The following is a 115,343-nucleotide window of genomic DNA, read 5'->3' as shown; positions in this document are numbered from 1 at the left end:
GCGTGCGGCAGTACTTCACCGCGGGTGAGAAGCGCAGCCGGATCAAGGAGATGGTCGGGCTCGCCGAGCGGATCGACCACGTCGTCTGCGCCCATCCCCTGGAGGCGGAGGTGCGCGAGCTGCGGCTGCTCGCCGCGCACCAGCCCCGCTACAACCGGCGGTCGAAGTTCCCGCAGCGGGCGTGGTGGGTCGTGCTCACCGACGAGCCGTTCCCCCGGCTCTCCGTCGTGCGCGCGCCTCGGCGGTCCGCACTGGGGCCGTTCGCCTCCCGGCGGGCCGCCGCCGACGCCGTGGACGCGCTCCAGGAGGCCACCAAGGTGCGGCGGTGCACCGAACGCATCCCCGCCAAGGACCCGCGCGGCCGTCCGTGCGCCCTGTACGAGCTCCAGCGCTGCGCCGCGCCCTGCGCCGGGTTGCAGAGCACCGAGGACTACGCGCCGGAGGTGATCGCCATCAGCGACGTCGTCGCGGGGCTCGGCACCGGCGTGCTGCACCGCCTGCGCACCGAGCTGGAGCGCCTGTCGCAGGCGCAGCGGTTCGAGGACGCCGCCGTGCACCGCGACCGGCTCGCCGCGCTGGTGCGGTCCCTGGACCGCGGACAGCGGCTGGCGGCGCTGGCCGCCGTCCCGGAGCTGGTCGCCGCCCGGTCCGACGGACGCGGCGGCTGGCACCTGGCCGTGGTCCGCCACGGCAGGCTGGCCGCCGCGGGCACCGCGCGCCGCGGCGTCCCGCCGATGCCGGTGGTCGACCTGCTCCAGGCGTCGGCGGAGACCGTCACCGCCGGGGCCGGGCCGCTGCGTGGCGCCTCGCCCGACGAGGTGCGGGTCGTCCACCGCTGGCTGACCACCGGAGGCACCAGGATGGTCCGCTGCTCCCAGCCGTGGGCGGAGCCCGCGCGGGGCGCGGGAGCGTGGCACACCTGGCTGGAACGCGCCGTCAGCGGCCGCACCCCCTACGCCGCCGTGGACTGAGCCGAGCCTGGGCCATCCCCTTGCCCGGACCGCCACCCGAGGTCTTCCATGGAGGTGTCTGGGGGTCGATCGGGGGACAGAACCATGACCACCATCGTCCGGGCCCACGACGTCGCGCGCACCGATCACGACCACGCCGCCGACCTCCTGCTACCCGAGGTCGACGCGATGCGCGACCTGCTCGGCGCGCTGACGCCCGAGGAGTGGCGGCGGCCGACCGAGTGCACCGGCTGGAACGTGCACGACGTCGTCGCCCACCTGGTCGGCAACGCCGAGAACGCGCTCGACACCGAGCTGCTCGCCCGGCGCGTCCGGGAGGGCGCCGCCAGGTACGCGGGGCGCCCCCGCCTGGACGCCATGAACGAGGTGGCCGTCGACGCCTGGCGGGACCGGCCCGACGACGAGCTCCTCGCCGAGTTCGACCGGCTGTGGCCGCAGGTGCTCCAGGCGCTGCCCGAGATGCCCGAGCAGGCGCGCGACCTCCGGTTCGACACCGGCTACCCAGACGTGCCACCGCTGTCGCTGGGCTACGTCGTCGACGTCATCCTCACCCGCGACATGTGGATGCACCGCGTCGACATCTGCCGGGCGACCGGGCGCACGTTCGCGATGCACCCCCACGACCTCGGGGTCGCCGAACAGGTGCTGCGCGACCTCGACGACGAATGGGCCGGACCGCCCTTCGTGCTGGAGCTCTCCGGCCTGGTCAACGGCGACTGGCGGATCGGCGACGACGCCCCCGAGGCCACCGTCGAGGGCGACGCCATGGACGTCCTGCGCGGCCTGTCCGGCCGCACCTCGCCCGACCTGACGGTGATGCGGGGCGACAGCGGCGTCGCGGACCCGATCAGGGCGGCGCGGGTGCTGTTCTGACGGCCGCACGGGACCCGGAACCGATCTCCGGCGGCCACCGCGGCGCCGCCCGACCCGCCGCAGCCGTCGCACGCGAAGAAGGCCCCGGCATCCGTGCCGGGGCCCTCTCGCTCGAACCAGGTCAGTCGACCTTGGGCTTGCCCGAGATCAGCTCGCGCTGCTCGCGCTCCTCGCGCTCGCGCTCGGCGTCCTCGTGCAGCGCACGCTCCAGCGCCTCGGTCTCCTCCTGCGGGTCCGGCTTGAGCAGGCTGCCCGGCACCGGGTGGCCCGCCGCGCCCAGCTTGTTCATCTTCTTCGGCACCGGAGCGCCCTGGTAGGGCAGCTCCTCCGGGTGGCCGTGCTCGTCCACCGGGCCGAGCGGCTGGTGGATTTCGATGAACTCACCGTGCGGCAGCCGCTTGATGATGCCGGTCTCCACGCCGTGCTCCAGCACCTCGCGGTCGGCCCGCTGCAGACCCAGGCAGATCCGGTAGGTGAGGTAGTAGGCGATCGGCGGCAGCAGCAGCAGGCCCAGCCGGCCGAACCACGTCATGGCGTTCAGCGAGATGTTGAACACGAACGCGATGACGTCGTTGTTGCCCGAGATCATCAGCACCATGAAGAACGTCAGCGCCATCATGCCGAGGCTGGTGCGCACCGGCACGTCGCGCGGACGCTGCAGCAGGTTGTGGTGCGCGTCGTCCTTGGTCAGCTTCCGCTCGATCGCCGGGTACGCGATCAGCAGGGTGAACAGGATGCCCATGCCGATGGCACCGGCGAAGAACACCGGCGGAACGGTGTAGGGCCCGAGGTAGAGCTCCCACGCCGGCCAGACGCGCAGGATGCCGTCGGCCCAGGCCAGGTACCAGTCGGGCTGCGAGGCGGCCGACACCTGCGAGGCGTTGTACGGGCCGAGGTTCCAGATCGGGTTGATCTGGAAGATCCCGGACATGATCGCCAGGACGCCGGTGACCACCGCGAACAGCGAACCGCCCTTGACCGCGAAGGTCGGCATGATCCGGATGCCGACGACGTTGGACTCCTTGCGCCGCACGCCCGGGAACTGGGTGTGCTTCTGGTACCAGACCAGCGCCAGGTGCGCCGCGATCAGGCCGAGCATGATGCCCGGGATGAGCAGCACGTGCAGCACGTACAGGCGCGGGATGATCTCCATGCCGGGGAACTCGCCGCCGAACAGCGCCCAGTGCAGCCAGGTGCCCAGCAGCGGGATCGAGAGCACGATGCCCGACAGGGTCGCGCGGATACCGGTGCCGGAGAGCAGGTCGTCCGGCAGCGAGTAGCCGAAGAAGCCCTCGAACATGCCCAGGATCAGCAGCAGCGCGCCGATGGTCCAGTTGCTCTCGCGCGGCTTGCGGAACGCACCCGTGAAGAAGATGCGCGCCATGTGCGCCATCATCGAGGCGACGAAGATCAGCGCGGCCCAGTGGTGCAGCTGCCGGATGAACAGACCGCCGCGGACCTCGAACGAGATGTCCAGGGTGCTCGCGAACGCCTTGGACATCTCGACGCCCTGCAGGTTCCGGTAGACGCCGTCGTAGACGACCTCCTCCATCGAGGGGTCGAAGAACAGCGTCAGGTAGACACCGGTCAGCAGCAGCAGGATGAAGGTGTAGAGGGCGATCTCACCGAGCAGGAACGACCAGTGCGTCGGGAAGACCTTGTTCAGCTGCCGCCGCATGCCCTTGGCGAACTGGAAGCGCTGGTCGAGTTCGTCCGCGGCCGTGGCCGCCTTCTTGTAGGCGGCGCTCTCTGATTTCGTGGGCGTGGTGATCGAACTCATGCCTTGCGCTCCCAGTAGGCCGGGCCGACCGGCTCGATGAAGTCGTGCTTCGCCACAAAATATCCCTCTTCGTCCACCGTGATCGGTAGCTGGGGCAGGGACCGGGTGGCGGGACCGAAGACCGGCTTGGCGTAGGTGTTGACCACGTCGAACTGCGACTGGTGGCAGGGGCAGAGCAACCGGCCGGTCTGCTGCTCGAACAGCGAGGTCGGGCAGCCGACGTGCGTGCAGATCTTCGAGTAGGCGTAGTAGTCGCCGTAGTTGAAGTCCTCCTGGCCCTTGCGCTTGACGGGCGCGCTGCCCGGGCGCAGGCGGATCAGCATGACCGGCGCGTCGCCCTTGCGCATGGCCGCGCTGAGCGCGTGCTCGTCGTGGCGCTCGGACTCGCGGAACGGGTAGACCGTCTCGAAGCCGCCCGCGTCGATGTCCTCCGGGCGCACCAGGGAGACGTCGTGCGAGTTGCCGGTGCTGCGGCGCAGGTAGACCTTCTCGCCGTTCTCCGACAGCCAGGGGGTGTGCTGGAGCGACTCCGGGCCCTCGTTGGCCCACGGGTTGCGGATGAACCCGCCGATGGCAACCACGCCGGCGCCCAGGCCCAGCGCGCCCACGCCGAACCCGGCGGTGCGCTTGATCATCGACCGGCGGGCGATGCCGCTGCGGTCGCCCGCGTCGGCCAGCAGGGCGGCCGCGGTCTGGCGGTCGACCTCCTCGGAGGCGTGGCCGTCGTGGCGCTGCTGCACCGCGACCTCGTGCGGGATGAACTTCTTGGCGTAGAGCACCGCGCCGAAGCCGACCGAGATCACCGACAGGCCGAGGAAGGTCCCGACCAGCGGGGTGTAGAGCGAGTAGATGAAGTACTCGCGCGGCTGGCTCAGCGGGTCGGCGTAGCCCCAGGGCCAGAAGATGAACGCGGCCAGGAATGCCAGCGCCGACAGGCCGGCGAGCATGAACCACGCGGCGACCGCGCGCTCGGCGCGGCGCTCGGCGCGGGTGTTCTTGACCGGCCAGCGGTCGCGGTACTCGACGAGCTCGACGTCGTCGAGCGCCACCCCGAGCCGGACCTTCTCGTCGCGGCTCATCTCGGCCAGCTCGGCCTCGGTGTATTCCCTCTGCTGCTGCTCACTCATGCCCTGGCTCCGATCCACAGGGTGATGCCGATCAGCGCGCCGATCCCGACCACCCAGGCGATCACCATCTCGGATGCCGGCCCGTAACCACCCAGGTCGTTGCCGCCCGGGTTGTTGTTGCCGTTGCTCACCGACTTGACGTAGGCGATGATGTCCTTCTTCTCCTCCGGGGTGAGCTGCCGGTCGGAGAACTTCGGCATGTTCTGGGGTCCGGTGAGCATCGCGTTGTAGATGTCCTGCTCGGTTGCCTCGTGCAGGTTCGGCGCGTACTTGCCGGACGACATCGCGATGCCGCGGCCCGTGAAGTTGTGGCACGAGGCACAGTTGAGCCGGAACAGCTCACCACCCCGAGCGGGGTTGGCGCCCCAGAGCTGCTCGCCGGTCTGCTTCGGCGACTCCGGTCCACCCCCGTACGTCTGAACATACGCCGCCAGGGCGTCGATCTCCTCCGGCGAGAACTTCGGGGGCTTGCGCATGGCCTGCGCCTCCTGGCGGACCATGGGCATCCGGCCGGTCGCGACCTGGAAGTGCACCGCCGCCTCGCCGACGCCCACCAGGCTCGGCCCGCGGTCCTGCACGCCCTGCAGGTTGGAGCCGTGGCAGCTGATGCAGGCGTTGCTGTAGAGCTGTTCGCCCTGCCTGACCAGGGCCGGGTCCGCCGCGGCGTGCGCGGTCTGGGGCTCGGGGGTCAGGACGGTGTAGAGCCCGCCGGCACTGATCAGGGCGATGCCCAGCGCCAGCGCACCGGAGATCCGCCGACGTAGCTTCGAGCCCGCGCGGTTCCGTTTCTTGATGGTGGTCATGAGTGCGGCAACCCTTGCTGTCAGGTTCGGGGTGTTTCGGAAACGACCTCGTCTGCGAAGACGGTCAGGGCACGAGGTAGATCACGGCGAACAGCCCGATCCACACGATGTCCACGAAGTGCCAGTAGTACGACACGACGATGGCCGCGATGGCCTGCGCCGGGGTGAACTTGCTGAGCCTCGTCCGGACGATCAGGAAGATGAACGCGATCAGCCCGCCGATGACGTGCAGGCCGTGGAAGCCGGTCGTCATGTAGAAGACCGTCCCGTAGGCCGACGACGCGATCGTGGTGCCGTGCTCGGCGACGAGCTGGTAGTACTCGCCCGCCTGCCCCAGCACGAAGACCGTTCCCATGATCAGCGTGATGACGTACCAGCGGCGGAGTCCGTAGACGTCTCCGCGCTCGGCCGCGAACACGCCCCACTGGCAGGTGAACGAGGACGCCACCAGGATGATCGTGAACGGGAGGGCGTACGGGAGGTTCAGGTGGGTGGGCGGTGGCGGCCACTCGCCCTCGTTCTGCGCCTTCACCGTGAAGAACATGGCGAAGAGCCCAGCGAAGAACATCAGCTCGCTGGCCAACCAAACGATGGTGCCCACGCTGACCATGTTCGGGCGGTTCAGCGAGTGCACGCGTTGACTGATTGAGGGCGCTGCCGTTGTCACGCGACGCATTATGTCTTGCACCTTTTCCGGTTGCCTCGTCGGGTCCGCGCGTGTGTCGACGGGTGATCGGATTGCGACCTGGGAGTAACACAACGTGAAGGCCATCCGCAAAGCCCTAGCCCGTGTGAGTGGTCGCTTCCGCGCCCGGAAGCAGCCCGTGATCAGCATCGACGACCCCGGGCTGCGGGTCGTGGTCAGCGCGTTCGACGAGGCGGAGGCGGCGTCCTCGGCGTTGGCCCGTTCGGCCCAGTGGCGTGCGGAGGAGCCCGCGGTCCTGCGCCATTACCTGGTGGTTCCCGGGCACGAGGTGGCCACCGCCCGGGAACTGCTCGCGCCCGACGGCTGGACGCTGCGGACCAGCGGCGAGGCCGCTGAGCAGGGCGAACACCCCGATACCGAGGAGCCGGGCACCGTGGTCGCGCTCCGTGTTCAGGTCCTCGACGCGTTGCATTGCTCACAGGAGAGCTCGCGGATGGCGGGCCTCGCGCAGCGGCTGGGCGGCCGGGCGCTCGGCTGGGACGCGCTGCAACCCGCCCCGCCCGAGGCGGGTTGATCGAATCCGCCCAGGTGACTACTCCCCGGGTCCGCGCAGCCGATAGCATCCGGGAACGATCCGCCCCGGCCGTCGCCGAGCCAGCGAGGGAGCACGTGATGAACGCACCGACCACGACCGTTCTGGTGTTCAGCCACAAGCCGGAGGTCCGGGAGGCGATCATCACCGCTATCGGGCGCAGGCCGGCTCCGGACCTGCCCCGCGTGCACTACATCGAGGCGGGCACCGTCGCCGACGTGCTCACCGAGGCCGACGCGGGCACCGCCGACCTGGTGATCCTCGACGGCGAGGCCCAGCCGACCGGGGGCATGGGCGTGTCCCGCCAGCTCAAGAACGAGATCGAGCCCTGCCCGCCGATCATCGTCGCGGTGCGCCGCAAGGACGACCGATGGCTCGCGACCTGGTCGCAGGCCGACGCCGTCATCGTGCACCCGCTCGACCCCATCTCCGCCGCGGAGACGGTCGCCGAGGTGCTGCGCACCCATGCCCGGCCGCCGGCCCGGGCGTAACCGGAACGGAACTGAGATCGTGGGAACCATGGCTGGAAGCTGGGCAGCACTGCTGGGGCATCTGGTGGCCGGGAACGACCTCTCGGCCGAGGACACCGCCTGGGCCATGGACCTGGTGATGACCGGAGAGGCCACGCCCGCGCGGGTGGCGGCTTTCGTGGTCGCGCTGCGCGCGAAGGGCGAGACCCCCGCGGAGGTGCGCGGCATGGCCGACGCCATGCTCTCCCACTCCCGCCCGCTTGAGGTCCGGCACCGGGCGGTGGACATCGTCGGCACCGGCGGCGACCGGTCCGGCAGCGTCAACATCTCGACGATGGCCTCGATCGTGCTGGCCTCGGCCGGGGTCCCGGTCGTCAAGCACGGCAACCGCGCGGCCTCGTCGAAGTGCGGCACGGCCGACGTCCTGGAGGCGCTGGGCGTGGCCATCGACCTGCCGCCCGACGGCGTGCGGCGCTGCGTGGAGGAGCTCGGCATCGGCTTCTGCTTCGCCCCGGTGTTCCACCCGGCGATGCGCCACGCCGCGGGCCCGCGCCGCGAGATCGGCATCCCCACCGCGTTCAACGTGCTCGGCCCGCTGACCAACCCGGCCCGCCCGTCGGCCGGTCTCATCGGCTGCGGCGACCTGCGGATGGCGCCGGTGATGGCCGAGGTCTTCGCCGGCCGGGGTGGGTCCGTCCTGCTGGTCCGCGGTGACGACGGCATGGACGAGATCACCACGACCACCACCACGACCGTATGGGTGGTCCAGGACGGCACCGTGACCGAGGAGAGCATCGACCCCGCCGAGTTCGGCATCCGCTACAGCACGCCCGCCGAGCTGCAGGGCGGCGACGCCGAGGTCAATGCCGACGTGGTGCGGCGGCTGGTGGCCGGTGAGGCCGGGCCGGTGCGCGACGCCGTGCTGCTCAACGCCGCGGGTGCGCTGGCGGCCTTCGAGGGTCCGGGCACCGAGCTGCGCGGCAGGCTCGGAGCGGACCTGGAGCGCGTCGCGGCCGCGATCGACTCCGGCGCGGCGGCCGACCTGCTCGACCGGTGGGCGAAGCACTCCACCGAGATCATGCGCGAGAGCGAGTGAACGTCCGGGCCGCGGCCCGGACTCGCAGTACGGCCCAGCGCTGCCGGTGAAGCTTCGGGACGCCCGCACGCCCGGGAAGGCCGCGCAAGCACGTGCCGGACGCTCAGCCGAGCTGTGAGGGCTCGCAACGGCCCTCACCTGCGGCCATCACCCGCGGTGCGCGCTCACTCGTCCTCCATGCCGAGCGAAAAGGCGGCCTCGGTGTCCTGGCGCGAGTACGAGCGGAACGCGATGTGGGTGTCGGTGTCGAGGACACCGGTGACCTTGTTGATCCGGCCGGGCACGATGTCGGCGATCTTCTCGTGGTCGCTGACCCGCAGGACCGCGATCAGGTCGACGTCGCCCGCGCAGGAGTACACCTCCGCCACGCCCTCCAGGTCGGCGATTTCCTGAGCGGCCTCGGTCAGGCGCTCGGCGGCGGTCTGGATCAGCACGATCGCGGTGATCACTGGGGAACCCTCCTGCTGCGGCACTGCGGTAGTCGTGATCCTAGAGCCTCCGGGTGCCGCGGGCCGGGGCGCGTGGGGCCGCCGCGACAGCGAAAGGCCCCGGACCGGTCGGTCCGGGGCCTCGCCCGTCTGCTCTTGGATCAGTCGTGGTTCGGTCCGGTGTGGTACTCGAACACCAGGCCCGCGACCATGATCAGGACCACCGCGACGGCGATCACGATCATCCACACGTGGAAGAACGCCAGCGCGACACCGGCGAACGCCGCGGCCGCGGCCAGGCCCACCGGCCAGTAGCTGCCCGGGCTGAAGAAGCCCAGCTCGCCGGCGCCGTCGCTGATCTCGGCCTCGTCGTTGTCCTCCGGACGCGGCTCGATGCGCCGGGCCACGAACTGGAAGTACGTGCCGATCAGCAGCGACAGCCCGCCGACCAGGATCAGCGCCACGGTGCCGACCGGCTCCTTCGCCCAGAACCCGTAGACGATCGCCGACAGGAAGAAGAAGAAGGTGATGTAGTTGAAGATCTTCGCTTCGACCTTCATGGAGTCCTCGCTCTCACGCCGTACGCCCTGCCGAGGGCACTCCTCAGTTGGCTGTCCCGATGCCCGAGGGCTTGCCGCCGGTGCGCTCGGTGTCGAACGGGACGCCGGTGACCGCCCGCGGGGCGCACAGCTCGCCGCACTTCATCTCCCCGAGCGCCTCGGAGGCGGTGTACGGGCTGCCGGTCTGCGGGTTGATGCGCGTCCGCAGCCCCATGTACTGGTCGAACTTGTCCTTCGAGAGCGCGCGGACCTCGAAGTTCATCATCGAGTGGTAGGTGCCGCACAGCTCGGCGCACCGCCCGACGAACGAGCCTTCGCGGTCGATCGTGTTCTGGAAGACGTTGTCCTGGTTGTTCTTGTCCGGGTGCGGGAAGGTGTCCCGCTTGAAGTGGAACTCCGGCACGAAGAACGAGTGGATGACGTCGGTCGACGACAGGTGGTACTCGACGCTGGAGTCGGTCGGCAGCACCAGCAGCGGGATCTCCTCGCTGCTGCCGACGGTCCGCACCGGCTGCCCGTCCGGCGTCCTGTAGCCGGGGTAGTTGAACTCCCAGTTCCACTGGAAGGACACCACGTTGACCTTGACGTCCGGGTTGGCCGGCTTGGCCAGCACGTAGTTCTGGGTGACCGCGGTGAAGTAGAACAGCACCACGACCATCACGAACGGGATCGCCGAGTAGATGATCTCCAGCGGCAGGTTGTACTGGAACTGCCTGGGCAGCTCCTCGCTCTTCTTGCGGTGGAAGGCGACCGACCAGAAGATCAGCCCCCACACGAGCACACCGACCGCGAGAGCCGCGATCACAGACCAGGTCCAGAGCTGGCGCATCGACTCGGCCTGCGGGGTGACACCCTGCGGCCAGCCGAACCGCAGGACCTCGTTGGTCGTGCAGCCCGTTGCCGCGACACCTACCAGGCCGATCAGCCCAGTGACCTTGACCAGCCGTGGCAATCGGGTCCCCTCCTTCAGGCCCACTGCGCGACGCCTCCTCGCTGCGAAACTCACCGATCCGGCATGCGCGCCCGCCCGTCCCCCGCAGGGGGAGCCGATCCACCGCCGGAATTCTGCGGCGAAGCCTAGCCCAGCAGTAGCCGCGATACTGCTCCGGGGTCGCCCCGCAGGGTCACCCGCGCGCGCCCGGGAGAGCGAGATCACCTGCGGCGAGTGCCGGGTGCGGTGCTCCCGGCGGAGTGTGGCCCCCGCGCGTGCGGGCGGCAACCGGCGCAACGGCATACTGGGCATCCCGATCCGGGGACTTCCCGACCTTCGGGGTTCCCCGCCGGGGAGCGAACCCACACCGCCGACACGAGAGGTGCCCGAGACACGTGTGCGGCCTGCTTGGACTGGTCTGTCCCACCGAAGAGAACGCCGGTCACGCCCGCGACGCCGTGGCCACCGCCCTGCGGTGCCAGCGGCACCGGGGTCCGGACGAGAGCGACACCTGGCATGGCGGTGAGCTGGTCTTCGGCTTCAACCGGCTGTCGATCATCGACCTCGAACACTCCCACCAGCCGCTGAGCTGGGGCCCGCCGGAGAACCCGGGCCGCTACACCGTGCTGTTCAACGGCGAGATCTACAACTACCTCGAACTGCGCGCGGAGCTGGTGGACCGCTTCGGCGCCCGGTTCAACACCGACGGCGACACCGAGGTCATCGTCGCGGCCTACCACTACCTGGGTACCTCCATGGTGGGGCGCCTGCGCGGCATGTTCGCCTTCCTGGTCTGGGACAACGAGCGCAAGGTCGTCTTCGGCGCCCGCGACCCCTTCGGCATCAAGCCGCTGTTCTACGCCCAGGGCCCCGGCGGCATCGCCTTCGCCAGCGAGAAGAAGAGCCTGCTCAGCCTGGCCAACACGCTTCGGATCACCGAGGACCTGGACCACCGGGCCATGCAGCACTACCTGGTGCTGCAGTACGTGCCGGAGCCCGAGACCCTGCACCGGCAGGTGCGCCGCATCGAGTCCGGCACCTCGTTCACCGTCGCGCCGGGTGGCCAGCTGGTCACCGAGCGCTACTTCCAGCCGAACTTCGGCTCGCGGACGCTGCACAGCGACTCCGACGCCAAGCGCATGCACGACGAGATCGTCGACGTGATGCGCGACTCGGTCGCCAAGCACATGCGCGCGGACGTGACGGTCGGCGCGTTCCTGTCCGGCGGCATCGACTCGACCGCGATCGCCGCGCTGGCCAAGGAGCACAACCCGAACCTGATCACCTTCACCACCGGGTTCGAGCGCCAGGGCTATTCCGAGGTCGACGTGGCCGCCGAGTCGGCGGCGGCGATCGGCGTCAAGCACGTGGTCCGCACCGTCTCCGCCGAGGAGATGATGGAGACGCTGCCGCTGATCGTCTGGTACCTGGACGACCCGGTGGCCGACCCGGCGCTGGTGCCGCTGTGGTTCATCGCGCGCGAGGCGCGCCAGCACGTCAAGGTGGTGCTCTCCGGCGAGGGCGCCGACGAGCTGTTCGGCGGTTACACGATCTACCGCGAGCCGCTGTCGCTGGCGCCGTTCGAGAAGGTGCCGGGTGCGCTGCGCAAGGCGATGGGCAGGGTGTCCACCGCCATCCCGGAGGGCGTGCGCGGCAAGGACCTGCTGCGCCGCGGTGCCCTGAGCCTGGAGGAGCGCTACTACGGCAACGCCCGGATCTTCCGGGACGACCAGCTCCGCAACGTGATGCGCGGCTTCGACCCGGGGGTCTCGCACAAGGACGTCACCGCCGCGGCCTACCGGACCTCCTCCGGCTGGGACCCGGTGACCCGGATGCAGCACGTGGACCTGTTCACCTGGCTGCGCGGCGACATCCTGGTCAAGGCCGACAAGATGACCATGGCCAACTCGCTGGAGCTGCGGGTGCCGTTCCTGGACCCGGAGGTCTTCCGGATCGCCAGCACGATCCCGCTCGAGCAGAAGATCACCAGGGAGACCACCAAGTACGCGCTGCGCCAGGCGATGTACCAGGTGGTGCCCGCGCACGTGCTCAACCGCCGCAAGCTGGGCTTCCCGGTGCCGATCAAGCACTGGCTGCGCGACGAGATGCACGACTGGGCGCGCAACATCATCCAGCAGTCCCAGACCGACCACCTGCTCAACCGCACCGCGGTGCTGCAGCTGCTGGAGGAGCACCGCTCCGGCGTGCTCGACCACAGCCGCCGCCTGTGGGCGCTGCTGGTGTTCATGCTCTGGCACGGCATCTTCATCGAGGGCCGGCTGTCGCCGGAGGTGCCCGAGCCGCACTACCCGGTCAAGCTCTGAGGGCCAGCCGGGGCTAGACGAGGAGGGGCGTTCCCGCTGGGAGCGCCCCTCCTGCGTTTCGCGCGGCGCCGACCACGGGCAACGACTGGATCGCCGGGCGGTTTCGACCGCCTCGTCACCGAGTACCGGGAGGAATGCCGCAGGGCCGGGAGCCCCGAGGGGACCGGTGCGGGCGAGCGGCCCCTGTCCCCGCCCGCACCGGTCGCACGGCCCCGAAAGCCGAAGATCACCGATGTGACAGCGCTCGCGTGCGCGAGGTTCCCGATGTCGCCCGATCGGCGTAGCGGAGTCGTCGCGGGCTACGAGGTGCTCGACGCCGCCTGGTCGGAGCGCCGGAACTCGGCGCGCCAGCGGACGACCGAGGGGTCGGATTCGGCGGGGATCGCCTCGATCCGTGCCACGTGGAGATCATCCCGGGCGAACGACTCGACCTCCGCGCGGGTGAGCGGCCACGGCGGCCCCTCGACCGGTCCTTCGCCCCGCGCCGATGCGATGACCAGCAGCGTGCCGCCCGGGGCGACGAACCGCCGGACCGCCGCGATCGCGCCGCCGCGCAGGGTGTCGGGCAGCGACTGGACGGTCAGGCTTTCCACGACCAGGTCGTACGCGCCCGCGCGTTCGCCCGGCGGTTCCAGCAGGTCGGCGACGGCGTAGCGGACCCGTGAGCCGGGGAACCGCAGCCTGGCGCCGTCGACGGCCGTGGCCGAGACGTCGAAGGCGTCGGTGCGGAAACCGAGGCTCGCCAGGAGTTCGGCGTCCGCGCCGTACCCGCAGCCGACGACGAGCGCGCGCCTGCCCTCGCCGCGCAGTCCGGCGGACCACTCGGCGAGCAGTTGGTGCGGAGCTCCGCGATCCCACGGCACGGCGGCCTCGCCGCGCTCCGCCTGCGCGTAGAGGCGCTCGAACCAGCCCGTCGGGTCGTCGGTGGAAAGCGACTCCGCCGCGAGCCTGCGCGCGTGCTCCTCGATGTCGGCCATGGGACCTCTCCTGTCGCGGCGCGGACCCCAGCGTTCTCGGAGGCGCCGATGCGGAAGCTACTGCTGAGGGTAGGGCGGCTGGGGAGCCCAGGTCTGGACCGGCTGCTGCTTCTTCAGCTTCGCCGCGGCCAGGAACCGCCCGGTGGCCGGCAGCAGCGCGAAAACCAGCGCGCCCACCAGAACCAGCGTCCTGATCGCGACGGGAACCAGATAGCTCGGGGACCCGAGCGGTTCGGTGCCGTACTCGACCAGCGTGCGGATCACGCCGTACGTCTGGTACAGCAGCAACAACGACCACGCGCCGACGAGCAGCCACCGTCCCACCGGCGTCTTGACCAGGCAGAGCAGCACGAAGCCTGCGAGCGCCACGACGAGCTCCACCAGGGGCAGCACGAGCACGAATCCCACGATGGACGCGTAGTCCGAGAAGCCGATGGTCACCATGCCGTACACCGTCGACCCCAGCGATACCAGCGCCACGAGGATTCCGAGGACGCCGGCGAGGTAGGCGGTCGCGCCGCCGGCAGGCCGCGCCGTCCCGGCCATGCCCGGGACTTGCGGCCCGGCCTGGAACTGCTGGCCGTACTGGCCCTGCTGGACGTATTGCCCTTGCTGGCCGTACTGGTCCTGCTGACCCTGCGGAGCGGCCGGGAACTGCTGGCCCGCCTGGAACTGCGGGGGGTACTGCCCCGGCGCGCCGTACTGGCCCTGCTGCTGCGGGTTCTGCCCGTGGGGCGGTTGCGGCTGCACGGACGAGGACATTACCCGCGCACATCCGCCGGAAGTGCCGCTTTGGCGCGACTTCGCCGCACGACGCGGGTCGGGGTTGCTCCACGTGCCGCACCGATCTCGTCGACGATCACCCGCTTGTTGTAGTAGGACTCTAGAGCTTAGGTCGCTACACTCGCCAACGTGCCAGCAAGGGAAGGCTCACCTAAACCACCGGATGCCGAAACCGGTCTGTCGCTGGAGCGGGTTTCGGTCGAGCGCGGCGGCCGGGCGGTGCTGAGCGAGGTCACCGCCGACGTCCGCGGGGGCGAGGTCCTCGCCGTCCTCGGTCCCTCCGGCGCGGGCAAGACCTCGTTGCTGCGGGTGGTGGCGGGCTTGCTCGCCCCGTCCGGCGGCTCGGTGCGGACCCCGCCCGGACGCCTCGGCTACGCCTTCGCCGAGCACCGGCTGCTGCCCTGGCGCACCGTTCTGCAGAACGTGCTGATCCCGCTGGGACGCCGCGAAGGCCGGACCGCGCGCGAACGCGCGCTGAGCCTGCTCGACGAGTTCGGCGTCGGCGGCACCGCCGACCGGCGCCCGGCCGAGCTCTCCGGAGGGATGCGCCAGCGGGTGGCGCTGGTGCGCGCGCTGGTGGTCCGCCCCGCGCTGCTGCTGGCCGACGAACCGCTGTCGGCGGTCGACCGGCAGGCACGCCGATCCGCCACCGCGGCGGCGTGCAGGCACCTCGGCGGCGCCGCCGCCCTGTGGGTCACCCACGACCCGGAAGAAGCCGCCGCCGTGGCCGAGCGCGCACTGCTCATCGGCACCGGCGGGCGGGCCCGACTCGTGCCGACCAGCCGCCTCGGCTCGGCCTGACCTTCGAAAGCAGAGGTATCGGTGAAACGTCGGACGTTCATGCGCATCGCGGCGCTGCCCCCGCTGCCCGCCGTGCTCGGCGCCTGCACGGGCGGCACGCGGCCGCAGGCGGACGCGCTGCGGGTCGTCAGCGTCGCCAACGTCGTCGCGGAGGCGGCGCTGACCGGCCTCCGGACGGGCGGCGCGGCGTTGCCCGGTGTCGGCGCGGTGCGGATCAGCCGGGCCAGGACGCCCGACGAGCTGCGGGCCGGTCTGGTCGGCGGCCAGGTCGACGTCGCGGTGCTGCCCTCGACGGCGGCGGCGAACCTGGCCGCCAAGGGCGTCGACGTGCGGGTGCTGGGAGTGCTGGACCAGGCGTTGCTGGCCGGGGTCGGCCGCGCCCGGGCGGGGATCGGGCCGTGGGAGGCGCTGCGCGGCGCGACCGTCGACGTCGCGTTCCGAGGTGACATCACCGACGTGCTGACGCGGCTGCTCGCCCGGGCGGGCGGTCTGCGCCCGGACGTGGACGTGCGGTTCCGCTACCACGCGCAGCTCCCGGAGGCGGTCGCCGAGTTCGCAGTGGGCAGGGCGGATTTCGCGGTGCTGCCCGAGCCGTCGGCCTCGCTGGCGCTGCTGCGTGCCGCAGAGGCCGGCAGACCGGGCACCAGGTTCCTCGACCCGGCGGCCGAGTGGCGCGCGACCACCGGGAGCACGTCACTGCCGCTGATGGCGGTCGCCGTTCGCGGCGAACTCGCGACGGGGCGCCCCGAGGTGGTCCGCGCGCTCCAGGACCACCTGCGCGCGGCGACCGCGAACGCCGCGGCCTCGGCCGGGGCGGTGGCCGCCGAACTCCAGCTGCCGCCCCAGGTGGTGTCCGAGCTCCTCGGCCGCGGCGGTACCGGTTTCCGCACGGGTGTGCAGGCACGGGCCGACCTCGACGTCCTCTACCGGCGGCTCCTGGAGCACGCCCCGGAGACGATCGGCGGCAGGGTGCCCGGGGACGGTTTCGGTGTCTGAGCGTCGCGGGCGCCGCCTGCGTCTCAGCGGCGCAGCCGTGGTGGGCGTGGCGGTGCTGGCCGGGTGCTGGCAGGCCGTCGCGTGGCAGCAGCCGGAGATCCTGGTGCCGTCCCCCGCCGAGACCGCCGCCGCCCTGCGCGACCTCGCGTGGAGCGGCGAGCTCGCGGCGCAGCTCCGGACCACGCTGAGCCGGGCCGCGGTGGGCGTGGCGATCGGCATCGCTGCGGGTGCGCTGTGGGGCCTGGCCAGCGCCTCCCGGCGCTGGATCGACGAGTCCGGGCGCCCGCTTCGCGGACTGCTGCTCGGCCTGCCGCCGGTGATCCCCGCCGTGCTGGGCACGGTGTGGCTCGGCGACGCGGGTGCGGTGGCCGTCCTCGTGGTGGTCGTCGTGACGGTGCCGACCGCGAAGGTGACCGTGGCCGAGGCGGCCCGCGCGATCGACGCCGACCTGCTGGAGATGGCCCGGGTCTACCGGCTGCCCCCGCTGGCGCGGCTGCGGCACCTGCAACTGCCCGCGCTGGTCCCCGCGCTGCGCTCGGCGGCGTCGCTGTGCGGTGCCGGCGGACTGCGCGTGGCGATCATGGCCGAGCTGCTGGTCGCACCGGACGGCGTGGGCGCGGCCGTCGCGCAGGCGCGCGGGAACCTGGCAACCGCCGAGGTCTTCGCGTGGGCGCTGGTCGCGGTCGCCGCCGCGCTGGTCACCGACTGGCTGGTCGCCCGTCCCGCTCACCGCGGCGCCGCCTCCCGCGCCGCAGAACCCGTTGGAGCCCGATGATGAACGACCAGGTCCTGATCGCGGGCGGCGGCCCCACCGGCCTCACGACCGCCCTGCTGCTCGCCCATTTCGGGGTGTCGTGCACCGTCGTCGAACGCCGGTCGGAGCCTTCGTCCACCCCGAAGGCGCGCGCGGTCACGCTGCGCTCGATGGAGATCTTCCGCGCGCTGGGCGTGGCCGACGAGATCAGCGCCGCGGCGCTGGCGTCGGAACGGATCCGGTTGCCCTTCACCTTCGCCGCCACCCTCGCCGACGCCCGCGCCGGGCACACCGACCAGACGGCGCGGCACGGTGCGCGGGCGGAGCTGAGCCCGTGCACCACGGTCGTGTGCCCGCAGGACGTCGTGGAAGGCGTCCTCCTGGCCAGGGTGCTGGCTGATGCCCGCATCCGGTTCCTGCCGGGCACCGAGGTGGCCGGCGCCCGCGGTGACGACGACGGCGTGGAGGTCCGCACGTCCGGTGGGCAGGTGCTGCGAGGCCGCTACCTCGTCGGCGCCGACGGCGCGCACAGCGCCGTCCGGGAGACGTTCGGCGGTCCGGCAGAGCTCGCCCCCGCCGATCCGCCGGTGGCCAACACCCTCGTGCTGTTCGAGGCCGACCTCGGCCCGCTGGTGGCCGGACTCGGCAGCACGATCTACTTCCTCGACCACGGCGGCGTCCGCGGCTTCCTCCAGCCCGCCGCGCAGCCGGACCGGTGGACGTTCAACCAGATCCACGACGGCGCCGACCCGCTGGCGCGCACGGACCCGGCGGGCGCCGTCCGGACCGCGGTCGGGGCCGATGTCGCGGTCGACGTCCTTGAGACCGCCGACTGGACGATGCGCAGCGCGGTGGCGCCGTGGTTCGGCAACGACCGGGTCTTCCTGGCCGGAGACGCCGCGCACCTGGTGTCGCCGTTCAGCGGTTCGGGGCTGAACCTGGGGGTGCAGGACGCGGACAACCTGGCGTGGAAGCTGGCCGCCGTGCTGCGCGGGCATGCCGGGTCCCGGCTGCTCGACACCTACGAGCAGGAGCGGCGGCCCAGCGCGGAGCGGCACGTGGAGCGCGACCGCGCGGCGGTGGCGACCGTCCGCGCCGACCCCGGCTGGCTTCGCTGGCGAACCGAGCTGCCGGCCCGGCGCAAGGACGACGCGGCGCTGCTCGGTGATCCCTATCGGTCCGACGCCGTGCTGCTCTGCGAGCGGTGGGACGCACCCGCTTCCCCCGGGCGGCGTGCCCCGCACTGCTGGCTCGACGACGGCCGCACGTCCACCCTCGACCTCGCCCGGAACGGGTTCGCGCTCGTCAGCCCCGACCCGGCGTGGTCGGCACCCGCGGTGGAGGCGGCCGCGCGCGCCGGTGTCGCGCTGGCGGTCGTGCCCGGCGGCGCCGACCGCGACCGCATCGCCGCCGCCTACGACCTGACCGACGGCGCCGCGCTGCTGCGACCGGACGCCACCGTCGCCTGGCGCTGCGAGCACTTCCCCGTCGATCCGCTGAGCGCGGTCGCCGACGCGCTCGGCTCGGTGCTCTCGGCCGACCGCTGAGCCGTCCGCCCGCGTGATCCGCCACCATGCTCTGGTGGAGATGTCACCGCTGCTCGAACGCATCACCGACGCGATCGCCCCGCTGCGCGGGAGCGGGGAGGTCGCCGACTACATCCCCGCGCTGGCCCGGGTGGCTCCGGACCGGTTCGGCATCGGGGTGGCCGAGGTGGACGGCGGCGTGCACGGCGCGGGCGACTGGGAGACGCCGTTCTCGATGCAGAGCATCTCCAAGGTCTTCACGCTCGCGATGGTGCTCGCCGAAGGCGACGACACACTGTGGCGCCGGGTGGGGCGGGAGCCGTCGGGCAACCCGTTCAACTCCCTGGTGCAGCTGGAACACGAGCGCGGCATCCCGCGGAACCCGTTCATCAACGCCGGTGCGCTGGCGGTCACCGACCAGCTCATCTCCCTCACCGGCGACGCGGTCGCCGCGCTGCTGGAGTTCCTGCGGACCGAGAGCGCGAACCCGGCGCTGCCGGTCGACGACGAGGTGGCGATCTCGGAGCGGGCCAACGCCGACCGCAACCTGGCGCTGGCGCACTTCATGGCGTCCTACGGCAACATGCGCAACCCGGTGGACGAGGTGATCGACCAGTACGTCCGGCAGTGCTCGATCGCGATGAGCTGCCGCGACCTGGCGCAGGCCGGGCTGTTCCTGGCCCGGCACGGGGTGCGCCGCGACGGCACCGGCCACCTCAGCCGCAGCCAGGCCAAGCGGATCAACGCGATCATGCTGACCTGCGGGACCTACGACGCCGCCGGGGAGTTCGCCTACCACGTCGGGATCCCGGGCAAGAGCGGCGTGGGCGGCGGCATCCTGGCGATCGTGCCGGGGCGCTGCGCTGTCGCGGTGTGGAGCCCCGGACTGGACCGGCGCGGCAACTCGGTGGCGGGCGTGGCCGCCCTCGACCACTTCACCACCCTGACCGGCTGGTCCGTCTTCTAGCGGGTCTTCGAAGCGGCGCAGCCGCTTGGCCCACCCCCGCAACCGGCACCGCCGCGGGTTCTCAGACGTCCTCTGGCGAGGACAGCTTTTTCGCAGCGTATGGGTGATACGTCAGAAAAAGATCCCGGAGCCAGAGGACGCCTGAGGTTCCGCCACCGGAACCGCCACGCAAGGCGAGTTCAAGGACAGGAACGAGGTTCTGCCTAGTCGCAGTGCTCGAACGGGCTGGTGTAGGACTCCGAGCCGACCGAGCCGCCCCACTTCACGCAGGTGGCCTTGGCGACCTTGCGCACCGGGCCGGCGTAGTAGGTGAAGTTGCCGCTGTCGGTGACCCGCGCGGTCCCCTTCACCTCCAGGAACGCCGAGGCCGCCGACGCCGTGCCCAGCGACCTGGACTTCAGCGTGACAACGCAGTTGTTGGAGTTGGACGCGTTGTAGAGCAGGTAGGTGGTGCCCGCCCCGCCCAGCGCCTGCTGGTCGATCACGCTGTAGCCGGCGCCGCACACCTCGGTGGGCGTGTAGGGGTTGCCGCTGCAGTTGTTCTTGCTGGTGAAGTCGGTGTGGCCGTAGTACGGGACCGCGACGCCGTCGAGCTTGGCCTTCTGGGCGGTGCCGTTGAGGCGCTGTTCGAAGTGCAGGTGGGGTCCGGTCACGCCACCGGTCGCACCGGCGGTGCCGATCTTGGCGCCGAGGGCGACCTGCTGGCCGACCGAGACCGTCTGGCTGTTCAGGTGCGCGTAGCGGGTGGTCCAGCCGGCACCGTGGTCGATCTCGACCCAGCGCCCGTAGCTGGTGTCGCCCTCGTTGGCCACCCTGGTGACCTTGCCCGCGGCTGAGGCGAGCACCGGCATGCCGGTGATGCCGCTCTTCTGGAAGTCGACCGAGTTCGGCGGGTTGTGGCCGCTGAACGTGGCCGCGGTGACGGTGACACCGCAGGCGAAGGGCACCTGGAAGTTGGGCGCGGCCGACGCGGGCGTCTGCCCGATGCCGACCACGCCCAGCCCCGCGAGCGCCAGTGCCGCGGCGCCGACGGCTAATCGCCGCAAGATGGTCATCGACTACCTCCTCGTGTGCAGGGGTATCGATGTGACCACGCGGCTCCGGCAAGAAATAGACCTATTGGGAGGATTTTCGGTGAATCATTCCCCACCGGACTCGCCGGTCAGCCCGCCAGCCAGACGGCGGTGTCGACGGGGAGCACACCGGACCAGTCGGTGCCCGCGTCGCTGCGGCACAGCAGCCGTCCCGGGAGGTTTAGCGACACCGGCTCGGAGCCGAGGTTCAGCGCGCACACGAATCCCGGGCCGCGCCGGAAGGCCAGGACGCCCGCGGGGGCGTCCATCCACTCCAGACCGTCCGGGCCGAGCTCGCGCCGCAGCGCGAGCGCCTCGCGGTAGGTCGACAGCACCGAGTCGCCGCGGTCGCGCTGCGCCTCGACCGAGAGCCGCGCCCAGCCGGGCGGGACGGGCAGCCAGCTCCCGGCCGGGCCGAACCCGAACGGCGCGTCGGCACCCTCCCACGGGATCGGGACGCGGCAGCCGTCGCGGCCCCGGTCGGTGCGCCCGGAGCGCTCCCACACCGGGTCCTGCAGCACCTCCTCCGGCAGGTCCAGCACCTCCGGAAGCCCCAGCTCCTCGCCCTGGTAGACGTAGACCGAGCCGGGCAGCGCGAAGCTGAGCAGCGCCGCCGCCCGCGCCCGGCGCAGGCCGGTCTCACCGTCGCCGTAGCGGGTCACCGGGCGCTTGACGTCGTGGTTGCCCAGCACCCAGGTCGTGGTGGCCCCGACGGCGTCGTTGGCCGCGAGCGAGTCGTCGATGACCGAGCGGAAGCCGTCGGCCGACCACGGCGACTCCAGCAGCGCCATGTTGAACGCCTGGTGCAGCTCGTCCGGGCGCACGTAGCGGGCCAGGCGGCTGCTGGTGGGGGCCCACGCCTCGGCCACCCCGATGCGGGCGCCCTCGTAGGAGTCCAGCAGCTCGCGCCACTCCCGGTAGATGCCGTGCACCTCGTCCTGGTCGAAGTAGGGCAGCTCGGCCCGGCCGAGCAGGGAGATCTGCTGGTGCAGCCCGGTGTCGGGCAGGTCGGGGTGCTTGATCATGCCGTGCGCGACGTCGATCCGGAAGCCGTCGACCCCGCGGTCCAGCCAGAACCCCAGCACCTTGCGGAACTCCGCGCGGATCTGCGGGTTGCGCCAGTTCAGGTCGGGCTGCTCGGGGGCGAACAGGTGCAGGTACCACTGGCCGTCGGCGACGCGGGTCCACGCCGGACCGCCGAAGATCGACTCCCAGTCGTTGGGCGGCAGCTCTCCCTTCTCACCCCGTCCGTCGCGGAACAGGTACCGCTCCCGCGCCGGGTCGCCCGGCCCGGCTTCCAGCGCCTCGGCGAACCACGGGTGCGCGTCGGAGGTGTGGTTGGGCACGACGTCGACGATCACCTTCAGGCCGAGCGAGTGCGCCCGCGCCAGCAGCTCGTCGAAGTCGGCGAGCGTGCCGAACATCGGGTCGACGTCGCAGTAGTCGGCGACGTCGTAGCCGCCGTCGGCCATCGGCGACGGGTAGAAAGGCGTGAGCCAGACCGCGTCCACGCCCAGCTCCACCAGGTACGGCAGCCTGGCGCGCACGCCCGCCAGATCGCCGATCCCATCGCCGTCGGCGTCGGCGAAGCTGCGGACGTAGACCTGGTACACCACCGCGTCGCGCCACCAGTCGGCGGCCGTTCCGCGCACTCCCGCACCCCTGAGCACCAGTACCCCTTCCCACGGTTCCCGCCGATGTGGCGGTCGGCTCCGGCCGCGCGCACGCGCGTGGAGGCCGGAACTCCGACTTCTCCTGCAAGCGATTCGCCCCGCGGCGGTCAGCGCGGCGCGGCGGTGGACTCCCGGACCACCAGGTTCGGGCGGAACATCCGGCTGAAGCTCGTCGTCGCGCGGCCGGGCTGGTCCGGGTCGAGGCGGCGGGAGAGCTCGTCCACCGCCGCGGCGGCCATCTCCTCGATCGGCTGCGCCAGCGTCGTCAGCGCGGGCTGGCAGTAGGAGGCCAGCGCGATGTCGTCGAAGCCGACCACCGAGAGGTCCTCCGGGGTGGCCAGTCCGCGGCGCTTGGCCTCGCGCATCGCGCCGAGCGCCATGACGTCCGACGAGCACATAACCGCGGTGGGGCCCGCGGTGTCGAGCAGTTCGGCCATGGCCTGCGCGCCGCCCTCCGCTCCGAACGGCGCGTGCGCGACCAGCCGCGGGTCCGCGGCGACGTCGGCCTCCTCCAGCGCCGCGGCCCATCCGGCGCGCTTGAGCCGCGAGGGCACCGCGCGGGCGGGGCCGCTGACGAAGCCGATCCGCCGGTGCCCGAGGTCGAGCAGGTGGCGGGTGGCGGCGTAGCCGGCCAGGTGCTCGTCGACGGCGACGTCGGGCACGTCCAGCGTCGGCGCACCGCCGTTGACGAAGACCATGCGCACGCCGTCGGCCAGCAGCTTCTCGTAATAGCTGCGGCTGATGCGCTGCTCGCCCTCGGTGTTGGCGATCTCCGGCGACACGAAGATCATGCCCTCCACCCCGCGGGCGATGAGCATCCGGACGTAGTCCTCCTCGCTCATCCCGACGCGGGTGTTGCACAGCAGCGAGGCGTAGCCCGCGCCGACCGCGCGCGCCTCCAGGGCCTCGGCGAAGGCCGGGAACACCGGGTTGGACAGCTCCGGCACCAGCAGGCCGATCACGCCGGTGCGGCGCAGCGCACCGATGCCGCGCGCGGTGTGCGGCATCTCGTTGAGCACGGCCAGCACTCGCTGGCGGGTGTCCTCCTTGATGCCCGCCCGGCGGTTGAGCACCCGGCTGACCGTCGACACGCTGACTCCGGCAGCCTTGGCGATATCCGACAGACCCGCCACTTCAGATCGTTCCTCCTCGCCGACGGCGGTGTTGCGCCCACAATCCTGCACGGTGGCGCAACCTTTTGCAAACGTTGACCTGACGCGACTCCGGATCTCGCTCGGTGAACATCCGAAAAACCTTGACTCCTCTCACATTTCGGGTATGCAATTTACGGCCAGGTACTCGCAAGTTTTTGCAAAGCTGGGAGGACACCGCCTCATGAGACCGAAGGCCACCGCCACCGTCGCCGCACTCGGCCTGGTCAGCGCGCTCGCACTCACCGCTTGCGGCTCGGGCGCGGGCAACGCCAACCGCGTCGTCTACTGGGACACCAGCAACCCGTCCGAGAGCTCGGTGTTCGCCGGGATCGCCCGCGAATGCGGCCGCACCGGCGGCTACGAGGTCGCCGTGGAGGCGGTGTCGTTCGACCAGGCCCTGAACAACTACAAGACCGCCGCCCAGGGCGGGCAGGGCCCGGACGTGCTGCGCGCCGACGTCGGCTGGGTCGCCCAGCTCGCGCGAGCGGGTCTGATCCAGGACCTCTCCGGCACCCCGCTGGGCACCGACACCGGCGACTTCCTCGCCGGTCCGCTGGAATCCACCAAGTACGAGGGGCGCGGCTACGGCGTCCCCCAGGTCACCGACACGCTCGCGCTGTTCTACAACAAGCGCAAGCTCGACGAGGCCGGTGTCGCACCGCCGAAGTCCTGGGAGGAGCTGCGCGACATCGCCCCGAAGCTCGGCGGCGACAAGGCGTTCTTCATCAACAACGACGAGTACTACGCGCTGCCGTTCCTCTACACCTACGGCGGCGACATGGTCGACACCCAGGCGCGGACCATCGAGGTCAACTCCCCGGAGAGCGTCCGCGGGCTGCAGATGGCCAAGGACCTGCTCGACGCCGGGGCCGCGCGCACCGCGCTGGACCAGCCGAACTCCTACGGCAACATGAAGGCGGCGTTCACCTCCGGCGAGGTCGCGATGGTGGTCGACGGCCCGTGGGCGGCCGCGGAGTACCTGGAGTCGCCGGAGTTCGCCGACCCGGCCAACCTCGGCATCGCCCAGGTCCCCGGCTCGGCCACGCCCTCCCCCGCAGGCGGACACGACTACGTCGTCCGGCAGGGCAGCGACGCGACCGAGGCCGCGACGAAGTTCGTCGAGTGCATGAGCAGCACGCCGAACCAGGTCGCCATCGCCGAGAAGCTCGGGCTGCTGCCGACGCGGCGCTCGGCCTACGACTCCCCCGCGGTGACCGGCAACCGGATGGTGGCCGCGTTCAAGCCGATGGTCGACAGCGCCCACTCCCGGGCGTGGATCCCGGAGGGCGCCGAGCTGCTCGACCCGCTGCAGACCGCCTTCGCCGACATCCTGGCCGGGCGCAAGGACACCAGGACCACGCTGGACGAGACGGCGAAGCTCTACAAGGACACCGTTGTCCCCGACTACGCCAAGCGCTGAGCGCCGACGGGAGGCAGCGATGACCCTCACCGCCGAGAAACCCGTTGCGCTCGCCGGGAGACCCGGGCGCGTGCGGACGTTCCTCGGGCGCTTCTGGTTCGTCTACGCGATGGTCCTGCCCGTCGTGGTCGTGCTCGGGGTGCTCGTGGTGTTCCCGCTGTTGCAGGGCCTGTACTTCAGCTTCACCGACATCAACGACAACAACATCGCCAACCCGGTGCTGGACCGGCCGGCCCGCTACGAGATCACCGGCCTGGAGAACTACTTCCACGTGCTCTCCGGCGACCCGTCCTACGGCGCGTTCTGGGCGACCCTGGCACGGACGCTGATCTGGACGTTCGCGTGCGTGTTCTTGCACTACACGATCGGGCTCGCGCTGGCGGTGCTGCTGAACCGGCCGATGCGCTTTCGCACCCTGTACCGGGTTCTGCTCATCCTGCCGTGGGCGGTGCCGGTGTTCATCAGCGCGTTCGCCTGGAAGTACCTGTTCAACTCCGAGTACGGGTTGGTCAACTGGGCTCTGGAGGCGGTCGGGCTGCCCGGCCAGGTGTGGCTGGGCCAGTCGGACCTGGCGCTGGTGTCGGTCGTCGTGGTCAACGTCTGGCTGGGCGTGCCGTTCATGATGGTGGCGCTGCTGGGCGGGCTCCAGGCCATCCCGGCCGACCTCTACGAGGCGGCCGAGATGGACGGCGCCACGCCGTGGCAGCGGTTCGTGCACGTGACGCTGCCGGGACTGCGCACGGTGTCGTCGAGCGTGGTGCTGCTCGGCGTGATCTGGACGTTCAACATGTTCCCGGTGATCTACCTGATGACCGGGAACAACCCGCACACCCGGATCCTGGTCACCTACGCCTTCGAGCGGTTCTTCTCGGGCGCGACCCGCGACTTCGCCATCGCCTCCACCTACGGCGTGCTGATCCTGTCCGTGCTGCTGGTGTTCGCCACCGTCTACCGCCGCGCGATGCGCGGCCAGGGGGAGGTGCTGTAGAGATGTCCATCGACGCGGCTTCGCTGCGAGCGGCGGCCCCGGTCGCCGACCGCCGTTCCCACCGCACCCGGCGGTCGGCGCTCTCCAGCGTGGCACTGCACTCGGCGCTGGTCTTCGCCTCGCTCGTGGCGGTGTTCCCGGTGTTCTGGGTGCTGGTGGTGTCGTTCAAGCCGAACGCCAAGGCGATCGAGTCGACTCCGACGCTGTTCAACGAGTCCAGCCTGGACAACTACGCCGACGTGCTGTCGGGTTCGAAGGGCGCATTCCTGAGCTGGTTCGGCAACTCCGTGCTGATCGCCGCGCTGACGACCGTGCTCGGCGTGCTCATGGCGGCCACCACCGCCTACGCGGCCAGCCGGTTCCGCTTCCCCGGCAGGCACTGGCTGCTGCTGTCCTTCCTGGTGGTGCAGATGTTCCCGTTCGCGGTGCTGATCGTGCCGCTGTACAACATCCTGCTCCACCTGGGACTCCAGGGCAGCGTGCTCGGGCTGGTGCTGGTCTACTGCAGCACCGCGATCCCGTTCGCCACGTTCATGCTCAAGGGCTACTTCGACTCCATCCCGACCGACATCGACGAGGCGGGCCGGGTCGACGGGCTCTCGCCGTTCGGGGTGTTCTGGCGGCTGGTGCTGCCGCTGGCCAGGCCCGGGCTCGCGGTGACCGCGTTCTACTCGTTCATCGTCGCGTGGGGCGAGGTCGCCTTCGCATCGGCGCTGCTGTCGGCCGACGACCGCTCCAAGACCCTCGCCGTGGGGTTGCAGGTCTTCGTGCAGCAGAACCGCACCGAGTGGGGCCACCTGGCCGCGGCGTCGGTGCTGGTGGCCGTGCCCGCGGTGCTGGTGTTCTACCTCGTGCAGCGCTTCCTGGTCAGCGGCCTGTCCGCGGGCAGTGTGAAGGGCTGAGGGTTTCCGGTGTCCCCGCCCGTCGGGGGCACCGGAGCACCCGCTCCCCCGGCCGTCCTGTTCGACCGGTCGCGCTGGGTTCGGCCACCCACGCGCCGCCTGATCGAGCCCGTTGGCCCGTCCGGCTCCATGCGTTGCTGCGAACATCGCCACTGTCCAAGATTTTCAGATCTGTTCATTCGGCGGTTCTTTTCCAACTCGCGTGGCAGGATGCTACTGATCTTGTCCATCCCCGCGAGCTGCCGGCGCACCCGAGCGCACGGCCGAGAGGACAGACATGGACTTGCGACACAGGTGGCGAGCAGGCGTGCGGACCGCGGCGGCGGTGCTGGCGGCGGCGGCCCTGGGTTCGGCGTGCGCCGGTGCACCCGCCGCGGCACCGGAGGAGCCGAAGGCCGCCGGGAACGCCGCTTCCCCCGTCTTCGCCAAGGCGGAAGGCGGCGGTGCCGCCATCGCGGGCACGACGATCTTCCGCAAGGGCGAGGGCGGCTACAACTGCTTCCGCATCCCCGCGATCGTGCGCACCCAGGACCGCGGCACGCTGCTGGCCTTCGCCGAGGGCCGCAACAACAACTGCGACGACACCGGTGACATCGACGTCGTGCTCAAGCGCTCCACCGACGACGGCCGCACCTGGGGCGGCCTGGAGCTGGTCAGCGACGGCGCGGGCGACACCCGCGGCAACCCGGTCCCGGTCGTCGACCGCGTCACCGGCCGCATCTCGCTGCTGACCACGCACAACCCCGGTCCGGAGTGCAACCCGGGCAGCAAGTGCACGCGCACCCCGTACCTGCAGCACAGCACCGATCCCAAGGGCACGAAGTGGACCGCGCCGAAGGCGCAGCCGCAGCTGACGAAGACCGAGTGGAGCACCTGGTACGCCACCGGCCCCGGGCACGGCCTCCAGCTCACCCGCCCCGGCGACCACCAGAACCGGATGCTGGCGGGCATCAACTTCGGCGGTGGCGGCGGCCTGAAGGGCGCGGGCCTGGTCTACAGCGACGACGGCGGCACCACCTGGCAGCTCGGCGCGCTCGACGACCGCACCGGCGAGAAGATCACCCCGCAGGAGCTGAGCCTGCTGGAGACCGTCGACGGCCACGTCTACACCGCCGCCCGCAACCAGGACAACAGCGGCACCGAGACGCCCACCGGCAACCGCGCGGACGCCGTCAGCACCGACGCCGGCGCGAGCTTCAGCCAGGACTTCGCCCTCGTGCCCGAGCTGAAGGGGCCCGTGGTGCAGGGCTCGGTCGTGCGGCTGCGCGCGAAGACCGCCGGTGACCCGAACAACCTCGTGCTGTTCTCCGGGCCGTACAACACCGACCCGGCCATGGACCACCGGCGGCACACGATGCGCATCCGGACCTCCTCCGACGAGGGCGCGACCTGGCAGGAGAGCGGCACCGTCATCGACGCGACGTGGGCGGCCTACTCCGACCTGGTCAACCTCGGCGGCGGCTGGGCAGGGCTGCTCTACGAGGCGGGCTCCCCCGCGTCCGAGGACGCGCACGAGACGATCCGGTACGCGCGGTTCAACGAGTCCGACCTCGCCCGCTGAGGCTCCGGCCCGCCGCACTCCGCGACGGCGGCCACGGTCCAGTAGACCGGCTCCGCAGCGCGTGCGGCGGGCAGCGAGTCCATCCACTCCAGCACCTCGCATGCCTGCCGGTGCGTGTCGAGCAGCCCGAACCGGTTCGGGCGGATTCCCAGCTCGCCGGCGACCTCGGCCTCGTAGCCGTGGCAAAGCCACGAGTGCAGGTGGCTGAGGTTCCACTCGACGCCGATCACCTCGAACCCGCGCAGCCGCGCGTCGGCGGGCATCCCGGCGCCGCGGACGAGCAGTTCCAGGCACTCCGGGGCCTGGTGGCCGTAGCGCCAGCCCCGCGTCTGGACGAAGTCCGCGGTGATCTCCTCGACGAGCCCGGCCGCGTGCTCGGCCTCGAACCCCAGCGCGAGCACGCCGGTGCCGCGCCGCTGAGCCGCGGACCGGTCGGTGTACCAGGCCGCCTCCGGCCCGGGCTCGGCGCGCGCGATGCACCCGCTCGCCGTGACCAGCCACCGCGGCAGCACCTCGGCGTTCTGCCACCGCATGCGCACCGCGCGCGCCGCCGCGACATAGCCGCCGAGCACGAGTCTCCCTTCGGTCATTCGGCGAAGTATCGGCAGTCGCGGCGGCGCTGACGAGCGAAATTCCAGGCCGGGGAAATCCGTTGGCACCGCCGCCTCCCGCGCGGGAAGATGCGTGCTCCGCCCGGAAACCCAGGAGGCGCGATGCCAACGCCGCCCTTCGACACCGAGGACCTGTTCGACGAGGACTACCTGCGCTTCGCCGAGCGGCCGCTGGAGGAGCGCAGCGACGCCGAGGCCGAGCTCGTGGAGCGGCTGCTGGAACCGCGGCCCGGAGCGCGGGTGCTGGACCTGGCCTGCGGGCACGGCCGGATCGCCAACCGGCTCGCCGCGCGGGGGTTCGCGGTGTCGGGGCTGGACATCACGCCGGTGTTCCTGGACCACGCCAGGCAGGACGCCCGCGAACGCGGCGTCGAGGTCGACTACGTCCAGGGCGACATGCGCGAACTGCCGTGGACCGGCCACTTCGACGCGATCGTCAACTGGTTCACCGCCTTCGGCTACTTCGACGACGCGGGCAACCGGCGGGTCCTCGACCAGGCATTCCAGGCCCTGCGACCGGGTGGCCGGCTGCTGCTGGAACTGAACAACCAGGCGTACGTCCTGCGCTCCTACCAGCATTCCATCGTGCAGGAGATCGACGGCGACCTGCTCGTCGACCGGCACCGGTTCGACCCGCTCACCAGCCGCAACATCGTCGAGCGGACCATCGTCCGGGATGGACGGGCGCGGCGTTTCCACTACTTCACCCGCATGTTCGGCTTCCCCGAGCTCCGCGACTGGCTGCTGGCCGCCGGCTTCGGCGAGGTCGAGGGGTTCGGCGAGGACGGCGAGCCGCTGACCGCCGAGTGCAGGCGGATGCTCGTGCTCGCCCGCCGCTGATCGGACCAGGACGACGGTCGTGGCTGTCGGCCCCGCAGCTCGTCGGCGGCGACCGGACCGTCCACTCTGGACGTTATGGACGAGCCGCGGGACCGACGCCGCCGACGACTTCGGCGTCGCCCTACGACGATCGCACGACCAGCGAAAACGAAAGTTCTGGTTCGAGTTCGCCTGGTAGCGCAAGTAGTGTGTCGGCGTGACGCGGATACTCCTGGCCGAGGACGAGCAGATCGTGCGCGCGGGGCTGCGCAAGATCCTGGAGAGCGCGGGCGACATCACCGTCATCGCCGAGGCAGGGGACGGCGCCGAGGCCGTGACCGGGGTCCGGCGGCACGCACCGGACGTCGTGGTCATGGACATCCAGATGCCCAGGCTCGACGGGCTGGCCGCGACCAGGCAGATCACCTCGCTGCCCGCGCCGCCGAAGATCCTGATCCTCACCATGTTCGACTTCGACGCCAACGTGTACTCGGCGATCGAGGCGGGCGCGTCGGGGTTCCTGCTCAAGGACGCCCGGCCCGAGGAGCTGATCAACGCGATCCGGGTGATCGCCGAGGGCGACGCGATGCTCTCGCCGTCGGTCACGCGGCGGCTGCTCTCGCACTTCGCCGACCGGAACTCCTCCCGCGGCACGACGGCCGTGCACGGGCTCGACGAGCTGACACCGCGCGAGCGCCAGATCCTCTCGCTGGTCGGCGGCGGGCTGTCCAACGCCTCGATCGCCAAGACGCTGGGCGCCACCGAGTCCACGGTGAAGGGCCACGTCAGCCGCCTGCTTATGAAGCTGGACTGCGAGAACCGCGTGCAGCTGGCGCTCATCGCGCACAACGCCGGCATCGCGAGCGAGCAGTGAGCCGGGCGCGCCCGTCGCGGCGGGTCCTGTGGTGGCCGAGGCGGCGCAGCGTCGTCTTCGACGTGCTGGTCGTGCTCGGCGTGACCGCGCTGGTGCTGTGGGTGGCCACCGACGTCATCGAGTACCGCAGCCCCGAGCTGCGGGCGTTCGCGCTGAGCACGGTGCCGGTGGCCACGCTGCCCCTGATCGTGCGCAGGCGCTGGCCGATCGTGCCGGTCGTCGCGGCGGTGGGCGTGATCCTGATCGGCTACGACATCTTCCTGATCACCGTCGCGCTGTACTCGCTGGCCCGCTACGGCAAGTCGGAGCGCAGGCTCATCGCGGTGTCGGTACTGGTCGCCGCGCTGATCGTGGTCAGCGACTATTACAACCCGATCGACATCACCCAGGTCTACGACGGCGACGAGGACTCGCCTGCCGTCCCGTGGGTCATCGTAGTGCCGTTCTCGCTGGTGGCGGTGCCGGTGCTGCTCGGCGTCTACCTCAAGGCCCGCAACCGGCTGCTGGAGGAGCTGCAGGAGCGGGCCGACCGGCTGGAGCGGGAGCAGCACCTGCTCGCCGCGCAGGCCCTGGCCGAGGAGCGCTCGCGGATCGCCAGGGAGATGCACGACGTGGTGGCGCACCAGGTCGGCCTGGCCGTGATCTACAGCGGAGCGCTGGAGGTCAGCACCGACACCGAGCCCGCGGAGACCGCGCGGCTGGCCAGGCAGGTCGGTGACGCCAACCGGCAGGCCCTGCGGGAGCTGCGCGAGGTGATCGGCGTGCTGCGGCTGGCGGGAGGCACCCCGGAGGACCCGCTGGCGCCGCAACCCACCCTCGGCGAACTACCCGAGCTGGTGTCGGAGTCCCTGGCGGCGGGGCTGCCGGTGCGGCTGCGCGTCGAGGGACCGGAGGTCCGGCTGCCGGGCAACGTGCAGCGCACGATCTACCGGATCGTCCAGGAGTCGCTGTCCAATGTGCACAAGCACGCCGGGATGGTCGAGACCGAGGTGCTGCTCCGCTACGAAGCGGAGTTCGTCACCGTGCGGGTCCACAACGCTCCCCCGGCGCGCCCCGTGGATGTCGAGGTACCCAGCGGTGGCCACGGCCTGATCGGCATGCGCGAGCGGATCTCGTTGGTGCAGGGCGTTTTCGAGGCCGGACGGCGGCCCGACGGCAGCTTCCACGTCCACGCCCGGATCCCGGTCACCTCCACCACGGCGACCGACGAAGCCGGCACCGAACGCGCGCCTGGCTGAGCACGCACCAGGCACGCGTTCGGCTTCAGCTCCCGGCATCGACCAGTCGGGATCACGCAACTCCCCGGACCGGGCGGCACATCGCGCCAGGTCAGCCGACTTTGGCGCCGGCGTGCAGGGCCAGGCCCGACCCGGCGGCGACGGTGGCTGAGAACTTCCCGTCCCCTCCGACCTCGACGGTCCCACCGGTGCACCGGCCGTCGGCGACCTCGCCGGTCATCACGTCGCAGTAGGTGCCCGCGGGAAGCGACGACTGGAAGGTCTGGGAGAACTCCCCGCCTTCGGCGTTGAACACCGCGAACCCGGCGTCGCCGCGTCCGAAAGCGATCCGGCCGCCGCCGTTGTCCCACCAGTTCGTCAGTCCGGTACCGGTGACGGCCTTGTGGAAACCGGCCATGCCGCTGATGACCGGCCGCCGGTGCTCGCAAACCCACCGCTGGTCCTCGCAGCTCGCCGGGCTGGTCACCCCGCCGTCCCCGGCGGGCGGGCCCTGGTCGGGGTTGTCGAAGGCGAAGCTCGAGATCAGCTGCGGGGTGCCGTAGGGGTGGGCCAGCTCGAACCCGACCGCCAGGTCGTAGCGCTGCCCGTCCTTGTAGGTCAGCGTCGGGGAGCTGCGCTGCGTGTCGTGGTTGTCGATGAACACCACGGCCTGATCGCTGGGCAGCGCCATCTGGTCGGGCAGGTTCGCCAGCTGCGCCAGCGATCCGTCCCGGAACGCGTTGCTGACCTTGCCGTGGTAGGCGAACTCGGTGACGTCGCCGTTGCCGACGTACTCCGACGCCGGGGTCGTCTGATCGGCGATCACCTCCTGGAACACGTACGGATCACCTTTGAGGGAGCCGAAGACGGCGGCGACGTCCTCCGGCGGCATGTGCTTGACGCCGTCGACGCGGAACCCGGACACGCCCATGTCGATCAGCCCGTTGAGGAAGCCGATCTGGGCGTTGCGGACCTTCTCGCTCTCGGTCTTGAGATCGGCCAGTCCCACGAGCTCGCAGTTGCGCACCTCCCACTTGTCGTCGTAGTTGGTGATGTCCCGCCGGCAGTCGTGGAAGTCCCCGTCCTCGAACAGACCGGGGTAGCGGTACTTCTCGTAGACGGTCCCGCCGCTGCCCGGACCGCTGCCCGCCGAGCCGCTGCCGCTCATGTGGTTGACGACCGCGTCGACGTAGACCTCGACACCGGACTCCTTGCAGGTGCGCACCATCGCGGCGAACTGCTCACCGCCGCCACGCCTGCTCTGCAGCCCGTAGCTCACCGGCTGGTAGTCCTGGTACCAGGGGTAGCCCTTGTCGGCGAGCTGCACGTGCTCCTGCGGCGGCGAAACCTGCACCGCGCCGAATCCCTTGGGCCCCAGGTGGTTCCTGCACTCCTGGGCGATCGAATCCCACGGCCACTGGAACATCTGGATGAGCGGCCCGGCCACCGGGGCGGTGGCCGGCGCCGCCCCGGGCGGTCCGGGAGCCGCATCCGCGGCCGGGCCGGAAACCGCGGCGGGCACCAGGGACGCACCGGCGAACGCCGTCGCCAGCACGAGTACCGGCAATCGCATGACAACCTCCTCCGTCGGGGTTGTCATGCATCACATTTTCTTGCGGATGTTAAGTCAATACGCCAGATGAACCACAGATGAACTGCGGAAATCCTTGCAACAATTTTCAGGATTTCTGGCAAAGGCAGGTTCTCACCCTGACAGCCCGACCGGCCGCGCGGGCCGGACGTTGTGCCAGCGGTGGAAGATGTTGTCCGGGTCGTACTGCGCCTTGACCCTGGTCAGCGCCTCGTAGTTCTCCTCGCCGAAGCCCGCGACCACCCGTCGTTCGCCCTCGTCGCCGATGAAGTTCAGATACGTCGCGCCGGTGGCGTAGGGCCGCATTCCCTCCCGCACCGCGTGCGCCCAGTACCTCGCCCGTCCGTCGTCGGCGGAGTCCTCCCACAGGCCCAACGGGTGCACCACCCACGGCGCGGAGCGGTTCGACATCGGCCACACGCCCTCACCACGCGCGACCGCACCCCCCCACGGGAAGAGCACGTGCTGCGACGGCGACGGAACCACCATCTCGTTCGCGAGGTCGCAGAACACCTGGGCAGCCTGGTCCGGCAGCCCGTGCAGATACTCCGCCGACCAGTAGTTGCGGTAGCCGGGCGGGTCGTCGAGCATGCTCTGCAGCTCCGCGTACGGCAGGTCCATGATCAGCGAACCCGCGGGACGGAGGGCCAGCAGCCCGGCGATCTGCTCGCGCAGCTCGGATTCCGGCCCCATGCACGTGACGAGCACCGCGCACGCCAGCGAACCGACCAACCGCTCCGGCACGAAGTCCTCCTCCGGCGCGGTCAGGTAGATCACCCCACCGCCGATCTCCTCCGGCCCCTCGGTCAGCAGTTCCCGGAACGCGCGCACCACCTTCGGCCCGTCGTCGGGCGCCCACAGCAGAAGCGCGGCCGAGAACTCCGGAAGCGGGTGCAGGCGGAAGGTGAGCGAGGTCGCCACCCCGAAGTTGCCGCCACCGCCGTGCAACGCCCAGAACAGGTCGGGGTTGCTGTGCTCGCTGGCGGTCACCCGGCTGCCGTCGGCGATGATCAGGTCCACCGACAGCAGGTTGTCGCAAGCCAGCCCGAGTTTCCGCTCCAGCCAGCCGGAACCGCCGCCCAGCGCCAGCCCCGCGACGCCGGTGGTCGACACCCGTCCGCCGGTGGTGGCCAGCCCGTGCGACTCGGTCGCCCGGTCCAGGTCGCGCCACAGCGCACCGCCTCCGACGGTGACCGTTCGCGCGTCCGGGTCGACGGCGACCTCGTTCATCGGCCGCATGTCCAGCACGATCCCGTCGGCGCTCAGGCTGGCGCCCGCGACGCTGTGGCCACCGCTGCGCACCGCCAGTTCCAACGCGTTGCGCTGCGCGAAGGCGACCCCGATGGCCACCTCCTCGGGGGTCCTGCACTGCGCGATCAGCTTCGGCTCCACCTCGATCGCGGAGTTGAACAGCTCCCGCGCGCTCTCGTACCCGGCGTCCTCCCTGCCGAAGACCGTTCCGCTCATCCGCCCCCGCAGTTCTCTGACCAGTGCCTGGTCCCAGGACGCATCGCTCATCGAGATCTCCTCCCCCGAGACCGCGACCTCCTGGACCCCAGAAAGCCACAGCTCACCCTGGTCACCGGGGAACCGGTGCGGACAGAGGATTTCGCCCTGCTCAGGGGCCCAGCAGCGGTTCGACCTCGGCAGCGGCGGAGTCGGAGTAGGCGGCGGCGAAGCGCTCCAGCGCGCGGCCGTGGTCCAGGCTCCACTCCTGGGTGCCGGTGACCTCCAGGACGTGCACGGCGACGAGCGAACCGAGCTGCGCCGACCGCTCCAGGCAAAGCCCCGCGGCGACCCCGGTCAGGAAGCCGGCGCGAAAGCCGTCACCGACACCGGTCGGGTCGGCCTTCGCCTGCTCCGGGACCGCCGGCACGTGCAGCCTGCCGTCCCGGTCGACGATCTCGACGCCGTCGGCGCCGAGCGTGGTGGCCCGCACACCCACCCGCTGCCGGACCTGCTCCTGCGACCAGCCGGACTTGTGCAGCAGCAGACCCCACTCGTAGGAGTTGCAGAACAGGTAGTCCGCGCCCTCCACCACCCGCCGGACGTCCTCCCCGCCGAGCCGCGCGAGCTGCTGCGAGGGATCGGCGGCGAAGCGGTAGCCGCGCTGCCTGCACTCCTCGGTGTGGCGCACCATCGCCAGCGGGTCGTTCGGGCCGATCAGCACCAGCTCCGCGCCGGTCGCGCGCACCACGGGCGCCAGCTCGATGTTGCGGGCCTCGCTCATCGCCCCGGCGTAGAAGGACGCGATCTGGTTCAGCTCCTCGTCCGTGGTGCACACGAACCGCGCGGTGTGCGCGAACTCCGAGACGTGCACACCGCGGCAGTCCACGCCGTGGCGCTCCAGCCAGGAGCGGTAGTCGGCGAAGTCGTCACCCACCGCCCCGACCAGCACCGGACGAGCGCCGAGCACGCCCATCGCGAAGGCGATGTTGGCGCCCGCCCCGCCCCGGCGCACCACCAGGTCGTCGACCAGGAAGCTCAGCGACACCTGGGCGAGGTTGTCGGCCACGAGCTGCTCGCCGAAACGGCCGGGGAAGTGCATGAGGTGGTCGGTGGCGATGCTGCCGGTGACCACCGTGGGTGCACTGAGCGTGACGGACACAGCGGAACTCCTGCCGTTCGCGTGCCGGGCCGGACACGCAGCGTACCGCCGCCGGTGCGTGCGGACCCGCTGACGAGCCGGGCACACAATGGGGGCATGCGCGAAGTGGAGATCCGGGACGGCTCGATCCGCCTAGGTCAGCTGTTGAAGCTGGCGGGCGTGGCCGAGCACGGCGCCGACGCCAAGGCCCTGCTGGAGGAGGGCGAGGTGCGGGTGAACGACGCCGTCGAGACCCGCCGGGGAAGGCAGGTGGGCCCCGGCGACCTGGTCTCGCTGGGCGAGGACGTGATCCAGGTGGTCGCGGAGGACTGAGCCGGGAGAAGCTCCCGGGGCCTCGACGCGACAGGCCGGCCGGACCTGCTCGGGTCCGGCCGGCCTGGCTGTGCCGGTGGCCGCTCGGTGCGGCGGCGCCCGTCGGCGCGCTCGGCGACCTGCCGGTGACTCAGTGGAAGGAGTCGCCGCAGGCGCAGGAGCCGCCGGCGTTCGGGTTGTCGATCGTGAAGCCCTGCTTCTCGATGGTGTCGACGAAGTCGATGGTCGCGCCCTCGACGTAGGGAGCACTCATCCGGTCGACGACCACGCCGAGGCCGCCGAAGTCGCGGCGGGCGTCACCGTCGAGGGTGCGCTCGTCGAAGAAGAGCTGGTAGCGCAGGCCCGCGCAACCACCCGGCTGGACGGCGATGCGCAGGTGCATGTCGTCACGGCCCTCCTGCTCGAGCAGGGCCTTGGCCTTCTGGGCCGCCGAGTCGGTCAGGGTGACCCCGTGGGCGGGTGCCTCGGTGTCGATCGTGGTGTCCTGGGCGGTCATGACTCTCCCTAGAGGTCTCGCTCATCCGATTCCGGCGTGGCGTGCAACGCCCCTCCGGTACCGGGCTATTCCCACGGGCGGTCCCGAGGGTGAATCCGGGTCCCTCCCATGGTGTCACAGGTCGCCGCGGAGCTGCTGTGATGTGGGTTGTTCGCGGTCAGGACCGGTCTGCTGCGAGCGCGGTGGAGCGGTCGAATACCCTGGACGTGTGAGGTTCCTTCGCCGCAACAGCGCTGAGCAGACCGCCACCACCGAGTCCGAGGAGGCGCCTGCCCAGGTCACGGAGGAGCACGGCGCCCGCACTCCCGGCAAGGGACGGCCGACGCCGAAGCGCCGCGAGGCCGAGGGCAAGCGGCGCGGCCCGGTCCCGCCGCCGCCGAAGACGCAGCGCGAGGCGATGAAGCGCGCCCGCGGCAGCAAGGACGAGCGCCGCAAGGCCGCCGCCGAGCGCCGCAAGCGGATGATGGAGGGCGACGACCGCTACCTCATGCCGCGCGACCGCGGCCCGGTCCGCGCCTACGTCCGCGACATCGTCGACACCCGCAGGCACCTCATGGGGCTGTTCATGCCGCTGGTGCTCGTGGTGTTCGCCACGACGCTGGTGCAGAACCTGGTCGTCCAGCAGTACGCGACGCTGGCGTGCCTGGTGCTGCTGCTGACCATGGCCTTCGAGGGCACCGTGCTCGGCAGGCAGGTCAACCGGCGGGTGCGGGCGAAGTACCCCGACGCCAAGGACCGCCCGTTCTCGCTCGGCTGGTACGCCTTCACCCGCGCGATGCAGATCCGCAAGCTGCGGATGCCGCGCCCGCGCTACACGCCGAAGGACGCGGCCAAGCTCGACTGACCCGGTCCGGCGGCCTCCGGCGCTGGTTTTCGATCAAGCGCGCGACGGCTTAGGGTCGGGGCATGGAGTTCCGTCGCCTCGGCCACAGCGGCCTGACCATCAGCGAGATCGCCTACGGCAACTGGCTCACCCACGGCTCCCAGGTCGAGGAGGACCGGGCCAAGCAGTGCGTCCAGGCCGCCCTCGACGCGGGGATCACGACCTTCGACACCGCTGACGTCTACGCCCAGACCAGGGCGGAGTCGGTCCTCGGCCGGGCGCTGTCCGGGGTGCGCCGGGAGAGCCTGGAGATCTTCACCAAGGTCTTCTTCCCCACCGGTGAGGGCCAGAACGACCGCGGTCTCGGCCGCAAACACATCATGGAGTCCTGCGAGGCGTCGCTGCGCAGGCTCCAGACCGACTACGTCGACCTCTACCAGGCGCACCGCTACGACCACACCGTGCCGCTGGAAGAGACCATGACCGCCTTCGCCGACCTGGTCCGGCAGGGCAAGGCGCTCTACATCGGCGTCTCGGAGTGGACCGCCGAGCAGATCACCCGCGGCGCGGCGCTGGCGCGCGAGCTGTCGGTGCCGCTGATCTCCAACCAGCCGCAGTACTCGATGCTGTGGCGGGTCATCGAACCGCAGGTCGTCCCGGCCTGCGAGCGCGAGGGCATGGGCCAGATCGTGTGGTCGCCGATCGCGCAGGGCGTGCTGACCGGCAAGTACCTGCCGGGCGAGCAGCCGCCGGAGGGCTCGCGGGCCACCGACGCGTCGGGCGGTGCCGACTTCATCTCGCGCTGGATGCGCGACGACGTCCTCAAGGCGGTGCAGGAGCTCAAGCCGGTCGCCGCCGACCTCGGGCTCTCGATGGCGCAGCTCGCGGTGGCGTGGGTGCTGCAGAACCCGAACGTCTCCGCCGCGATCATCGGCGCCTCCCGCCCCGAGCAGGTCACCGGCAACGCCGGCGCCGCCGGGGTGAAGCTCGACGACGACGTGCTGGACCGCATCGACACCGTCCTCGGCGACCTGGTCACCTCCGACCCGAGCCTGACCGCGTCGCACTGACGCGGTGCGCGGCGCCGCCGCGCGTGCCCTCGGGTAGCGTCGGGCCGGCATCACCCGGAGGGATCACGGCGGAGGTCGGAGTTGGCACACCGGACGCTGGTGCTGGGCGGCGCCCGGTCGGGCAAGTCGGCGCACGCCGAGGGCCTGCTCGCCGAGACCGATCCCGTCACCTACGTCGCGACCTCGCGCCGCGATCCCTCCGACCGGGAGTGGACCGAGCGGGTCGCCGCGCACGTCGCCCGGCGCCCGGACACCTGGCGCACGGTCGAGGCCGGTGATCCCGGCGAGCTGCGACGCGTGCTCACCGAGTCCCCGGAAGGCTCGTCGCTGCTGGTAGACGACCTCGCCACGTGGCTGACCGGCGTGCTCGACGACGCCGGTGCGTGGGACCGCGACCCGGACGCGCTGCTCCGGGCGTCCGCGCACACCGCTGCCCTGGTCGGCGCCGTCGAGGGCTGCCGGGGGCGGCTGGTGCTGGTCTCGGCCGAGGTCGGGTTGGGCATCGTGCCCGCCACCAGGTCTGGAAGACTTTTCCGAGACGAGCTCGGCGCGCTCAACGCCCGGCTGGCCGAGGCGTGCGACGAGGTCGTCCTGCTCGTGGCCGGACTCCCGCTGCACCTGCGCTGACCCCGCCCGAGCCGCATGAACCTTGAACACGGAGGTAACCGCTTGTCCACCGCGTCCGAGACGTCCTCGATCGAGTTCCCGGCGGTGCCCGAGCCCGACGAGCAGGTCAAGCGGCAGGCGATCGCCCGCCAGGAGCAGCTGACCAAGCCGGCGGGCGCCCTGGGCAGGCTGGAGGAGGTCGGGGTCTGGGTCGCCGCCAGGCAGGGCCTCTGCCCGCCGCGGCCGTTCGCCCGGCCCCGCGTGGTGGTCTTCGCGGGCGACCACGGGGTGGCCGCGCACGGCGTGTCGGCCTACCCCAGCGAGGTCACCGGCCAGATGGTGCACAACTTCCTCGACGGCGGCGCGGCGGTCAACGTGCTGGCGGCGACCGCGGGCGCGAGCGTGCGGGTGGTGGACATGGCCGTCGAGGCCGACACCCCCGCGGTCGTCAGCGCCCGCAAGGTGCGCCGCGGTTCCGGCTCGATCGACCGCGAGGACGCCCTCACCCCCGAGCAGGTGCGCGCGGCGGTCACCGCGGGCCGCGCGATCGCCGACGAGGAGGTCGACTCCGGGGCCGACCTGCTCATCGCGGGCGACATGGGCATCGGCAACACCACCCCCGCGGCGGTGCTGATCGCCGCGCTGACCGCCACCGAGCCGGTCGCCGTGGTCGGCCGCGGCACCGGCATCGACGACCAGGCGTGGATGCGCAAGACCGCGGCGATCCGCGACGCGCTGCGCCGTGCCCGCAAGGTGCTCGACGACCCGGTCGCGCTGCTGCGGACCTCGGCGGGCGCCGACATCGCCGCGCTGAGCGGTTTCCTCGCCCAGGCCGCGATCCGCCGCACGCCGGTGCTGCTCGACGGCGTGGTGGTCGGTGCCGCCGCCATGGTCGCCGAGGAGCTCGCCCCCGGGGCGCGGCACTGGTGGCTGGCCGGGCACCGCTCGGCCGAGCCCGGCGGCACCCTGGTGCTCGAGCACCTCGACCTCGCACCGCTTCTCGAACTGGGCATGCGACTCGGCGAGGGCTCCGGTGCGCTGACGGCGTTGCCGCTGGTCACCGCGGCGGTGCGGGTGCTCGGCGAGATGGCCACCTTCGCCGAGGCCGGCGTGGGCGGCCCGACCGAGGCCGAAGCCACCGGACCGGCCGGGGCCGGCGAACCGCAGGCGTGAGCCGCGAGCGCCGCTGATCTCGCCGGCGGGATCCGCCGCCTCCCGCGCGTGCGGTGCTCGCCGGAACGCCGACTCCGCGAGCCCCTTCGAGCACTGGAGGCACGACCACCGTGGACGGACTTCGCCTGGCGATGTCGTGGCTCAGCGTGGCGCCCGTGCGGGCCGGCCGGGTCGACGCCCGCGCCTGCCGCCAGGCGATCGCCCTGGCGCCGCTGGTCGGGGCGCTGGTCGGCGGGATCGCCGCCGCGGTGCTGTGGGTACTGGGCGTGCTGGGCGCACCGCCCCTGCTGGCCGGGTTGCTGGCGGTCGCGGCCCTGGTGCTGGTGACCAGGGGCATGCACGTCGACGGGCTGGCCGACACCGTCGACGGTCTCGGCTGCTACGGCCCGCCCGAGCGTGCGCTCGCCGTCATGCGCGACGGCGGAGCCGGGCCGTTCGCGGTGGTCGCGCTCGTGCTGGTGCTCGGCGTGCAGGCGGTGTCGCTCGGTGAGCTCGCCGCGGCCGGCGACTGGGCGACCGTCGTGGTCGCCTGCGCCGCCGGCCGCGCGGGCTTCGCGCTGTGCTGCCGCACCGGGGTGCCCGCCGCGCGCCCGGAGGGCATGGGCGCCCTGGTCGCGGGCTCGCAACCAGTCTGGACCGTCGCAGCGTGGTGGCTGCTGTTGTTCGTAGCGGCTGGTATCAGCCACTGGTGGACCGGTCCGGTTGCGGTCGCGGCGGCGCTGGCCGCTCTCCTGGTGTTCATCCACCACGTCCGGCGCAGGTTCGGCGGCATCACCGGCGACGTCCTCGGCGCGGCCTCCGAGATCGGCACGACCACCGTCCTGGCGATCTGCGCGATCGCCTGACCACCCGGCCCGCCGCCGCCCGGCTACCCGCCCGCCACGGACGGGATCACCCGGACCTCCGCGCCCTCGGCCAGCTCGGTCTCAGCACCTTCGAGGCCGCGGCACTCCTCCCCGTCCAGGTAGAAGTTGACGTAGCGCCGCAGCGCCCGGCTCTCGTCGCGCAGCCTGCGCTCCAGCGCCGGATGGCGCTGACCCAGCGCGTCGAGCACTCCCCCGAGCGTCGACCGGGCCGCGACGTCCAGCTCGACCCGCGGGGCCCCGCCCGCGCTCGGCCGCAGGACGGCGGGCAGCACCACCGTGACTCGCATCAGGTCTCCTCGGGATCGGGGATCGCGGTGGATCATCCAGCCTTCGGCCAGAGGCGCCTCGCGGGGCCTCAGAGCCTGCCTTTGAATCTTCGAAGCGGCGCAGCCGCTTGGCCCACCCCCGCAACCGGCACCGCCGCGGGTTCTCAGGCGCTCTCTGGCGAGGACAGCTCTTTCGCGGCGTATGGGTTGATACGTGAGAAAGAGATCCCGGAGCCAGAGGGCGCCTGAGGTTCCGCCACCGGCACCCCCAAGAAAGGTGAGTCCGAAAACCGTTCTCAAACACGGGCGGCCCGCACCGACATCACGTCCGGGAGGTGCTGGGCGACCAGGTGCCAGGTGTCTCCCTCGTCGGGGCTGGCGTAGACCTCGCCGGAGCGGGAGCCGAAGTAGATGCCCGCCGGGTCGGCGTCGTCGGTCCACATCGCGTCGCGCATCACCGCCGACCAGAACCGGTCCGGCAGACCCTCCGACAGGGCCGTCCACGACTGCCCGGCGTCCTCGCTGCGGTAGACGCGGCACTGCCCGTCCGGCGGGAAGCGACGCATGTCGGCCGACAGCGGGAAGCCGTAGACCACGTCCGGCCGATGCGGGTGGGCGACGATCGGGAAGCCGAAGTCGCTGGGCAGGCCGTCGGCGATCGAGTGCCACGTCGCCGCGCCGTCCTCGCTGCGGTAGACGCCGAAGTGGTTCTGCAGGAAGAAGCGCTCCGGTTTGGCGGGGTGCTGGGCGATCTTGTGGACGCACTGCCCGAACTCCGGGTACGGGTCCGGCAGGAACTTCGCCGAGACGCCGGTGTTGCTCGGATTCCAGCTCTTGCCGCCGTCCTCGGTCCGGTAGACGCCGCCGGTCGACATCGCCACCGCGATCCGCTGGTGGTCGACGGGGTGCGGGATCACCGTGTGCACCGCCTGCCCGCCGCCCCCGGGCCACCACTGCTCCCGGTGCGGGTGGTCCCAGAGTCCGCGGACCAGCTCGTAGGTCCGCCCGCCGTCCTCGGACCGGAACAGCGCGGACGGCTCGGTGCCCGCGTAGACGACCTCGGGGCTGTCGGCGGGGCCGGGCGCGATCTGCCACACCCGCTCCAGCGCGGCGCCGGTGTCCTCCGGGAACGCGATCGGCGCCTCCTCCGGCTCCTGCCAGCTCGCGCCGAGGTCCTCGCTGATCACGACGCTCGGCCCGAAGTGCGTGCTCGACGCCCCGACCAGGATGCGCGGCGCGCGGCGGGTGTCGACGGCGACGGCGAACACCTCGGCCATCGGCAGGTGCGGTCCGGTGACCTCCCAGCCGGCACGGCCGTCGCGGCTGGTCGCCAGCCACAGCCCCTTCCTGGTGCCGATCGCGAGAACGACCTGCTCGGCCATGGTTCCTCCCGTGGTGTGACGTGTGTCTCAACGGGAAGTTACCTCCGAACCCCGACAAAGGCACCGGAAACGACGACGGCGCCCCCGCCGGAAAGCAGGGGCGCCGTCGTGTTGCCGGTGGTCAGACCAGCTTGGTCATCCACCCGTGGGTGTCCTCGACCGTGCCGTGCTGGATGCCGGTCAGCTTCTCGCGCAGCGCCATCGTCACCGTGCCGGGCCGGCCGTCGGCGATGGTGAACTCGGCGTCCTCGGACTTGACGTGGCCGACGGGGGTGATCACCGCGGCCGTGCCGCAGGCGAAGACCTCGGTCAGCTCACCGGAGGCGGCCTTCTTCTCCCACTCGTCGGTGGTGATGCGCCGCTCCTCGACCTGCATCCCGAGCTCCTCGCCGAGCCGCAGCAGCGACGAGCGGGTCACGCCCGGCAGCAGGCTGCCGGTCAGCGCCGGGGTCACCAGCCTGGCGTCGGAGCCCGAGCCGAACACGAAGAACAGGTTCATGCCGCCCATCTCCTCGACGGCCCTGCGCTCCACCGCGTCCAGCCAGACCACCTGGTCGCAGCCCTTGGCGACGGCCTGTGCCTGGGCGACGAAGGATGCCGCGTAGTTGCCCGCGAACTTCGCCGCGCCGGTGCCGCCGGGAGCCGCCCGCACGTACTCGTGGCCCAGCCACACCGTGACCGGCTTGATCCCGCCCGCGAAGTAGGAACCGGCGGGCGAGGCGATCACCGAGTACAGGTAGGAGTTGGCCGGCCGGTTGACTCCCAGGCTGGCCTCGGTGGAGATCATGAACGGCCGCAGGTACAGCGAGCTCTCGTGCTCGGTGGGCACCCAGCCGCGGTCCGCTGCGACCAGCTCGCGCAGCGAGTCCAGGAACAGCTCCTCCGGCAGCTCCGGCATGGCGATGCGCTGCGCCGAGCGCTGGAACCGCCGCGCGTTGGCGTCCGGCCGGAAGGCCGCGACCGAGCCGTCGGGCTGCTCGTAGGCCTTGAGTCCCTCGAAGATCGCCTGCGCGTAGTGCAGGACGGTGGTGGCGGGGTCGAGCTCCAGCGAGTGGTACGGCTCGAGCCGGGCGTCGTGCCAGCCCTGCTCGGCGCTCCACCGGATGGTCACCATGTGATCGGTGAAGTACTGCCCGAAACCCGGATTCGCCAACACCTCCGCCCGGCGATGGTCTGAGGCCGGATTCAGGTTGGTGTTGCGGGTGAACGACAGCGCTTCAGTCATGCGCGTACCGTATCGCGACGCTTCGAGCAGTGGAAACCCGATCTCCGGAAGTTGGGCTTCCGAGTTTTTCGCCCTCGTTGTTCCGTCGTTGTCCCGCGAGGCGGCCACCATCCGGGCGGCGCCTTCTATGATGTGGCCATGACCGACGCCCAGAACCTTCCCGCGGCCGGGCCCACGACCGTCTCGCAGGACATGCTGGCCGCGACGCTGGCCGCGCTGATGCCGCTGGGCGGAGGCTTCCTGATCCTCTGGGGCTACGCCTGGCTGGACATCTTCGGCGCGATCGTCGGCGCCGCCCTGGCCGGCGGCTGGGCGTTCTGGTGGCGCAACAAGCACCGGACGTTCTTCCCGAAGGACCTGCGGGGCGGTTCCGTCGGAGGCGTCGCGGTGCTCGTCGCGCTCTTCGGCCTGTTCTTCTTCCTCGCGCTCTAGGGCCCCGACAACCACCCGCGAGCGCGGGTCGGGGTCACGGGTCGACCAGCAGTGACTCCGGGATCGAGGGCAGGGTCCAGCCCGGGTCCGGCCGCGCGTCGCAGTAGGTGCCGTCGAACGGGAAGTCCCCGGCCTTGGCCAGCGCGATCATGCGCTCGCCCTCGGCCCTGATCCTGGTGATGAACGAGCGGTCGAAGCGCCCGGCCGCCATCGCGGCGTCGACCTCGTGCTCGTCCTTCCACTGCCAGTGGCCGTCCGGGAACACCTCGACGTCGAGCACCCCGTCGACCCTGCTGACGCCGGTGGCGTCGCGGCCCAGCGGCATCTCCAGGTTCACGTACCAGTTGCGGAACGTGCCGTCGGGCTCGAAGAACCACCACACCGACGACCACTCGTTCTCGAAGACCATCCGCAGCGTGGGCGTGCCCCGCCAGATCGAGCGGGCCGGGACGCGGACGCCGCCGAAGCGCTCGGCCATCGGCAGGTTGCGGGGGCTGCGACCGTCCGGCGAGGTGGTGACCCGGATGGACGTGCCGGGCAGCACCCAGCACAGCAGGGTCTCGCCGTCGTCGGCGAGCACCCGCGCCGGGTGCACGGTGCCCATCGAGCCGTCGAGCCTTAAGAATCGGTAGAGGACTTCCTGGCCGTAGTTCCACGTGGGCAGGCTCCGCTGCCTCACACCGCTCATGTCGAGCATGCCGCCTCAGCTCCATCGTCGGGAGAAGGCACCCGTCGCAACGGGCCCCACAATGACGACTGCAAGGGTCGCAAGCAAAGCGGGCACCGGCATACTCATGGCGAGCACGACTGCGAGACCCATACCAAGGCATGCCGCCCGCATGGGCCAAGCGCGTTCCTCCGAGAGGAGCAGTCTCGCCCCGGCGTTCGCGAAGGCGTAGTGGACGAGGACGCAGCAGGTCGCGAACGCCATCGCCGGGATCGGGTCGACGAGCTGCGCCACCACCGCCGCGGCCGCGCCCACCAGCAGGTCCAGCGGATACGGCGTTCCGGACCGCGCGCGCCGGCCGAGCGCGGCGGGCAGGTCGCCGTCCCGGACGAGCGCCAGCCCGGTCGAGCGGGCGATCTCCAGCGCGGCGAGCAGGACCGGCAGCAGCGCCACCGCGACGCCGACCGCGACCAGCGGCCGCAGGTCCGACGCGGCCGCCGCGCCCAGAACGTCGATCACCGGAACGGGCGACAACGCGAGCCGGGCCGGGCCGAGCTGGTAGAGCAGCCCGGCCGACAGCAGCCCGAGCAGCGCGGTGGTGACGGCGAGCGAGACGGTCACGCCGCGCCGGACCACCCGCCAGTCGAAGCGGTCGCGTTCCTCGGCGGGCGCGGTCAGCCGCTCGAAGCCGAGGAACGCGAAGAAGAGCACGCCCGCCGCGCCGGTGATGCCGACCGCGCTGTCGGACCCGGGAGGCGCGGACGGCGGCGCGGGCACGGCGTCGATGCCGAAGCAGACGGCGACGACGACCGCCACCACCGCGAAGATCAGCAGCAGCCAGAGCCAGGCCGCGCCCCCCCTGATCCGCAGGCCCGCGGTCGCGGCGAGCACCGCGAGCAGGACTGCCACCGCGGCCGCCCCGCCGGAGGCGGAAGGCACGAGCAGGTCACCGATCACCCCGGCGATCGCCGCCATCGCGGCGGCCTGACCGGCGATGTGGGTTGCCGCCCCGATCCGCGCGGGCACCAGACCGACTCGCGAGCGGGTGCAGGTGTAGGCCGCGCCCGGCCCCCGGTAGGCCGCCGACTGGTGGGCGGTGGAGACCGCGCAGCAGATGGCCGCCAGGGCCGCGACCGGCAACCCGAACAGCGACCAGGGGCCCGCCGCGGCGAACGCGGGGGCCAGGCCGACGAACAGGCCGACGCCGAGCATGGCGCCCAGCGCCTGCGGGATCGCGCTGGTCCCGGCCTCGAGACGTCGGGGCAACTCCAGCTCTTGGGCCACGAGACCACCCTTACAGAGGATGCCGCCCTGGGCAGCCGCCTGTCGGCTGATGCGCCGGACGGCCCAACCAGGATAGAACCGACAGGATGCCATCCTGGCGGACGCGCGGGGCCACCAGAGGCCCGCGGCGCCGCCGCCGGTGCGCACTGCCGGGTCCGCGCTGTCGAGTCTGCGCCAAGCGCAACGCCTGGACGGCTTGATCCACCCGAGCCGTTCTAGAGTGCGAACAGGACCGCGCTCCGGCGGCCCGCCTCAACCCCGTAGGCCCGGAGGATACGCACGTGACGACACCCAAACTCGCCCTCACCGACGGCGCGGTGGCCAAGCTGACGGTCGAAGCGCTGATCATCGGCACCGTGGCCGGACCGGACGGCGTCGAGCTCGCGCCCGGCTCCGAGCAGGTCGCGGCCGCCTTCGACGGCGACCTCGCGAAGGTGCTGGCTTCCCTGGGTGCGACCGGCAAGGCCGACGAGGTGGTCAAGCTCCCCGCCGGCGGCAAGCTGCGCGCGGAGGTCCTGGTCGCGGCCGGCCTCGGCAAGCCGGCCGACGCCGGGCCCTCGGCCGAGTCCGTCCGGCGCGGCTCCGGCGCCGCAGCCCGCGCGCTGACCGGTGTCTCGCACGCCGCCACCACGCTGTCCGCCGTGGACCTGTCGGCGGCCGTGCAGGGCACGGTGCTGGGCGCCTACGCCTTCAGCCGCTACAAGTCGCAGCCGGGTGACGAGCCGGTGTCCAAGGTGGACCTCGTGGTCTCCGACGCCAAGGACGACGCGACCAAGGCGACCCTCAAGGGCGCCACCGCCATCGCCGAGGCCGTCACCACCGCCCGCGACCTGATCAACACCCCGCCGAACGACCTGTACCCGGCTTCCTTCGCCGACCGCGCCGGCGAGCTCGGCCGCGCCGCGGGCCTGGAGGTCGAGGTCCTCGACGACAACGCGCTGCGCAAGCAGGGCTACGGCGGCATCCTCGGCGTCGGCAGCGGCTCGTCCCGGCCGCCACGGCTGGTGCGGTTGCGCCACAAGGGCCCGAAGGGCGCCAAGAAGGTCGCGCTGATCGGCAAGGGCATCACCTTCGACACCGGCGGCATCTCGCTCAAGCCGGGCGCCAACATGGACGAGATGACCTCGGACATGTCCGGCGCGGCCGCGGTGATCGCGACCATGGTGCTGGCGGCCAGGCTCAACTACCCGATCGACATCACCGCCACCGTGCCGATGGCCGAGAACATGCCGTCGGGCACCGCCTACCGCCCGGGCGACGTGCTGACCATGTACGGCGGCAAGACCGTCGAGGTCCTCAACACCGACGCGGAGGGCAGGCTCATCCTGGCCGACGCCATCGTGCGCGCCTGCGAGGACGAGCCGGACTACCTGGTCGAGACCTCCACGCTGACCGGCGCGCAGGTCGTCGCGCTGGGCAAGCGGACCCCCGGCGTGATGGGCACCGACGAGTTCCGCGACCGGGTCGCCGAGCTCTCGCAGGCCGTCGGCGAGGGCGGCTGGGCGATGCCGATGCCCGAGGAGCTGCGCGGCGACCTCGACTCGCGGCTGGCGGACCTGGCCAACATCACCGGCCACCGCTGGGGCGGCATGCTCGCGGCCGGGCTGTTCCTGCGGGAGTTCGTCGCCGAGGGCGTGCCGTGGGCCCACATCGACATCGCGGGCCCGGCGTACAACTCCGGCTCCCCGTGGGGCTACACCGCCAAGGGCGGCACGGGCGTCCCGGTCCGCACCCTCGCCGCGGTGCTGGCCGACATCGCCGGCCACGACTGATCCGGTGAATGGGACGGTGCCGTGGCGTGATCCATGCCTCAAACGGATCAACACGGCACCGCCCCCGGATGCCAGGATGGCGGGGTGACTGACACCGAGCCGGGCAAGCACGGCTACCAGGTCGACGTGGTGTGGACCGGCAACACCGGGCAGGGCACCGCCTCCTACCGCAGCTACCGGCGCACCCACGAGGTGCGCGCGGACGGCAAGGGCGTCATCGACGCCTCGGCCGACCCGGTCTTCCGCGGCGACGCCGACCGCTACAACCCCGAGGAGCTGCTGGTCGCGTCGCTGGCGCAGTGCCACATGCTCTGGTACCTGCATCTGGCGGCCGACTGCGGCGTCGTGGTGATCGGCTACCACGACCGGGCACGCGGGACGCTGGCGGAGAACGCCGACGGTTCCGGCCAGTTCGAGCAGGTCGTGCTGGCCCCGGAGGTCACCGTCGCCGACCGGGCCAGCGTCGACGTCGCCGAGGCGCTGCACGAGCGCGCGCACGAGCTCTGCTACATCGCCAAGTCCGTGACCTTCCCGGTGCACCACGAGCCGAGCACCCGCGTCGCGAACTGAATGTCTGTCTTTGATCATTGAAGCGGCGTCAGCCGCTTGGCCCGCCTTCGCAGCCAGCACGGCCGCGGGTTCTCAGGCGTTCTCTGGCGAGGACAGCCTTTTCGCTGCGTATGGCTGATACGTGAGAAAAAGATCCCGGAGCCAGAGGACGCCTGAGGTTCCGCCACCGGAACCGCCACGCAAGGTGAGTTCAAAGACAAGCGCTGAGACCCCGGCGTCCTCAGTCCTCCAGCGCCCTGCGCCGCTCGCGGTCGCGCACGATCCGCTGCCTGGCCTGGTAGTCGCGCATGCGCTGCGGGTAGCCCACCTTGGACACCTCGTAGCACGGCATCGACATCTTGCGGGCGAAGCGGTGCGCGGCGTCCGGGCTGCCGACCCGGCGGCGGGTCCACTCCCCGTCGTGGGCGATGAGCACCAGCGTCGTCTCGGTCACCGCGGTGCGCGGCTCGATGTATGCCTCCACCCCGCGCCGCCGCGCCGCCCACTCCCGCAGGTGCTCGGCGTCCTGGGAGCTTGCCGAGCGCGCCGGGCGCCGTCTGCGGCGAAGCCGGTCGAACAGGCCCACGCGACCCACCTTCCACTCGGGTCCCGCCCCGGCCGGCCGCACCACCGGTTCCCCCGGCGGGGAGGACCGCGACGAGATGTTCTCCCCATCGATGATGCCACCGGCCGTGTGCGGCCGGTGTCGATTCCGTGCGTGTGATCTCGGTCGAAGGGCCCGGAATAGGGCGAGCCCACGTCGCGTCGATACACCGTGTGGTGACAAGATGGCCCCGGAGCGCCTGACCTGTGCGTGCCGGGCGCCTACGCGAGTCAACGATGCCTGTCGAGGAGTGCGAAGTGACCGACACGTCCGCCGATCTGGTCATTCTCGGCGGCGGTTCGGGCGGCTACGCCTGCGCTTTCCGCGCGGCCGAGCTCGGCCTGTCCGTCGTCCTTATCGAAAAGGACAAGCTCGGTGGGACCTGCCTGCACCGCGGGTGCATCCCCACCAAGGCGCTGCTGCACGCGGCGGAGGTCGCCGACTCCGCCCGCGACGGTGACCAGTTCGGTGTGAAGACCTCGCTGGAGGGCATCGACATCGCGGGCGTCAACTCCTACAAGGACGGTGTCGTCAGCAAGCTCTACAAGGGCGTCCAGGGCCTGTTCAAGGCGCACAAGATCACCGTCGTCGAGGGTGCGGGCACCCTGGTCGACGCCAAGACCGTCGAGGTCGACGGCACCCGCTACACCGGCCGCAACGTCGTGCTCGCCACCGGCTCGTACTCCAAGTCGCTGCCGGGGCTGGAGCTGGGCGGCCGGGTCATCGCCAGCGAGCAGGCACTGAACCTGGACTTCGTCCCGGACAAGGTCGTGGTCCTCGGCGGCGGCGTGATCGGCGTGGAGTTCGCCAGCGTCTGGCGCTCCTTCGGCGCCGAGGTCACCATCGTCGAGGCCCTGCCGCACCTGGTGCCCAACGAGGACGAGTTCATCTCCAAGCGCCTGGAGCGCGAGTTCCGCAAGCGCGGCATCAAGTTCAAGACCGGCGTCAAGTTCACCGGCGCCCAGCAGAGCGCCGAGGGGGTCTCGGTCAGCCTGGAGAACGGCGACCAGTACGACGCCGACCTGCTGCTGGTGGCCGTCGGCCGCGGCCCCAACACCGCCGCGCTGGGCTTCGAGGAGGCCGGGGTGACCATGGAGCGCGGCTTCGTGCGCACCGACGAGCGCCTGCGCACCAGCGTCGACGGCGTCTACGCGGTCGGCGACATCGTGCCCGGCCTGCAGCTGGCGCACCGCGGCTTCCAGCAGGGCATCTTCGTGGCCGAGGAGATCGCGGGGCTCGACCCGCAGGCGATCGACGAGTCGGGCATCCCCCGGGTCACCTACAGCCACCCCGAGGTCGCCTCGGTCGGCCTGACCGAGGCCGCGGCCAAGGAGCAGTACGGATCGGTCGAGACCTTCAACTACGACCTGGCAGGCAACGGCAAGAGCCAGATCCTCAAGACCTCCGGTGCGGTGAAGCTGGTCCGGGTCACCGACGGCCCGGTGGTGGGACTGCACATGGTCGGCGACCGCGTCGGTGAGCTCATCGGCGAGGCCCAGCTCATCTACAACTGGGAGGCCCTGCCCGAGGACGTCGCACCGCTGGTGCACGCCCACCCGACTCAGACCGAAGCGCTCGGCGAGGCCCACCTCGCCCTGGCCGGCAAGCCGCTGCACGTGCACGGCTGACGTCTGAAATCCCGGCCGACCAGACGAGTCAGCCAAGCACCCCGCCACACTACGAGGAGACAGCGAACAGATGGCCTTCTCCGTCCAGATGCCGGCACTCGGCGAGAGCGTCACCGAGGGAACGATCACCAGGTGGCTCAAGCAGGAGGGCGACACCGTCGAGGTCGACGAACCCCTGCTGGAGGTCTCCACCGACAAGGTCGACACCGAGATCCCGTCCCCGGCCGCCGGCGTGCTGCAGCGCATCGTCGCCCAGGAGGACGACACCATCGAGATCGGCGGCGAGCTCGCCGTGATCGGTGAGTCGGGCGAGTCCGGCGGTGGCGAGCCCGCCCCCGCGGAGCAGCCCCAGCAGGCCGAGCCGCAGCAGCCCGAGCCGCAGCAGGCCGAGCCGCAGCAGGCCGAGGCCGCGCAGCCGGAGCCCGAGCAGCAGCAGTCCGCCCCGGCCCAGCAGGAGGCCCCGGCGCAGTCCGGTTCGGCCCAGGGCACCGAGGTGCCGATGCCCGCGCTGGGCGAGAGCGTCACCGAGGGAACGATCACCAGGTGGCTCAAGCAGGTCGGCGACACCGTCGAGGTCGACGAACCCCTCCTGGAGGTCTCCACCGACAAGGTCGACACCGAGATCCCGTCCCCGGTGGCCGGGACCCTGCTGGAGATCTCCGCCGGTGAGGACGACACCGTCGAGGTCGGCGCCAAGCTGGCCGTGGTCGGTGAGCAGGGCGCCGCTCCGGCGGCCTCCGCCCCGTCCGCGCCGCCGGAGGAGCAGACCGCCCCGCAGCAGGCCGCGCCGCAGCCGTCGGCCCCGGCCGAGCAGGAGGCGCCCGCCCAGCAGCAGGCACCGGCCCCGGCCGCGCCGCAGCCCGTGCAGGAGCAGCCCCAGCAGGCCGCACCGGCACAGCCCGCCCAGACGTCGGCTCCGGCCGAGGCCCCCTCGGGCGCCACGCCGTACGTGACGCCGCTGGTGCGCAAGCTGGCCAACGAGCACGGCATCGACCTGTCCAAGATCAAGGGCAGCGGTGTCGGCGGCCGGATCCGCAAGCAGGACGTGCAGGCGGCCGTCGACGCCTCCAAGGCCGAGCAGGAGGCGCCCGCGGCGGCCCCGTCGGCTCCGTCCCGGCCCAGCGCCGCGGGCCAGGCCGTGGAGCCCTCGGAAGAGGCGAAGGCGCTGCGCGGCACCACGCAGAAGATGACGCGGCTGCGCCAGCTGCTGGCCCGCCGGATGGTCGAGTCGCTGCAGACCGCCGCGCAGCTCACCACCGTGGTCGAGGTCGACGTCAGCAAGATCGCCCGCCTGCGGGAGCGCGCCAAGCAGAACTTCGAGGCGGCCGAAGGCGTCAAGCTCTCCTTCCTGCCCTTCTTCGCCAAGGCCGCGGCCGAGGCGCTGAAGCTGCACCCGAAGCTCAACGCTTCGGTGGACGAGGAGAACAAGGAGGTCACCTACCACGCCGCCGAGCACCTGGCGATCGCGGTCGACACCGAGCGCGGCCTGGTCTCGCCGGTGATCCACGACGCGGGTGACCTCAACCTCGGCGGGCTGGCCCGCAAGATCGCCGACCTGGCGGCGCGCACCCGCAACAACAAGATCAAGCCGGACGAGCTCAGCGGCGGCACGTTCACGCTGACCAACACCGGCAGCCGGGGTGCGCTGTTCGACACGCCGATCCTGAACCCGCCGCAGGTGGGCATGCTGGGCACCGGCACCGTGGTGAAGCGGCCGGTCGTGGTCACCGACGAGAACGGCGGCGACACGATCGCGATCCGCTCGATGGTGTACCTAGCGCTGTCCTACGACCACCGCCTGGTCGACGGCGCGGACGCGGCCCGGTTCCTGGCCACCCTCAAGCAGCGGCTCGAGGACGGCGCCTTCGAGGCCGACCTGGGCCTCTGACACGGCCGACGGCAGCGGGGCCGCCCACCGATCCGGTGGGCGGCCCCGCTTCCTTTGCGGTGGCAGGTGGGCTCCAGCGTCGCGCCGCGGAAGGCGGTGCGAGACGATCAGCGCATGCGCGTGGTTATCGCCGGCTCGTCCGGGTTGATCGGCACCAGCCTGGTCCCCGCTCTCCGGCAGGCTAGGCACGAGGTGGTGCGGCTGGTGCGCCGCAGGCCGGAGGCACCCGACGAACGCGGGTGGGACCCGCCGGCGGGCCGGCTCGACGAGGACGCCCTGGAGGGCGCCGACGCGGTGGTCAACCTCTGCGGCGCGGGCATCGGGGACCGCCGGTGGACCCCGGAGCGCAAGCGCGTGCTGCTGGACTCCCGGCTCCGCCCGACCTCCGTGCTGGCCGAGGCGGTCGCCCAGCACGGGGTCGCGACGATGGTCAACGCCTCGGCGGTGGGTTTCTACGGCGACACCGGGCAGCGCCCGGTGACCGAGTCCGCGCCGCCCGGTGACGGATTCCTCGCCGACCTGGTCCGCCAGTGGGAGGCCGCGACCGCACCCGCCTCCGACGCGGGCGCGCGGGTCGTGCTGGCCCGCACCGGTCCGGTGCTCTCCCCCGCGGGCGGGCTGCTCGGCAGGCTCCGGCCGCTGTTCTCGTTCCTGCTCGGGGGACGCTTCGGCGACGGTGAGCAGTACCTGCCGTGGATCTCGCTGGACGACGAGGTCGCGGCGCTGCGCTTCGTCCTCGAACACCCGGAGATCTCCGGTCCGGTGAACCTGACCGGGCCCACCCCGGTGCGCAACGCCGAGTTCGCGCGGGCGCTGGGCGAGGCGGTCGGGCGTCCGGCGCCGTGGGTGGTGCCGGGGTTCGTGCTGCGGGCGGCCGTCGGTGAGCTGGCCGAAGACGTGCTCGGCGGGCAACGGGCGGTGCCCGCGGTGCTGGAGGGGCACGGCTTCAGGTTCCAGCACCCCACGGTCCGGGCCGCCCTGGCGGCGGCTGTGCCCTCGGCTGGTAGCCGGGCGTAGCCTGGCCCGGTGACTCGTGCCGAGATTTCGTGTCGCGCCTCGTCAGACCCCGTCGAGGTGCGCGAGTTGGGAACCATCGACTACCTGTCCGCGTGGGACCTCCAGCGCGAGCTGGCCAACGGCCGCGCCGAGGGCGCGAACCCGGACACCGTGCTGATGCTGGAGCACCCGTCGGTGTACACGGCGGGCAAGCGCACCGCGCCGGAGGACCGGCCGCAGGACGGGACTCCGGTCATCGACGTCGACCGCGGCGGCAAGATCACCTGGCACGGGCCGGGCCAGATCGTCGGCTACCCGATCCTGCAGCTGTGCGACCCGATCGACGTCGTGGACTACGTCCGGCGCCTGGAAGAGGCGCTGATCCGGGTCTGCGAGCAGTTCGGCGTCCACACCGGCCGGGTCGAGGGGCGCAGCGGTGTGTGGCTGCCCGCGGGCGACGGCCGCCCGGAGCGCAAGATCGCCGCGATCGGCATCCGGGTGCAGAAGGGCATCACGATGCACGGCCTGGAGCTGAACTGCAATCCCGACATGACGCACTGGGACCGGATCATCCCGTGCGGCATCCGGGACGCCGGGACCACGTCGCTGTCGCTCGAGCTCGGCAGGGAGGTCACCGTCGCCGAGGTGCTGCCGCTGCTCACGCGGGCCGTGCTCGACGCCGTCGACGGCGTGCTGCCGGTCTCGGAGCGCAACATCGAGCGCGATCAGCCCGCGGTGGCGGGCGCGACCCTGGCGCTGGACCCCTCGCTGCGCTGACCCGCTGGCACAACCGAACTCCGCTCCTCTAGTATTCCGGAATTACGGACTACCAGAGGAGTGGAACATGCCCGCACCCCGGCGCACCCTGTCCCGCCGCAGCGTGCTCACCGCCGCGACGGCTGCCGTCCCCGCACTCGCGCTCGCACCGCACGCCCTCGGCCAGTCGGCCGCACCACCGGATCTCTCCACCCCCGACGGCTGGCTGAGCTGGATCTCCACCCACCGCGACGCGTTCGCGATCGTCCTCGACGACGGACTCGGCGCCCAGCTGGCGCACCGGCCGCGGCAGGCGCAACTGCTGGCCTCGTCGGTCAAGGTCATCCACCTGGCCGCCTACGCCACGGCGGTCGCGGAGGGGCGGCTCGACCCGAACGAGCAGATCCGGGTCGGCGACTGGGAACGGTTCTACGTGCCGACCGACGGCGGCGGCCACATCGCGTCGCTGGGCGAGCTGGGCATCCCCACCGACCCCACCGGGCTCTACGCGGCCGACCCGAACCGGCTGGTCACGCTCGAGCAGATGATGATCTGCATGATCAAGTTCAGCGACAGCGCGGCACCGGACTTCCTGCGCGTCCGCCTCGGGGAGGGCGCGCTGCGCCGGGCGGCCCGCGACGGCGGCTGGCCCGACCCGGACCTGCGCTCGCTTTGCGCGGAGTACCTGTTCCTCGTGCTGCCCGAGCACGCTCCGCCGCAGGGCGCGCCGGTGCCGGCGCGGCGGCGCATCGGCTACCGGCTCGAACGCCGCTTCAGCTCCGATGCGGCGTTCCGACAGATGGTGAAGGACCGGCTCCTCCACAACCCGCTGCCCCCGGAGGACGTCCAGAAAGCCTGGGCGGCGGCGACCGCCGGCGGCGCGGCGTCGTCGCTGTCCGGCATCCACCGCTCGATCGCGACCGGCACGTTCCCGAACCGGCGCGCCGCGGACATCGCGCAGCGGATCCTCGAACTGCCGCTGAAGGACCACCTGCCCCCGGGACTGGCCGGCATCGGCATGAAGGGCGGCAGCCTCCCCGGCGGCCTGACCTGCGGCCTGTCGGTGCGGCGCGCCGACGGCACCGTCGGAGCCGGGGCACTGCTCGCGCAGGGCGACATCAGCGTGGAGCAGATCGCCAAGGGCGACCCGGGCGTGGTGCTGCTGCTGGCGCTGACCGATCCGGCTTGGCGGGACCGCCTCGCACGGACCCTGCGCGGCTGAGGCAAGCTCGAGGCGTGAGCACGCCATCGGACGACGACCTGCACGCCCGCGTCCTCGACCTCGAACGCCGTGTCGCGGCGCTGGAAGGGGTCGAGCGGGCGAACGCGGTGGAGCCCAGCGGGAGCTCGGTGGAGTACCGGGGCCAGCTCGCCGGGCCGGTCGAGCTGGAGTGGTCGATCCACGTCGACCCGGCCCGGGTGATGGAGCTCGACGACGGCCCCCGCACCGACGTCCTCGCCGCGCTCGGCCACCCGGCGCGGGCGGCGGTGGTGCGGCTGCTGGCCGGCGAGGGACCGCAGAACGCGGCGGCGCTGCAGGCCGCCGCCGGGCTGGGCTCCACCGGGCAGCTCTACCACCACCTCAAGAGCCTGACCTCGTGCGGACTGGTCGAGCAGGACAAGCGCGGTTCCTACCGCCTGCGCGCGCAGGCGACCATCCCCGCTCTCGTCCTGCTCACCGCGGCCTCCGACGTGGCGGGCCAGCTACGGCGCTAGAGCTGCGGGGCGACGGCCGAGGCGACCAGCTCCAGGTGGTCCAGGTCGGACAGGTCGAGGACCTGGAGGTAGAGGCGGGTGATGCCGGTGCGCTCGCGCCACGTCCCGATCTTGTCGACGACCTCCTCCGGCGTGCCCGCGAGCCCGTTGGTGCGCAGTTCGGGCACCTCGCGGCCGATGGCCTCGGCGCGCCGGGCGATCTCCGCCTCGTCCTTGCCCACGCACAGCACCAGCGCCGCGGACCGCACGATCTCGGCCGGGTCCCGGCCGATCGCGGAGCAGGCCGCCGACACGCGCTCGTACTGCGCGGCGGCGGTGTCGAGGTCGGCGAAGGGCAGGTTGAACTCGTCGGCGAACCGCGCGGCCAGCTCAGGGGTCCGCTTCTTGCCCGTGCCGCCGATCAGCACCGGCGGACGCGGGCTCTGCACCGGCTTGGGCAGCGCGGGCGAGTCGGCGAGGGTGTAGTGGCCGCCCTCGAAGCCGAAGGTCTCCCCCGGCGGGGTCTCCCACAGCCCGGTGATGATCTCCAGCTGCTCGGCGTAGCGGTCGAAGCGCTCCTTCAGCGAGGGGAACGGGATGCCGTAGGCGGTGTGCTCGTCGCCGTACCAACCGCTGCCCAGGCCCAGCTCGACGCGTCCGCCCGACATCTGGTCGACCTGGGCGACCGAGATGGCCAGCGGTCCGGGCAGCCGGAAGGTGCCTGCGGTCATCAGCGTTCCCAGCCGCAGCCGGGAGGTCTCGCGGGCCAGCCCCGCCAGCGTCACCCACGCGTCGGTGGGGCCGGGCTCGCCGGTCACCGACCCCATCTTGAGGTAGTGGTCGGAGCGGAAGAACGCGTCGTACCCGGCCTCTTCGGCGGTCCGCGCCACCCGCAGCAGATCGTCGTAGGTCGCCCCCTGCTGGGGCTCGGTGAAGACTCTGAGCTTGAATTCCTCGGTCACGTCGCCCGAGGCTATCCCGCCGCCGCGGTGCCGGAGGTGCGCAGGCCCTCCATGACCCGCTCCATGCACCGGCCGACCTCCTGGCTGGTGGTCTTGGGCTCCGGCGAGCCGGCGATGGTCGTCGCGCCCGCCGACATCGCGCCGTAGACCACCCGCGTCAGCGCCTCCAGCGGCAGCGGCTCGATCTCGCCCTGCTCGATGAGCTGCCCGACGACGATGCGAACCATGCCGTAGGTGCTGCGCTCCTCTGCCTCCCGCCAGCACTCCCAGCCCATGACCGCCGGGCCCTGCTGCACGACGATCCGCTGGTAGGAGGGCTCCAGGCAGACCTCCAGGAACCCGTTCAGCCCGGCCAGCATCCGCTCCCAGGGGACCCCGGCGCCGGCGATCATCGATGAGATGCGCTCGGTGGCCCGGCGCTCGACCTCCTCGAAGGCTGCCTCGAACAGCGCCTGCTTGCCGCCGAAGTGGTGGTAGAGCGCGCCTTTGGTGACGCGGGCCGCCCTGGCGATCTCGTCGAGCGAGGTGCCGGCGTAGCCGTGCTCGGTGAACAGCTCGACGGCCGAATCCACCAGTGCCCGGCGGGTGGTCTCGGAGTACTCCACCCGTCGCGATCGAGCTGTTTCCATACTCACAACCATAAGACATACCGACGGTACGTCCGCGTGGTAGCTTCGAAGGCACATACTCCCGGTATGTCGCACACCAGAGGTACGCCACGAGGCCACCCGGAGGACGCACCATGAGTTGGCACGACTTCTACCGGCGGCAGAGCGCGATCCAGGCGGTTCTCGACCACGCCACCGCCCACCCCTCCGAGGAACTCACCCCCGAGGCCGTGCCGCAGGCGAGCGAGGTCTTCACCAGCACCGGGGAGCTGCTCCGCGCGCTGCACTACAAGTGGACGCAGCTGCTCACCGGCCGGATCGGGATCGCGCTGGCCGACGCCGACGCGGACCCGCGCGTGGACCGCGTCCAGGCGGTGACCGCCGCCTGGCGCCGCACCGCGGACGGGAACCCGGACCTGCGCGCGGTGCTGGACCGCCACGCCGGCGACCCGGCGCTGCGCCCGGCTCTGGAGCGAGAACAGCGGATGCTCGCCCTGGCCTCCGGTCTCGCCGAGCACTCCGAGCCGGCCGAGGAGATCTCCCGCGTCGGTGGCGCGTTCCTGAGCCTGATGCGCGGAACGCCGAAGTCCCCCGAGCGCAGCACCTGCGCGCTGCGGCTGCGCAAGCTCATCCCGAGCAGCTGAAACGCCGACCGGCGGCCGCGTCACCCCGTGGAGCCGCAGCCCCGTTGGTCGCCGAAACCGGCCGTACGAGCGGAAGTTCCCCGAGCAGGGCGCCGAGTTCGTCCAGGCGCCGTTCCGGGTGCCGTCCGGCGAGGGCTTCACCATCCGGCACCCGGACGAGCCCGCCGAGTACGTCCACCACCGCCCCGCACGAGATCAGCTGACCACCGACCGCATAGCCCGCATGAACGCCGACACCGCGGGATGCCGGTCGGCACCCCGCCGGTAGCTGATCCGCGTCCTGCGGTGCATCGGCAGCTCGGTGAGCGCGACTCCCGGCGGCGGGTCGACCGCCGCGAGCTGCGGGACGATCGCCACGCCCTGCTCCATCGCCACGAAGCCGAGCACCGCGGCGAAGTCGTCGATGTGGTGGCGGATCCGGGGCGCGAACCCGGCGGACTGGCAGGCCCGAACCGCCATCCGGTGGCAGAGCATGCCGGGCGGGGCGGTGATCCACGGCGCGTCGCGCCAGCGGGCGATCGCGTCGTCGGCGTCGGCGCCGCGCCAATCGCTCGGAGCCGCCAGGTGCAGGCACTCCTCCAGCAGCGGTTCGCCGTCCAGGCCCGGTGTGGGCTCGGGCGGCACGAAGTCGTAGTCGTGCACCAGGGCCACGTCGAGCTCGGAGCCGCGCAGCGCGCCCGCGACCTCGGCAGGGTCGATCTGGTCGACCATCGGTTCCAGCCGCGGGTGGTCGCGGGCCAGGACGGCCAGCCCCGCGGCCAGCATCCGGGCCGCCGAGGGGAAGGTGCCGATCCGCAGCGGCCCGGCCAGCCCGTCGCGCGCCCCGGCCAGGTCGGCCGCGGCCCGTTCCAGCACCTCCAGCACGGACTCGGCGTGCACCACCAGGTCGCGTCCGCTCTGGGTGAGTTCGACCCGGCGCCCGGAGCGCTCCAGCAGCGCGACGCCCGCCTCCCGCTCCAGGATGCTGAGCTGCTGGGACACCGCCGACGGGGAGAAGGACAGCGCGTCGGCGACCGCCGCGATGGTGCCGCGGTGAGCGAGTTCGCGCAGCAGGCGCAGGCGCCGCACATCGAGCATCGGCTCAGCCTAGTGACCCGAGCGTCGGCTCAGCTTAATGATCTGTGCACGAATGCGAACTGGACCCGCACAGCGCCGTGCGCGAGTGTCAGTGGCATGGAGCTGGCAGGCATCTACGTACCCCTGGTCACACCCTTCACCACCGGCGGAGACGTCGCCTACGACGCGGTCGAGGCGCTCGCGCACTCGGTGCTGGAAGCGGGGGCGGCCGGTGTGGTGGCGCTGGGCACGACCGGCGAGCCCGCGACGCTCGACGAGTCCGAACGCGCGCGTGTCGTGGCGGTCTGCGCCCGCGCGTGCCGGGAACGGGGCGCCACGCTGGTCGTCGGCACAGGCACCAACGACACGCGGCGCACCGGCGAGGCGCTTCGCGCGCTCGACGCCGATGCCGCGCTGGTCACGGTCCCGTACTTCACCCGCCCGTCCGAGGCGGGCGTGGTCGCCCACTTCCGGCACCTGTCGCAGGTCAGCGCGGTGCCGCTGGTCGTCTACAACATCCCGTACCGAACGGCGCGGCCGCTGAGCGCGGAGTGCCTGCGCGAGCTGGGCGCGCTACCCGGTGTCGTGGGGGTCAAGCAGTCCGCTGGGTGCGTCGACCAGAACACCGTCGACCTGCTCGGCGACACCCCGCCCGGTCTGGCGGTGCTGGCCGGCGACGACGCGTTCGCCCCCGCTCTGCTCGCGCTCGGCGCCCACGGCGGCATCCTCGCCTCGGCCCACCTGCACACCGCGGCTTTCGTCGAGCTGGCCGCGGCATGGCGCTGCGGTGACGTCCACCGCGCCCGCTCGCTGGGCAACTCCCTCGCCCCGTTGGCCAGGGCGCTGTTCGCCGAACCGAACCCGACCGTGCTCAAGGGCGTCCTGCACGCGCACGGGCGCATCCCGACTCCCGACGTCCGGCTCCCGCTGCTACCCGCCGGCGCGGCGGCCGTCACCGCAGCGGCGCGAGCTGCCGAAGAGGTGCCGGCCGCGGTCGGCTGAGCCGCAGACCCGCCGCCAGCTCCCGCCGCGCCCGCACCGACGGCAGGAAGCCGTGGACCTGCTGCCGCGTCCCGGCCTTGCCGCGGTGCACGACCTCGATCGGCCACGACAACGCGCGCACCAACCGCAACAGCACGACGACGGGCAGGATCGCGATCTGGACCACCAGCTCCAGCACCGCGCCGCCAAGGCACAGCACGAACAGCAGCACGAACGGGATGGCGATGATCGCCGAGATCGGGTCGTCACCGAGCCAGCCGGGCAGCACGTCGAGGGAGTCGGCGATCGACAGCCGTCGCCGCCACAGGAACCAGCGCCGCCGCGCATGCGGGCTCAGCCGTCGCAGTACCAGTTCCCAGTCCCGCGTGCTGATCTCGACGGGTGCGAACTCCGCGCCTTCGGCCGCGACCAGCCTGGCGGCGCCTTCATCGCCCGGTTCGCCCCCACGCCGCAGGTGCGCCGTGAGCGCCCCGCGCAGGCTCCGCGCCGAACGCGCGCCGGCCACCCGGAAGGTGCCCGCCCGGCATCCGTGGTTGCGCAGGTCGACCCACCACGACCCCAGCCCCAGGACGCGACCCACCAGCACGAACGGCAACAGCACCCACAGCACCAGCAGTTCGAGGAGACAAGCCAGCAGAAGGGGGAGGAACAGCGCGAACCACAACGTCCGGGCGAGCACCGACAGCGGCCCCTCGACCATCCTCGGCCACCGGCCACCGGCGATGCCCAGCCGCGCCAGCCGCCGCCACGGCAGCCACCGCACCCGGACCGACCACGAATCCGACACGGCGGTGCAGTATGCGCCCGGACACACCCGCGATTTCGGTTAACCCCTTTCACCATTCACCCGGTCCGGGTAAGGATGGCCCATGGCCAAGTGGACCACCGCCGACATCCCGGACCAGTCCGGGCGCACCGCGCTCATCACCGGCGCCAACTCGGGGCTGGGCCTGCACAGCGCCCGCGCACTGGCCGCCAGTGGCGCGAAGGTGCTGCTCGCCTGCCGCAGCCCCGAGCGCGGCCGCACCGCGCTCGCCCAGGTCGCCGCCGTCGCCGAGACCGAACCGAAGCTGGTCGAGCTCGACCTCGCCGACCTCGCCTCGGTCCGCAAGGCCGCCGCCGACGTCCGCGACCGCACCGGCGACGCCCTGGACGTGCTGATGAACAACGCGGGCGTCATGGCCACGCCCAGGCGCTCGACCCACGACGGCTTCGAGCTGCAGATCGGCACCAACCACCTCGGCCACGCCGCGCTCACCTGGCTCCTGATGCCCGCGCTGCGCCAGCGCGCGGGCGCCCGCGTCGTGACCGTCTCCAGCCTCGCCCACACCTTCGGCACCGTCGACGTCGACGACCTCGACCACACCCGCCGCCGCTACTCCCCCATCCGCGCCTACGGCCAGGCCAAGCTCGCCAACCTGATGTTCGCCCTGGAGCTGGACCGCCGGCTGCGCCACCACGGCATGGACGTCGTCAGCGTCGCCGCGCACCCGGGCATGAGCCGGACCGAGCTGCCCCAGAACTCCGCGCGGCTGCGCTCGGCGCCGCCGCTGGTCACCAAGGCCGTCGCGCTCGGCAGCTCGCTGATCACCCAGCCGGTGGAGCAGGGCATCCTGCCGCAGCTGCACGCCGCCACCGCGCCGGGCGTGCGCGGCGGCGAGTACTACGGCCCCGACGGGTTCCGCGAGGTCCGCGGCCACCCCGCGCCGGCGAAGACGACCCGCGCGGCCCGCGACGAGCACACCGCCCGGCGGCTGTGGAACGCCACCTCCGAGCTGACCGGCGTGGAACCCGACCCGAGCTGACCCGGTCCAGGTGGTGACCGTTCTCACGCTTCCGGCGCCCTCCGCGCGGAGGCGTAGCCTGTCAGCGTGACTGCGGCGCCGGAGGGGCGGAAGCTGTTGCGTCTTGAGGTGCGCAACAGCCAGACGCCTATCGAGAAGAAGCCATCGTGGATCAAGACCCGCGCTCGGATGGGACCCGAGTACCAGGAGCTCAAGGGCCTGGTGAAGCGGGAGGGACTGCACACCGTCTGCGAGGAGGCGGGCTGTCCGAACATCTTCGAGTGCTGGGAGGACCGCGAGGCCACCTTCCTCATCGGGGGTGACCAGTGCACCCGCCGCTGCGACTTCTGCCAGATCGACACCGGCAAGCCCGCCGAGCTCGACGTGGAGGAGCCGCGCCGGGTCGCCGAGTCGGTGCAGGCGATGGGGCTGCGCTACTCCACGGTCACCGGTGTCGCGCGCGACGACCTCGAGGACGGCGGCGCCTGGCTGTACGCCGAGACGGTGCGCCAGATCCACCAGCTCAACCCCGGCATCGGCGTCGAGCTGCTGATCCCGGACTTCAACGCCGACCCCGGCCAGCTCGCCGAGGTCTTCGGCTCCCGGCCGGAGGTGCTGGCCCACAACGTCGAGACCGTGCCGCGGATCTTCAAGCGGATCCGTCCGGCGTTTCGCTACGAGCGGTCGCTGGAGGTCATCACCCGGGCCCGCGAGGACGGCCTGGTGACCAAGTCCAACCTCATCCTGGGCATGGGCGAGACGCCCGAGGAGGTCACCGACGCGCTGCGCGACCTGCGCGAGGCGGGCACCGACATCATCACCATCACCCAGTACCTGCGCCCCAGCCCCCGCCACCACCCCGTGGAGCGCTGGGTCAAGCCGGAGGAGTTCGTCGAGCACACCCGCACCGCCGAGGAGCTCGGCTTCCCCGGTGTGATGGCCGGGCCGCTCGTGCGCTCCAGCTACCGCGCCGGGCGCCTGTACGCCAAGGCCACCGAGCACCGCGGCATGCCGCTGCCGGACAACCTCGCGCACCTGGCCAAGGCCGGTACCGCCGCGCAGGAAGCCAGCAGCCTGCTGTCCCGCTGACCAGCGACGGGGCCGTGACCGAAGCGGTCACGACCCTGCCCCCGGGAGGCTGCGGCGACCGTAGCTGCACGGCCCGGACCCGCCGCCGTATCCTGAGAGCCATGGCCAAGCAGGACAAGGCCGCCAAGAAAGAGGCGGCCAAGCAGCGGCGCAAGGCATCCCGGGGCCGCGTCAAGCAGATCTTCGAGGCGTTCAAGATGCAGCGCCGGGAGGACAAGCTCCTCCTGCCGCTGATGATCGGGGCGTTCCTCGGCGTCTCCGTCGTGGTGTTCCTGCTCGGCCTCATCTGGGGCCTGCAGTGGGTGTTCCTGCCCGTGGGCCTGGCCCTGGGCCTGCTCGCCGCGACGATCGTCTTCGGCCGCCGGGTGCAGTCCAACGTCTACCGCAAGGCCGACGGCCAGCCCGGTGCCGCCGGGTGGGCGCTGGAGAACCTGCGCGGCAAGTGGAATCTGTCGCAGGCCGTCGCGGGCACCACGCAGCTCGACGCCGTGCACCGCGTCATCGGCAAGCCCGGCATCGTGCTGGTCGGCGAGGGCGCGCCGAGCAGGCTCAAGCCGCTCCTGCAGCAGGAGAAGAAGCGGATCGCCCGGCTGGTCGGCGACACCCCGATCTACGAGGTCGTGGTGGGCACCGAGGAAGGCCAGGTGCCGCTGCGCAAGCTCCAGACGCACATGATGAAGCTTCCGCGCAACATCAACGCCGGCCAGATCGACGCCCTGGAGAACCGGCTCGCGGCGCTGGCCAGCCGGGGCAACGCGATGCCCAAGGGCCCCATGCCGCAGGGCGCCAAGATGCGAAACGTCCAGCGGGCGATGCGCCGCTCGTCGAAGTAGCGACTGAGACCAGGAAGGCGCCCCGCCGGATCCGGCGGGGCGCCTTCGTGTTGCCAGGGTCAGCGGTTGAGGACGATGGTGCCGGTGAGGCGGTCGTGCCAGGCGCGGCCGTCGAAGTTCCAGATGGCCGCCGGGATGAGCAGGAACGTCAGCGCCGCCCGGACCACCGCGCGCCACGGGCCGACCATCGCGCCGCCGTCCAGGCGCGCGACCCAGATCCGCAGCAGGACCATGCCGGGGGTCGCGCCGAAGAGGGTCACCGGTACGACCGTGATGACGAACCAGGCGAGCAGGCTCCAGTTGCCCGGCGGTGCCGGCGCCGTGAAAGCCCAGGACACCAGCGACGCGAGCGCGATGTCGACCAGGAAGGCCGCGAGCCGCCTGCCGGGCCCGGACACCGACCCTGATCCGCTCCGCGGAATTCCCAGCCGCTCACCGCGCCACCGGGGTCGGTCGTCGTTATCGTTGTTGCCGGAGGCCTGCGCGCCGTCCAACCACGAACCGGTCAATCTACCCACGTCATCAAGGGTACGGCCTGACGCGGTGGGCGCCGGTGGCCCCGACCCGGGCACCGGAACCACCCGTTCGGGCGCTCGTTAACGCCCGCGAAACACAAGGGTGACGACCGGGCAACAACGCTGACATACCGTCGCAGTCGAGCCGGCGGGCAGCTCCTCGTCGGTGAGCTGTACGAGTGCGTGAAGGAGCCACCGAGGGTGTTCAAGAATCCAGACGAGGTCCTGCGCTTCATCTCCGAAGAGGACGTGAAGTTCGTCGATGTCCGGTTCTGCGACCTGCCGGGCGTCATGCAGCACTTCACGGTGCCCGCCGCGTCTTTCGACCAGGACGCCTTCACCGAGGGGCTCGCCTTCGACGGCTCGTCGGTCCGGGGGTTCCAGTCGATCCACGAGTCGGACATGCTGCTGCTCCCCGACCCCTACACCGCCAGGATCGACCCGTTCCGCGCCGAGAAGACGCTGATCCTCAACTTCTTCGTGCACGACCCGTTCACGTTGGAGCCCTACAGCCGGGACCCGCGCAACATCGCGCGCAAGGCCGAGCAGTACCTGGCCGAGTCGGGCATCGCCGACACCGCCTTCTTCGGCGCCGAGGCCGAGTTCTACATCTTCGACTCGGTCAAGTTCGGTGAGGCCGCCAACAAGTCCTTCGCCGAGGTCGACTCGATCGAGGGCTGGTGGAACACCGGCCGCGACGAGGAAGGCGGCAACCGGGGCTACAAGACCCGGATGAAGGGCGGCTACTTCCCGGTCTCGCCCTACGACCACTTCGCGGACCTGCGCGACCAGATGGTCCAGCAGCTGATCGCCTCCGGCTTCACCGTCGAGCGCGCCCACCACGAGGTCGGCACCGGCGGCCAGGCCGAGATCAACTACAAGTTCAACACGATGCTGCACGCGGCTGACGATCTCCAGCTGTTCAAGTACATCATCAAGAACACCGCGTGGCAGAACGGCAAGACCGCGACGTTCATGCCGAAGCCGCTGCTGGGCGACAACGGTTCAGGCATGCACGCCCACCAGTCGCTGTGGCAGGACGGCAACCCGCTGTTCCACGACGAATCCGGCTACGCGGGCCTCTCGGACACCGCGCGCTACTACATCGGCGGCATCCTGCACCACGCGCCGAGCCTGCTGGCCTTCACCAACCCGACGGTGAACTCCTACCACCGCCTGGTGCCGGGCTTCGAGGCCCCGGTGAACCTGGTCTACTCGCAGCGCAACCGCTCCGCCTGCATGCGGATCCCGATCACCGGCTCGAACCCGAAGGCCAAGCGCGTCGAGTTCCGCTGCCCGGACCCGTCGGGCAACCCGTACCTGGCGTTCGCCGCGATGCTGATGGCCGGTCTGGACGGCATCAAGAACAAGATGGAGCCGGCCGAGCCGATCGACAAGGACCTCTACGAGCTGCCGCCCGAGGAGGCCAAGAACGTCCCGCAGGTGCCGGACAGCCTGTCCAAGGTCATCGACCGGCTGGAGACCGACCACGACTACCTGCTCGAGGGTGGCGTGTTCACCGAGGACCTGATCGAGACCTGGATCAACCTCAAGCGGGAGAACGAGATCGACCCGATCCGCCTGCGTCCGCACCCGCACGAGTTCGCGCTGTACTTCGACGTGTGATCGACTGACGCGCACGGCAGGGCCGGTGGCACCTCTGGTGCCACCGGCCCTCGTCTTTTCCCGACCAAACAGCTTTTGTCCACAGTGGATTATTCCGCACGTCCCGACAGCGGGACACAGACCCCTCGAGAGCGCGCTACAAGCCCTCTGCGAGCCCTCCAGACGGCACTACAGGCCGTTCCAGGGCGCCAGCGACAGTCCGGACGTCCCCGGCCGGAACCGGAACAGCGCGCCGGCGTAGGGGTCGGCGACCAGTGCCCGCTCGTCGTAGCCGAAGCACGCGGAGGTCACGTACATCTCGTCCAGGCGCGGACCACCGAAGGCGATGCTGGTGATCCTCCTGGTCGGCGCCCACAGCACCGTCTCGAGGTCACCGCTGGGCGCGTAGCGGTGGATGCGGCCCGACCAGTGCATCGCCACCCACACCCCGCCCTCGGAGTCCACGGCGATGCCGTCGGGCCTGCCCTCGCTGTCCGAGCACACGATCCACCGCCTCCCGTTCCTGGCCCGCCCGCGCTCGACGTCGTAGTCGTAGACCCAGATCGTCCTCGGCGCGGTGTCGACCAGGTACATCCGCGAGCCGTCCGGGCTCCACGCCACGCCGTTGGCCACCGTCAGCCCGTCCACGATCGGCCGGGCCCGGCCGCCGTCGAGCAGGAACAGCGCGCTGCGCTGCGGGTCGTTGGCGTGCGTGAGCGTGCCGGCCACGAACCGGCCCGCGGGGTCGCACGCCCCGTCGTTCATCCGGTCGCCGCTCTGCACCGCCGTGACCGGGTCCAGTGCCGCCCTCCCCGGGTAGAGCCGGGCGAACCCGCGGTCGGCGGCCGCGATGAGCTGGCCGCTGCGGGTCGCGGCGAGCGCGGTCACCACCCCGGGCAGGACCCGCACCTCGTCGATGCCGGATTCCCGGTGGTAGGTGTGCAATTCCCGCCGCAGGATGTCCACCCAGTAAACACAATTGAGGGTCGGCATCCACAACGGACCTTCCCCGCAGAGCGCCTGGCGGTGGACGAGCAGTTCGAAGTTCTCCGACACCGTGCACTCCCGTTCAGATCGCGCATTGGTCAAGCACGGATGAGCCCTTCAGGGCAGGCTACCCGCGCAGCAGCCACGCCGTGAGCGGCCGAACGGGCCACGAATCGCGTTGATCGGGTTTTCGTGCGATCCACCGAATCCGTTGGGAAGCGGTGGAATTCAGCTTTCGGCTGATCCCATTGCAGCCGAATTCTCCTGCGACGCCCGCGATGTCCGTCTCATCGACCGCCGGTCGTCCGCGACCCGGTCGGCCGTACGGCCCATCGCCGCAGCTGCCGTGCCGATCACTTCCTGCTGGGCCGATCAGCTGAACGCCCGGCACGCGAGGAAGCAGCTGCGCCGGTCAGCCCAGTTCCGCGTTGCTACCAACGAAACCGCTCTCCGGATTCCACCGGCCCGAGCAAGGCGCCGGCCCGAGCGATGTCGGGGGGTCAGGCCCGGGCTTTTCGCCAATAGCGCTGGAATCGTCCTCTCGTGGCGAATGCGCAACTGCGGGCGATGATGACACGCCGACCTCGATCGGCCCAGCCGTTCCGCGATTCGATTCCGGAACGCGCAACGGTCGACTCTGCCATTCGCGTGATACCACCGCTCACGTCATATACCAATTGCGGTGATGCCTCGAGGAAAAGGACTTCCGGCCTACTGGTCGACCGAGAACTTGCGCGCTGCCGCAACACACCGCACGGGCAGAGAGTCGCGCCGCTAGGCCAGTTCCCGGACGAAGCACACCCGGTCCTGGCCGAGGCCGTCGTAATCGCTGTGCACCGGCAGTCCGTCGACCTCGTCGTCACCGGGAACGAGCGAGAAACCCATCCTGCGGTGGAAACCGACCGAGCCGGTGTTGACCGGCGAGGTGATGCACTTGACCGTCGTGCAACCGGCCCGCCGCACGGTGTCGAAGAACGTCTCGTAGAGGCGCCGCGCCACACCGCCGCGACGCTGCGCGGGATCGACTCCGACGAAGTGGACGTAGGCCTGCTCCGGGTGGTCCTGGGACACGAAACCCACCAGGAATCCCAGGAATCCGCCGTCGCGCTCGATCACGAGGCTCGTGCCCGCGAAGTGCTGCAGGAACAGTCTGGGCACCAGCATGGACAGTTCCCGCGCGGCCTGCGGGCTGCGCGAGTCCGACCACCAGGTGCCGATGGCCTCGACGATTCGCGCGTGATCGTCCTCTTCAGCTCGTCGAATGCGATCCACCACACCGCCAGCCTACTTCGGACGCGGCACCTCCCGCCATTGATCATCCACAATGGACGATCATCCCTCGTAGAAGACGTGCTCCACGACGGTGCGCGCGTGCCGGGTCACCCGCAGGTAGTCGTCGACGACCTCACCGGTGTCGACCCCCGCCGGATATCCCAGCGCGGCGGCCACCGCGACCAGCTCGCGGGTCTGCTTGGGAAGCTGGTCGCCGGACTTGCCCCGCACCAGCATCACCGCGTTGCGGGCGCGCATCGCCAGCGTCCACGCCTCGGTCAGCTCGTCGGCCTGCTGCTGCTCCAGGAGACCGAGTCGCGCCGCGGCGGCCAGCCCCTCGACGGTCGAGGTGGTCCGCAGCTCCTCGTTGTCGTGACCGAAGCGCAGTTGCAGCAGCTGCAACGTCCACTCGACGTCGGCCAGCCCTCCGCGCCCGAGCTTGGTGTGCGTCGCCGGGTCCGCTCCCCTGGGCAGCCGCTCGGAGTCGACCCGCGCCTTGATCCGGCGGATCTCGCGGATCTTCACCTCGTCCAGGCCGCCTTCCGGGTAGCGCATCGGGTCGATGGCGCGGCAGAACCGGTCGCCAAGGTCCGCATCACCGGCGACCGGGCGTGCCCGCAGCAGAGCCTGCGCCTCCCACACCTCGGACCACCGCCGGTAGTAGTTCAGGTAGGAGTCCAGCGTCCGGACCACCGGGCCCCGCTTGCCTTCCGGACGCAGGTCGATGTCGACCTCCAGCGGCGGGTCCTGGCTCGGCGAGCCGAGCAGCCGCCGCACCTGCTCCACGACCGCGGTGGAGAACTTGACCGCGGTGGTGTCGTCGGCGTCCCCGACCGGCTCGCACACGAACATCACGTCGGCGTCGGAGCCGTATCCCAGCTCCGCCCCGCCGAGCCTGCCCATGCCGATGACGGCGATGCGCGCCGGTACCGAGCCCCAATCCGACCGAGCGCCCACCGAACGCACCGAGACGTCCAGCGCCGCCTCCAGCACGGCCACCCAGACGCTCGACAGCGCCCGGAACACCGACGTCGGCTCCATCAGCCCCAGCAGGTCCGCGCACGCGATGCGCAGCAGCTCGTGGCGCCGCAGCGAACGCGCGGCGGCCACCGCTCGCTCCGGCTCCGAGTACCGCCCGACCGCGCTGCGCAACGACTGCGCCACCTCTCCTGGGTCTCGCTCGGCGAGAGCGGGCGTGTCCGACAGCAGCCGCAGCACCTCCGGCGCGCGCACCAGCAGTTCGGGCACCAGCTTCGAGGTCCCGAGCAGCAGCGCCAGGCGCTCCGCGACCACGCCCTCGTCCCGCAGCAGCCGCAGGTACCAGGGCGTTTCGGCCAGCGCCTCCGACACCTTCCGGTAGGCCAGCAGCCCCCCGTCGGGGTCCGGAGTGTTTGCCAGCAGGTCCAGCAGCATCGGCAGCAGCGCGCCCTGGATGCTCGCCCGCCGCGACATCCCGGACGTCAGGGCCTCGATGTGCCGCAGCGCGCCCTCCGGCGAGGAGTAGCCGAGCGCCGCCAGCCGCTCCACCGCGGCACCGGTGGTCAGCCGCAGCGCCTCCGTCGGCACCTTGGCCACCGCCTCCAGCAGCGGCCGGTAGAACAGCTTCTCGTGCAACCGCCGGACACGGCTGCTGTGCCTGCGGAACTCCGCGACCAGCACCGAGCCGGCGCTGCGCCGGCCGCTGGAGCGCAGCCCGGCCGCCCGTGCCAGGAAGTGCAGCTCCTCGGCGTCGTCGGTCGCGGGGAACAGGTGGGTGCGACGCAGCCTGCGCAGCTGCAACCGGTGCTCCAGGCCCCGCAGGAAGCGGTAGGAGTCCATGAGGTCGGCGGCGTCGGACCGCGCCACGTACCCGCCCTCACCCAGGGCGCGCAGCGCGTCCACAGTGGTCGAGGTACGCAACGTGTCGTCGCCGCGTCCGTGCACCATCTGCAGTAGCTGCACCGCGAACTCCACGTCGCGCAGTCCACCGCGCCCCAGCTTCAGCTCCCGGTCCGACAGCTCGGCCGGCACGTGGTCCTCAACCCTGCGGCGCATCGACTGCACGTCGGAGACGAACCCCTCGCGCTCCGACGCCGTCCACACCAGCGGCTGGACCGCCTCCAGGTACCGCTGCCCCAGATCGGCGTCACCCGCCACCGGGCGGGCTTTGAGCAGCGCCTGGAACTCCCACGTGCGGGCCCAGCGGCGGTAGTAGTTCAGGTGGCCGTCGAGCGTGCGCACCAGCGCGCCCGCCTTGCCCTCGGGCCGCAGCGCGGCGTCGACCTCGAAGAACGACGCGCTCGCGATGCGCATCATCATGCTGGCGAGCCGCGTAGCCCCCGCGATGTCCTTCTCGTCGTCGGCGACGAAGACGACGTCGACGTCGCTGACGTAGTTCAGCTCGTGGCCGCCGCACTTGCCCATGGCGATCACCGCCAGGCGCGCAGGCTCCTCGGTCAGGTCGACACCGGAGTGCGCGAGCTCGGCCACCGCCACCGACAGCGCGGCCCGAAGCGCGGCCACCGCCACGTCCGACAACAGGGCGGCGACGTCCTCGTAGGCCATCACCGGCACGTCCGGCTCCACCACACTCGCCAGGTCGGCAGCCGCGACGTCGAGCAGCAGCGCGCGGTAGCCGGCGCGCAACGCGCTCACCGCGTCCTGGCCGCGCAGGCCAGCCACCGGGCCGTCCGCCGTGCCCGATGGACCGCTGCCGTCCCCGGCTTCGACCGCTTCCAGCAGCACGGAGGTGTACTCGTCGAGCGACTTGAGCGGCGAGCCTTCGTCCGAACGCAACCGCCGCCAGTGGTCCGGGTGGGCCACCAGGTGGTCCACCAGTGCTCTGGAGGCTCCGAGGACTCCGACGAGCCGTCCGCGCAGCCCCGCATCGGTGGTGAGGTCCTCGGAAAGCTCGCCCCACCCGTCGCCCATGGATTCGCGCAGGCGGTCGACCGAGTGCAGAGCGAGTTCGGGGTCGGGAGCCCTGGACAGGGCGGCCAGGACCGGCTCGGCAGTGCTGGTCGGCCCCGAGTCCGTCCACCATCCGGCGGCGCGCAGTTGCCCTTCCGCACGTGCCGCGTCGCTGAACCCGTAGCGGGCCGGCGACGGCACCGAGCCTGAACGAGGCGAACCGCTGTTGGCCATGGTCGAACCGTAGTCCTACTCGACCCCGTCGCCGAAGCGACCCGACGACGTGATCACACCAGCGGGAGGTGCCTGCTCACGGGACGATCCGCGGGAGGGGTGGCGGCCAGCTCGACGAAGCGCTCGGCGACCGGCCGCCACGTTTCCGCCAGGTCTTCGTGGAAGGCGTCGAGGTAGTCGGGCTCCAGTTGGCCCGGCCGGACGACCTCGGCGATCTCGGGCATGCTGCGCTCCCATTCGAGCACGACCTCGGTGGTGGTCTCGATGTGGAACTGCAGGCCGTAGGCGTAGTCGCCAACACGGAAGATCTGGTTCTCGCACTTCGGCGACGAAGCCAGCAGCCGCGCCGAAGGCGGCAGCGGGCTCACCTCGTCACCGTGGAACTGGAACACGTCGGGCGTCAGCGGCAACGGACCGATCAGCGGGTCCTCCATCGCGATGTCCCGCTTCGCGACGAGCAGCGTGCCGGCCTCCGGTCCCTTGCGCGCCGCCCGCACCTGACCACCGGTGGCCGCGGCCAGAAGATGGGCGCCGAGGCAGATGGCGAGCACCGGCACCTTCCCGGCCACAGCCCTGCTGAGCAGCCGCCGAACGTCGGCCAGCCACGGATGGTCGGCATCGTCGTAGGCGCTCATCTCCCCACCGAGGACGACGAGCGCGTCGAAACCGGTCAGCTCGTCGGGCAACCCCTGCTCGGCGGGCACGAGCACCTCGAGCTGCGCCCCCGCACCGGTGAGCCAGTCCCCCAACGTCCCCACCGGATCGAGCGCCGACGGCTGCACCACGAGAATCCGAACACCACCCATGGCCCGGAGCCTACGCGCTCCCCCACCACCCCCGACCAGGCCACATCACCTACCGCGAAGCACCAGCCACAAGCCCGACCAACCCACCCGGACGGCTCGCCGGCTCTCGCCCACAACCACCCCAGCACCCCACAAGCCCAACAAGAAGGGGCGGCCCCGACCCGGAGCAGCCCCACACACCACAACCCACAGGTTCCGCCCCGTCGGACAGCTCCCCCGCCACCACACACCCCAACACGCCCCAAAAAACACAAAAAAGGTGGGGCCACCCGAATACTCGGGTGACCCCACCATCTCTCGTTGATTGTCGGCGGTGTCCTACTCTCCCACACCCTGTCGAGTGCAGTACCATCGGCGCTGGCAGGCTTAGCTTCCGGGTTCGGAAAGGGACCGGGCGTTTCCCCACCGCTATCGCCACCGACAAACCCCACCCCACCACACACCCACGTGCAGGCAGGAAACCTCAAGGGTCCATCACAGACCATTCAATTATGTGCCTGATTGTTGTCTCAGACACCGTATAGTGGATGCGCAGCAACCTTTGTGAACAAGTCCTCGGCCTATTAGTACCCGTCCACTCCATCCATTACTGGACTTCCATGTCGAGCCTATCAACCCAATCATCTCTTGGGGGCCTTAACCCACAAAGGGGAGGGAGACCTCATCTAGGAACAGGCTTCCCGCTTAGATGCTTTCAGCGGTTATCCCTTCCGAACATAGCCAACCAGCCATGCCCCTGGCGGGACAACTGGCACACCAGAGGTCCGTCCGTCCCGGTCCTCTCGTACTAGGGACAGCCTTCCGCAAGTCTCCTACGCGCGCGGCGGATAGGGACCGAACTGTCTCACGACGTTCTAAACCCAGCTCGCGTGCCGCTTTAATGGGCGAACAGCCCAACCCTTGGGACCAACTCCAGCCCCAGGATGCGACGAGCCGACATCGAGGTGCCAAACCATGCCGTCGATATGGACTCTTGGGCAAGATCAGCCTGTTATCCCCGGGGTACCTTTTATCCGTTGAGCGACACCGCTTCCACCAGCCAGTGCCGGATCACTAGTCCCTGCTTTCGCACCTGCTCGACCCGTCAGTCTCACAGTCAAGCTCCCTTATACACTTACACTCAACACCTGATTGCCAACCAGGCTGAGGGAACCTTTGGGCGCCTCCGTTACCCTTTAGGAGGCAACCGCCCCAGTTAAACTACCCACCAGGCACTGTCCCTGAACCCGATCAGGGCCCGAGGTTAAGATGCCCAGAACGACCAGAGTGGTATTTCAACAACGACTCCACACCCACTAGCGTGAGCGCTTCCCAGTCTCCCACCTATCCTACACAAGCCGAACCAAACACCAATACCAAGCTATAGTAAAGGTCCCGGGGTCTTTCCGTCCTGCCGCGCGAAACGAGCATCTTTACTCGTACTGCAATTTCACCGGGCCTGTGGTCGAGACAGCGGAGAAGTCGTTACGCCATTCGTGCAGGTCGGAACTTACCCGACAAGGAATTTCGCTACCTTAGGATGGTTATAGTTACCACCGCCGTTTACTGGCGCTTAAATTCTCCGCTTCACCCCCAAAGGGGCTAACGGGTCCTCTTAACGTTCCAGCACCGGGCAGGCGTCAGTCCGTATACATCGTCTTACGACTTCGCACGGACCTGTGTTTTTAATAAACAGTCGCTTCTCCCTGGCCTCTGCGGCCACCACCAGCTCCCGCCGCACGGACGTTCACCAGCAATGGCCCCCCTTCTCCCGAAGTTACGGGGGCATTTTGCCGAATTCCTTAACCACAGTTCACCCGACCGCCTCGGTATACTCTACCTGACCACCTGTGTCGGTTTCGGGTACGGGCCATGCACACACTCGCTAGAGGCTTTTCTCGGCAGCATGGGATCACTCACTTCACCACCACGGCTACGCATCACCCCTCACCCCTATGGCATGCGGATTTACCTACACACCGGGCTACAGGCTTACACCAGTACTACCACTCACTGGCAGAGCTACCCTCCTGCGTCACCCCATCACTTGACTACCGCGGAATCAGGTCCCATGCACCAACCATGCTCGTCCGAAAACTCACACAGCCAGCGGATGGTTAGTCTCAACCGTTTCACCATGGACGCATATGCACGGGTACGGGAATATCAACCCGTTATCCATCGACTACGCCTGTCGGCCTCGCCTTAGGCCCCGACTCACCCTGGGCGGACGAACCTGCCCCAGGAACCCTTAGTCATCCGGCGGCAGAGATTCTCACTCTGCACTCGCTACTCATGCCTGCATTCTCACTCCCACACACTCCACACCAACCTTACGGCGGCACTTCACTGCATGCAGGACGCTCCCCTACCCAACACAACATCAGTCGCATTGACACGGCTTCGGCGGTGTACTTCAGCCCCGCTACATTGTCGGCGCAGGACCACTTGACCAGTGAGCTATTACGCACTCTTTCAAGGATGGCTGCTTCTAAGCCAACCTCCTGGTTGTCTCAGCGATCCCACATCCTTTCCCACTAAGCACACACTTAGGGGCCTTAGCCGGTGTTCTGGGCTGTTTCCCTCTCGACGACGAAGCTTCTCCCCCGCCGTCTCACTGCCACGCTTCACCCAAGGCGTATTCGGAGTTTGGCTGACGTCAGTAACCTGATAGGGCCCATCAGCCAACCAGTGCTCTACCCCACCCGGGAAACACGCAACGCTGCACCTAAATGCATTTCGGGGAGAACCAGCTATCACGGAGTTTGATTGGCCTTTCACCCCTACCCACAACTCATCCCCCAGGTTTTCAACCCTGGTGGGTTCGGGCCTCCACACGGTCTTACCCGCGCTTCACCCTGGCCATGGGTAGATCACCCCGCTTCGGGTCTGCACCACGCGACTCAACGCCCTCTTCAGACTCGCTTTCGCTCCGGCTACCCCACACACGGGTTAACCTCGCCACGCAGCAGCAACTCGCAGGCTCATTCTTCAAAAGGCACGCCATCACCCAAAGGCTCTGACGGATTGTAGGCACACGGTTTCAGGAACTCTTTCACTCCCCTCCCGGGGTACTTTTCACCATTCCCTCACGGTACTATCCGCTATCGGTCACCAGGAAGTATTTAGGCTTAGCGAGTGGTCCCGCCAGATTCACAGCGCCCTCCACGGAAACGCTGCTACTCGGGAACACCACCACACGCAGTGCATCGATTTTCGCCTACGGGACTCTCACCCACTCCGGCCAGGCATCCCAACCTGTTCAACTAACCAACACACACACGCTGAAGAGTCAGCAGCCTCCTCCAGCAGCGCCCCACAACACCGCACACGCAACCCCTGCCAGGTATCCCACATGCACGGTTTAGCCTCCTCCGCTTTCGCTCGCCACTACTCACGGAATCACCAGTGTTTTCTCTTCCTACGGGTACTAAGATGTTTCACTTCCCCGCGTTCCCCCCAACACCCTATACATTCAGATGCTGGTAACCCGACATCACTCGGGCTGGGTTTCCCCATTCGGACATCCTCGGATCACAGCTCGGTTGACAACTCCCCGAGGCATATCGCAGCCTCCCACGTCCTTCATCGGCTCCTGGTGCCAAGGCATCCACCATGTGCCCTTTCAAACTTGGCCACAAAGATGCTCGCATCCACTATACAGTTCTCAAACAACAACCAGAAGACAACACACAAGCGTGTTCCCTCAGGACCCAACAACGTGCCAACAACCTCCACACCAACACACACAACATTGGTGAACGGTCAGCGTTTCCACTAATCCTCCGAGCACCCACAACAGCACCACACACGGGCACTACGCTGCGGACACCCCACCGAACTCAGTTCGATGGAAGTGAATGCTGCTCCTTAGAAAGGAGGTGATCCAGCCGCACCTTCCGGTACGGCTACCTTGTTACGACTTCGTCCCAATCGCCAGTCCCACCTTCGACCACTCCCCCCCACAAAGGGTTGGGCCATGGGCTTCGGGTGTTACCGACTTTCATGACGTGACGGGCGGTGTGTACAAGGCCCGGGAACGTATTCACCGCAGCAATGCTGATCTGCGATTACTAGCGACTCCGACTTCACGGGGTCGAGTTGCAGACCCCGATCCGAACTGAGACCAGCTTTAAGGGATTCGCTCCACCTCACAGTATCGCAACCCTCTGTACCGGCCATTGTAGCATGTGTGAAGCCCTGGACATAAGGGGCATGATGACTTGACGTCATCCCCACCTTCCTCCGAGTTGACCCCGGCAGTCTCCCGCGAGTCCCCACCATTACGTGCTGGCAACACAGGATAAGGGTTGCGCTCGTTGCGGGACTTAACCCAACATCTCACGACACGAGCTGACGACAGCCATGCACCACCTGTACACCAACCACAAGGGAAACCCCATCTCTGAGGCAATCTAGTGCATGTCAAACCCAGGTAAGGTTCTTCGCGTTGCATCGAATTAATCCACATGCTCCGCCGCTTGTGCGGGCCCCCGTCAATTCCTTTGAGTTTTAGCCTTGCGGCCGTACTCCCCAGGCGGGGCGCTTAATGCGTTAGCTACGGCACAGGAACCGTGGAAACAGTCCCCACACCTAGCGCCCAACGTTTACGGCGTGGACTACCAGGGTATCTAATCCTGTTCGCTCCCCACGCTTTCGCTCCTCAGCGTCAGTATCGGCCCAGAGACCCGCCTTCGCCACCGGTGTTCCTCCTGATATCTGCGCATTTCACCGCTACACCAGGAATTCCAGTCTCCCCTACCGAACTCAAGTCTGCCCGTATCGACCGCAAGCTGAAGGTTAAGCCTCCAGTTTTCACGAACGACGCGACAAACCGCCTACGAGCTCTTTACGCCCAATAAATCCGGACAACGCTCGCACCCTACGTATTACCGCGGCTGCTGGCACGTAGTTAGCCGGTGCTTCTTCTACACCTACCGTCACCCGAAGGCTTCGTCGATGTCGAAAGAGGTTTACAACCCGAAGGCCGTCATCCCCCACGCGGCGTTGCTGCGTCAGGCTTTCGCCCATTGCGCAAGATTCCCCACTGCTGCCTCCCGTAGGAGTCTGGGCCGTGTCTCAGTCCCAGTGTGGCCGGTCACCCTCTCAGGCCGGCTACCCGTCGTCGCCTTGGTAGGCCATCACCCCACCAACAAGCTGATAGGCCGCGGGCTCATCCTGCACCGCCGGAACTTTCCACACACAGACCATGCAGCCATGTGTCCTATCCGGTATTAGACCCAGTTTCCCGGGCTTATCCCAGAGTGCAGGGCAGATTACCCACGTGTTACTCACCCGTTCGCCACTCATCCACACCCGAAGATGCTTCAGCGTTCGACTTGCATGTGTTAAGCACGCCGCCAGCGTTCGTCCTGAGCCAGGATCAAACTCTCCAACAATGACTGTCGAAAACAATCCCAGCAGACACTCAAACAACCCCACAGGGTCGGAGCGCCATACTCAAAGAAACCACCAAACCCCGATCAACAACCACAAAAACCCTGGTCATCCACGAGATTCAGGGGCATAAAATCTACACTAACCTAAATCATCGGCACGCTGTTGAGTTCTCAAAGAACACACCCACACCATCACCCCGACCCCAAATTCAGGCCGCGAAGCTCCGGGGAGCATTTCCTCTCGCTTGTGTCCACCACACTAGCAGGGCTCAATTTCGGCGTTTTCAGGGGGGTCACTTCCGTGTTCCCCGCTCGAACCCGGCCAAAACCCTCGAGCCACTGCATGGAGTTGTGAACGCGCCAGATCAGTTGTCCTAAACCTAGCGACCGCAACACTTTACCTGGTTCGCTTCGCGGGGTCAACCCCCGCGCGCCCCAAGGTGGTGTGCGCTCCGTCGAGCCTAGCAGGCCTCTCGGGCGCTCCCACAGCCACCGTCCTCGCCAGGCTCTTGCGTCCTGTTCCGTCCGGCCGTCCGTGCGGCGAAGAGAAAGTTACGCACACTCTCCGTAGATGTCAAATCGCCTGGTCAGCCCATTGACACACTTCCGCGGGCGGATCGCGGCCGACCGGCTCAGCGGCCCTTGGGGCGCAGCCAGAGCTTCACGGTGCTCGTCGAGGCCGCCGCCTCGATGGCTTCTAGCAGCTCAGAGGCAGAGACCGGTTGCGTGCGGCCGACCGGGACCAGCTCGTAGCCCCAGGTCCCGAACTCCCGCAGCGCCGCCGACGGGTCGTCACCCAGTCGTCCGATCGCCGACGGCGTGAAGGAGCACACGATCGACGGCCGGTCGCGGCGCAGCAGCCGCACGAGACCACCGAGCACGCGGTGCACGTTCCCACCGACGTCGACGTGGACGACCGAGAGCCGCATGTCGCTGAGCTGTGCGTGGTTTTCGAGCTCCTTGTCCAGGCGGACGCCGCGGACCTTGTCGGCCGGCTGCTCGGCCTCGTCGACCGGTCGGACGGACATGCCGCCCGCGTGCGCCGGTTCGGACGCGAGCTCGCACGCGCCGTCCCACGCCGCGCCGTCCACGACCACCAGCCGGTTGCCCCACGCCGAGGGGACGTTGACCTCGATGTTGTGCCTGAGCAGCTCCTGGCTGCGCCTGCACGGCTCGACCGCGACGACCGCGCCGCTGTTGCCGAGCCTGCTGAGCACGCGCACGGACTGGTAGCCGACGTAGGCGCCGACGTCGACGAAGATCCCGTCCGGTTCCAGCAGCGAGTCGATGAGCGCGGAGGTGTCGGCGTCCCAGGTGGCGTGCGAGGACAGCCACGGCAGCATCAGGCTGTCGTCGGCCGGCAGCCGCAGCAGGCCCGCGTCGCACAGCACCGGTGCGGTGGTGCCGTCGCCCGCACCGGTGTTGCGCTCGTGCTCGCGCAGCAGGATGCGTTCGAGGACGTCCGTGCGTTGCAGCGCGTGCGCGGCGTCGTGGGAGGCGGTCCTGACCGCCGCCGGGGCAGCCGAGTCGGCGTGCTTGCGCTCCAGGGCGTCGATGCGGTCGAGCGTCCGCTCGACGGCGCTGGTCAGGCTGTCGATGCGCTGGGCGAGGACGTCGCCGGACTCACCGCTGCCCTGGTTCTCCTCCAGCCCGCGCAGCCGCCGGTGCTGGTCGGCCAGGTCCGCCCGGGCGCGGACCATGCCGTCATCGGTTCCCATGAGCTGGGCGTCGAGCTGGTCCTGGCGCTGGTTGATGCGGTTGAGCTCGGAGCGCAGCGAGTCGATGTCGAGGTCGCCGTCGGCGTCGTACTGGCGGCGCAGCAACTCGGCCGCGGTCTGCTCGACGCCGTCGACGAGCGAGCGCATCACGTCGCGGATGTGCTCGTCGTAGTGGCTCAGCACCTTGAGCACCGCCTTGCGCAGGGCGGGGGCCATCGCGTTGCGGCTGCCGACCCCGACGTCCGGTGCGCGGTGCAGCGCGTGGCGCGCGACGAGCAGCGGGCGCAGCGGGTCGTCGAACTGGCCGTGCCGGTCCTGCGCCCACTTGGTGCGCCAGTTGCGGTACGCGTGCTCCACGCGCTCGCGCAGGCGCTCCCCCGCGTGGGTTGCGTTGTGCCGTTCCAGCAGGTGTTCGCGGGCGCGCATCCCGAAGTCGGCGATCTCCTCCGGGTTGGCAGCCGCCTCGCGCAGCACCTCCGCGGCGGCGTCGACGTCGGGCTCACCCGCGCCCTGGCACGGGACGAGCCTGGCGCCCTCCTGGCCGAGCAGTTCGGCGACCGCTCCGTGGTCGCCCGCGATGACCGGTACGCCGTGCGCGGCGACCTCGAGCAGGCGCAGCGCGTGCCGGTCGCCGCTCTCGGCGCGGTGCAGCGACGCCACGCAGTCCGAGGCGGCCAGCAGGGCGCCCCGGTCCAGGTCCTCCTCGACGAGCATCACCCGCGGGTCGTTGGCGGTGGCCAGGCGCAGCCGTTCGGCCGACTCCGGGCGCCGGCTCGCCGAGTCGACGCCGATCAGCAGGCGGACGTCCTCCTGCTCGGGGAACGCCGCGAGGAAGGCGGTGACCAGACCGAGCACGTTGTCCTGGCGCTCCTCGGCGTGGTCGACGAACGCACCGATGACGAACTCGTCGGAGAGCCCGTGCCGGGCGCGGGCGCCCTTGCGGCCGGGCAGCCCGACCCGGCCGGGGTCGGGCAGCGGCAGCGCGATCACCCGGGCCGTGCGACCGCCGTTGCGGCGCGCGTCGGCGCGGGCTGTCTCCGACGGCACCCAGACCTCGGCGACCTCGTCGGGCAGCTCCGAGGTCGCGTCGGGCCGGACGTCGATGACGTGGCGGCCCGACGGGACCGGAATTCCCGGCTCGCAGCGCAGCACGACCGGGTAGTACGGGGTGTCGGCGGAGGGCAGGCCCGAGGTGGCGACGGCGGCGCGCACCAGCTCGGCGAGCCTGCCGGAGCCCAGCACCGCGACGCCGAGCTGGTCGACCAGCGCGGCGCGGCCCCGGTCGGTCCGCCGGCGCACCGCCGCCGCGGGCACCCGGCCGCTGGCCACGCCGACACCGACGCACCACTCGCGGAACGCCTCGGCGTCGGCGCCGAACGGGTCGGGGTAGTCCCGTCGCAGCACCGGGTCGCTCGTCCAGACCGCCGTGGTCCAGCGGGAGGCCCCGGCCGCCTCCTGGTCGTCGTCGGCGGGGGCGTAGGCCCAGTCGAGGAAGGCGGCCGGCGGGTCCGGTTCACCGGGCTGGAACGGGCTGGGCGGCTCCTCTCCGCGCACCCACGCGGCCCGGTACTCCTCGCGCAGCGCTCGCGGCAGGACGACGCCGTCGAGCACGGTTTCGAACGGATGCGGTTGCTCCCGGGTGTAGCCGGCCGCGACCAGGGCGTTGCGGTACCCCGCGCACAGCCCGGCCAACACCGGGTTCTCCGAGAGCAGGACGCGCGGGCGGTCGGCGTAGTCGGCCGACAGCAGCCACGGCCGCTGCGGCTGGAAGCCGTCGAAGTGCACGCTGCGCAGCTCGTGCCCGTCCACCTTGTGCAGACCGTCGTCGGTGGCGGTCAGCTCGCGCTGCGCGGCGTTCCAGACCGACAGGCCGACGCCCGGATCACGTACCACCTTGTGGTCCACCAGCGCGGGGGTGCTGTCGAGGAAGGCGCCGGAGGCCGACGGGTCGGCCTGCACCTGGTCGGCCCAGGTGGCGAGCAGTCCCTCCGCTCCGGGGCGGACGGCGAACACGCTCGGGTCGAACGTCCCGGAGTCGGCGAGATCGGCGGGGCTCGGACGCAGCCCGTCGAGGTGCAACGGGCGCAGCACCCTGGGCACCAGCGCGACGGGGCGGTCCCGGGTCAGAGTCTCCAGCAGGTCGTCGAAGGCGCCGAAGACCTGCACGGTCGGCTCGAGGTACAGCACCGTCGAGCCCGACTCGAGCAGGTGCGCCAGCAGCCGGGGGCGCAGCACCGCGCGCAGCTGCTCGGCGTTGCAGGCGACCGCCAGCCTGGCGAAGTCGGCGGCCCGGACACCGATGTCGACCGGGGTCACCACGTCCTGCTCGCCGCTACCGGGGTGGTCCACCAGCAGCAGCACGAACTCCGAGCCGGGGTGGCGCCGCAGGAAGGAGTCCCGCAGCACGCGGGCCGCCGGGAGCTGACCGTGGCAGGCGACCGTGCAGGCCACCAGCGTCCCGGACGCCAGGTCGTCCTCCTCGGGGACCTCCGCGGGCCACTCCGGCTCGGCGAAGGTCTCGGCCTGCTGCTCCAGCACGCCGGACTGAAGGGAGGACTCGGGGCCGCGGCCGCCGGAGGCGACGGGATCGGGGTGCGCCTGCGAATCAGTCACGCGCCGAACCTATCGCCCCAGCGGCCCTGCAGGTACCCGCAGGCCCCATGCACCACATCCGCGCTGGCCAGTGCGCGGACGCCTACAGCATCGGCATGAGCGTGCGCAGCTCGTAGGGCGTGACGTGGCTGCGGTATGCGTCCCACTCGTTGCGCTTGTTGCGCAGGAAGAAGTCGAAGACGTGCTCGCCGAGGGTCTCGGCGACCAGGTCCGACGACTCCATCTCGTCCAGCGCCTCGTTGAGGTTCTGCGGCAGGTTGGCGTACCCGGCGGCCTTGCGCTCGCTGTCGGTCAGCGACCACACGTCGTCCTCGGTCGCCGGGGCGAGCTCGTAGCCCTTCTGCACGCCCTGCAGGCCGGCGGCGAGGATCATCGCGTAGGCCAGGTAGGGGTTGCAGGCCGAGTCGAGGCTGCGCACCTCCACCCGCCGCGACGACGACTTGCCCGGCGAGTACATCGGGACCCGCACCAGCGCGGAGCGGTTGGCGTGCCCCCAGCACACCGCGGTCGGGGCCTCGCCGCCGACGACCAGCCGCTTGTAGGAGTTGACCCACTGGTTGGTGACGGCGCTGATCTCGCGGGCGTGCTTGAGGATCCCCGCCACGAACGCGCGCCCGATCTCGGACAGCTCGAAGGGGTCCTCGGGGTGGTAGAAGGCGTTGCGGTCGCCCTCGAAGAGGCTGAAGTGGGTGTGCATGCCAGAGCCGGGCTGCGCGCTGAACGGCTTGGGCATGAACGACGCCCGGACGCCCTGGGTGAGCGCGACCTCCTTGACGACGTAGCGGAACGTCATCACGTTGTCGGCCATGGTCAGCGCGTCGGCGTAGCGCAGGTCGATCTCCTGCTGGCCGGGGGCGCCCTCGTGGTGGCTGAACTCCACCGAGATGCCCATCGCCTCCAGCGTCTCGATGGCGTTGCGCCGGAAGTGCGGGGCCGCGTCGTGGCTGGCCTGGTCGAAGTAGCCGCCGGAGTCGGCCGCGGTCGGCTCGGTGCCGTCCGTCGGCAGGTCCTTGAGCAGGAAGAACTCGATCTCCGGGTGCACGTAGCAGGTGAAGCCGGCCTCGGTGGCCTTCGACAGCGTGCGGCGCAGCACGTGCCGGGGGTCGGCCCAGCACGGGGAGCCGTCGGGCATCGCGATGTCGCAGAACATGCGGGCCGAGTAGTGCTCGCCGTCGGGCGTCTCCCACGGCAGCACCTGGAAGGTGGCCGGGTCGGGCTTGGCGACCATGTCCGATTCGTAGATCCGGGAGAAACCCTCGATCGCCGAGCCGTCGAACCCGATGCCCTCGGCGAAGGCACCCTCGAGCTCGGCGGGCGAGATCGCCACCGACTTGAGGATGCCCAGGACATCGGTGAACCACAGCCGCACGAAGCGGATGTCACGTTCCTCCAGGGTGCGGAGCACGAACTCCTGCTGGCGGTTCATGCCCGCAGCCTAAATGCTGCGGTCGGCGCGGACCGAACCACGCGGTCCGGGGACGCCGGCTTCAGAAGCCGACGGCGGCGACCATGAGCGGCAGCAACAGCGCGATGAGCACCGCGCCCGCGATGTCGAAGACGATGCCGGAACGGATCATCCGGGTGATGGGGACCGCTCCGGAGCCGTAGACGATGGCGTTCTGCGGCGTCGACACCGGCAGCATGAAGCCGAACGACGCCGCGAAGGTCGCCGCGAGAGCGGGCACGAACGGGCTGATCCCGGCCGCTGCCGCGATCGGGATGACGATCGGCACGACGACCGAGGCCGACGCGGTGTTGGACGTGGTCTCCGAGACCAGCACGGCCAGCGCGATCGCGAACAACGTGATGCCCACCGCGCTGACGAGCCCGAGGGCCCCGGCGACACCGACGCCGATGGTCTGGGCGAGGCGGGTCTCGGCCAGCATGGAGCCGAAGATGATGCCGGTGCCGAACAGCAGCACCGTGCCCCAGTCGATCCGGCTGGCTTCGGTCCAGGTCAGGGTGAACCGGCGCTTGGGCCAGTCGGTCGGCAGCACGAACAGCAGCGCCGCGCCGAGCACGGCGACGATGCCCTCGTCGAGGCGTTCGCTGACGGCGTCGTAGGCCGCTGAGTCGTTGCCCGCGACCAGCGCGACGATGCCGGGGGTCACCCACAGCGCGACCGTGATCGTGAAGGCGACCAGTGTGTTCTTCTCCGCCCGGGACAGCTTGCCGAGCTTTGCCCGCTCCCCCGCCACGTACTCCTCGACCCCGGAGAGCTTCTTGATCTCCGGGCGGTTGAGCAGCAGGAGCAGCACGGCCAGGACGACGAACATGGCAAGGCACACCGGGATGGCCATCACCATCCACTGCAGGAACGAGATCCGCTGCCCGGTGGTCTCCTCGATCAGGGCCCGGCCGATGAGGTTCGGCGGTGAGCCGATCGGGGTCAGCAGGCCGCCGACGCTGGCGCCGTAGGCGAGCATCAGCATCAGCGCGACGCCGACGCGCAGCCGCAGCGGGTCGAACGGCGTGCCCTCGGGAGTCTCGCGGCGGACCAGCTCGGCGATCACGGCGAGGATGCCGACGGCGGTGGGCAGCAGCATCGCGACGGTCGCGGTGTTGGAGACCACCGCCGACAGCAGGCACGTGATGACCCCGAACGCCACGATGACCCGCGCGGCGCTGCGGCCCACGCCGGGCAGCGACAGCAGCGTGAAGGCGAACCGCCGCGCCAGACCGTGCCGCAGCATCGCCTGGGCGAGGATGAACGCGCCGATGAAGGTGAAGACCGTCGACGAGCCGAAGGGCTCGAGCACGTCGTCGGGCGGCGCCACGCCGAGCATCACGATCGCGGCCACGCCGATCAGCCCGCCCACGGGGATCGGCACCGGCTCGCACACCCACAGCACGACGACGCCGAGCAGCACGGCGGCGAGCCGGTGCTGCGGCACGTCGAGGCCGGTCGGCAGGAGCAGGAAGACGATCGTGACCAGCGGCGCCAGGACGAACCCGACCGTGCGGCGGGCGCGTTCGAAGCGCTCCTCCGCCGGGGAGAGGACCTGCTCGCCGAGTCCGCGGTATGTACCGCCGGACAGGAGCACGGAGGTCACGCTCTGCTCAGCGCGGGGGCGGCCCGTCTCGTCGGAGTTGCCCATGCCAACCGAGAATAGTCGTTTGTGATTCACATCACTAGGTGCTTCGGGGGGGGCGTCGCACCGACGCCGGACGGTCCCGTTCGGGAGCCGTCCGGCGTCGTCGGATGCGCTCACTTCGTGCAGCGGGTCCCTTCAGCGGGGAGCTGGAGGTCGACCAGGTAGCGGGTCGTCGCGTCGTCGACGCAGGAGACGCCCTGCAGGAACACCGTGTGCTGGGTGCCCTCGTAGGTCAGCAGTCTCGCGTGCAGCGCCGAGGCGAGCTCCACACCGGCCTGGTACGGCGTGGCCGGGTCACCGGTGGTGGAGATGACCAGCGTCGGCGGCAGGCCGTCGACCTGCGGCTGCGCCGACTCGCCGGTGACCGGCACCGGCCAGAACGAGCAGACGTCGCGGGCCCCGCTGGCTCCCCGCCCGTCGTCGAGGAACGGGGCCGCCTCGCGGTAGCGCCGGTCCGCGTCCGCCGTGGCGGCCTGGTCGGTGGTGCGCTCGTCGTCGACGCAGTGCACCGCGTCGAAGGCGTCCATGGTGCTGGCGTAGGTCCCGTCGGGGTTGCGGCCGTAGTAGCTGTCGGCCAGCGCCATGAGCACGTTGCCGCGTCCCTGCCGCAGCTCGACCAGCGCGTTGTTGAGCTGCTCCCACAGCGACGGTGTGTACAGGGCCTGGATCGTGGCCATCGTGGCGTCGGAGTAGGAGAGCTCGCGGCCCGCGCCCGCCGCGACGGGCTCGTCCACCAGCGGCCTGGTCAGGTCCTGGTAGGCCCTGACCGCCTTCGCCGGGTCGGCACCCACCGCGCAGTTCTGCTGCTGCGCGCACCATGCGGCGAAGTCGTTGAACGCCTTCTGGAAACCAGCCCCTTGGGCGACCAACGACTCGGTGGCGTTCTGCGTCGGGTCGATTGCGCCGTCGAGCACCATCGCGCGGACGTTGCGCGGGAAGTCCTCGGCGTACTCCGAGCCGATCCGGGTGCCGTAGGAGTAGCCCAGGTAGGTCAGCTTCTCGTCGCCGAGAGCCGAGCGCAGCACGTCCATGTCCTTGACGACGTCGCGCGTGCCGACGTTGGACAGCATCTCGTTCCCGGTGCGCTCGCCGCACCGCGAGGCGTGGACCTGGGCCTCCCGCTCGGTCTCGGCCGTGCCCGCCGCCGAGGTGTCGGCGTCGGAGTCCAGCCGCTCGGCGTCGCGCTCCTGGCCGGTCAGGCAGCGCACCACGGGCTCGGACGCGCCGATGCCGCGCGGGTCGAAGCCGACCAGGTCGAAGCGCTGCCCGAGCTCGGTGGCGCCGATCGACGGCGCCAGCGACGCCGCGGTGCTCATGCCGGACGCCCCGGGCCCGCCCGGGTTCATGACCAGCGAGCCGATGCGCTGCGACGGGTCGCTCGCGGGTTTGCGCAGCAGTCCGAGGGTGATCGTGGCGCCCTGCGGGGCGGCGTAGTCCATCGGCACTTCGAGCCGGGCGCACTCGATGGTGCTGTCCTGGTAGGCCGCCTGGTCGCTGCTGGTCCTGGCGTAGTCGGCGCAGGGCCCCCACGACAGGGTCTGGCCGTAGTAGCGCTCCAGTCCGGGCGGAACCGGCCCCACCGGTCCCTTGCGTTCGGTGTGCGGCTGCAACGGTGCCGAGTCGGGTTGCGTCGGACTGCACGCGACGACTCCGCCCAGCAAGACGAGTGCCCCGATCACGGTCAGTAGGCGTGTCACCAGTGGATCGTTACATGCCGGGCGGCGCGGCACTCACACGGGCGGCGATACGACATGCGCACGGGCGGCGGCACCGAGCCCGTCGACGTGCGCGAAGATGGGGTCATGCCGCAGTTGCGCATCGCTCTCGCACAGGTCAACGCCGGCGTCGGCGACATCGCCGGCAACAGCTCGATGGTCCTGGACTGGACCCGCGAAGCCGTCCAGCAGGGCGCCCACCTGGTGGCGTTCCCGGAGACGGTACTGGCGGGCTACCCGGTCGAGGACCTCGCGCTGCGCAAGTCCTTCGCCGCGGCCAACCGCGCCGCGGTGGAGTCGCTGGCGCAGCGCCTCCAGCAGGCCGGTTGCGGCGACGCCCTGGTCGTGGTCGGCCACCTCGACCGCGACGACGAGGGCGTCCGCAACTCCGCGTCGCTGCTCTACGACGGCCGGGTGGTGGCGACCTACGACAAGCACCACCTGCCCAACTACGGCGTCTTCGACGAGGCCCGATACTTCGCGCCCGGCTTCGACCTGCCGATCGTGCGGCTGCACGGGCTCGACGTGGGCGTGGTGATCTGCGAGGACATCTGGCAGAACGGCGGGCCGGTCTCGGCGCTCGGGGAGGTCGGCGTGGACCTGGTGGTCTGCATCAACAGCTCGCCCTACGAGCGCGCCAAGGACGACCAGCGCATGCCGCTGGTGGCCGGGCGCGCCGCCGAGGCCGGGGCGCCGATGGCCTACGTCAACATGGTCGGCGGGCAGGACGAGCTGGTCTTCGACGGCGACTCGATGGTGGTCGGCACCGACGGGCAGGTGCTGGCGCGGGCGCCGCAGTTCACCGAGCACCTGCTGGTGCTGGACATGGACCTGCCCGCGGGCGGCCACACCGCGACGACGGTGCCCGAGGAGTCCGGCCGGATCCGCAGGCCAGCCTTCGACATCACACGCACGGTGCTGCAGGCCGACCCGCTGCCGCCCTACGAGCCGCTGCCCGCCCAGCCGCTGCCCGAGCCGCTGCCCGACGAGGCCGAGGTGTGGGCCGCGCTGGTCACCGGGTTGCGTGACTACGTGCAGAAGAACGGGTTCCGGTCGGTGACGTTCGGTTTCTCCGGCGGCATCGACTCGGCGGTGTGCGCGGCGCTGTGCGCCGACGCGATCGGCGGGAACGCGCTGTACGGGGTCTCGATGCCGTCGCACTACTCCTCCGAGCACTCCCGCTCCGACGCCGCCGACCTGGCCCGCAGGCTCGGCTGCCACTTCGAGGTGCAGCCGATCGGCGACATGGTGGACGTGTTCGTGCGCAGGCTGGAGCTGAGCGGGCTGGCCGAGGAGAACGTCCAGGCCCGCTGCCGGGGCGTCACGCTGATGGCGCTGTCCAACCAGCACGGTCACCTGGTGCTGGCGCCCGGCAACAAGACCGAGCTGGCCGTCGGCTACTCGACGATCTACGGCGACGCGGTCGGCGGGTTCGCGCCGATCAAGGACGTGCCCAAGACGCTGGTGTGGAAGCTGGCCCAGTGGCGCAACGCCGAGGCCGAGAAGCGCGGCGAGGTGCCGCCGATCCCGGAGAACTCGATCAGCAAGCCGCCGTCGGCGGAGCTGCGCCCGGACCAGGTCGACACCGACTCGCTGCCGCCGTACGAGATCCTCGACGTGGTGCTCGACGGCTACGTCGAGGGCGACCGCGGCTACGCCGACCTGGTCGGCGAGGGCTTCGACGCCGAGCTGGTCGAGCGGATCATCCAGCTGGTGGACCGCGCCGAGTACAAGCGCAGGCAGTACCCGCCGGGCACCAAGATCACCCTGAAGGCCTTCGGGCGGGACCGGCGGCTGCCGGTGACCAACCGCTGGCGCGAAGTACGTCCGTAGCGGTCCACCATGCTGGTCGTCCACGGGGTGCCCACGCCGGGCGGGCTGGCGCTGTGGGCGGAGGACTCGGAGCTGCCGCCCCGGCTGCCCGGCCGGCGCGGCACGCGCCCGGTGCCGCACCCCTTCGCGTTGCCGGGTGAGGCGCTGGCAGAGCGGTTCGGCACCCCGGGCGCCGAGGTCTCGGCGATGACCTTGCTCCTGCCGTCCTACGCCTCGGCGCCCGCGGCTTCTCCGGAGCTGGTCCGCGACCCGCTCGCGGCGGGCCCGGCGCCGCGCGGACGGCTGCGGCTGCTGCCGTGGGCGGTGCCGGTGCTGGTCGTCGGTTCGACGCTGCCGGAGCTGGAGGGCTGCCGGACCGGCGCCTCGGTGCAGTACCTGAACAGGCTGGTCGACCTCGCCGGAGAGCTGGTCGCGCACGGCCAGGTGCTGCCAGCGCTGGTCGAAGGACCGGACGGGCCTGCCGCGCGGTGGCGTCCCGCCCGGTCGGGTACCTACTCCGCCCGCTTCGCCGCGTTGCGCGACGCGATGCCGCCGATCTGCCGCAGCGAGCAGGTCGCGCCGTCGGAGGGCCGGGCTCCGGCGGAGGTGCTGGCCACCGCGCTGGACGCACTGGTCGACGACATCGCGCGCGAACGGCTCGCCGGTGTCGAGCTCGATGGCGGTGGTGGCGCGGTGTCGGCGTGGTTGGGCGCGCTGACCGGCGACGCCCGGTTCGAGGCCGGCCCCGCCGAGCTCGCAGAGCTGGCCGATCGCCTGGCCGGCTGGCACGCGGGCGGCCCGCACGAGAGCCCGGTGCGCACGTGCTTCCGGCTGCGGTCGCCGGACCAGGGCGCGCCCGCCGACGAGGACTGGCGGCTCGAGTTCCTGTTGCAGGCGACCGAAGACCCGAGCGTCCTGGTCAGCGCCGAGGAGGTGTGGCGCGACCACGGGAGCGTGCTGCGGCGCTGGGTCTGCGAGCCCGAGGAGCTGCTGCTCGCCGACCTCGGCCGGGCCAGCAGGCTCTACCCCGGACTCGACGAGGCGCTGCGCGAGGCCCATCCGGCAGGGATCCGCCTCGACGTCGACGGCGCCTACGACTTCCTCACCCACTCGGCGCTGCTGGACCAGGCCGGCTACGGCGTGCTGCTGCCCGCGTGGTGGGGACGCACGCACGAGCTGGGCCTCAAGCTCACCGCCAGCGGTCGCGGCACCAGCGGCGTGGTCGCGAAGGAGGACGGGTTCGGCCTGGACGCGCTGGTCGACTACCGCTGGGACCTCGCGCTCGGCGGCGAGCGGCTCACAGAGGCCGAGCTCAGCGACCTCGCGGCGGCGAAGGTCCCGCTGGTGCGGGTCCGCGGGCAGTGGGTGCAGGTCGACCGGAGACGACTGGCGGCGGGCCTGGCGTTCCTCGAGCGCACCGGCACGGGACGGATGACGGCCGGGGACGTGCTGGCCCAGGCCGCACTGCACCCCGACGACGCCGCGCACCCGATGCCGGTGACGGAGGTGAGCGCCGACGGCTGGCTCGGCGACCTGCTGTCCGGCCAGGTCGAACGCCACCTGGAGCCGATCGACCCGGGCCCGGCGTTCACCGCGAGCCTGCGGCCCTACCAGCGGCGCGGCCTGGCCTGGCTGGCGTTCCTGGACCGGCTCGGCCTCGGCGCGTGCCTGGCCGACGACATGGGGCTGGGCAAGACGGTGCAGCTGCTGGCGCTGGAGTCGCTGGCGCGGCGCGGGCCGACGCTGCTGATCTGCCCGATGTCGCTGGTCGGCAACTGGCAGCGCGAGGCCGCCAGGTTCGCGCCCGGGCTGTCGGTGCACGTCCACCACGGCGCCGACCGGCTCACCGGGGCCGATCTCGTGGAGACCGCGGCCGAGCACGACCTCGTCATCACCACCTACGCGCTGGCCACCCGGGATGCCGACACCCTCGCCGAGGTCGGCTGGGACCGGGTGGTGCTCGACGAGGCGCAGAACATCAAGAACAGCGCGTCGCGCCAGTCCCAGGTGATCCGCGCGCTGCCCGCCCGGCACCGGGTGGCGCTGACCGGTACGCCGGTGGAGAACCGGCTGGCGGAGCTGTGGTCGATCATGGACTTCGCCAACCCCGGCGTGCTCGGGTCGGTGCACACCTTCCGCGCCCGCTTCGCGGTGCCGGTGGAGCGCGACGGCGACACCGAGGCCGCCGAGCGGCTGCGCCGCGTCACCGGGCCGTTCGTGCTGCGCAGGCTCAAGACCGACCCGTCGATCATCGGCGACCTGCCCGAGAAGTTCGAGATGCGCCAGCTGTGCAATCTGACCGCCGAACAGGCGTCGCTCTACCAGGCGGTGGTGGACGACATGCTGCGCCGCATCGACGAGAGCGAGGGCATGGAGCGCCGCGGACTGGTGCTGGCCACGATGTCCAAGCTCAAGCAGGTCTGCAACCACCCGGCGCAGTTCCTCGGCGACGGTTCGCCGCTGCCCGGGCGCTCCGGGAAGCTCGCGCGGCTGGAGGAGATCCTCGAGGAGGCGCTCGCCGACGGCGACAAGGCGCTGTGCTTCACGCAGTTCGCCGGTTTCGGCGGGATGCTGGTGCCGCACCTGTCGGCCCGCTTCGACACCGAGGTGCTCTACCTGCACGGCGGCACGCCCAAGAAGCAGCGCGACGCGATGGTGGAGCGCTTCCAGTCCGCCGACGGGCCCGCCGTCTTCGTGCTCTCGCTCAAGGCGGGCGGCACCGGGCTGACGCTGACCGGCGCCAACCACGTCATCCACCTGGACCGGTGGTGGAACCCGGCGGTCGAGGACCAGGCGACCGACCGCGCGTTCCGGATCGGGCAGCGGCGCGACGTGCAGGTCCGCAAGCTGACCTGCATCGGCACCCTGGAGGAGAAGATCGACCGGATGCTGGAGGACAAGAAGGCGCTGGCCCAGCTCGTCGTCGGTGCCGGGGAGCACTGGCTGACCGAGCTGTCCACCGGGCGGCTGCGCGAGCTGCTGACCCTGTCCGGGGAGGCCGTCGGTGAGTGACTGGCGCGAGTACGGGCCGCCGATCCGCGTCGAGGGCGGGTTGCAGGCGCGCAGCAGGCGCGGCCGCATCGCCCAGACCTGGTGGTCGCAGCGGTTCATCGAGGTGCTGGAGTCCTTCGGCATGGGCGGGCGGTTGCAGCGCGGCAAGCGCTACGCCCGCGCCGGGCAGGTGCTGAACCTGTCGGTGTCGACCAGCCTGGTCATCGGGCTGGTCCAGGGTTCGCGGGAGACGCCCTACCGGGTGCGCATCGGGATCAAGGCGTTCAGCCCCGCCGAGTGGGCGCGCATCGAGGAGGCGCTGGCCGGGCAGGCGCTGTTCGCGGCGAAGCTGCTGGCCGGCGAGATGCCGGCAGACATCGAGGCCGAGTTCGAACGGCTCGGGCTGCGGCTGTTCCCCGACACCATGCGCGAGCTGACCATGGACTGCTCCTGCCCGGACTGGGAGATCCCGTGCAAGCACCTGGCCGCCGCCTGCTACCTGCTGGCCGAGTCCTTCGACGAGGACCCGTTCCAGATCCTGGCCTGGCGCGGCCGGGGCAGGGAGGAACTGCTCGACCGGCTCCGGTCGCTGCGCGGCACCGTCACCGGCGCCGCTCCCGCCGAACCGCAGGCCCCGTCGCTGGCGGAGTCGCTGGACTCCTTCTGGACCATGCCGCCGGTGTCGACGACCCCGGCGCGGGAGAGCCCGCGCCCGGACACGCTGCTCGACCAGCTCGGACCGCTGGCGGTTGGCGACGTCGACGTCGTGGAACACCTGCGCGCCGCGTACCGGGCGATGGCGTCCGAACACTCCCCGGAGTCCTAGGGTCTTGCTCATGAGCGGCGTCAGCCGCGCGTTGGCGCCAGGCAACTACTTCCGCCTCGACGCCGCGGGCTGGTTCGACGCCTGATCTGGCTGTTACCGGTAGGCCGGGCTGTCGTGGTCATGCCCGACGAGGTCAGAGAATCCGCAAGCGGCAGAAGGCCAAAGCAACGTTCCTCGCGGAATCCGGACGATCACCGGCAACCGCCGCTCACCGACCGCAGGGTCTGTCACAACATGGTCACCCTCGCCGCGCGCGGCGGGCTGCTCGTGGCCGCGCCGGGTCCGGTGCAGGCATCGTGGAGGCACCAGGCGGAAAGGAGCGCGCATGCCCGAGCGGGTCGTCATCACCGGTGCGTCGTCGGGGCTCGGCCGAGCCGCGGCCGAAGAGGTCGCCGCCACCGGGCGCCACGTCGTCCTGGCCTGCCGCGACGCGGACGCGGGTGCGACCGCGGCCGACGAGATCCGCGCGCGGGTGCCCGACGCGAGCCTGGAGGTCCTCGAACTCGACCTCGCCGACCTGGCATCGGTGCGCGCGGCGGCCAAGGCGCTCCTGACCGGTCCTCCGCTGGGGGCACTGGTGTGCAACGCGGGGGTGCAGGTCGTCGGCGGGGTCCGGCGTTCCCGCGACGGCCACGAGCTGACCTTCGCCACCAACCACCTCGGGCACTTCCTGCTGGCCCGGCTGCTGCTCGACCACCTCGCCGAGGCCGGGCGGATCGTGCTGGTCTCCAGCGGCACGCACTACGGTCCGCGCAGATCCATGGGATTTCCCGCTCCGCACTGGGAAAGCCCCGGCGCCCTCGCCGACCCGGAACTGTCGGTCCTGGACGACTCGCCGCGCTCGGGCCGCATCCGCTACGCGACGTCCAAGCTCGCCAACATCTACACCACCTACGAGCTGAACCGGCGCCGCAACGGCCGCCGGATCACCGTCAACGCCTTCGATCCCGGCCTGATGCCGCAGACCGGGCTCGTCCGCGACTACCCCGGCCGCGTCCGGCGCCTCTACGACCGGATCGCTCCGGTGCTGGTCCGCGCGGTCCCGGGCGTCCGGTCGGTGGCGCGGTCGGCGGCCGACCTGGCCTGGCTGGTCACGGCCGACGAGCCCGGCGTGGTGAGCGGCCTCTACTTCGTCGGCCGCAGGCCGCGCAAGACCTCCGACGAGTCCTACGACCGCGCCCGGGCCTTCGAACTGTGGGAGTTCTCCGAGCGACTGGTCTCCGAGTAAGCGGCAGGTCTCGCCGCCGATCACCGGCGCTCTGGTCTCCGCGCACCCCAGCGGCTATGCATGTGCGTAGAGATCGAAAGGCAGGACCACCATGAACCGCAAGACGCTCGCGCTCGGGCTCGCACTGGCGCTGGTCGCCGTCATCGCCGCAGGCACCACCTGGCTCGCGCTCTCCAGCCCGTCCGCGAACCCGGTGCCGCCGGCCCCGAACCGCCTGGAACAGGTCGTCCAGCGCGGCGAGCTGCGTGTGTGCAGCACCGGCGACTACCGGCCCTTCACCTACCGCGACGCCTCGGGTGCCTGGAGCGGCATCGACATCGACATGGCGCACGACCTCGCGGCCCGCCTCGGGGTGCGCGCGACCATCGTGCCCACCACGTGGAAGACGCTGATGCGCGACTTCCAGCAGCGGTGCGACATCGCCGTGGGCGGTGTCTCGGTCACCCTGGAACGCGCGAAGCAGGCGTTTTTCAGCCGCGCCTACGTCGTCGACGGCAAGACTCCGATCACGCGCTGCGAGAACGCCGAGCGCTTCCGGACGCTGGAGCAGATCGACCAGCCCGGGGTCCGCGCGATCGTCAACCCCGGTGGGACGAACGAGCAGTTCGCCCGCCAGAACCTCAAGCGGGCCACCGTCGTCGAGCACTCCGACAACAACACGATCTTCGAGCAGGTGATCGCGGGTCACGCGGATCTGATGATGACCGACGCCGCCGAGACGAAGTGGCAGGCCAAGCAGCACCCCGAGCTGTGCGCGGTCCACCCCGACCAGCCGTTCACGTTCTCGGAGAAGGCCTACCTGCTGCCTCTCGGCGACGTCGTCTTCCAGCAGTGGGTCGACCAGTGGCTCAACCTCGCCCTGCACGACGGCACCTACGCCCGCATCGCCCGGCCCTGGATCGGTTGACCTGCAACGGGCCGGCGGACGTCGGCTCGCGACACGCACTGTGATGTGGGTCCTCGCGGTATCCCCCCGGACCGGATCGCGTGGCACCCTCGCAGCACAACCATCCGAGCAAGCCCAGGGACCCGCACGGCGGGCCTTGAGGAGAAGGACGGTCAACGATGACTGCTGCCCACGATCGGTCGGAGAACCAGCCGGGACGCCCGAACGGCGAGACCACCGCCCCCTACGGCTCGGCACCGCGCCGCAGGCGGGTCCGGACCCGGCACCTGCTGGAGCTCAAGCAGCGCGGCGAAGCATGGCCGATGCTCACCTCCTACGACATGTACACGGCGCGGATCTTCGACGAGGCGGGCATCCCCGTCCTGCTCGTCGGCGACTCCGCGGCCAACAACGTCTACGGCTACGACACGACGGTGCCCGTCACCGTCGACGAGCTGATTCCACTGGCCAGGGCGGTCACGCGGGGCGCCCGCAGCGCCATGGTGGTCGCCGATCTGCCGTTCGGCTCCTACGAGGCGTCGCCGGAGCAGGCGCTGGCGACCGGTGTGCGGTTCATGAAGGAAGGCGGCGCGCACGCGGTCAAGCTCGAGGGCGGACGCCCGTTCGCCAGGCACGTCGAGGCGCTGGTCAACGCGGGCATCCCGGTGATGGGCCACATCGGCTTCACCCCGCAGAGCGAACACACCCTCGGCGGCTACCGGGTGCAGGGGCGCGGCGAGCAGGCCGAGGAGCTCGCCGCCGACGCCCGCGCGCTCCAGGACGCCGGTGCGTTCGCGGTGGTGCTGGAGATGGTGTCGAGCGAGGCCGCCAAGCGGGTCACCGCCGAGCTGGCCATTCCGACCGTCGGCATCGGCGCCGGGCCGGAGTGCGACGCGCAGGTGCTGGTGTGGACCGACATGGCCGGGATGAACACAGGGCGGACCGCCAGGTTCGTCAAGCGCTACGCGGACCTGGGCGGCACGCTGGCCAGGGCCGCGCACGAGTTCGCCGACGAAGTGCGCGGGGGTGCCTTCCCCGCGCCGGAGCACAGCTTCGAGTGAGCCCGGTGCGTGCCGCCCCGCACCAGGGGCGGCACGCTCCCCCGGATCAGGGAGCGGTGCCCTCGCCGAAGGGGCTGCCGCCAAGGGCTTCGCGGCCGTGCCCGGTGTGCCAGCCCGAGAGGTCCGGACCGGCCGGGACCAGCCCGTTCGGGTTGATGCCCGGATGCGTGCGGTAGTAGTGCCGCTTGATGTGGTCGAAGTCCACGGTGTCGCCGAAACCCGGGGTCTGGAACAGGTCCCGGGCGTAGGCCCACAGCACCGGCAGCTCGGTCAGCTTGTGCCGGTTGCACTTGAAGTGGCCGTGGTACGCCGCGTCGAAGCGGACCAGCGTGGTGAACAGCCGGATGTCGGCCTCGGTGATCGAGTCGCCGACGAGGTAGCGGCGCTCGCGCAGCCGTTCGGACAGCGCGTCCAGCCTGGCGAACAGCGCGTCGAACGCCTCCTCGTAGGCCTCCTGCGACCGGGCGAAACCGCAGCGGTACACGCCCTGGTTGACGTCGCGGAACACCTCGGCATTGACCTCGTCGATCTCGGCGCGCAGGTGCTCGGGGTACAGCTCCGGTGCGCCCGCGCGGTGGTGGCGGCGCCACTGGGTCGACAGGTCGAGCGTGAGCTGCGGGTAGTCGTTGGTCGCCACCTGGCCGGTCGTCGTGTCGATCACCGCGGGCACGGTGAAGCGTCCGTCGAAATCAGGGTCGGTGGCCAGGTACGCCTCGGACAGGAACTCCATGCCGGTCACCGGGTCCCGGCCCCGCGGGTCGAGGGTGAACCGCCAGCCGCGCTCGTCGCGGATCGGGTCGACGACGCCGAGCGAGATCGCGTCCTCCAGCCCCAGCAGCCTGCGCACGATCACCGACCGGTGCGCCCACGGGCAGGCCAGGCTGACGACCAGGTGGTACCTGCCCGGCTCGACGGGATGGGCCGACGAGCCGTCGGCGGTGATGCGCTCGGTGAACCGGTTCGCCTGGCGCACCCACTCCCCCCGGGCGGTCACCGCATCCTTGGTGGAGGTCATACCGGCCAGGCTAGGCCGTGAGCCTTCCGGGTCGCTACGACAGCCCGGAAGACCCACGGGTCAGTCCGGGTGGGTGGCTCGGCGGGCCAGCACGTCGGCGTGGCAGGCCTTGGGCGCGCACCAGCACCCGAGCGCCTGACCGGACAGCTCGCCTTCCCGGACCCGGTGCAGCAGCCCCGGCTGCTCGTCGAGCCACTTCTCGTAGTGCCGCACCATGGCCTCGCGGTCGGTCTTGGCCTCCCTGACGAACGGGCTGGCGAAGTCCGACGCGGGCCACGAGTGCCGCGGACCGGAATGCCCGACGTAGGTCAGCAGCCCCTCCGACAGCAGCCACGGCACGAGGTGCTTGTGCGGGCCGGTCTTGCGGACGTTGACCACGACCGTGCGGCCATCGAGGACGGCCGCGCCGCGCTCCCGCTCGTCGTCGCTCCACCGGTCGGCTTCCTCCGGAAGCTGCTCGGCCACGAACACCACCTCCGGCTCCCATGCTGCCCGCGAGCCCAGGCGGTCACAAACCGCCGTCAGATGTCGGTGATGCGCAGACCGGCGTGGGCCTTGTAGCGGCGGTTGATCGCGATCAGGTTCGCCGTCAACGCCTCGACCTGGTGGGCGTTGCGCAGCCGTCCGCCGTAGACGCCGCGAACGCCGGGGATGACGTCGGCGAGCGCGCGAACGACGTCGGTGGCTTCCCGGTCGTCGCCGAGGACAAGCACGTCCAGGTCGACCTCGGCGACATCCAGGTCGGCCAGGGTCACCGCCGAGACATGGTGGAACGCCGCGGTGACCCGCGAGTCCGGCAGCAAGCGCTCGGCCTGCTGCGCCGCGCTGCCCTCAGGCACTTCCAGGGCGTAGGGGCCCTGCTTGTCGAACCCGAGCGGGTTCACGCAGTCGATCACGATCTTGCCCGCCAGCTCACCGCGCAACGCGGTCAGCGTCTCGGCATGGCCGTCCCAGGGCAGCGCCAGCAGCACGATGTCGGACACCGCCGCCGCACCGGCGTTGTCCTGGCCGGTCACGTCACCACCCGCGATTCCGGCGATCTCGGCCGCCGCCTGCTGGGCGCGCTCGGAGCTGCGCGAGCCGATCACGACCTTCAGGCCAGCCCTGGCCCACCGGATCGCCAGCCCCTTGCCCTGCGCCCCGGTACCACCGAGCACCCCAACCGTCATCTCGCGCACGTCAGCCACCGCGGGCCCCTTTCCGATCTACGTCGATGCTCTGGTTCCCAACGATCGACGGGCGCCGGGGAATCCGCTACCGCGCCGCGGTGTGGATCAGATCACTTCGAACGCGACGTCGCGCCGGTCCGCGTCGGCCGCCGTCAACCGCACTCGGACCTGCTGCCCCTCGCCGAAGCCGTCGCCCACGCAACGGGCGATGACCGGCGGGTCGGCGACGAAGACCTCGCCCTCGACGCCGTTGGCCGCGCGCAGCACGGTCGCCGGGAACTCCTCCCCGACCCGGTCCGCCAGCGCCCACGCCTGCGCCTGCGCGATGCAGGCCCGCTCGACCTGACCGGCGACCCGGTCGGAGCCGCCCATCACCGACGGCAGGTGCGCCAACGCCTCGCGCACCCACTCCGGTACTTCCCGGTCGGTGCTCACCGCCAGGCACACCTCGGCGCTGTAGCGGTCGACCAGCCGCCGCAGCGGCGCCGTGACGTGGGCGTAGGAGGCTCCGATCCCCGCGTGGCCGGACTTCACCGGGGCGCCGTCGCCGAAGGCGGTGTAGCCCGCGCCGCGAAGCAGGCGGGTCGCCGCGACGTGCACCGCGAGCGCTTCCGGCCGGACCGGGTCGAGCCCCGCCAGCGCCGCGGCGGGCGGCTTGCCCTCGGGCCACTCCACGCCGAGCCGCGCCGCCGAACGCCGCAACCCGGCCACCGTCTCCGGCTCCGGGTCCGGCACCGTGCGCAGCACACCGACACCCGCCGAGATCATCATCTCCGCCGCGCACATGCCGGTTAGCAGCGAGATCTCGGCGTTCCACTCCTCGACGACCAGCCTCGGCCGCAGCACCAGCCGCCAGCCGCCTGCCCCGTCGGACTCCACCTGCTGCTCCGGCAGCCCCAGCTCGATCGCCCCGCGCAGCACGGCCTGCTCCCGCCGCAACCGGCCCACCTCGGGCAGCAGCTCGATCGACGGGTGCGCGGTGCCCTCGGCCAGCGTGCGCTGGACGCCGTCGTAGTCGAGCCGGGCGACCGAGCGCACCAACGCGCGGCGGACGTCGACCCGCGCCGGAACGCCCTCGTGGTCGAGGTCGATCGTCCACAGCACGGCGGGCCGCACCTGGTCCGGAAGCAGGCTCGCCGCGCCCTCCGACAGCAGCGTCGGATGCAGCGGGACGTTGCCGTCGGGCAGGTACAGCGTCTGACCGCGCTTGCGGACCTCTGCGTCCAGCGCCCCACCGGGCGGGACGAAAGCCGCGACGTCGGCGATCGCGTAATGGACCCGGTATCCGCGCGCACGACGCCGCACGAGCACCGCCTGGTCCAGATCCTTGGCCCCGGGCGGATCCACCGTGACCAGCGGCAGCCCGGTCGCGTCCGCGCGGGCCCCGTCGAGGACCGGTTGCGCCACGGTCCGCTCGACCTCGCTCAGCGCGGCGGTCGGGAAGTCGACGGGCAGCCCCAGCTCAGCGCGGATGGTGCCGAAGTCGAACTCCCCGGCCCGCGGCCGGAGGACCCGGCCGGGCAGCCGATCGGCGGCGGCAACACCGGTGCCACCCTGTGGTACCTGTGCCGCCGCCACCGGAACTCAGTCCCCCTCGTTCCAGCGCCGCTCGGCCTCGTCGGCCGCCTTGGTGCGCTCCTGGGCTATCTCAAGTGCCCGAGACGCGGTCTCCCGGTCCGGATAAGGACCCAAGCGGTCGGCCGCGCGGCATCCCGCCGCCGGCTCGACCTGCTGATGCTTCAAGCAGAAGTACCAACCTCCACGGGCCATGCGTCGAGCCTCGCATGCCGCAACGCGCATGTCACGCACCTGAGTCGGTGCAACCCCACCTCACCCGGGCGGAGCAGCGCCGTCACCAGGCCGGTGGGGCGGGCCTCGGGGCGGGCTGCTGACCGCCCGGCTGCTGCCTCGGAATGGGGTCCAGGCAGGACACCAGAACCTGGTGGGTCTCCGGGTCCTCGATCCGGCGGCCGTCGCGCATCCGGTACTCCAGCTCACCGGAGTCGTCCACCTCGACCGTGCAGCCGACCTCGGCGAGCTGGTCGTCGTCGAGGTCGACCAGCCGCTCGTAGCGGGAGGGCACGACCCGGTAGACCGGCCACTGCAGGTGCCCGTACGCCTGGTGGAACTCGGCGAGCAGGTGGCGCATCTGCTGCTGCCACGGCAGCGGCATCGCCTCGGCCAGGGAACGCGGCAGCGTCACGTAACCGCTGTCGACGCCGTGGTGCGCTCTGGAGAGGTAGTCCCCGAGGGGGGTGCTCGACGCGGGCGGACCGCTCGGCCGCGGAATGGGATCTGGCGTGAACATGACGTCTGGCCACCTTTCGACAAGGCCCGTTCCCCTGGTCCGGCGCGCAGGCGCTGCCGGCGAATTCTCACCTGCCGGTGCCCGGCCCGGGTACCCCGGCGGCGTCGTCCGGCGTGCCCGGAGACGGGTCGCCTGGGGCCGGGGCGCCGGGCTCGCCTGGAGCCGGCGCGTCCGCTCCCGGCGCGTTGGAGTCCGGTTCGCCCGCACCCGGTGCGTCGGAGCCGGGCTGACCCGCGCCGGGCTCGTCGGGCACCTGCGCGTCGAGCACCGGCGGCGCGTCGCCGCCCGGCTGTCCCGGCGAGTCGGCGACCGGCGCCGTCGGCGTGGACGGCTGCGGCGCGGGCTGGTCGGGGGCCGGTCGGACCACCATCGGCAGCAGCTCGCCGCCGTCCCACATCTTGGTGCGCTCGACGTTCTCCCCGGGCTGCGGGGCGTGCAGGATCTCGTTGTCGCCCAGGTACAGCGCCACGTGGTGCACGCTGTCCGGATCCCGTCCGTAGCCCCAGAACACCAGGTCACCGGGCTGTGCCTGGGAAAGCGGCACCTTCTTCCCACCCTCGTGGTACTGGGCCTGCGAGTGCTTGGGGATCGTGACCCCCGCGGCCTTCCACGCCATCTGCGTCAGACCCGAGCAGTCGAACGCGGACGGGCCCGCCGCGCCCCACACGTAGGGCTTGCCGAGCTGGTCGTCGGCGAAGCTGATGGCCTGCCCCGCCAGCACGCCCGCCGACGGCATGTTCTCGCAGCCGCTGAACCCCTCGACCTGGCCCTCCACGCTCACCAGGTGCGCGGCCATCGGCTCCCACCGGTGGTAGCGCAGCGGGTAAGCCGAGCGCTCCACCCGCTGGGCCGCGGTGCCGGGGCGCATCTCCTCCCAGTCCGGGACCGCCATCAGCACGTCGTAGAACTTGTTGATCGAATAGTCGACGTCGGTGACCTGCGAGACGCTGCCCCAGCCCATCGACGGCCGCATCTGGAAGATGCCCAGCGAGTCGCGGTCGCCGTAGTTGACGTTGGTCAGGTTGGACTCGGTCTTGCCCGCCTGGATCGCGATCTGCCACGCGCGCGGCGGCAGGTTGCGCTGCTTGCCGATCTCGATGATCCGCTTGACGACGTCGACCGAGTGGTCGTTCAGCGTGCCAGCGTCCTGCTCGCCGCGTCCGGCGCCGTCACCCCACGGTCCCAGGTCGGCGGCGCAGTCCGACCAGCCCTGCCCGCGGCCCCCGCTGCCCGCCAGCAGTGCCGTCAGCGCACCCACTCCGACCAGACCTGCGAAACCCGCGAGCAGGACGATCGCCACCACGAGTTTGCGCATGTCAGTCCACCTTGCTGTATTGGGAGACGCGCCATCCCGCCGGAGTCTTGATCACGGTCACGTTCAGGTCGCCCGCGTTGGTCGGCAGCCGCACGTCCATCGACGTCCGGCGCGACTCGACCGCCACGGGCGGGCCCGTGACTGCCGTCGACGGCACGTTGGCCGGCTCGACGGACTCCATCACGGGCAGGAACTCGTCGGTGGTGTACTGGCGCAGCCCGTCCAGCCACTGCTGCTTGGAGGTGCCGGGCGGGTGGTTGACCCACGCCCGTCCCCAAGCGTCGACCACGGCCAGGCCGGCCGGGTCGGGCGCGGTCGGCGGCGGCGCGGCCTGCGGCACCGAGAACGTCGGCGGCGCGGGCCTGCGCGTGGACGGCGGTAACGGCCGCTCGCTCTGGGCGATCGGCCTGTCGGCACCCTGGTAGCGGTTCGGCGGCGGTTCGGGCAGCAGGAACCCGATCAACACGACCAGCACCCCCAGCACGACCAGCGCGGTGACGAGGTGCCTGGGCGAGCGCAACGGCCAGCCCCACAGCCTGCGGTACACCGCGGCGCGGCCGCGGTGCGTGCGAATCGGCATCGGCTGCTCCCCTCCTCAGATCCCCGGCCCGGACTCAGCCGCCATCGGCCACCTCCAGCCCCCGCGACGGCCGGTAGACGACGTAGACGGGCCGTCCGGCCACCACTTCCATCTCCGCGCGGCGCGGACCGGGCTGTTCGGCGGGGCCGGGCAGCGCGGCGTTGTCGGTGCGGGACGGGATCAGCACCGGATCGTCCTCATTTCCGTCCCACTTGGCATCCGCCACCGGGTTGGTGTCGACTACCCGGCTCTGGCCCGCACCTTCCGGGAGCGCGTAGCTGGCCCGGTAGCCGCCGGGGCGGCGGGCTTCGGCGCGCGTCCCCGGCGCGGGCAACGCCCGCGCACCTGGCGCGGCGTCGGCGTCGCCCGGCGGTGTGTCGCGGTCGAGGCGGTGCGCCGTGGCGACCACCGACGACGGCAGCAGCGCCTCCGGGCGCCGCCTGCGCTGCTCGCCACCACCGGACTCGTCGTCGGCCCCGCCACCGCTGCGGATCGTCTCCCAGAAGTCGCCGCCGGACTCGCCGCCGTCCTTGCCGCTGCCGCCGCGACCGCGGAACCGGGAGAAGACGCTGCCCGACATGCGCGGCGTCGAGCCGCCGACACCGCCCACCGACAGCTCGACCATCTGGCCCATCCGGCGGATCGGCTTGCCCACCATCAGGAAGACCAGCGTCACCAGGCTGGCGAGCAGGATCTGCGTCAGCGCCGAGAACCCGCGGGTGGGGTTGAAGACCCAGGTGAGGATCAGGGTGTGCAGCCCGGCCATCGCCGAGATCATCACCACGTTGAGCAGCGCCGCACCCGCGACCCGCCCGACGGCGCGCAGTATCTGGTGGTAGAGCAAGGCCACCAGGCCGATCAGCGGGCCGGCCAGGATCACCACCCGCAGCAACACCTGCGCGAGCAGGATCGCCGCCTTCGCCAGCAACTGGAACGACGCGAACGCGAATCCCTGCACCATGGCGAGCATCCCGGCACCGGTCCGGCTGCCGTCGATGCCCTGGAAGTAGCCGTAGGCGCTGCCCATCTTGCCCGCGACGTCCTCGAACGCCTGCTTCTTGGCCTCCGGCGAACCGGCGTCCGCGCCGGTTCTGGCCTCTTCCTTCGTCCACGCCTGCGCTCGCAGCAGCTCGCGACCGAGCTGCTGCGCCTGCGGGGTGTCCGGCGAGCCGAACTCACCGCGGAGCCAGTTGTTGTAGACCACCTGGTCGTGCAGCAACGTCGGGAGTGCATTGCTCTCGTCGATGCCGACCTCGCGCAGGAAACCGGCCTGCACCGCGGAAGTCCCGGTTATCACCACGTCGTCGAGGGCGTGGGTGTAGACCAGCGGCGTCAGGTAGGTGGCCGAGGCGAACCACAGCCCGGCCAGCGCCCACATGCCCTTCTTGCCGATGGTGGCCAGATCGCCCTGCCAGATGTAGCGGAACAGCAGCACCGCCAGGAGCAGCGCGACCACACCGAACCACGGGGTGAAGACGCTGTCGTACAGCGCGACCGTGCCGGTGGCGATCACCTCGTCCAACGGGTCCATCAGGTCGCCGTTGAGCAGGGTGTAGTGCAGCCCGTTGGTCGCACCGACGAGGTTCTTGCCAAGGTTGAACAGCTCGTTGCCGAGCCAGGTGTCGACGATCGCGTTGGGGTTGGTCACACCCTGCGGCCCGCAGCCGAGGTCGTAGTTGTGCCAGACCAGACCGGCGTAACCGACTTCGTCGTAGGCGCTACCCGGATACCCGGTTCCCATCGGGGCGGGGTCGATGGCGCCGACCATGCCGGAGCCGGGGCGTTCGGGGTTGGGCGCTTCCTTGCAGTCGAAGCCCTGGGCGGTGGCCGGGGCGCCGATCAGGGCCTGGATGCCGACGAGGGCGACCACCACCGCCAGCGCGCCGCGCCTGCGCGGCACCGGCCGGGCGGCCCCCGGCGCACGGCTCGATCGTCGCCGCGCCCGGAGAAGCACGGCGGCGATCACCACCCCGGTCACGATCAGCACTGCGGTCACCGGACGTCGTCTCCACCTCGTTCGCCCGGGTTGTGGCCGGGGCGCTCACCGCGTCGCTCGTTGCCGATGCCGACGGTTTCCAGCTCGAGCTCGTCGAAGGCGTCGATGTCCTCCGGGTAATCCTCGTCGTCGACGGGTGCCAGGCCCGCCGTCGAGGCGTCGGAGTTGGCGACGTTGTCCGAGCCCTTCAACGCCCGGCGCTCGCCTTCGTCGCCGTCGCTCGCCGGTGTGGTGTCCAGCGCGTCGCGCAGGTGCTCCAGGTGCGGGCCGCTGAAGTCGATGCGGATCTTCTCCACGCCGCCCGCACCGTCGCCGAAGATGAACTGCCTCGGCGCGCGGTCGCGCTCGGTGCTGTTGCGCGCGGGGCCGGGACGGCGGCCCAGCGCCGCCACGACCTGCTCGTAGCCCGCGCCGACCGGGACCTTCAGCAGCCGCAGGGCGTCGGCCTGCGCCTGCTCGTCGTCGAGGCGCCCGATGAACACCGAGTCCAGCAGCGACACGAAGCCCTGGATGCGCAGGAAGTCGGCGGGGATCTGGCTGGAGAGCAGGACCCGGACGTTCCACTTCCGGGAGTCCCGGGCGAAGCGGTTCATCAGCACGCGCCCGGTCGGGACCTCGGAGAGGAAGAACGCCTCGTCGATCCAGACGCCCTTGCGCTCGTTCTTGGGCCGCTCGTAGATGGACCGCTGGGTCAGCCACGCCGCGAGGTTGAGCATCTCGACGCCGAGCGCCTCGGCGTCGGTCCAGTGCTCGCGGCCGACGCCGTCCTTGGGCAGCGTCAGACCGGCCATGGTCAGCACGGTGAGCCGGTCCTCGCGCCGCTCCGAGTAGGGGTCGGCGTCGGCTTCCGGGATGAGCAGCGACATCCGCTCGCGGATCTCGTCGAGGAAGTCGGCGACGACGACGGCGTGCTCGTGGTGCTCGCTGGCGTCGCGCCGCAGCGCCTCGAAGACCATGCCCGGGTGGGCGTCGGGCCTGCCGCCTACCGCGCGGACCGCGCGCAGCAGCACGATCCGGGTCTGCGGCAGCCGGGCGACCTCGTAGGGCAGCAGACCGGTGAGCACGTCGAGCACGAGCCGACGGCGGGTCGCGGCGGCCAGCGCGCGTTCGCGGCGCCAGCTGCGCTCCGGGTCGTCCTCGTCGACGAAGTGCTCCAGTTCGGGCTCGGCGACCACGCGGTACGGGTTGAGGATGCCGGGCTGGGCGTTGAGCAGGTTGATCGGGCGCGCGTACGGCCGCAGCTCGGGCAGCTCGCACAGCTCGGCCAGCGGACCCGACGGGTCCAGCAGCGTCCAGTGCGCGCCCGAACGCAGCGTCTTGTAGACGGTTCCGCCGCCGAGGAAGGACTTGCCGCCACCGAGGCCGGCGACCATGGCGGTCAGACCGGAGGCGTCGCGGACCTCCTGGGCCATCCACGGGTCCCACGCCACCGGGCGCCGGGTCGCGGTGCAGGTCTCGCCGAGCAGGATGCCGCGCCGGTCGCCGACCTCGGCGGTGGCCTGCGGTACCGCGGCGGCGGCCCACACCACCGAGCCGCGGCGCAGGTAGGCGGCGTTGGCCAGCGGCTCGCCGGGGATGAACTCGCGGGCCATCGCGTACTGCGCCTCGGGGTGCTCGATGGCCACCTTCGGCTTGTACAGGTCCAGGATCTGCTGGGCCAGGCGCAGCGCGTCGCGCTCGGTCGGGCCAGACACCGCCAGCCGCCACCACGAGCGGACCCGGGTGGCCAATGCGGTGAAGCCGGAGGTCATCTCGTCGTCGATCTCCAGCACCCGGCCCGCCTGGCGGGCCAGCGAGGTCGGCGGTTCGAGGCCGTGTTCCTCGGTGTAGTGCCGGACCTGCGAGCGCACCTTGTTCATCTGGCGCTGGAGCTCACCGCCGACGTCCTCGGGGCGCCGCACGTAGATCCGCGCCGACCACTCCACCGGAGCGGGCAGCCGGTCGGAGTGCTGCATCCACGGGTCGTCGATCTCCGGGATCTGCAGCCCGTGGGTCTGGCCGACCGTCAGGACCGCGACGTGCCGGGTGACGCCTGCGTTGGAACCGGTGCGCCCGCGCACCGTCACGGTCGGCGAATAGGGCTCCTGGTGCATGTCCGAGGCGTCGGTGAACGACGCGAGGTCCTCGGGTTCCCATGCCGAGCCCGGCACGGCGGGCAGGTTCCGCGGAGCGGGAAGTCCCAGCGAGCACGAGCGGTGCATCAGCCAGGAGATCTCCTCCGCGGTGACCGGGCGGCCGTCCAGGCCCGCCGAGCCGATCACCTGGTCGAGGTGGTCGATCTCGCTGTCCAGCGCGACGAGCTCGGCGTCGACGGCTTCCGGGAACACGCGGCGCAACAGCGGCGCGGCGCGCTCGACCGCGCGGTCGACGACGTTGCGGGTCTGCACCTGGACGCCGAGGTAGACCTCCTTCTCCGCCATGGAGCGGCCCATCAGCTGCTGCTGCTCGCCGACCATGTAGTCGTCGAAGCTCAGCGAACCAGGGGTGTCCGGCAGCGGGTGGCGGGCGTTGTGGACGTGGGCCTCGGCCCACATCCGGATCGGGTAGGGCCGGTTGGTGACCCGCAGGTGCAGCCAGCGGCCCTGCAGTTCGGCGTACTGGCCCGCGATCGCGGCGATCAGGTCCTGGCGCTGGGAGTCCGAGCGGAACGACCAGCGCTGCGCCGACAACCGGTACCAGGCGAACACGTCCTGGCCGGTGCGCAGCAGGTGGCCGTCGATGGAGCGCGCGGCGATCGAGGGCGTGTAGGTCGGGATCGACGTCTCGTCGCCGAGCCTGCGCTTGCCCTTGGCCCCGCCGCTGGGCGTGCGGGCGGACCGCACGGACCCGTTCGAACCGACGGGGCGAGGTGGACCCTGATGCGAGCCGCCCTCACGGCCTCGCCGTCGACCGAACACCGCGAACCTCCTTGCTACGCGACCGCCTGCTGGGCGCCGAGCTACGGACCGCCGGCTGCCTGGAGCGGTTGACCTGCTGCTTGTTCGTCCGCCCCGCCGCCCTTCTGGGCTGCTTGGGCCGGGGGCGCTGCGCCTTCACCCGGATCCGTGCCGCACTGGCCGCTCCTCCTTGCGTCGCCGTCTTCTCCCTGGGGGCGGTGAGTTCCCGCAACCACATCACCATTACCGCACCGAGCGGTCGTTCGTGGGTGATGCGCGAGCAGATGATGCGTGTGATGACGATCGTGATGACCACGCCCCACGCGGTGGAGAAGAAGCTGAAGCCGATGTTCATCCGCCGCTCGACCGCGAGCACGAGCAGGAAGACCACGATGCCGACGCCCCACGCCACGTACCTCGCGCGCCAGGGGAAGGTCGCCTTCGGGGGACCGAGCCAGACCGCGTCGACCCGGTAGACCTCGTCATCGGTGCGAATCCGCACTGCCGATCACCCGCTGGTGCTGAACAGGCTGGCGATGAAGGTGCCGATGTCCACGCCCGATCCGGTCACTGCCAGGCCGATGATCGCCAGCGCGACGATGATGCCGCCGACGCGGCGCATGACGCCGGCGTTGTCGCCCTTGCCGCCACCGAGCCACAGGAGCAGGAGAGCGACGGCCAGCAGCAGCAACGGCAGCAGGTTGCGCAGGATCCAGTCGCGCAGGTTCCAGGTCCCGATCTCTCCCTGCGCCAGTGTGTGCAGTTGCGCCATTGTTTCCAGCGCCGTGGTGGTCATCTCGTTGCCCCTGCGTTCGCGGAGTGTCGTCGGATCGGTACCTCAGCACGCCGGGTGGGGCCCGGCACGCAGGTACGAGTAGAACATGACATGGTCACCAGCAGTAGTGGTTGCGCGTTCGGGTGTGGCGCGGGACCGGCCGCGATCACGCGGCGGATAGGCCGTTCGGGCGTGCCGCTTTTGGCCCAGTACCGCGAGAAGAACGGTCACCACCGATGTTCTCGACTGGAATAACGTGATCGTTCACCCGCTCGCGAGCCCTCTCGTAACGCACCGTGCACAGAACGGTGGGCCAGTGGAATAGCGCACATCGGTCATGATGCACCCGACCGGATCACGCCGACGTGAAGTCGCCGGATTCGGTTGACGGCAAAGGTGATCTTGGCGTCGCACCAAGAGTAGCGGCTGCCCGGTGGCGCGTTCCGCACCGGGGCGGCCACCGGCGGTGATCGCCGCTTCCCAGCCTGACCAGCGCGGTTGCCCGGCCACTATGGACGATCCACACCGCGCGCAGGTACCGCGGGCCGGGACGGCGGCGGGAGTTTCCGGATGCGGGCACGCGACAGTTCGGCGCTTCGGGGCGGGGCATGTACCGCGGCGGTTCCGCCGGATGCGTACGACACGCCGACATGTACGCGATTCGGGCGTATGCGGGCGTCCTCGTGGCCCCTTGAACGGGGTCCGCGAGATGCGAGCCCCCGGCCCGAGCAGCGCGTTCGTCCCGCCGCGAGAAACACCCAACCGCCGTGGGCTCCCGGATATTCGTCGGCGGGAGGGAGGCAACACATCCGCGCACGTGACCAAGCGCCGTACGTGGCACCGCCAGACGTGCGAACGGCCACGCGTGAAACGAGACCTGCGTGAGCGGGCGGCCGTGCGAGGCGACCAGGCGCCGACTGCCGTACGTGATTCCGGAACCTGCCCGCCACCCGACCCGGCTGGTGAGCACCGCCGCGACAAGGGAACTAGGAAGTCGAAGGCGCGGACGAGTCGGCCTGTAAGCCGGATCCTGTTCGTGGGGGCCTTGCGGCGCTCCCAGTCGGCGGCCATCCATCTCGGCCTGCCGTCGCCGGCAGGCTCCAGCGGCCTACCCGCAGGCATCGGGCGGGCAACCCTCGAACGCCTGCGCAGACACCGGGAGGTGTCCTCTTGGCCTTGCTCCGGGTGGGGTTTACCGAGCCGCCCCGGTCACCCGGGGCGCTGGTGGTCTCTTACACCACCGTTTCACCCTTGCTCGGCCGGAGTGCCTGGGCACTCCGCCGGGCGGTCTGCTTTCTGTGGCACTTTCCCGCGGGTCACCCCGGGTTGCCGTTAGCAACCACCCTGCCCTGTGGAGTCCGGACTTTCCTCGACGGGGACGCGCCCCGACGCGGCCGCCCGGCCGACTCATCCGCGCCGTCCAGTCTACCCGCGGCGGGGTCAGCGCCGTCGCGCGAGGCGCTGCTTGGCCTCCTGCGCCGCGCCCAGGCGGTCGAGCCCGAGCAGGCCCGCCCCGACTACGGGCGCCACCTCGGTGAGCCGGACGGTCGCCTTCGGCGCGGTCTCGGCGCACCTGCGCTGGATGCCGGGCACGAGACTGCGCCCGGCGCCCGCGAGCACCCCGCCGCCGAGGACGACGACCGCGGGCTCGTCGAGCATCCCGAGCCGCCGCAAGGCGACCGTGGCGAGCAGCCCGATCTCGTCGGCCTGCCGCTCGACGAGGTCGCGCGCGACCTCGTCACCGGCCTCGGCGACGGCGAACAGCAACGGGCACAGGGCGTGCAGCGCGTCTCCGGAGAGCTCGCCGAAGTGCAGCGCCTCGACGACCTTGGCGATGTCGCGCGTCCCGAAGTGCTCGACGACCGCCGGGAGCAGCGCGGTGCGCGGGCCGCGGCCGTCCTCGGCGCGCACCGCCCACCACAGCGCCTCCCGCGCGAGGAACCCGCCGCCGCCCCAGTCGCCGGAGATCCGGCCGACCGCGGGGAAGCGGGAGACCCGCCCGTCCGGTGCCACGCCGACGCAGTTGATCCCCGCGCCGCACACGACCGCGACGCCGACCCCGTCGAGGGTTCCGGCGCGCAGCAGGGCGAAGGTGTCGTTCTCGACCACGACCGACTCCGACCAGCCGCGCGCGGCGACCGCCTCGCGCAGCTCCCGCTCCTCCCGCGGGAGGTCGGCTCCGGCCAGGCAGGCGGCGGTGTGGGTGGCGAACGGCGGCCCGGCGGGCAGCCCGGCCGCGGCCGCGGCGTCGGCGGCCATCCCGGCCAGCGCGTCCAGGCACGCGGTGATGCCGACCCGCTGGTGCGAGACGCCCGGGCCGCGGACCTCCGCGAGCACGGTGCCGTCGGCGTCCACCAGCAGCACGTCGGTCTTGCTGTTGCCGCCGTCGATGGCGAGCACCGCGGCGCTCATCCGGCCCACGGCAGGTGGACGGCGTTGAGCCGGACCAGCTCGTCGGCGAGCTCCTCGGCCAGGTGGTGACGGCCGATCAGCGGGTGCGCCAGCAGCGCGGCGGCCACCCGGTCCCGGCCGCCCCTGGTCGCGGCCTCCAGCGCCAGCTGCTCGTAGGCGGTGACGTGGGAGATCAGCCCGGCCAGCGCGGGTTCGACCGGACGCACGGCCTCCGGCCGGGCACCGTCGGCGTCGACCTGGGCGTTGGTCTCGATGACCGCGTCGTCCGGCAGGAACGCGAGCGTGCCGTCGTTGCGCACGTTCACCACGTGCTCCTCGACTCGGCCGTCCGAGGTGAGCGCCGAGACCAGACGCACGGCCGCTTCCGAGTAGTGCGCGCCGCCGCGCAGCATGAGCTCGTCGGGTTTGGCGGTCAGCGACGGGTCGGAGTAGCGCTTGAGCAGGTTCCGCTCGACGTCGCTGACGACCGACGCCCGCGGTGGCGACGACCGCTGCCGCGCCACCACCTCGTCGTGGGTGTAGAAGTACTTCAGGTAGTAGGAGGGCACCGCCCCGAGCCTGCGCAGCAGCGCGGCGGGCAGCTCGACGTGCTCGGCGAGTTCTTCGGCTCGCTGCTCGATGAGCCGTGGCAGCACGTCCTCTCCGCCGACCCGCACCCCGCGCACCCACGTCAGGTGGTTGAGCCCGACGTGTTCGAGCCGGACCGACTCGTGGTCGACGTCGAGCAGCCTGGCGAGCCGGCGCTGGAAGGTGATCGCCACGTTGCACAGGCCGACCGCGGTGTGGCCTTCGAGCTGCAGCGCCCGGGTGACGATGCCGACTGGGTTGGTGAAGTTCACGATCCACGCTTCGGGAGCCACCTCGCGCACCCGCTCGGCGATGTCGAGGACCACCGGCACGGTGCGCAGCGCCTTGGCCAGCCCGCCCGCGCCGGTGGTCTCCTGCCCGACGCAGCCGTGCTCCAGCGGGAAGGTCTCGTCGCGGTAGCGGGCCGCCTGGCCGCCGACGCGCAGTTGCAGCAGCACCGCGGACGCACCGTCGGCGCCCCGCTCCAGGTCCGCCGTCGTGGTCAGCTTCGCCGGGCTGCCCGCGTGCGCGAGCAGTCTGCGGCAGAAGTCGCCGACCACCCGCAGGCGTTGCTCGTCGGGGTCCACGAGCACGATCTCGTCGATCCCGGACCGCTCGCCGATCCCGTCGACCAGTTCCGGGGTGTAGGTGGAGCCGCCACCCACGACCGTCAGCCTCATGCCGTTCCTAGCCCTTCACACCGGTGAACGTGATGCCTCGGACGAATGCGCGTTGTGCCACCAGGAACAGCACGACGACCGGCAGCATCACCAGCACGGTGGCCGCCATCGTGAGGTTCCACTCGACGTGGTGCATGCCGCGGAACGACGCCAGCCCCACCGAGAGCGGCCAGCTGCTCTCGTTCTCGCCGGTGTAGAGCAGGGGGCCGAAGAAGTCGTTCCACGTGTAGAGGAAGCAGAACATCGCCGCCGCCGCGATGCCCGGCCGCGCCATCGGCACCACGACGCGCAGCATCGCGCCGAGCTCGCCGCAACCGTCCACCTTGGCCGCGTCCACGTAGGACCGCGGGATGGTGAGGAAGAACTGGCGCAGCAGGAAGATGCTGAAGGCGTCACCGAACAGGTGCGGGATGATCAGCGGCCACAGCGAGCCGGTGAGCTCGAAGCGGGCCCACAGGATGTAGAGCGGGACGGCGGTGACCTGCGGCGGCAGCATCATCGCGGCGATGACGAGCAGGAAGGCCGCGTTCCTGCCGCGCCAGCGCAGCTTCGACAGCGCGTAGGCGACCGGGACGCTCGAGACCAGCATGAACGCGGTCGCCAGCCCGGAGTAGAGCAGGCTGTTGCCGAGGTAGGACAGCATCGGCGCCCTGACGAACACCTCGGCGAAGTTCTCCCAGCGCCAGTCCCGCGGCCACAGCTCGGCGGTGAGCGCCTGCTCGTCGGACATGAACGCGGTCAGCAGCACGAACACCAGCGGCAGCAGGAACATCGCGCCGAGGGCCAGCCCGAGGCTGTGCACCGCGATCCAGTGCAGGGTCCGGTGCCGGTTCATGCGGCCTCCTCGACGCCGATGCGCATCCGCCGGATCAGCCAGATCGTGAAACCGAGGGAGAACGCGAACAGCAGCACCGCCATCGCCGAGGCGTAACCCATGTTGTAGTAGTGGAATCCCTGCTGGTAGAGCCATGCCGGGAAGGTCAGCGTCGAGTTGTCGGGGAACCCGAGCACCTTGCTGCTGCCGACCACCTCGGCCTGCCCGGATGCCACCGCCCCGGCGACGACGGCCTGCGTGAAGTACTGCAGCGAGAAGATGACCGAGTTCACCACCCCGAACAGCAGCACCGGCGCGATCGAGGGGATGGTGATGTGCCGGAACCGCCGCCACGCGCCCGCTCCGTCCAGCGCCGCCGCCTCGTGCAGCTCGGCGGGCACGTCCAGCAGCGCGGCCAGCAGGATGATCATCAGCTCGCCGCAGCCCCACAGCGTCAGCAGGGTCAGCGCGGGCTTGGCCCAGGCCGGGTCGTTGAACCACAGCGGCCCGTCGACGCCCAGCACGCGCAGGAAGCCGTTCACCGGGCCGGTTCCCGGGTTGAACAGGAAGACGAACGCCAGCGTCGCCGCGACCGGCGGGGCGAGCGCGGGCAGGTAGCACAGGGTGCGGACCAGCCCGACTCCTCTGCGCAGCCGCGCGATCACCGACGCGACGCCGAGCGCGAAGACGACCCGCAGCACGGTCAGCACGACCACGAGCCAGACGGTGTTGGCGGCGGCGATGCGCACCACCGGGTCTCCGGCGAACAGGTACGCGTAGTTGCGCAGCCCGACCCACGCCGGCTCGCCGAGGAGGTCGTAGCTGGTGAAGGAGAAGTAGCCGGTGGCCAGCAGCGGGTAGGCGAAGAAGGCGGTGAACCCGACGATCCACGGCGCCATGAACGCCAGTACGCGCAGCCTCCTGCCGAAGGGCGAGCGTCCCGGCGGAGCCATCTCAGCGCCCGCCGAGCGACTTGGCGGCGTCGATCTGGGCGTCGAGGTCGCGCAGCGCGGCGCCGAGGTCGGCGACCTGCCCGCTCTGCCACTTGACCCCGAAGTCCTCGGTGGTTTTCATGTATGCGCTGCCGTTGGCGCTGGCGGGCGAGGGCACCAGCGCCTGCGAGTCGAACATGTCCAGGAACGTCTGGTACTGCGGGGAGCGCTCCAGCCGGGGATCGTGCAAGGCCGCCCTGGTGGTGGGCACGTTGTTCAGGCCGTTGGCCAGCTCCACCAGCGCGCCGGTGTCGGTGGTCAGGTACTTCACCAGCTCCCACGCGGCTCCGGCCTCGTCCGCGCCGCGCGGCACGCCGACGATGGTGCCGGTGGTCAGGCCGGTCCCGTAGAGCTCGGGCCGGGCGTCGGAGACGGGGAACGGGGCCGTGCCGTAGTCCAGGCCGGGCGCCTGGTGCTCGATGAACCCGGTGCGGTACTCGCCGTCGATGGCCATCGCGATCCGGCCGCGCTGGAAGGCGTTGTCGGCGGAGTACTGCTGACCGAGGCCGGCGGTGAACTGGACGAGCCGGTCCCAGCCGTAGAAGTCCACGAGCTCCTTCTGCCAGCGGAACATCTCCTGCCAGGCCGGGTCGCTCCCGAGGGTGGACCGGCCCTGCCCGTCCGTCCAGCGCGCTCCCCACTGCGGCGCCCAGTTCCACGGGTGGTTGGCCTGCGAGCCCAGCACCGGCAGGAACCCGGCGACCTTGATGGAACCGTCCGGGTTCCACTCGGTGAGGCGCTTGGCCAGCTCGGTGAGCTCCGAGGTGGTGCGCGGCGGGGCCGTCACCCCGGCCCGGGCGAACAGGCCGGCGTTGTAGTACAGCCCGTAGACGTCGGCCAGCAGCGGCATCGCGCACCGCTTGCCCTGGTACTGGGTGTAGTCCCGCACCGCCCGCGGGATCTGCTCGAGGTCGACCCGGTCGCGCGCCAGGTACGGGCCGAGGTCCTGCCACGCGCCGCTGGAGCAGAACTGGCCGAGGTTGACCGTCTCGGCCGAGATCGCGACGTCGGGCGGGTTGCCACCGCGGATGGCCTGCGTGATCTTGTCGTCGTCCTGGTTGCCGCGGCTCTCGATCGTGACGCCGGGGTGCTCGGCGCGGAAGCCGTCGAGGACGCGGTTCAGGATCTCCAGCTCCCGGTCGGTGAACTGGCTGGCGACGGTGATCGCCACCTGCTCACCGGGCGCCGGAGCCGGTTGCGGTGCCTGCGAGGTGGTTCCCGCGGTGCAGGAGGCGGCGAGCAGGGCAACCGCGGCCATGCCGGCACCGATCGTTGCGGACGTGCGCATGTGCTCCTCCTGAACTCACTGGGCCGAGGCCGGCAACACTCCCGCCGCCGTCGTGGGCAGTCCGAAGACCCGCTCGCGGGCCAGCCCGATCGCCACCCTCAGCGCCCCGGCGCGCACCGGGTTTCCGCTGATCCGCGCGGTTTCCACGGGGGTGCGCGGGACGACGAGCTCATGCAGCCGCTCCGCCACGAGCTCGGCCAGCGCGGACCCTCCGGCCTGGGCGATGCCCGCCGACAGCAGCACGAGCTCGGGGTCGAGGACGCTGACCACGCCGGCCAGGCCGGTGGCGACGCGGCGCGCGTAGTCATTCAGGAACTCCCGCGCGCCGGGGTCCGATGCCGCCTTGCGGATCGCGTCCTCGCCGTCGGCGGCCTCCAGTCCGTGCGCGCGGGCGAGCGCCATGATCGCGCCGGGCTCGACGAGCTTGCCGAACCGGCCGCCCCGGCGGTCCGAACCGGTGTCGCGTTCGGCGCGGTCGGGCACGTGCATCCAGTCGATCTCACCCGCGCCGCCGGTCGCGCCGCGCAGCAGCGCGCGGTTGACCACGACCGCCGAGCCGAC

General features: G+C 71.1%; 97 protein-coding genes, 3 rRNA genes, 1 other RNA gene and 1 pseudogene (2 of these 102 cut by a window edge). 45 read left to right on the top strand and 57 right to left on the bottom strand.

Going from position 1 to position 115,343, the window contains the following annotated elements:
• Positions 1-971 carry the 3' portion of a DEDD exonuclease domain-containing protein gene (locus HUO13_RS10815; protein WP_211901269.1) on the top strand. 748 nt of this gene lie to the left of the window's left edge, so only the last 971 of its 1,719 coding nucleotides appear in the window; its start codon lies beyond the left edge, outside the window; it ends in the stop codon at positions 969-971.
• A gap of 84 nt (positions 972-1,055) precedes the next feature.
• The gene (locus tag HUO13_RS10810; RefSeq protein ID WP_211901268.1) at positions 1,056-1,844 is read left to right on the top strand and encodes a maleylpyruvate isomerase family mycothiol-dependent enzyme; all 789 of its coding nucleotides are present in this window, start codon (positions 1,056-1,058) and stop codon (positions 1,842-1,844) included.
• Between the two features lie 121 nt (positions 1,845-1,965).
• On the opposite strand, the gene qcrB is transcribed toward HUO13_RS10810, so the two are convergent.
• The 4 genes from qcrB to ctaE all read right to left on the bottom strand — a co-directional run bounded on the left by qcrB (position 1,966) and on the right by ctaE (position 6,230).
• Positions 1,966-3,624 (bottom strand): cytochrome bc1 complex cytochrome b subunit, encoded by a 1,659-nt coding sequence (qcrB, locus tag HUO13_RS10805; RefSeq protein WP_211901267.1) that lies wholly within the window; start codon positions 3,622-3,624, stop codon positions 1,966-1,968.
• Positions 3,621-4,751 carry a cytochrome bc1 complex Rieske iron-sulfur subunit gene (gene qcrA / locus HUO13_RS10800; RefSeq protein ID WP_211901266.1) on the bottom strand — a complete coding sequence of 377 codons (1,131 nt, stop codon included), beginning with the start codon at positions 4,749-4,751 and terminating at the stop codon, positions 3,621-3,623. Before qcrA ends, qcrB begins: the two co-directional genes overlap by 4 nt.
• Positions 4,748-5,554 carry a cytochrome bc1 complex diheme cytochrome c subunit gene (gene qcrC / locus HUO13_RS10795; RefSeq protein WP_009943857.1) on the bottom strand — a complete coding sequence of 269 codons (807 nt, stop codon included), beginning with the start codon at positions 5,552-5,554 and terminating at the stop codon, positions 4,748-4,750. Before qcrC ends, qcrA begins: the two co-directional genes overlap by 4 nt.
• A 64-nt stretch (positions 5,555-5,618) precedes the next feature.
• Positions 5,619-6,230 carry an aa3-type cytochrome oxidase subunit III gene (gene ctaE / locus HUO13_RS10790; RefSeq protein ID WP_211901265.1) on the bottom strand — a complete coding sequence of 204 codons (612 nt, stop codon included), beginning with the start codon at positions 6,228-6,230 and terminating at the stop codon, positions 5,619-5,621.
• A gap of 148 nt (positions 6,231-6,378) precedes the next feature.
• Here ctaE and HUO13_RS10785 point away from each other — a divergent pair, with 148 nt between their 5' ends.
• The 3 genes from HUO13_RS10785 (at position 6,379) to trpD (ending at position 8,358) form a co-directional block, all read left to right on the top strand.
• Positions 6,379-6,774, top strand: coding sequence for a hypothetical protein (locus tag HUO13_RS10785; RefSeq protein WP_211901264.1), 396 nt, complete (start codon positions 6,379-6,381; stop codon positions 6,772-6,774).
• 98 nt (positions 6,775-6,872) lie between these two features.
• Entirely contained in the window at positions 6,873-7,283 is a 411-nt protein-coding gene (locus tag HUO13_RS10780; RefSeq protein ID WP_211901263.1) for a hypothetical protein, read from the top strand.
• 28 nt (positions 7,284-7,311) lie between these two features.
• Positions 7,312-8,358, top strand: coding sequence for an anthranilate phosphoribosyltransferase (trpD, locus tag HUO13_RS10775; protein ID WP_211901262.1), 1,047 nt, complete (start codon positions 7,312-7,314; stop codon positions 8,356-8,358).
• Positions 8,359-8,522: 164 nt separating this feature from the next.
• Here trpD and HUO13_RS10770 read toward each other — a convergent pair whose 3' ends face one another.
• The 3 genes from HUO13_RS10770 to ctaC form a co-directional block, all read right to left on the bottom strand.
• A complete protein-coding gene (locus tag HUO13_RS10770; protein WP_211901261.1) occupies positions 8,523-8,807 on the bottom strand; it encodes an Lrp/AsnC family transcriptional regulator in 285 nt (94 codons plus the stop codon).
• Positions 8,808-8,947: 140 nt separating this feature from the next.
• The gene (locus tag HUO13_RS10765) at positions 8,948-9,346 is read right to left on the bottom strand and encodes a cytochrome c oxidase subunit 4 (RefSeq protein ID WP_211901260.1); all 399 of its coding nucleotides are present in this window, start codon (positions 9,344-9,346) and stop codon (positions 8,948-8,950) included.
• A 43-nt stretch (positions 9,347-9,389) separates the two neighbouring features.
• A complete protein-coding gene (ctaC, locus tag HUO13_RS10760) occupies positions 9,390-10,322 on the bottom strand; it encodes an aa3-type cytochrome oxidase subunit II (protein WP_211901259.1) in 933 nt (310 codons plus the stop codon).
• A gap of 350 nt (positions 10,323-10,672) precedes the next feature.
• On the opposite strand from ctaC, the gene asnB reads away from it, so the two are divergent.
• Positions 10,673-12,601 carry an asparagine synthase (glutamine-hydrolyzing) gene (gene asnB, locus HUO13_RS10755; RefSeq protein ID WP_211901258.1) on the top strand — a complete coding sequence of 643 codons (1,929 nt, stop codon included), beginning with the start codon at positions 10,673-10,675 and terminating at the stop codon, positions 12,599-12,601.
• Positions 12,602-12,900: 299 nt separating this feature from the next.
• Here asnB and HUO13_RS10750 read toward each other — a convergent pair whose 3' ends face one another.
• Positions 12,901-13,578 (bottom strand): class I SAM-dependent methyltransferase, encoded by a 678-nt coding sequence (locus HUO13_RS10750; protein ID WP_211901257.1) that lies wholly within the window; start codon positions 13,576-13,578, stop codon positions 12,901-12,903.
• Positions 13,579-13,635: 57 nt separating this feature from the next.
• Positions 13,636-14,328, bottom strand: coding sequence for a hypothetical protein (locus tag HUO13_RS10745; RefSeq protein ID WP_211901256.1), 693 nt, complete (start codon positions 14,326-14,328; stop codon positions 13,636-13,638).
• 162 nt (positions 14,329-14,490) lie between these two features.
• On the opposite strand from HUO13_RS10745, the gene HUO13_RS10740 reads away from it, so the two are divergent.
• The 5 genes from HUO13_RS10740 to HUO13_RS10720 are packed head-to-tail and all read left to right on the top strand — an operon-like array spanning position 14,491 to position 19,405.
• Positions 14,491-15,162: an ATP-binding cassette domain-containing protein gene (locus HUO13_RS10740; protein WP_249124636.1), complete on the top strand. Its 672-nt coding sequence runs from the start codon at positions 14,491-14,493 to the stop codon at positions 15,160-15,162.
• 21 nt (positions 15,163-15,183) lie between these two features.
• On the top strand, positions 15,184-16,158 hold the full coding sequence (locus HUO13_RS10735) for an ABC transporter substrate-binding protein (RefSeq protein WP_249124634.1): 975 nt from the start codon (positions 15,184-15,186) through the stop codon (positions 16,156-16,158).
• Positions 16,151-16,933 carry an ABC transporter permease gene (locus HUO13_RS10730; RefSeq protein WP_211901255.1) on the top strand — a complete coding sequence of 261 codons (783 nt, stop codon included), beginning with the start codon at positions 16,151-16,153 and terminating at the stop codon, positions 16,931-16,933. Before HUO13_RS10735 ends, HUO13_RS10730 begins: the two co-directional genes overlap by 8 nt.
• A complete protein-coding gene (locus HUO13_RS10725) occupies positions 16,930-18,459 on the top strand; it encodes an FAD-dependent monooxygenase (RefSeq protein ID WP_211901254.1) in 1,530 nt (509 codons plus the stop codon). The genes HUO13_RS10730 and HUO13_RS10725 overlap by 4 nt, the downstream gene beginning before the upstream one ends.
• A gap of 34 nt (positions 18,460-18,493) precedes the next feature.
• A complete protein-coding gene (locus tag HUO13_RS10720; RefSeq protein WP_211901253.1) occupies positions 18,494-19,405 on the top strand; it encodes a glutaminase in 912 nt (303 codons plus the stop codon).
• 203 nt (positions 19,406-19,608) lie between these two features.
• Here the strand turns inward: HUO13_RS10720 and HUO13_RS10715 are convergent, their stop codons facing one another.
• The 3 genes from HUO13_RS10715 to HUO13_RS10705 form a co-directional block, all read right to left on the bottom strand.
• Positions 19,609-20,460 (bottom strand): M23 family metallopeptidase, encoded by an 852-nt coding sequence (locus tag HUO13_RS10715; protein ID WP_211901252.1) that lies wholly within the window; start codon positions 20,458-20,460, stop codon positions 19,609-19,611.
• 107 nt (positions 20,461-20,567) lie between these two features.
• Positions 20,568-22,148, bottom strand: a complete 1,581-nt coding sequence (locus HUO13_RS10710; RefSeq protein ID WP_249124633.1) for a glycoside hydrolase family 13 protein — start codon at positions 22,146-22,148, stop codon at positions 20,568-20,570.
• A gap of 110 nt (positions 22,149-22,258) precedes the next feature.
• Complete coding sequence (locus tag HUO13_RS10705; RefSeq protein ID WP_211901251.1) at positions 22,259-23,284, bottom strand: LacI family DNA-binding transcriptional regulator; 1,026 nt, start codon at positions 23,282-23,284, stop codon at positions 22,259-22,261.
• A 202-nt stretch (positions 23,285-23,486) separates the two neighbouring features.
• Here HUO13_RS10705 and HUO13_RS10700 point away from each other — a divergent pair, with 202 nt between their 5' ends.
• From HUO13_RS10700 to HUO13_RS10685, 4 genes are all read left to right on the top strand, one after another.
• Positions 23,487-24,725 carry an extracellular solute-binding protein gene (locus tag HUO13_RS10700; RefSeq protein WP_211901250.1) on the top strand — a complete coding sequence of 413 codons (1,239 nt, stop codon included), beginning with the start codon at positions 23,487-23,489 and terminating at the stop codon, positions 24,723-24,725.
• Between the two features lie 19 nt (positions 24,726-24,744).
• Positions 24,745-25,713, top strand: coding sequence for a carbohydrate ABC transporter permease (locus HUO13_RS10695; RefSeq protein WP_211901249.1), 969 nt, complete (start codon positions 24,745-24,747; stop codon positions 25,711-25,713).
• A gap of 2 nt (positions 25,714-25,715) precedes the next feature.
• Positions 25,716-26,615 (top strand): sugar ABC transporter permease, encoded by a 900-nt coding sequence (locus HUO13_RS10690; RefSeq protein ID WP_211901248.1) that lies wholly within the window; start codon positions 25,716-25,718, stop codon positions 26,613-26,615.
• Between the two features lie 277 nt (positions 26,616-26,892).
• A complete protein-coding gene (locus tag HUO13_RS10685; RefSeq protein WP_249124631.1) occupies positions 26,893-28,176 on the top strand; it encodes a sialidase family protein in 1,284 nt (427 codons plus the stop codon).
• Here HUO13_RS10685 and HUO13_RS10680 read toward each other — a convergent pair.
• Complete coding sequence (locus HUO13_RS10680; RefSeq protein ID WP_211901247.1) at positions 28,092-28,766, bottom strand: hypothetical protein; 675 nt, start codon at positions 28,764-28,766, stop codon at positions 28,092-28,094. The two genes, HUO13_RS10685 and HUO13_RS10680, sit on opposite strands and share 85 nt — an antisense overlap.
• Before the next feature lie 123 nt (positions 28,767-28,889).
• On the opposite strand from HUO13_RS10680, the gene HUO13_RS10675 reads away from it, so the two are divergent.
• From HUO13_RS10675 to HUO13_RS10665, 3 genes are all read left to right on the top strand, one after another.
• Positions 28,890-29,627: an SAM-dependent methyltransferase gene (locus HUO13_RS10675; RefSeq protein ID WP_211901246.1), complete on the top strand. Its 738-nt coding sequence runs from the start codon at positions 28,890-28,892 to the stop codon at positions 29,625-29,627.
• Positions 29,628-29,823: 196 nt separating this feature from the next.
• Positions 29,824-30,480, top strand: a complete 657-nt coding sequence (locus HUO13_RS10670; protein WP_211901245.1) for a response regulator — start codon at positions 29,824-29,826, stop codon at positions 30,478-30,480.
• On the top strand, positions 30,477-31,718 hold the full coding sequence (locus HUO13_RS10665; RefSeq protein ID WP_249124630.1) for a sensor histidine kinase: 1,242 nt from the start codon (positions 30,477-30,479) through the stop codon (positions 31,716-31,718). Before HUO13_RS10670 ends, HUO13_RS10665 begins: the two co-directional genes overlap by 4 nt.
• A gap of 91 nt (positions 31,719-31,809) precedes the next feature.
• Here the strand turns inward: HUO13_RS10665 and HUO13_RS10660 are convergent, their stop codons facing one another.
• The 3 genes from HUO13_RS10660 to HUO13_RS10650 all read right to left on the bottom strand — a co-directional run bounded on the left by HUO13_RS10660 (position 31,810) and on the right by HUO13_RS10650 (position 35,836).
• Positions 31,810-33,270, bottom strand: coding sequence for an alpha-amylase (locus tag HUO13_RS10660; RefSeq protein ID WP_211901244.1), 1,461 nt, complete (start codon positions 33,268-33,270; stop codon positions 31,810-31,812).
• 132 nt (positions 33,271-33,402) lie between these two features.
• Positions 33,403-34,806 (bottom strand): FAD-binding oxidoreductase, encoded by a 1,404-nt coding sequence (locus HUO13_RS10655; RefSeq protein ID WP_211901243.1) that lies wholly within the window; start codon positions 34,804-34,806, stop codon positions 33,403-33,405.
• Positions 34,807-34,906: 100 nt separating this feature from the next.
• Positions 34,907-35,836: a carbohydrate kinase family protein gene (locus HUO13_RS10650; RefSeq protein ID WP_211902802.1), complete on the bottom strand. Its 930-nt coding sequence runs from the start codon at positions 35,834-35,836 to the stop codon at positions 34,907-34,909.
• A gap of 156 nt (positions 35,837-35,992) precedes the next feature.
• On the opposite strand from HUO13_RS10650, the gene HUO13_RS10645 reads away from it, so the two are divergent.
• Positions 35,993-36,208: an RNA-binding S4 domain-containing protein gene (locus HUO13_RS10645; RefSeq protein ID WP_211901242.1), complete on the top strand. Its 216-nt coding sequence runs from the start codon at positions 35,993-35,995 to the stop codon at positions 36,206-36,208.
• Positions 36,209-36,338: 130 nt separating this feature from the next.
• Here HUO13_RS10645 and HUO13_RS10640 read toward each other — a convergent pair whose 3' ends face one another.
• Positions 36,339-36,704, bottom strand: coding sequence for a HesB/IscA family protein (locus tag HUO13_RS10640; protein WP_211901241.1), 366 nt, complete (start codon positions 36,702-36,704; stop codon positions 36,339-36,341).
• A 208-nt stretch (positions 36,705-36,912) separates the two neighbouring features.
• Between HUO13_RS10640 and HUO13_RS10635 the strand changes: the two genes are divergently transcribed.
• From HUO13_RS10635 to cobS, 5 genes are all read left to right on the top strand, one after another.
• On the top strand, positions 36,913-37,548 hold the full coding sequence (locus HUO13_RS10635; RefSeq protein WP_211901240.1) for a DUF3043 domain-containing protein: 636 nt from the start codon (positions 36,913-36,915) through the stop codon (positions 37,546-37,548).
• 62 nt (positions 37,549-37,610) lie between these two features.
• Positions 37,611-38,597 carry an aldo/keto reductase family protein gene (locus HUO13_RS10630; RefSeq protein WP_211901239.1) on the top strand — a complete coding sequence of 329 codons (987 nt, stop codon included), beginning with the start codon at positions 37,611-37,613 and terminating at the stop codon, positions 38,595-38,597.
• Between the two features lie 81 nt (positions 38,598-38,678).
• Positions 38,679-39,224: a bifunctional adenosylcobinamide kinase/adenosylcobinamide-phosphate guanylyltransferase gene (gene cobU / locus HUO13_RS10625; RefSeq protein WP_211901238.1), complete on the top strand. Its 546-nt coding sequence runs from the start codon at positions 38,679-38,681 to the stop codon at positions 39,222-39,224.
• A gap of 15 nt (positions 39,225-39,239) precedes the next feature.
• A complete protein-coding gene (gene cobT, locus HUO13_RS10620; RefSeq protein WP_211901237.1) occupies positions 39,240-40,376 on the top strand; it encodes a nicotinate-nucleotide--dimethylbenzimidazole phosphoribosyltransferase in 1,137 nt (378 codons plus the stop codon).
• Positions 40,377-40,486: 110 nt separating this feature from the next.
• On the top strand, positions 40,487-41,221 hold the full coding sequence (gene cobS / locus HUO13_RS10615) for an adenosylcobinamide-GDP ribazoletransferase (protein ID WP_211901236.1): 735 nt from the start codon (positions 40,487-40,489) through the stop codon (positions 41,219-41,221).
• Between the two features lie 23 nt (positions 41,222-41,244).
• On the opposite strand, the gene HUO13_RS10610 is transcribed toward cobS, so the two are convergent.
• From HUO13_RS10610 to HUO13_RS10600, 3 genes are all read right to left on the bottom strand, one after another.
• Complete coding sequence (locus tag HUO13_RS10610; RefSeq protein WP_211901235.1) at positions 41,245-41,529, bottom strand: ubiquitin-like small modifier protein 1; 285 nt, start codon at positions 41,527-41,529, stop codon at positions 41,245-41,247.
• A gap of 275 nt (positions 41,530-41,804) precedes the next feature.
• Entirely contained in the window at positions 41,805-42,890 is a 1,086-nt protein-coding gene (locus HUO13_RS10605) for a WD40/YVTN/BNR-like repeat-containing protein (protein ID WP_211901234.1), read from the bottom strand.
• 121 nt (positions 42,891-43,011) lie between these two features.
• The gene (locus HUO13_RS10600; RefSeq protein WP_211901233.1) at positions 43,012-44,115 is read right to left on the bottom strand and encodes a branched-chain amino acid aminotransferase; all 1,104 of its coding nucleotides are present in this window, start codon (positions 44,113-44,115) and stop codon (positions 43,012-43,014) included.
• Between the two features lie 138 nt (positions 44,116-44,253).
• Here HUO13_RS10600 and HUO13_RS10595 point away from each other — a divergent pair, with 138 nt between their 5' ends.
• Positions 44,254-44,547, top strand: a complete 294-nt coding sequence (locus HUO13_RS10595) for a hypothetical protein (RefSeq protein ID WP_009943911.1) — start codon at positions 44,254-44,256, stop codon at positions 44,545-44,547.
• Between the two features lie 34 nt (positions 44,548-44,581).
• On the opposite strand, the gene HUO13_RS10590 is transcribed toward HUO13_RS10595, so the two are convergent.
• A complete protein-coding gene (locus tag HUO13_RS10590) occupies positions 44,582-45,244 on the bottom strand; it encodes a DUF402 domain-containing protein (RefSeq protein ID WP_211901232.1) in 663 nt (220 codons plus the stop codon).
• Positions 45,245-45,250: 6 nt separating this feature from the next.
• Positions 45,251-46,498 carry an amino acid permease gene (locus tag HUO13_RS10585; protein WP_211901231.1) on the bottom strand — a complete coding sequence of 416 codons (1,248 nt, stop codon included), beginning with the start codon at positions 46,496-46,498 and terminating at the stop codon, positions 45,251-45,253.
• 281 nt (positions 46,499-46,779) lie between these two features.
• Between HUO13_RS10585 and HUO13_RS10580 the strand changes: the two genes are divergently transcribed.
• Together HUO13_RS10580 and HUO13_RS10575 are read left to right on the top strand one after the other, a co-directional pair.
• The gene (locus HUO13_RS10580) at positions 46,780-48,270 is read left to right on the top strand and encodes a leucyl aminopeptidase (RefSeq protein WP_211901230.1); all 1,491 of its coding nucleotides are present in this window, start codon (positions 46,780-46,782) and stop codon (positions 48,268-48,270) included.
• Between the two features lie 84 nt (positions 48,271-48,354).
• The gene (locus HUO13_RS10575) at positions 48,355-48,840 is read left to right on the top strand and encodes an OsmC family protein (RefSeq protein ID WP_211901229.1); all 486 of its coding nucleotides are present in this window, start codon (positions 48,355-48,357) and stop codon (positions 48,838-48,840) included.
• A 220-nt stretch (positions 48,841-49,060) separates the two neighbouring features.
• On the opposite strand, the gene HUO13_RS10570 is transcribed toward HUO13_RS10575, so the two are convergent.
• Entirely contained in the window at positions 49,061-49,405 is a 345-nt protein-coding gene (locus HUO13_RS10570; RefSeq protein ID WP_211901228.1) for an oxidoreductase, read from the bottom strand.
• A gap of 275 nt (positions 49,406-49,680) precedes the next feature.
• On the opposite strand from HUO13_RS10570, the gene lpdA reads away from it, so the two are divergent.
• From lpdA to HUO13_RS10540, 6 genes are all read left to right on the top strand, one after another.
• Complete coding sequence (gene lpdA, locus HUO13_RS10565) at positions 49,681-51,051, top strand: dihydrolipoyl dehydrogenase (RefSeq protein WP_211897984.1); 1,371 nt, start codon at positions 49,681-49,683, stop codon at positions 51,049-51,051.
• A 70-nt stretch (positions 51,052-51,121) separates the two neighbouring features.
• Positions 51,122-52,939, top strand: coding sequence for a 2-oxoglutarate dehydrogenase, E2 component, dihydrolipoamide succinyltransferase (sucB, locus tag HUO13_RS10560; RefSeq protein ID WP_211901227.1), 1,818 nt, complete (start codon positions 51,122-51,124; stop codon positions 52,937-52,939).
• Positions 52,940-53,053: 114 nt separating this feature from the next.
• Positions 53,054-53,956 (top strand): TIGR01777 family oxidoreductase, encoded by a 903-nt coding sequence (locus HUO13_RS10555; protein ID WP_211901226.1) that lies wholly within the window; start codon positions 53,054-53,056, stop codon positions 53,954-53,956.
• A gap of 9 nt (positions 53,957-53,965) precedes the next feature.
• Positions 53,966-54,712 carry a lipoyl(octanoyl) transferase LipB gene (lipB, locus tag HUO13_RS10550; protein WP_211901225.1) on the top strand — a complete coding sequence of 249 codons (747 nt, stop codon included), beginning with the start codon at positions 53,966-53,968 and terminating at the stop codon, positions 54,710-54,712.
• A gap of 67 nt (positions 54,713-54,779) precedes the next feature.
• Positions 54,780-55,913: a serine hydrolase gene (locus HUO13_RS10545; protein WP_211901224.1), complete on the top strand. Its 1,134-nt coding sequence runs from the start codon at positions 54,780-54,782 to the stop codon at positions 55,911-55,913.
• 14 nt (positions 55,914-55,927) lie between these two features.
• Entirely contained in the window at positions 55,928-56,407 is a 480-nt protein-coding gene (locus HUO13_RS10540; protein ID WP_211901223.1) for an ArsR/SmtB family transcription factor, read from the top strand.
• Here HUO13_RS10540 and HUO13_RS10535 read toward each other — a convergent pair.
• Both HUO13_RS10535 and HUO13_RS10530 read right to left on the bottom strand, forming a co-directional pair.
• The gene (locus tag HUO13_RS10535) at positions 56,404-57,348 is read right to left on the bottom strand and encodes an LLM class F420-dependent oxidoreductase (protein ID WP_211901222.1); all 945 of its coding nucleotides are present in this window, start codon (positions 57,346-57,348) and stop codon (positions 56,404-56,406) included. The genes HUO13_RS10540 and HUO13_RS10535 overlap by 4 nt on opposite strands.
• An 11-nt stretch (positions 57,349-57,359) precedes the next feature.
• Positions 57,360-57,977 carry a TetR/AcrR family transcriptional regulator gene (locus tag HUO13_RS10530; protein WP_211901221.1) on the bottom strand — a complete coding sequence of 206 codons (618 nt, stop codon included), beginning with the start codon at positions 57,975-57,977 and terminating at the stop codon, positions 57,360-57,362.
• Between the two features lie 113 nt (positions 57,978-58,090).
• Here HUO13_RS10530 and HUO13_RS10525 point away from each other — a divergent pair, with 113 nt between their 5' ends.
• Entirely contained in the window at positions 58,091-58,600 is a 510-nt protein-coding gene (locus tag HUO13_RS10525; protein ID WP_211901220.1) for a hypothetical protein, read from the top strand.
• 195 nt (positions 58,601-58,795) lie between these two features.
• Here HUO13_RS10525 and HUO13_RS10520 read toward each other — a convergent pair whose 3' ends face one another.
• Positions 58,796-59,677, bottom strand: coding sequence for a LysR family transcriptional regulator (locus HUO13_RS10520; RefSeq protein ID WP_211901219.1), 882 nt, complete (start codon positions 59,675-59,677; stop codon positions 58,796-58,798).
• Positions 59,678-59,773: 96 nt separating this feature from the next.
• Between HUO13_RS10520 and HUO13_RS10515 the strand changes: the two genes are divergently transcribed.
• Entirely contained in the window at positions 59,774-60,658 is an 885-nt protein-coding gene (locus tag HUO13_RS10515; RefSeq protein WP_211901218.1) for a dihydrodipicolinate synthase family protein, read from the top strand.
• On the opposite strand, the gene HUO13_RS10510 is transcribed toward HUO13_RS10515, so the two are convergent.
• Positions 60,609-61,445, bottom strand: coding sequence for a hypothetical protein (locus tag HUO13_RS10510; protein WP_211901217.1), 837 nt, complete (start codon positions 61,443-61,445; stop codon positions 60,609-60,611). The two genes, HUO13_RS10515 and HUO13_RS10510, sit on opposite strands and share 50 nt — an antisense overlap.
• Positions 61,446-61,527: 82 nt before the next feature.
• On the opposite strand from HUO13_RS10510, the gene HUO13_RS10505 reads away from it, so the two are divergent.
• The 3 genes from HUO13_RS10505 (at position 61,528) to HUO13_RS10495 (ending at position 64,364) form a co-directional block, all read left to right on the top strand.
• The gene (locus tag HUO13_RS10505; protein WP_211901216.1) at positions 61,528-62,463 is read left to right on the top strand and encodes an oxidoreductase; all 936 of its coding nucleotides are present in this window, start codon (positions 61,528-61,530) and stop codon (positions 62,461-62,463) included.
• A 66-nt stretch (positions 62,464-62,529) separates the two neighbouring features.
• Positions 62,530-63,531: a lipoyl synthase gene (gene lipA, locus HUO13_RS10500; protein WP_211901215.1), complete on the top strand. Its 1,002-nt coding sequence runs from the start codon at positions 62,530-62,532 to the stop codon at positions 63,529-63,531.
• Positions 63,532-63,632: 101 nt separating this feature from the next.
• Positions 63,633-64,364: a DUF4191 domain-containing protein gene (locus HUO13_RS10495; RefSeq protein ID WP_211901214.1), complete on the top strand. Its 732-nt coding sequence runs from the start codon at positions 63,633-63,635 to the stop codon at positions 64,362-64,364.
• Positions 64,365-64,423: 59 nt separating this feature from the next.
• Here the strand turns inward: HUO13_RS10495 and HUO13_RS10490 are convergent, their stop codons facing one another.
• Positions 64,424-64,882, bottom strand: coding sequence for an RDD family protein (locus tag HUO13_RS10490; protein WP_432757833.1), 459 nt, complete (start codon positions 64,880-64,882; stop codon positions 64,424-64,426).
• Between the two features lie 198 nt (positions 64,883-65,080).
• Here HUO13_RS10490 and glnA (HUO13_RS10485) point away from each other — a divergent pair, with 198 nt between their 5' ends.
• Positions 65,081-66,505, top strand: coding sequence for a type I glutamate--ammonia ligase (glnA, locus tag HUO13_RS10485; protein ID WP_211901213.1), 1,425 nt, complete (start codon positions 65,081-65,083; stop codon positions 66,503-66,505).
• Positions 66,506-66,673: 168 nt separating this feature from the next.
• Here glnA (HUO13_RS10485) and HUO13_RS10480 read toward each other — a convergent pair whose 3' ends face one another.
• The 11 genes from HUO13_RS10480 to HUO13_RS10430 all read right to left on the bottom strand — a co-directional run bounded on the left by HUO13_RS10480 (position 66,674) and on the right by HUO13_RS10430 (position 87,173).
• Positions 66,674-67,540, bottom strand: a complete 867-nt coding sequence (locus tag HUO13_RS10480; protein ID WP_211901212.1) for an SMP-30/gluconolactonase/LRE family protein — start codon at positions 67,538-67,540, stop codon at positions 66,674-66,676.
• A 705-nt stretch (positions 67,541-68,245) separates the two neighbouring features.
• Positions 68,246-68,743: a GNAT family N-acetyltransferase gene (locus tag HUO13_RS10475; RefSeq protein WP_432757853.1), complete on the bottom strand. Its 498-nt coding sequence runs from the start codon at positions 68,741-68,743 to the stop codon at positions 68,246-68,248.
• Between the two features lie 60 nt (positions 68,744-68,803).
• On the bottom strand, positions 68,804-71,866 hold the full coding sequence (locus HUO13_RS10470; protein ID WP_211901210.1) for a bifunctional [glutamine synthetase] adenylyltransferase/[glutamine synthetase]-adenylyl-L-tyrosine phosphorylase: 3,063 nt from the start codon (positions 71,864-71,866) through the stop codon (positions 68,804-68,806).
• A gap of 53 nt (positions 71,867-71,919) precedes the next feature.
• Entirely contained in the window at positions 71,920-72,672 is a 753-nt protein-coding gene (locus HUO13_RS10465; RefSeq protein WP_211901209.1) for a type 1 glutamine amidotransferase, read from the bottom strand.
• 305 nt (positions 72,673-72,977) lie between these two features.
• Positions 72,978-73,094: ribosomal RNA gene (gene rrf, locus HUO13_RS10460) — 5S ribosomal RNA — on the bottom strand.
• A 121-nt stretch (positions 73,095-73,215) separates the two neighbouring features.
• Positions 73,216-76,288, bottom strand: a 23S ribosomal RNA gene (locus tag HUO13_RS10455).
• Positions 76,289-76,525: 237 nt separating this feature from the next.
• Positions 76,526-78,050, bottom strand: a 16S ribosomal RNA gene (locus tag HUO13_RS10450).
• Together the 16S, 23S and 5S rRNA genes form the textbook arrangement of a ribosomal RNA operon.
• A gap of 632 nt (positions 78,051-78,682) precedes the next feature.
• Complete coding sequence (locus HUO13_RS10445; RefSeq protein WP_211901208.1) at positions 78,683-82,381, bottom strand: FkbM family methyltransferase; 3,699 nt, start codon at positions 82,379-82,381, stop codon at positions 78,683-78,685.
• A gap of 82 nt (positions 82,382-82,463) precedes the next feature.
• A complete protein-coding gene (gene glnA / locus HUO13_RS10440) occupies positions 82,464-83,807 on the bottom strand; it encodes a type I glutamate--ammonia ligase (protein WP_211901207.1) in 1,344 nt (447 codons plus the stop codon).
• A 61-nt stretch (positions 83,808-83,868) separates the two neighbouring features.
• A complete protein-coding gene (locus HUO13_RS10435; RefSeq protein ID WP_211901206.1) occupies positions 83,869-85,479 on the bottom strand; it encodes an SLC13 family permease in 1,611 nt (536 codons plus the stop codon).
• A gap of 110 nt (positions 85,480-85,589) precedes the next feature.
• On the bottom strand, positions 85,590-87,173 hold the full coding sequence (locus tag HUO13_RS10430) for an alpha/beta hydrolase (protein WP_211901205.1): 1,584 nt from the start codon (positions 87,171-87,173) through the stop codon (positions 85,590-85,592).
• Between the two features lie 105 nt (positions 87,174-87,278).
• Here HUO13_RS10430 and HUO13_RS10425 point away from each other — a divergent pair, with 105 nt between their 5' ends.
• The 6 genes from HUO13_RS10425 (at position 87,279) to panB (ending at position 95,995) form a co-directional block, all read left to right on the top strand.
• Positions 87,279-89,024, top strand: coding sequence for an NAD+ synthase (locus tag HUO13_RS10425; protein ID WP_211902800.1), 1,746 nt, complete (start codon positions 87,279-87,281; stop codon positions 89,022-89,024).
• A gap of 9 nt (positions 89,025-89,033) precedes the next feature.
• A complete protein-coding gene (locus HUO13_RS10420; protein ID WP_211901204.1) occupies positions 89,034-92,015 on the top strand; it encodes a DEAD/DEAH box helicase in 2,982 nt (993 codons plus the stop codon).
• A complete protein-coding gene (locus HUO13_RS10415; protein ID WP_211901203.1) occupies positions 92,008-92,820 on the top strand; it encodes an SWIM zinc finger family protein in 813 nt (270 codons plus the stop codon). The genes HUO13_RS10420 and HUO13_RS10415 overlap by 8 nt, the downstream gene beginning before the upstream one ends.
• Before the next feature lie 325 nt (positions 92,821-93,145).
• On the top strand, positions 93,146-94,048 hold the full coding sequence (locus HUO13_RS10410) for an SDR family NAD(P)-dependent oxidoreductase (protein WP_211901202.1): 903 nt from the start codon (positions 93,146-93,148) through the stop codon (positions 94,046-94,048).
• Positions 94,049-94,139: 91 nt separating this feature from the next.
• Positions 94,140-94,955, top strand: a complete 816-nt coding sequence (locus tag HUO13_RS10405) for a transporter substrate-binding domain-containing protein (protein ID WP_211901201.1) — start codon at positions 94,140-94,142, stop codon at positions 94,953-94,955.
• A 158-nt stretch (positions 94,956-95,113) separates the two neighbouring features.
• Positions 95,114-95,995, top strand: a complete 882-nt coding sequence (gene panB, locus HUO13_RS10400; protein ID WP_211901200.1) for a 3-methyl-2-oxobutanoate hydroxymethyltransferase — start codon at positions 95,114-95,116, stop codon at positions 95,993-95,995.
• A 46-nt stretch (positions 95,996-96,041) separates the two neighbouring features.
• Here panB and HUO13_RS10395 read toward each other — a convergent pair whose 3' ends face one another.
• The 18 genes and pseudogenes from HUO13_RS10395 to HUO13_RS10310 form a co-directional block, all read right to left on the bottom strand.
• Positions 96,042-97,010, bottom strand: a complete 969-nt coding sequence (locus HUO13_RS10395; RefSeq protein ID WP_211901199.1) for a glutathione S-transferase family protein — start codon at positions 97,008-97,010, stop codon at positions 96,042-96,044.
• Positions 97,011-97,070: 60 nt separating this feature from the next.
• Positions 97,071-97,475, bottom strand: a complete 405-nt coding sequence (locus HUO13_RS10390; protein ID WP_249124626.1) for a DUF4326 domain-containing protein — start codon at positions 97,473-97,475, stop codon at positions 97,071-97,073.
• A gap of 56 nt (positions 97,476-97,531) precedes the next feature.
• Positions 97,532-98,197, bottom strand: a complete 666-nt coding sequence (gene npdG / locus HUO13_RS10385) for an NADPH-dependent F420 reductase (RefSeq protein ID WP_211901197.1) — start codon at positions 98,195-98,197, stop codon at positions 97,532-97,534.
• A gap of 87 nt (positions 98,198-98,284) precedes the next feature.
• On the bottom strand, positions 98,285-99,757 hold the full coding sequence (locus tag HUO13_RS10380; protein ID WP_249124625.1) for an RNB domain-containing ribonuclease: 1,473 nt from the start codon (positions 99,755-99,757) through the stop codon (positions 98,285-98,287).
• 274 nt (positions 99,758-100,031) lie between these two features.
• Positions 100,032-100,487, bottom strand: coding sequence for a hypothetical protein (locus tag HUO13_RS10375; RefSeq protein WP_211901196.1), 456 nt, complete (start codon positions 100,485-100,487; stop codon positions 100,032-100,034).
• A gap of 355 nt (positions 100,488-100,842) precedes the next feature.
• Positions 100,843-101,802 (bottom strand): annotated as a pseudogene (locus HUO13_RS10370) (C40 family peptidase); the annotation flags it as partial.
• A gap of 1 nt (position 101,803) precedes the next feature.
• The gene (locus tag HUO13_RS10365; RefSeq protein ID WP_211901194.1) at positions 101,804-102,382 is read right to left on the bottom strand and encodes a hypothetical protein; all 579 of its coding nucleotides are present in this window, start codon (positions 102,380-102,382) and stop codon (positions 101,804-101,806) included.
• A 34-nt stretch (positions 102,383-102,416) separates the two neighbouring features.
• Positions 102,417-104,378: a hypothetical protein gene (locus tag HUO13_RS10360; protein ID WP_249124623.1), complete on the bottom strand. Its 1,962-nt coding sequence runs from the start codon at positions 104,376-104,378 to the stop codon at positions 102,417-102,419.
• On the bottom strand, positions 104,375-107,200 hold the full coding sequence (locus HUO13_RS10355) for an ATP-binding protein (RefSeq protein WP_211901193.1): 2,826 nt from the start codon (positions 107,198-107,200) through the stop codon (positions 104,375-104,377). Before HUO13_RS10355 ends, HUO13_RS10360 begins: the two co-directional genes overlap by 4 nt.
• A gap of 49 nt (positions 107,201-107,249) precedes the next feature.
• Positions 107,250-107,756, bottom strand: a complete 507-nt coding sequence (locus HUO13_RS10350) for a hypothetical protein (protein WP_211901192.1) — start codon at positions 107,754-107,756, stop codon at positions 107,250-107,252.
• Between the two features lie 6 nt (positions 107,757-107,762).
• Positions 107,763-108,050 (bottom strand): hypothetical protein, encoded by a 288-nt coding sequence (locus tag HUO13_RS10345; protein ID WP_011873405.1) that lies wholly within the window; start codon positions 108,048-108,050, stop codon positions 107,763-107,765.
• Positions 108,051-109,032: 982 nt separating this feature from the next.
• Positions 109,033-109,439: RNase P RNA component class A (gene rnpB / locus HUO13_RS10340), an RNA gene on the bottom strand.
• A gap of 30 nt (positions 109,440-109,469) precedes the next feature.
• On the bottom strand, positions 109,470-110,441 hold the full coding sequence (locus tag HUO13_RS10335; RefSeq protein ID WP_211901191.1) for an N-acetylglucosamine kinase: 972 nt from the start codon (positions 110,439-110,441) through the stop codon (positions 109,470-109,472).
• Positions 110,438-111,688 (bottom strand): 6-phospho-beta-glucosidase, encoded by a 1,251-nt coding sequence (locus tag HUO13_RS10330; protein WP_211901190.1) that lies wholly within the window; start codon positions 111,686-111,688, stop codon positions 110,438-110,440. Before HUO13_RS10330 ends, HUO13_RS10335 begins: the two co-directional genes overlap by 4 nt.
• Positions 111,689-111,695: 7 nt before the next feature.
• Positions 111,696-112,523 (bottom strand): carbohydrate ABC transporter permease, encoded by an 828-nt coding sequence (locus HUO13_RS10325; RefSeq protein ID WP_211901189.1) that lies wholly within the window; start codon positions 112,521-112,523, stop codon positions 111,696-111,698.
• Positions 112,520-113,455, bottom strand: coding sequence for a carbohydrate ABC transporter permease (locus tag HUO13_RS10320; RefSeq protein WP_211901188.1), 936 nt, complete (start codon positions 113,453-113,455; stop codon positions 112,520-112,522). The genes HUO13_RS10325 and HUO13_RS10320 overlap by 4 nt, the downstream gene beginning before the upstream one ends.
• 1 nt (position 113,456) lies before the next feature.
• A complete protein-coding gene (locus tag HUO13_RS10315; protein ID WP_211901187.1) occupies positions 113,457-114,782 on the bottom strand; it encodes an extracellular solute-binding protein in 1,326 nt (441 codons plus the stop codon).
• Positions 114,783-114,797: 15 nt separating this feature from the next.
• Positions 114,798-115,343 carry the 3' end of an ROK family transcriptional regulator gene (locus HUO13_RS10310; RefSeq protein ID WP_211901186.1) on the bottom strand. Its footprint extends 681 nt past the window's final position, so 546 of the gene's 1,227 nt are visible here — the last part of the coding sequence; the start codon falls outside the window, past its right edge; it ends in the stop codon at positions 114,798-114,800.

Origin of the sequence: Saccharopolyspora erythraea, from assembly GCF_018141105.1 — a bacterium.
In the GTDB taxonomy this organism is placed as follows: Bacteria; Actinomycetota; Actinomycetes; order Mycobacteriales; family Pseudonocardiaceae; genus Saccharopolyspora_D; species Saccharopolyspora_D erythraea_A.
This window is presented reverse-complemented; position numbering and strand designations above follow the sequence as displayed.

Bases quoted from the DNA above. Each gene is read 5' to 3' on its own strand.
- HUO13_RS10810 (WP_211901268.1), top strand. From the start codon at position 1,056: ATGACCACCATCGTCCGGGCCCACGACGTCGCGCGCACCGATCACGAC.
- qcrB (WP_211901267.1), bottom strand. From the start codon at position 3,624: ATGAGTTCGATCACCACGCCCACGAAATCAGAGAGCGCCGCCTACAAG.
- qcrA (WP_211901266.1), bottom strand. From the start codon at position 4,751: ATGAGTGAGCAGCAGCAGAGGGAATACACCGAGGCCGAGCTGGCCGAG.
- qcrC (WP_009943857.1), bottom strand. From the start codon at position 5,554: ATGACCACCATCAAGAAACGGAACCGCGCGGGCTCGAAGCTACGTCGG.
- ctaE (WP_211901265.1), bottom strand. From the start codon at position 6,230: ATGCGTCGCGTGACAACGGCAGCGCCCTCAATCAGTCAACGCGTGCAC.
- HUO13_RS10780 (WP_211901263.1), top strand. From the start codon at position 6,873: ATGAACGCACCGACCACGACCGTTCTGGTGTTCAGCCACAAGCCGGAG.
- trpD (WP_211901262.1), top strand. From the start codon at position 7,312: ATGGCTGGAAGCTGGGCAGCACTGCTGGGGCATCTGGTGGCCGGGAAC.
- HUO13_RS10765 (WP_211901260.1), bottom strand. From the start codon at position 9,346: ATGAAGGTCGAAGCGAAGATCTTCAACTACATCACCTTCTTCTTCTTC.
- HUO13_RS10750 (WP_211901257.1), bottom strand. From the start codon at position 13,578: ATGGCCGACATCGAGGAGCACGCGCGCAGGCTCGCGGCGGAGTCGCTT.
- HUO13_RS10725 (WP_211901254.1), top strand. From the start codon at position 16,930: ATGATGAACGACCAGGTCCTGATCGCGGGCGGCGGCCCCACCGGCCTC.
- HUO13_RS10715 (WP_211901252.1), bottom strand. From the start codon at position 20,460: ATGACCATCTTGCGGCGATTAGCCGTCGGCGCCGCGGCACTGGCGCTC.
- HUO13_RS10700 (WP_211901250.1), top strand. From the start codon at position 23,487: ATGAGACCGAAGGCCACCGCCACCGTCGCCGCACTCGGCCTGGTCAGC.
- HUO13_RS10695 (WP_211901249.1), top strand. From the start codon at position 24,745: ATGACCCTCACCGCCGAGAAACCCGTTGCGCTCGCCGGGAGACCCGGG.
- HUO13_RS10690 (WP_211901248.1), top strand. From the start codon at position 25,716: ATGTCCATCGACGCGGCTTCGCTGCGAGCGGCGGCCCCGGTCGCCGAC.
- HUO13_RS10685 (WP_249124631.1), top strand. From the start codon at position 26,893: ATGGACTTGCGACACAGGTGGCGAGCAGGCGTGCGGACCGCGGCGGCG.
- HUO13_RS10680 (WP_211901247.1), bottom strand. From the start codon at position 28,766: ATGACCGAAGGGAGACTCGTGCTCGGCGGCTATGTCGCGGCGGCGCGC.
- HUO13_RS10675 (WP_211901246.1), top strand. From the start codon at position 28,890: ATGCCAACGCCGCCCTTCGACACCGAGGACCTGTTCGACGAGGACTAC.
- HUO13_RS10660 (WP_211901244.1), bottom strand. From the start codon at position 33,270: ATGCGATTGCCGGTACTCGTGCTGGCGACGGCGTTCGCCGGTGCGTCC.
- HUO13_RS10655 (WP_211901243.1), bottom strand. From the start codon at position 34,806: ATGAGCGATGCGTCCTGGGACCAGGCACTGGTCAGAGAACTGCGGGGG.
- HUO13_RS10650 (WP_211902802.1), bottom strand. From the start codon at position 35,836: ATGCACTTCCCCGGCCGTTTCGGCGAGCAGCTCGTGGCCGACAACCTC.
- HUO13_RS10645 (WP_211901242.1), top strand. From the start codon at position 35,993: ATGCGCGAAGTGGAGATCCGGGACGGCTCGATCCGCCTAGGTCAGCTG.
- HUO13_RS10640 (WP_211901241.1), bottom strand. From the start codon at position 36,704: ATGACCGCCCAGGACACCACGATCGACACCGAGGCACCCGCCCACGGG.
- HUO13_RS10630 (WP_211901239.1), top strand. From the start codon at position 37,611: ATGGAGTTCCGTCGCCTCGGCCACAGCGGCCTGACCATCAGCGAGATC.
- cobT (WP_211901237.1), top strand. From the start codon at position 39,240: ATGAACCTTGAACACGGAGGTAACCGCTTGTCCACCGCGTCCGAGACG.
- HUO13_RS10610 (WP_211901235.1), bottom strand. From the start codon at position 41,529: ATGCGAGTCACGGTGGTGCTGCCCGCCGTCCTGCGGCCGAGCGCGGGC.
- HUO13_RS10605 (WP_211901234.1), bottom strand. From the start codon at position 42,890: ATGGCCGAGCAGGTCGTTCTCGCGATCGGCACCAGGAAGGGGCTGTGG.
- HUO13_RS10600 (WP_211901233.1), bottom strand. From the start codon at position 44,115: ATGACTGAAGCGCTGTCGTTCACCCGCAACACCAACCTGAATCCGGCC.
- HUO13_RS10595 (WP_009943911.1), top strand. From the start codon at position 44,254: ATGACCGACGCCCAGAACCTTCCCGCGGCCGGGCCCACGACCGTCTCG.
- HUO13_RS10590 (WP_211901232.1), bottom strand. From the start codon at position 45,244: ATGCTCGACATGAGCGGTGTGAGGCAGCGGAGCCTGCCCACGTGGAAC.
- sucB (WP_211901227.1), top strand. From the start codon at position 51,122: ATGGCCTTCTCCGTCCAGATGCCGGCACTCGGCGAGAGCGTCACCGAG.
- HUO13_RS10555 (WP_211901226.1), top strand. From the start codon at position 53,054: ATGCGCGTGGTTATCGCCGGCTCGTCCGGGTTGATCGGCACCAGCCTG.
- HUO13_RS10545 (WP_211901224.1), top strand. From the start codon at position 54,780: ATGCCCGCACCCCGGCGCACCCTGTCCCGCCGCAGCGTGCTCACCGCC.
- HUO13_RS10530 (WP_211901221.1), bottom strand. From the start codon at position 57,977: ATGGAAACAGCTCGATCGCGACGGGTGGAGTACTCCGAGACCACCCGC.
- HUO13_RS10525 (WP_211901220.1), top strand. From the start codon at position 58,091: ATGAGTTGGCACGACTTCTACCGGCGGCAGAGCGCGATCCAGGCGGTT.
- HUO13_RS10520 (WP_211901219.1), bottom strand. From the start codon at position 59,677: ATGCTCGATGTGCGGCGCCTGCGCCTGCTGCGCGAACTCGCTCACCGC.
- HUO13_RS10515 (WP_211901218.1), top strand. From the start codon at position 59,774: ATGGAGCTGGCAGGCATCTACGTACCCCTGGTCACACCCTTCACCACC.
- HUO13_RS10505 (WP_211901216.1), top strand. From the start codon at position 61,528: ATGGCCAAGTGGACCACCGCCGACATCCCGGACCAGTCCGGGCGCACC.
- HUO13_RS10495 (WP_211901214.1), top strand. From the start codon at position 63,633: ATGGCCAAGCAGGACAAGGCCGCCAAGAAAGAGGCGGCCAAGCAGCGG.
- HUO13_RS10470 (WP_211901210.1), bottom strand. From the start codon at position 71,866: ATGGCCAACAGCGGTTCGCCTCGTTCAGGCTCGGTGCCGTCGCCGGCC.
- HUO13_RS10465 (WP_211901209.1), bottom strand. From the start codon at position 72,672: ATGGGTGGTGTTCGGATTCTCGTGGTGCAGCCGTCGGCGCTCGATCCG.
- glnA (WP_211901207.1), bottom strand. From the start codon at position 83,807: ATGAACCGCCAGCAGGAGTTCGTGCTCCGCACCCTGGAGGAACGTGAC.
- HUO13_RS10435 (WP_211901206.1), bottom strand. From the start codon at position 85,479: ATGGGCAACTCCGACGAGACGGGCCGCCCCCGCGCTGAGCAGAGCGTG.
- HUO13_RS10425 (WP_211902800.1), top strand. From the start codon at position 87,279: ATGCCGCAGTTGCGCATCGCTCTCGCACAGGTCAACGCCGGCGTCGGC.
- HUO13_RS10420 (WP_211901204.1), top strand. From the start codon at position 89,034: ATGCTGGTCGTCCACGGGGTGCCCACGCCGGGCGGGCTGGCGCTGTGG.
- HUO13_RS10410 (WP_211901202.1), top strand. From the start codon at position 93,146: ATGCCCGAGCGGGTCGTCATCACCGGTGCGTCGTCGGGGCTCGGCCGA.
- HUO13_RS10405 (WP_211901201.1), top strand. From the start codon at position 94,140: ATGAACCGCAAGACGCTCGCGCTCGGGCTCGCACTGGCGCTGGTCGCC.
- panB (WP_211901200.1), top strand. From the start codon at position 95,114: ATGACTGCTGCCCACGATCGGTCGGAGAACCAGCCGGGACGCCCGAAC.
- HUO13_RS10395 (WP_211901199.1), bottom strand. From the start codon at position 97,010: ATGACCTCCACCAAGGATGCGGTGACCGCCCGGGGGGAGTGGGTGCGC.
- HUO13_RS10375 (WP_211901196.1), bottom strand. From the start codon at position 100,487: ATGTTCACGCCAGATCCCATTCCGCGGCCGAGCGGTCCGCCCGCGTCG.
- HUO13_RS10365 (WP_211901194.1), bottom strand. From the start codon at position 102,382: ATGCCGATTCGCACGCACCGCGGCCGCGCCGCGGTGTACCGCAGGCTG.
- HUO13_RS10345 (WP_011873405.1), bottom strand. From the start codon at position 108,050: ATGACCACCACGGCGCTGGAAACAATGGCGCAACTGCACACACTGGCG.
- HUO13_RS10335 (WP_211901191.1), bottom strand. From the start codon at position 110,441: ATGAGCGCCGCGGTGCTCGCCATCGACGGCGGCAACAGCAAGACCGAC.
- HUO13_RS10330 (WP_211901190.1), bottom strand. From the start codon at position 111,688: ATGAGGCTGACGGTCGTGGGTGGCGGCTCCACCTACACCCCGGAACTG.
- HUO13_RS10325 (WP_211901189.1), bottom strand. From the start codon at position 112,523: ATGAACCGGCACCGGACCCTGCACTGGATCGCGGTGCACAGCCTCGGG.
- HUO13_RS10320 (WP_211901188.1), bottom strand. From the start codon at position 113,455: ATGGCTCCGCCGGGACGCTCGCCCTTCGGCAGGAGGCTGCGCGTACTG.
- HUO13_RS10315 (WP_211901187.1), bottom strand. From the start codon at position 114,782: ATGCGCACGTCCGCAACGATCGGTGCCGGCATGGCCGCGGTTGCCCTG.